100 protein-coding genes, 1 tRNA gene and 1 riboswitch (2 of these 102 only partly in view) are annotated in these 113958 nt (G+C 72.9%); of the genes, 33 read left to right on the plus strand and 68 right to left on the minus strand.

Annotation, left to right across the window (positions count from 1 at the left end; translation table 11 throughout):
- The 3 genes in view from D1648_RS08600 to D1648_RS08610 are tightly spaced (at most 44 nt apart) and all read left to right on the plus strand, a layout consistent with a single transcriptional unit that may run on beyond the window.
- On the plus strand, window positions 1-948 hold the 3' portion of the coding sequence (locus tag D1648_RS08600) for an FtsX-like permease family protein (RefSeq protein WP_122940718.1). 1416 nt of this gene lie to the left of the window's left edge; the window shows 948 of its 2364 coding nt (coding positions 1417-2364); its start codon lies beyond the left edge, outside the window; it ends in the stop codon at window positions 946-948.
- A 17-nt stretch (window positions 949-965) separates the two neighbouring features.
- Window positions 966-1691 carry an ABC transporter ATP-binding protein gene (locus D1648_RS08605; protein ID WP_122940720.1) on the plus strand — a complete coding sequence of 242 codons (726 nt, stop codon included), beginning with the start codon at window positions 966-968 and terminating at the stop codon, window positions 1689-1691.
- Between the two features lie 44 nt (window positions 1692-1735).
- Window positions 1736-2308 (plus strand): hypothetical protein, encoded by a 573-nt coding sequence (locus tag D1648_RS08610; RefSeq protein ID WP_122940722.1) that lies wholly within the window; start codon window positions 1736-1738, stop codon window positions 2306-2308.
- Between the two features lie 222 nt (window positions 2309-2530).
- Here the strand turns inward: D1648_RS08610 and D1648_RS08615 are convergent, their stop codons facing one another.
- A complete protein-coding gene (locus D1648_RS08615; RefSeq protein WP_122940724.1) occupies window positions 2531-2767 on the minus strand; it encodes a hypothetical protein in 237 nt (78 codons plus the stop codon).
- A gap of 139 nt (window positions 2768-2906) precedes the next feature.
- Between D1648_RS08615 and D1648_RS08620 the strand changes: the two genes are divergently transcribed.
- A complete protein-coding gene (locus D1648_RS08620) occupies window positions 2907-3692 on the plus strand; it encodes a DinB family protein (RefSeq protein WP_122940726.1) in 786 nt (261 codons plus the stop codon).
- A 13-nt stretch (window positions 3693-3705) separates the two neighbouring features.
- Here D1648_RS08620 and D1648_RS08625 read toward each other — a convergent pair whose 3' ends face one another.
- From D1648_RS08625 to D1648_RS08645, 5 genes are all read right to left on the minus strand, one after another.
- Entirely contained in the window at window positions 3706-5124 is a 1419-nt protein-coding gene (locus D1648_RS08625) for a multidrug effflux MFS transporter (protein WP_241155411.1), read from the minus strand.
- A gap of 74 nt (window positions 5125-5198) precedes the next feature.
- Entirely contained in the window at window positions 5199-6167 is a 969-nt protein-coding gene (locus tag D1648_RS08630; RefSeq protein WP_122940728.1) for a CPBP family intramembrane glutamic endopeptidase, read from the minus strand.
- 127 nt (window positions 6168-6294) lie between these two features.
- Window positions 6295-7062: a queuosine precursor transporter gene (locus D1648_RS08635; RefSeq protein WP_122940730.1), complete on the minus strand. Its 768-nt coding sequence runs from the start codon at window positions 7060-7062 to the stop codon at window positions 6295-6297.
- A 38-nt stretch (window positions 7063-7100) separates the two neighbouring features.
- Entirely contained in the window at window positions 7101-7895 is a 795-nt protein-coding gene (locus tag D1648_RS08640) for a GH25 family lysozyme (RefSeq protein ID WP_122940732.1), read from the minus strand.
- Between the two features lie 153 nt (window positions 7896-8048).
- Window positions 8049-8714, minus strand: coding sequence for a TetR/AcrR family transcriptional regulator (locus D1648_RS08645; RefSeq protein WP_122940733.1), 666 nt, complete (start codon window positions 8712-8714; stop codon window positions 8049-8051).
- Window positions 8715-8878: 164 nt separating this feature from the next.
- On the opposite strand from D1648_RS08645, the gene D1648_RS08650 reads away from it, so the two are divergent.
- Both D1648_RS08650 and D1648_RS08655 read left to right on the plus strand, forming a co-directional pair.
- Complete coding sequence (locus D1648_RS08650; RefSeq protein ID WP_122940735.1) at window positions 8879-11650, plus strand: MMPL family transporter; 2772 nt, start codon at window positions 8879-8881, stop codon at window positions 11648-11650.
- Window positions 11647-14358, plus strand: coding sequence for a YhgE/Pip domain-containing protein (locus D1648_RS08655; RefSeq protein ID WP_122940738.1), 2712 nt, complete (start codon window positions 11647-11649; stop codon window positions 14356-14358). Before D1648_RS08650 ends, D1648_RS08655 begins: the two co-directional genes overlap by 4 nt.
- Window positions 14359-14370: 12 nt before the next feature.
- On the opposite strand, the gene D1648_RS08660 is transcribed toward D1648_RS08655, so the two are convergent.
- From D1648_RS08660 to D1648_RS08670, 3 genes are all read right to left on the minus strand, one after another.
- Complete coding sequence (locus D1648_RS08660; RefSeq protein ID WP_122940740.1) at window positions 14371-17796, minus strand: error-prone DNA polymerase; 3426 nt, start codon at window positions 17794-17796, stop codon at window positions 14371-14373.
- A 111-nt stretch (window positions 17797-17907) separates the two neighbouring features.
- A complete protein-coding gene (locus D1648_RS08665; protein WP_122940743.1) occupies window positions 17908-19689 on the minus strand; it encodes a DNA polymerase Y family protein in 1782 nt (593 codons plus the stop codon).
- Window positions 19689-20516, minus strand: a complete 828-nt coding sequence (locus D1648_RS08670) for a hypothetical protein (protein WP_122940745.1) — start codon at window positions 20514-20516, stop codon at window positions 19689-19691. Before D1648_RS08670 ends, D1648_RS08665 begins: the two co-directional genes overlap by 1 nt.
- Before the next feature lie 471 nt (window positions 20517-20987).
- Here D1648_RS08670 and D1648_RS08675 point away from each other — a divergent pair, with 471 nt between their 5' ends.
- From D1648_RS08675 to D1648_RS08685, 3 genes are all read left to right on the plus strand, one after another.
- Window positions 20988-22019, plus strand: a complete 1032-nt coding sequence (locus tag D1648_RS08675; protein ID WP_122940747.1) for an NAD(P)-dependent alcohol dehydrogenase — start codon at window positions 20988-20990, stop codon at window positions 22017-22019.
- 400 nt (window positions 22020-22419) lie between these two features.
- The gene (locus D1648_RS18175; protein ID WP_241155412.1) at window positions 22420-22755 is read left to right on the plus strand and encodes a hypothetical protein; all 336 of its coding nucleotides are present in this window, start codon (window positions 22420-22422) and stop codon (window positions 22753-22755) included.
- 84 nt (window positions 22756-22839) lie between these two features.
- Complete coding sequence (locus D1648_RS08685; protein WP_122940749.1) at window positions 22840-24039, plus strand: MFS transporter; 1200 nt, start codon at window positions 22840-22842, stop codon at window positions 24037-24039.
- Between the two features lie 18 nt (window positions 24040-24057).
- Here the strand turns inward: D1648_RS08685 and D1648_RS08690 are convergent, their stop codons facing one another.
- From D1648_RS08690 to D1648_RS08700, 3 genes are all read right to left on the minus strand, one after another.
- A complete protein-coding gene (locus D1648_RS08690; protein ID WP_122940751.1) occupies window positions 24058-24930 on the minus strand; it encodes a helix-turn-helix domain-containing protein in 873 nt (290 codons plus the stop codon).
- Window positions 24931-25014: 84 nt separating this feature from the next.
- Window positions 25015-26640: an FMN-binding glutamate synthase family protein gene (locus tag D1648_RS08695; protein ID WP_241155413.1), complete on the minus strand. Its 1626-nt coding sequence runs from the start codon at window positions 26638-26640 to the stop codon at window positions 25015-25017.
- Between the two features lie 81 nt (window positions 26641-26721).
- Window positions 26722-28560, minus strand: a complete 1839-nt coding sequence (locus D1648_RS08700; protein WP_122940755.1) for a thiamine pyrophosphate-requiring protein — start codon at window positions 28558-28560, stop codon at window positions 26722-26724.
- Between the two features lie 316 nt (window positions 28561-28876).
- On the opposite strand from D1648_RS08700, the gene D1648_RS08705 reads away from it, so the two are divergent.
- Complete coding sequence (locus D1648_RS08705; RefSeq protein WP_122940758.1) at window positions 28877-30103, plus strand: cytochrome P450; 1227 nt, start codon at window positions 28877-28879, stop codon at window positions 30101-30103.
- A 6-nt stretch (window positions 30104-30109) separates the two neighbouring features.
- Here the strand turns inward: D1648_RS08705 and D1648_RS08710 are convergent, their stop codons facing one another.
- Complete coding sequence (locus D1648_RS08710) at window positions 30110-30976, minus strand: RNA methyltransferase (RefSeq protein ID WP_122940760.1); 867 nt, start codon at window positions 30974-30976, stop codon at window positions 30110-30112.
- A gap of 4 nt (window positions 30977-30980) precedes the next feature.
- Window positions 30981-31775, minus strand: coding sequence for an ABC transporter ATP-binding protein (locus D1648_RS08715; protein ID WP_122940762.1), 795 nt, complete (start codon window positions 31773-31775; stop codon window positions 30981-30983).
- 107 nt (window positions 31776-31882) lie between these two features.
- Between D1648_RS08715 and D1648_RS08720 the strand changes: the two genes are divergently transcribed.
- Both D1648_RS08720 and D1648_RS08725 read left to right on the plus strand, forming a co-directional pair.
- Window positions 31883-33421, plus strand: a complete 1539-nt coding sequence (locus D1648_RS08720; RefSeq protein WP_122940764.1) for an RNB domain-containing ribonuclease — start codon at window positions 31883-31885, stop codon at window positions 33419-33421.
- Complete coding sequence (locus tag D1648_RS08725) at window positions 33418-34203, plus strand: hypothetical protein (protein ID WP_122940766.1); 786 nt, start codon at window positions 33418-33420, stop codon at window positions 34201-34203. Before D1648_RS08720 ends, D1648_RS08725 begins: the two co-directional genes overlap by 4 nt.
- 23 nt (window positions 34204-34226) lie before the next feature.
- Here D1648_RS08725 and glgA read toward each other — a convergent pair whose 3' ends face one another.
- A complete protein-coding gene (gene glgA, locus D1648_RS08730; protein ID WP_122940769.1) occupies window positions 34227-35420 on the minus strand; it encodes a glycogen synthase in 1194 nt (397 codons plus the stop codon).
- Between the two features lie 136 nt (window positions 35421-35556).
- Here glgA and glgC point away from each other — a divergent pair, with 136 nt between their 5' ends.
- Window positions 35557-36798: a glucose-1-phosphate adenylyltransferase gene (glgC, locus tag D1648_RS08735; protein WP_122940771.1), complete on the plus strand. Its 1242-nt coding sequence runs from the start codon at window positions 35557-35559 to the stop codon at window positions 36796-36798.
- Complete coding sequence (serB, locus tag D1648_RS08740; protein WP_122940773.1) at window positions 36795-37475, plus strand: phosphoserine phosphatase SerB; 681 nt, start codon at window positions 36795-36797, stop codon at window positions 37473-37475. Before glgC ends, serB begins: the two co-directional genes overlap by 4 nt.
- A gap of 42 nt (window positions 37476-37517) precedes the next feature.
- On the opposite strand, the gene D1648_RS08745 is transcribed toward serB, so the two are convergent.
- Window positions 37518-38045: a histidine phosphatase family protein gene (locus tag D1648_RS08745; protein WP_122940776.1), complete on the minus strand. Its 528-nt coding sequence runs from the start codon at window positions 38043-38045 to the stop codon at window positions 37518-37520.
- A gap of 45 nt (window positions 38046-38090) precedes the next feature.
- A complete protein-coding gene (locus D1648_RS08750) occupies window positions 38091-38816 on the minus strand; it encodes a beta-ketoacyl-ACP reductase (protein ID WP_122940778.1) in 726 nt (241 codons plus the stop codon).
- Window positions 38817-38970: 154 nt separating this feature from the next.
- On the opposite strand from D1648_RS08750, the gene D1648_RS18030 reads away from it, so the two are divergent.
- From D1648_RS18030 to D1648_RS08775, 5 genes are all read left to right on the plus strand, one after another.
- On the plus strand, window positions 38971-40530 hold the full coding sequence (locus D1648_RS18030; RefSeq protein WP_122940780.1) for a hypothetical protein: 1560 nt from the start codon (window positions 38971-38973) through the stop codon (window positions 40528-40530).
- A complete protein-coding gene (locus tag D1648_RS08760; RefSeq protein ID WP_122940782.1) occupies window positions 40527-41039 on the plus strand; it encodes a hypothetical protein in 513 nt (170 codons plus the stop codon). The genes D1648_RS18030 and D1648_RS08760 overlap by 4 nt, the downstream gene beginning before the upstream one ends.
- On the plus strand, window positions 41036-41971 hold the full coding sequence (locus tag D1648_RS08765; RefSeq protein ID WP_122940783.1) for an SURF1 family protein: 936 nt from the start codon (window positions 41036-41038) through the stop codon (window positions 41969-41971). Before D1648_RS08760 ends, D1648_RS08765 begins: the two co-directional genes overlap by 4 nt.
- Window positions 41943-42755: a glycerophosphodiester phosphodiesterase gene (locus D1648_RS08770; protein WP_122940786.1), complete on the plus strand. Its 813-nt coding sequence runs from the start codon at window positions 41943-41945 to the stop codon at window positions 42753-42755. The genes D1648_RS08765 and D1648_RS08770 overlap by 29 nt, the downstream gene beginning before the upstream one ends.
- Window positions 42756-42889: 134 nt before the next feature.
- Window positions 42890-43240 (plus strand): RNA polymerase-binding protein RbpA, encoded by a 351-nt coding sequence (locus D1648_RS08775; RefSeq protein WP_010551569.1) that lies wholly within the window; start codon window positions 42890-42892, stop codon window positions 43238-43240.
- Window positions 43241-43327: 87 nt separating this feature from the next.
- Here D1648_RS08775 and D1648_RS08780 read toward each other — a convergent pair whose 3' ends face one another.
- The 9 genes from D1648_RS08780 to D1648_RS08820 all read right to left on the minus strand — a co-directional run bounded on the left by D1648_RS08780 (window position 43328) and on the right by D1648_RS08820 (window position 54504).
- A complete protein-coding gene (locus D1648_RS08780) occupies window positions 43328-43936 on the minus strand; it encodes an FxsA family protein (protein WP_122940788.1) in 609 nt (202 codons plus the stop codon).
- A 34-nt stretch (window positions 43937-43970) separates the two neighbouring features.
- The gene (locus D1648_RS08785; protein ID WP_122940790.1) at window positions 43971-44729 is read right to left on the minus strand and encodes a polyprenol monophosphomannose synthase; all 759 of its coding nucleotides are present in this window, start codon (window positions 44727-44729) and stop codon (window positions 43971-43973) included.
- Complete coding sequence (lnt, locus tag D1648_RS08790) at window positions 44726-46387, minus strand: apolipoprotein N-acyltransferase (RefSeq protein ID WP_122940792.1); 1662 nt, start codon at window positions 46385-46387, stop codon at window positions 44726-44728. Before lnt ends, D1648_RS08785 begins: the two co-directional genes overlap by 4 nt.
- A complete protein-coding gene (locus D1648_RS08795) occupies window positions 46384-47151 on the minus strand; it encodes a hypothetical protein (RefSeq protein WP_241155414.1) in 768 nt (255 codons plus the stop codon). Before D1648_RS08795 ends, lnt begins: the two co-directional genes overlap by 4 nt.
- 35 nt (window positions 47152-47186) lie before the next feature.
- The gene (locus D1648_RS08800) at window positions 47187-50105 is read right to left on the minus strand and encodes an RNA helicase (protein WP_122940797.1); all 2919 of its coding nucleotides are present in this window, start codon (window positions 50103-50105) and stop codon (window positions 47187-47189) included.
- Complete coding sequence (locus D1648_RS08805) at window positions 50102-51067, minus strand: diacylglycerol kinase family protein (protein ID WP_122940799.1); 966 nt, start codon at window positions 51065-51067, stop codon at window positions 50102-50104. The genes D1648_RS08800 and D1648_RS08805 overlap by 4 nt, the downstream gene beginning before the upstream one ends.
- A complete protein-coding gene (gene tatC / locus D1648_RS08810; protein ID WP_241155415.1) occupies window positions 51064-51972 on the minus strand; it encodes a twin-arginine translocase subunit TatC in 909 nt (302 codons plus the stop codon). Before tatC ends, D1648_RS08805 begins: the two co-directional genes overlap by 4 nt.
- A 75-nt stretch (window positions 51973-52047) precedes the next feature.
- On the minus strand, window positions 52048-52368 hold the full coding sequence (gene tatA / locus D1648_RS08815; RefSeq protein ID WP_122940810.1) for a Sec-independent protein translocase subunit TatA: 321 nt from the start codon (window positions 52366-52368) through the stop codon (window positions 52048-52050).
- Window positions 52369-52497: 129 nt separating this feature from the next.
- Complete coding sequence (locus D1648_RS08820) at window positions 52498-54504, minus strand: YafY family protein (RefSeq protein ID WP_241155416.1); 2007 nt, start codon at window positions 54502-54504, stop codon at window positions 52498-52500.
- Window positions 54505-54572: 68 nt separating this feature from the next.
- Between D1648_RS08820 and D1648_RS08825 the strand changes: the two genes are divergently transcribed.
- Complete coding sequence (locus D1648_RS08825) at window positions 54573-55718, plus strand: DUF3866 family protein (RefSeq protein WP_122940815.1); 1146 nt, start codon at window positions 54573-54575, stop codon at window positions 55716-55718.
- Between the two features lie 10 nt (window positions 55719-55728).
- Here D1648_RS08825 and D1648_RS08830 read toward each other — a convergent pair whose 3' ends face one another.
- The 7 genes from D1648_RS08830 to fmt form a co-directional block, all read right to left on the minus strand.
- Window positions 55729-56229 (minus strand): PH domain-containing protein, encoded by a 501-nt coding sequence (locus D1648_RS08830; protein ID WP_122940817.1) that lies wholly within the window; start codon window positions 56227-56229, stop codon window positions 55729-55731.
- Window positions 56230-56236: 7 nt separating this feature from the next.
- Window positions 56237-57094, minus strand: coding sequence for an ATP phosphoribosyltransferase (hisG, locus tag D1648_RS08835; protein ID WP_122940819.1), 858 nt, complete (start codon window positions 57092-57094; stop codon window positions 56237-56239).
- 73 nt (window positions 57095-57167) lie between these two features.
- On the minus strand, window positions 57168-57431 hold the full coding sequence (locus D1648_RS08840) for a phosphoribosyl-ATP diphosphatase (RefSeq protein ID WP_122940821.1): 264 nt from the start codon (window positions 57429-57431) through the stop codon (window positions 57168-57170).
- A 68-nt stretch (window positions 57432-57499) separates the two neighbouring features.
- Window positions 57500-58207, minus strand: a complete 708-nt coding sequence (gene pnuC / locus D1648_RS08845) for a nicotinamide riboside transporter PnuC (RefSeq protein WP_122940823.1) — start codon at window positions 58205-58207, stop codon at window positions 57500-57502.
- Between the two features lie 92 nt (window positions 58208-58299).
- Window positions 58300-58417, minus strand: a riboswitch (FMN riboswitch).
- Window positions 58418-58443: 26 nt separating this feature from the next.
- Window positions 58444-59130: a ribulose-phosphate 3-epimerase gene (rpe, locus tag D1648_RS08850; protein ID WP_122940825.1), complete on the minus strand. Its 687-nt coding sequence runs from the start codon at window positions 59128-59130 to the stop codon at window positions 58444-58446.
- On the minus strand, window positions 59127-60695 hold the full coding sequence (locus tag D1648_RS08855; protein WP_122940827.1) for an RsmB/NOP family class I SAM-dependent RNA methyltransferase: 1569 nt from the start codon (window positions 60693-60695) through the stop codon (window positions 59127-59129). Before D1648_RS08855 ends, rpe begins: the two co-directional genes overlap by 4 nt.
- Entirely contained in the window at window positions 60692-61660 is a 969-nt protein-coding gene (gene fmt / locus D1648_RS08860; protein ID WP_122940829.1) for a methionyl-tRNA formyltransferase, read from the minus strand. The genes D1648_RS08855 and fmt overlap by 4 nt, the downstream gene beginning before the upstream one ends.
- Before the next feature lie 84 nt (window positions 61661-61744).
- Here fmt and D1648_RS08865 point away from each other — a divergent pair, with 84 nt between their 5' ends.
- Window positions 61745-62947 (plus strand): MFS transporter, encoded by a 1203-nt coding sequence (locus D1648_RS08865; RefSeq protein ID WP_122940831.1) that lies wholly within the window; start codon window positions 61745-61747, stop codon window positions 62945-62947.
- 22 nt (window positions 62948-62969) lie between these two features.
- Here D1648_RS08865 and D1648_RS08870 read toward each other — a convergent pair whose 3' ends face one another.
- The 10 genes from D1648_RS08870 to D1648_RS08915 form a co-directional block, all read right to left on the minus strand.
- A complete protein-coding gene (locus D1648_RS08870) occupies window positions 62970-64598 on the minus strand; it encodes a DASS family sodium-coupled anion symporter (protein WP_241155417.1) in 1629 nt (542 codons plus the stop codon).
- Between the two features lie 81 nt (window positions 64599-64679).
- Window positions 64680-66764, minus strand: a complete 2085-nt coding sequence (locus D1648_RS08875) for a primosomal protein N' (protein WP_164518665.1) — start codon at window positions 66762-66764, stop codon at window positions 64680-64682.
- Window positions 66765-66916: 152 nt separating this feature from the next.
- Window positions 66917-67300 carry an FKBP-type peptidyl-prolyl cis-trans isomerase gene (locus D1648_RS08880; protein ID WP_122940835.1) on the minus strand — a complete coding sequence of 128 codons (384 nt, stop codon included), beginning with the start codon at window positions 67298-67300 and terminating at the stop codon, window positions 66917-66919.
- Window positions 67301-67337: 37 nt separating this feature from the next.
- Window positions 67338-68279: an FKBP-type peptidyl-prolyl cis-trans isomerase gene (locus D1648_RS08885; RefSeq protein WP_164518652.1), complete on the minus strand. Its 942-nt coding sequence runs from the start codon at window positions 68277-68279 to the stop codon at window positions 67338-67340.
- Window positions 68280-68375: 96 nt separating this feature from the next.
- The gene (gene pafA / locus D1648_RS08890) at window positions 68376-69782 is read right to left on the minus strand and encodes a Pup--protein ligase (RefSeq protein ID WP_122940840.1); all 1407 of its coding nucleotides are present in this window, start codon (window positions 69780-69782) and stop codon (window positions 68376-68378) included.
- Window positions 69783-69786: 4 nt separating this feature from the next.
- Entirely contained in the window at window positions 69787-69978 is a 192-nt protein-coding gene (locus D1648_RS08895; protein WP_010551593.1) for a ubiquitin-like protein Pup, read from the minus strand.
- 24 nt (window positions 69979-70002) lie between these two features.
- Window positions 70003-71679 carry a depupylase/deamidase Dop gene (gene dop, locus D1648_RS08900; RefSeq protein ID WP_122940842.1) on the minus strand — a complete coding sequence of 559 codons (1677 nt, stop codon included), beginning with the start codon at window positions 71677-71679 and terminating at the stop codon, window positions 70003-70005.
- Window positions 71676-73295 (minus strand): proteasome ATPase, encoded by a 1620-nt coding sequence (gene arc, locus D1648_RS08905; protein WP_241155419.1) that lies wholly within the window; start codon window positions 73293-73295, stop codon window positions 71676-71678. The genes dop and arc overlap by 4 nt, the downstream gene beginning before the upstream one ends.
- A 52-nt stretch (window positions 73296-73347) precedes the next feature.
- Window positions 73348-74421 (minus strand): tRNA (adenine-N1)-methyltransferase, encoded by a 1074-nt coding sequence (locus D1648_RS08910; RefSeq protein WP_164518653.1) that lies wholly within the window; start codon window positions 74419-74421, stop codon window positions 73348-73350.
- A gap of 43 nt (window positions 74422-74464) precedes the next feature.
- Window positions 74465-75592, minus strand: a complete 1128-nt coding sequence (locus D1648_RS08915; RefSeq protein ID WP_241155420.1) for a M50 family metallopeptidase — start codon at window positions 75590-75592, stop codon at window positions 74465-74467.
- A gap of 135 nt (window positions 75593-75727) precedes the next feature.
- On the opposite strand from D1648_RS08915, the gene D1648_RS08920 reads away from it, so the two are divergent.
- Window positions 75728-76537 carry a PAC2 family protein gene (locus D1648_RS08920; protein WP_122940849.1) on the plus strand — a complete coding sequence of 270 codons (810 nt, stop codon included), beginning with the start codon at window positions 75728-75730 and terminating at the stop codon, window positions 76535-76537.
- Between the two features lie 36 nt (window positions 76538-76573).
- On the opposite strand, the gene mshC is transcribed toward D1648_RS08920, so the two are convergent.
- The 3 genes from mshC to D1648_RS08935 all read right to left on the minus strand — a co-directional run bounded on the left by mshC (window position 76574) and on the right by D1648_RS08935 (window position 79248).
- Window positions 76574-77839 carry a cysteine--1-D-myo-inosityl 2-amino-2-deoxy-alpha-D-glucopyranoside ligase gene (gene mshC / locus D1648_RS08925; RefSeq protein ID WP_122941109.1) on the minus strand — a complete coding sequence of 422 codons (1266 nt, stop codon included), beginning with the start codon at window positions 77837-77839 and terminating at the stop codon, window positions 76574-76576.
- A gap of 35 nt (window positions 77840-77874) precedes the next feature.
- On the minus strand, window positions 77875-78747 hold the full coding sequence (locus tag D1648_RS08930) for an undecaprenyl-diphosphate phosphatase (RefSeq protein WP_122940852.1): 873 nt from the start codon (window positions 78745-78747) through the stop codon (window positions 77875-77877).
- Between the two features lie 174 nt (window positions 78748-78921).
- A complete protein-coding gene (locus tag D1648_RS08935; protein ID WP_122940854.1) occupies window positions 78922-79248 on the minus strand; it encodes a DNA primase in 327 nt (108 codons plus the stop codon).
- A 165-nt stretch (window positions 79249-79413) separates the two neighbouring features.
- On the opposite strand from D1648_RS08935, the gene D1648_RS08940 reads away from it, so the two are divergent.
- Together D1648_RS08940 and D1648_RS08945 are read left to right on the plus strand one after the other, a co-directional pair.
- Window positions 79414-79692, plus strand: a complete 279-nt coding sequence (locus D1648_RS08940) for a DUF5703 family protein (RefSeq protein ID WP_122940856.1) — start codon at window positions 79414-79416, stop codon at window positions 79690-79692.
- Between the two features lie 68 nt (window positions 79693-79760).
- Window positions 79761-80264 (plus strand): hypothetical protein, encoded by a 504-nt coding sequence (locus tag D1648_RS08945; protein WP_122940858.1) that lies wholly within the window; start codon window positions 79761-79763, stop codon window positions 80262-80264.
- Between the two features lie 58 nt (window positions 80265-80322).
- Here the strand turns inward: D1648_RS08945 and D1648_RS08950 are convergent, their stop codons facing one another.
- The 14 genes from D1648_RS08950 to D1648_RS09015 form a co-directional block, all read right to left on the minus strand.
- Window positions 80323-81153, minus strand: a complete 831-nt coding sequence (locus tag D1648_RS08950) for an RNA methyltransferase (RefSeq protein ID WP_122940861.1) — start codon at window positions 81151-81153, stop codon at window positions 80323-80325.
- Window positions 81150-81617, minus strand: a complete 468-nt coding sequence (locus D1648_RS08955; RefSeq protein ID WP_122940863.1) for a tRNA (cytidine(34)-2'-O)-methyltransferase — start codon at window positions 81615-81617, stop codon at window positions 81150-81152. Before D1648_RS08955 ends, D1648_RS08950 begins: the two co-directional genes overlap by 4 nt.
- Window positions 81618-81675: 58 nt before the next feature.
- Window positions 81676-83061 carry a GntP family permease gene (locus D1648_RS08960; RefSeq protein WP_164518666.1) on the minus strand — a complete coding sequence of 462 codons (1386 nt, stop codon included), beginning with the start codon at window positions 83059-83061 and terminating at the stop codon, window positions 81676-81678.
- 222 nt (window positions 83062-83283) lie between these two features.
- Window positions 83284-83369: transfer RNA gene (locus tag D1648_RS08965), tRNA-Leu, on the minus strand.
- Between the two features lie 93 nt (window positions 83370-83462).
- Entirely contained in the window at window positions 83463-83861 is a 399-nt protein-coding gene (locus D1648_RS08970) for a hypothetical protein (protein ID WP_122940868.1), read from the minus strand.
- Between the two features lie 114 nt (window positions 83862-83975).
- The gene (locus tag D1648_RS08975) at window positions 83976-84869 is read right to left on the minus strand and encodes a shikimate dehydrogenase (protein WP_122940870.1); all 894 of its coding nucleotides are present in this window, start codon (window positions 84867-84869) and stop codon (window positions 83976-83978) included.
- Complete coding sequence (gene mltG, locus D1648_RS08980; RefSeq protein ID WP_122940872.1) at window positions 84848-86035, minus strand: endolytic transglycosylase MltG; 1188 nt, start codon at window positions 86033-86035, stop codon at window positions 84848-84850. Before mltG ends, D1648_RS08975 begins: the two co-directional genes overlap by 22 nt.
- Window positions 86032-86565 (minus strand): Holliday junction resolvase RuvX, encoded by a 534-nt coding sequence (gene ruvX / locus D1648_RS08985; protein ID WP_122940874.1) that lies wholly within the window; start codon window positions 86563-86565, stop codon window positions 86032-86034. The genes mltG and ruvX overlap by 4 nt, the downstream gene beginning before the upstream one ends.
- On the minus strand, window positions 86562-89270 hold the full coding sequence (alaS, locus tag D1648_RS08990; RefSeq protein WP_122940877.1) for an alanine--tRNA ligase: 2709 nt from the start codon (window positions 89268-89270) through the stop codon (window positions 86562-86564). Before alaS ends, ruvX begins: the two co-directional genes overlap by 4 nt.
- Before the next feature lie 154 nt (window positions 89271-89424).
- On the minus strand, window positions 89425-90051 hold the full coding sequence (gene rpsD, locus D1648_RS08995; protein WP_122940879.1) for a 30S ribosomal protein S4: 627 nt from the start codon (window positions 90049-90051) through the stop codon (window positions 89425-89427).
- A 132-nt stretch (window positions 90052-90183) separates the two neighbouring features.
- Entirely contained in the window at window positions 90184-91572 is a 1389-nt protein-coding gene (locus D1648_RS09000; RefSeq protein ID WP_122940881.1) for a replication-associated recombination protein A, read from the minus strand.
- A 69-nt stretch (window positions 91573-91641) separates the two neighbouring features.
- A complete protein-coding gene (locus tag D1648_RS09005) occupies window positions 91642-92748 on the minus strand; it encodes a quinone-dependent dihydroorotate dehydrogenase (protein WP_164518667.1) in 1107 nt (368 codons plus the stop codon).
- Window positions 92749-92775: 27 nt separating this feature from the next.
- Entirely contained in the window at window positions 92776-93222 is a 447-nt protein-coding gene (locus tag D1648_RS09010) for a hypothetical protein (protein WP_122940885.1), read from the minus strand.
- On the minus strand, window positions 93219-93584 hold the full coding sequence (locus tag D1648_RS09015) for a hypothetical protein (protein ID WP_122940887.1): 366 nt from the start codon (window positions 93582-93584) through the stop codon (window positions 93219-93221). The genes D1648_RS09010 and D1648_RS09015 overlap by 4 nt, the downstream gene beginning before the upstream one ends.
- A gap of 80 nt (window positions 93585-93664) precedes the next feature.
- On the opposite strand from D1648_RS09015, the gene D1648_RS09020 reads away from it, so the two are divergent.
- From D1648_RS09020 to sucB, 3 genes are all read left to right on the plus strand, one after another.
- The gene (locus tag D1648_RS09020) at window positions 93665-95146 is read left to right on the plus strand and encodes a leucyl aminopeptidase (protein WP_122940889.1); all 1482 of its coding nucleotides are present in this window, start codon (window positions 93665-93667) and stop codon (window positions 95144-95146) included.
- Between the two features lie 148 nt (window positions 95147-95294).
- Entirely contained in the window at window positions 95295-96698 is a 1404-nt protein-coding gene (lpdA, locus tag D1648_RS09025; RefSeq protein ID WP_122940891.1) for a dihydrolipoyl dehydrogenase, read from the plus strand.
- A gap of 22 nt (window positions 96699-96720) precedes the next feature.
- Window positions 96721-98469 (plus strand): 2-oxoglutarate dehydrogenase, E2 component, dihydrolipoamide succinyltransferase, encoded by a 1749-nt coding sequence (gene sucB / locus D1648_RS09030; RefSeq protein ID WP_122940893.1) that lies wholly within the window; start codon window positions 96721-96723, stop codon window positions 98467-98469.
- Between the two features lie 83 nt (window positions 98470-98552).
- Here the strand turns inward: sucB and D1648_RS09035 are convergent, their stop codons facing one another.
- Entirely contained in the window at window positions 98553-99866 is a 1314-nt protein-coding gene (locus tag D1648_RS09035; protein ID WP_126281978.1) for a hypothetical protein, read from the minus strand.
- A gap of 81 nt (window positions 99867-99947) precedes the next feature.
- Here D1648_RS09035 and lipB point away from each other — a divergent pair, with 81 nt between their 5' ends.
- The 3 genes from lipB to D1648_RS09050 all read left to right on the plus strand — a co-directional run bounded on the left by lipB (window position 99948) and on the right by D1648_RS09050 (window position 102524).
- The gene (lipB, locus tag D1648_RS09040; protein ID WP_122940897.1) at window positions 99948-100646 is read left to right on the plus strand and encodes a lipoyl(octanoyl) transferase LipB; all 699 of its coding nucleotides are present in this window, start codon (window positions 99948-99950) and stop codon (window positions 100644-100646) included.
- 61 nt (window positions 100647-100707) lie between these two features.
- A complete protein-coding gene (gene lipA / locus D1648_RS09045; RefSeq protein ID WP_122940900.1) occupies window positions 100708-101730 on the plus strand; it encodes a lipoyl synthase in 1023 nt (340 codons plus the stop codon).
- A gap of 32 nt (window positions 101731-101762) precedes the next feature.
- On the plus strand, window positions 101763-102524 hold the full coding sequence (locus D1648_RS09050; protein ID WP_122940902.1) for a DUF4191 domain-containing protein: 762 nt from the start codon (window positions 101763-101765) through the stop codon (window positions 102522-102524).
- Window positions 102525-102785: 261 nt separating this feature from the next.
- Here D1648_RS09050 and D1648_RS09055 read toward each other — a convergent pair whose 3' ends face one another.
- Complete coding sequence (locus D1648_RS09055) at window positions 102786-103220, minus strand: RDD family protein (protein WP_122940904.1); 435 nt, start codon at window positions 103218-103220, stop codon at window positions 102786-102788.
- A gap of 177 nt (window positions 103221-103397) precedes the next feature.
- Here D1648_RS09055 and glnA point away from each other — a divergent pair, with 177 nt between their 5' ends.
- From glnA to D1648_RS09070, 3 genes are all read left to right on the plus strand, one after another.
- Entirely contained in the window at window positions 103398-104828 is a 1431-nt protein-coding gene (gene glnA, locus D1648_RS09060) for a type I glutamate--ammonia ligase (RefSeq protein ID WP_122940906.1), read from the plus strand.
- Between the two features lie 240 nt (window positions 104829-105068).
- Window positions 105069-105629, plus strand: coding sequence for a dihydrofolate reductase family protein (locus D1648_RS09065; protein ID WP_122940908.1), 561 nt, complete (start codon window positions 105069-105071; stop codon window positions 105627-105629).
- Window positions 105630-105719: 90 nt separating this feature from the next.
- Entirely contained in the window at window positions 105720-106046 is a 327-nt protein-coding gene (locus D1648_RS09070) for a 2Fe-2S iron-sulfur cluster-binding protein (RefSeq protein ID WP_122940910.1), read from the plus strand.
- A 12-nt stretch (window positions 106047-106058) separates the two neighbouring features.
- Here the strand turns inward: D1648_RS09070 and D1648_RS09075 are convergent, their stop codons facing one another.
- The 6 genes from D1648_RS09075 to D1648_RS09100 all read right to left on the minus strand — a co-directional run.
- Window positions 106059-107735 carry an ABC transporter permease gene (locus D1648_RS09075; protein WP_122940912.1) on the minus strand — a complete coding sequence of 559 codons (1677 nt, stop codon included), beginning with the start codon at window positions 107733-107735 and terminating at the stop codon, window positions 106059-106061.
- Complete coding sequence (locus D1648_RS09080; protein WP_122940914.1) at window positions 107732-108664, minus strand: ABC transporter ATP-binding protein; 933 nt, start codon at window positions 108662-108664, stop codon at window positions 107732-107734. The genes D1648_RS09075 and D1648_RS09080 overlap by 4 nt, the downstream gene beginning before the upstream one ends.
- On the minus strand, window positions 108661-109329 hold the full coding sequence (locus tag D1648_RS09085; RefSeq protein ID WP_122940916.1) for a TetR/AcrR family transcriptional regulator: 669 nt from the start codon (window positions 109327-109329) through the stop codon (window positions 108661-108663). The genes D1648_RS09080 and D1648_RS09085 overlap by 4 nt, the downstream gene beginning before the upstream one ends.
- A 175-nt stretch (window positions 109330-109504) precedes the next feature.
- Window positions 109505-110422, minus strand: a complete 918-nt coding sequence (locus D1648_RS09090; protein WP_122940919.1) for a PD-(D/E)XK nuclease family protein — start codon at window positions 110420-110422, stop codon at window positions 109505-109507.
- A 78-nt stretch (window positions 110423-110500) separates the two neighbouring features.
- Window positions 110501-113614, minus strand: coding sequence for a bifunctional [glutamine synthetase] adenylyltransferase/[glutamine synthetase]-adenylyl-L-tyrosine phosphorylase (locus tag D1648_RS09095; RefSeq protein WP_122940922.1), 3114 nt, complete (start codon window positions 113612-113614; stop codon window positions 110501-110503).
- Between the two features lie 10 nt (window positions 113615-113624).
- On the minus strand, window positions 113625-113958 hold the 3' portion of the coding sequence (locus D1648_RS09100) for a glutamine synthetase family protein (RefSeq protein ID WP_122940924.1). The gene runs 1004 nt beyond the window's last position; 334 of the gene's 1338 nt are visible here — the last part of the coding sequence; its start codon lies off the right edge, out of view; its stop codon occupies window positions 113625-113627.

The raw sequence follows: 113958 nt of genomic DNA on the forward strand, positions 1-113958 counted from the left end.
GCCGACGAGGAGCGCTTCGCGCAGGCGCAGCGAGTGCTCGCCGAGGACCCCCGCGTCCAGGCGCACTCCGCCCGGGTGGCCACGCACCATCTGGTCACCGCGGCCGACGGGACACGGCTCGCGCTCCCGGTCATCAGCGGCGACCACGTCGACGCCCCCGGCCGCCACGTCGAGGGTCGCAGCCCCCGGGAGCCGGATGAGATCGCCCTGTCGCTGCTCGCGGCGGACGAGGCCGGGGTCGGCGTCGGCGACCGGCTCGCCGTCGAGGTCGCCGGCCAGGAGCGGGCGCTGGAGGTCGTCGGGACGTACCAGGACCTCACCTATGGGGGCCTGACCGCCGAGGGTCGGCTGTCCACAGCGGGGGAGCAGGTGCTCTGGTACGTGCTCTCGGCGACGCCCGCCGCCGGCGAGCACCACGATGTCCTGGCCACGGAGCTCGCCGCCGCGCTCCCGGGCGTGCGGGTCTCCGACGCCGACGACCATCGCGAGCAGCTCCTGGGCCCCCTCGCCGAGCGGATGCGCATCGCCGCCGGAGGTGCGATCCTCGCGGGGCTCGCCCTCGCGGTGCTCCTGTCGGCGATGACCTCCCGTCTCTGGCTCGCCGCCGAGGCGGGACCGCTCGCGATCCGCAGCGCCCTCGGCGCCTCGCCCGCCTCGCTGCGCGCCCCGTACCTCACCCGGATGCTGCTCAGCCTCGCGGCGGGAGTGCTGCTCGGGACCGCCCTGACGCTCACGGCCGGGCAGGGGCTGCTGAACCTGATGCTCGAGGGCATGTTCGGAGGGATCCAGCGGCTCTTCTCGGGCACCAGCCGGGTCCCGCTGCTCATCGACCCGCTCACCACCGCTCTCGCCCTGCCCCTCGCGCTCGTCGCAGCGGTGACGATCACGACCCTGCTCGTCTGCCGGCGGATCCGCACCGCCGACGTGCGCACGCTGACCGCCGAGTGACCCCGGAGGACCACGCCATGAGACCCCGCACAGACCGTCCCCTCCTGCGAGCGAGAGGACTCGCCCGGTCCCTGGGCGGACGCACCGTCCTGCACGACATCGACCTCGACGTCCACGCGGGTGAGCACCTCGCGGTCGTCGGCGCCTCCGGGAGCGGGAAGTCCACGCTCCTGCACACGCTCAGCGGGCTCGAGGCACCGAGCGCCGGGACGCTGCGCTGGGCGGGGGAGGACCTCGGCGCGCTCGGGGAGGCGCAGCGGGCACGGCATCGTCTGCTCGAGATCGGCGTCGTCTTCCAGCAGTTCCACCTGCTGCGCACCCTCACCCTCTTCGACAACGTGGTCATGCCGGGCCTGCTCGCCCGCGCCCGGCCGCGCCGCGAGGTGCTCGCGCGAGGGCGCGAGCTGATGGCCGCGCTCGGCGTGGACGCCCTGGCCGAGCGCGGGGTGGGGGAGGCCTCGGGCGGCCAGCTGCAGCGGGTCGCCATCGCGCGCGCCCTGATCAACCGGCCCCGCCTCGTCGTCGCCGACGAGCCCACCGGCGCTCTCGACACGGCGGCGGGCGAGGGCGTGATCGACGCGCTCGCCGAGGTGGCCGCAGGCGGGACGGCGCTGCTCGTGGTCACCCACGATCCGGCGATCGCCGCGCGCGCCTCCCGGATCATCACGATGAGCGACGGACGGATCACCGGGCTCGAGGAGGTCCCCGTGCCGGCCGCGACGTCCCGCGCACCGATCGCCTGAGCGAGGGAGCAGCGCAGCGGCACCAGGGGAGTTAGGTTGGACCCATGGCGATCATCTTCCGGGCCGAGCTCACCCCCACGAAGCCCGAGGTCCTGCGGCACCTGCTGTCCTCCCGTCCCTGGGGCGAGGCGGGGGAGATCACGGTGCTGGGCGCCTACCGCTTCGACGACCCGGCGGGGGAGGTGGGGGTCGAGTGCCATCTGGTGCGCCTCGGCGAGAGCATCTACCACGTGCCGCTCACCTACCGCGGGGCACCGCTCGAGGCGCCCGGGGCCGAGCCCGTCACCACGATGGAGCACTCGGTGCTCGGCACCCGCTTCGTCTACGACGGGCTCGAGGACGAGCTCGCGATCGAGTGCTTCGCCCGTGCGCTCGCCGGGGAGCAGCAGCAGGCCGAGCTCGAGATCCACGAGCCCGACGGAACGGCCGCGGGGACGCGAGCGCAGGCTGTCCGCCTGCGGCTCGAGGTCGACGAGGGGGCGCGGCCGCCGCGCCTGGACGAGCTGCTCGAGGACGGCCAGCCGTTCACGATCGCCCGCACCGTGGACGGGCTCGATGGTGCGGTGCGCCTGGTCGCCGCCTGGGAGGGCGGGGAGGGCGTCGTCGCCGCCTGCTGAGCGCAGGCTCTCGGCCGGCACGATCGGGGCAGAGGCCACGCCGTCCACTTTACATAACGTGCATTATCGGCGCGATTCTCGGGAGAGCCTGGAGCGGGCCCGCGCCGAGGTGCACACCCGTCGGGCCCTCGCCGAGTGCTGCATCTCAGTCGCTACGCGTCGTTCATGACGGTCGACATGCAGCACTCGATGACTGTTCGCATCGCTCGGCGCGTACGGATATCAGGTCGCCCTGTCGTCGATGTCGTCTGCGCCCGCCTGGCGCTGCTCGAGGGTTATTCGACCAGAGTCCAGAAAGTCGTCGTCCGTGTCCGCGTCGGGATCCACGAGACTCGTCGTCCCCGCCTCATGGGCGACCTCCACCGACTCGACATCCTTCTCGCCGGGATACAGCTCGGGCAGGGACGGCGTCCCACCCGGGCTGAGCCGCTCTCGGATCCGTCGCCACATCTCGCCCATCAGAACGTCGTCCTTTCGTCCGGACAGGATCTTCCCCGCGTGCGGAGATCCCCGTCGTCTGTGCTCCGTCAGCATGCCCGTGGATGCCTTCTGAACAGGAACCGTAGCGGTCGTCACAGCGAGGGGCGAGACTGCCGCCATGAGCGAGCACACCGATGACGTCCGCCGATTCCGGCCGGACGTCGGCGCACAGCTGCGAGGAGCCCTGCTGCGCGGCGCAGACCTGAGCGGGCTCGAGATCCGTGACAGCGACGTCTCGGGCCTGCGGATCGTCGACTGCCTGGCCGACGAGATCTCCGTCAGCGGCGCCCTGGGCAGGGTGTTCGTCTCCGACGTCGACGTCACAGACCATGTGCGCGAGGTGCTCGACGCACGGCTTCCCGTGCGCCGGCTCGCCCGTGAGGCGACGACGCTCCTTCAGCTCCGCCGGGCCTGGGATGCCGTGCAGCAGGAATGGGACGCGCTGATCGCGTCGGTCCGGGACTCCCCCGCACTTGTATCGGCACAAGTCGGTGGTGAATGGTCCCTCCTGCAGACCCTGCGCCACCTGCGGTTCGCGGCCGACGCCTGGATCGGCACCGCCGTGCTCGGCGAGATCAGCCCGCACCACCCCTGGGGGCTTCCCGCCGACGGCACCGATCACGCGGTGATCACGACGCTCGACCTCGCTCCGGACGCGGACCCCGATCTCGACGCCGTCCTCGCCATCCGCGCTGAGCGTCGTGCGGTGATCGATCAGCTGCTCGCCGACCTCACCGAGGACGAGCTCGACCGCGTCTGCGAGCGGACGCCCGGACCGGGCTATCCGCTTCGGGAGTACACGGTGCGGCGCTGCCTGCGAGTGATGCTCTCCGAGGAGGTCGAGCACCTGCGCTACACGCTGCGGGATCAGACCGCGCTCCGGGACGACCCGGCGACCGACTGAGCGGGAGGCCCGTTCAGGCCTGCCCCGGCATGCGACCGGTGTCGGCGCCGCTCCCCCGGCCCGCCATGACGAAGAACGCGCCGGAGATCAGCACGCCGCACACCATCGCGATCGCCATCGGCAGCGAGGAGTGCGTTCCCGCGACGCCCACCAGCGGCGCGGCGATCGAGGCCGAGAACGAGAAGCCGAGCCCCAGCATCGCCGAGCCCGTCCCGGCGAACTCGCGCGCCTGGTCCGAGGCGAGCGCGCCGCCGTTGCCGAAGATCATGCCCTGCGGCGCGACGGTGAAGAAGAACGCCGGCAGCACGATCCATGCCGGGGTGTCCAGGAACAGGCTCCCGATCAGCAGGGAGAAGCTCGCCAGCGACACCACGATCAGTCCCACGCGGATGAGCTTGCGCGGATGGATGGTGCGGGTCAGCCTCGCCGAGAGCAGCGACATCGCCATCATGCCCATCGAGTTGATCGCGAAGCTGACCGAGTACTCGCTCGAGGTGAAGCCCAGCATCTCCTGGACCACGAACGAGGAGGCGGAGACGTAGGCCATCAGCGCGAAGGCCGAGAAGGCGTTGACCAGCATGTACGCGACGAAGATCCGTCGGCCCAGCAGCGTGCGGCAGTTGCGCAGGAAGGTGCGGAAGCCGCCCGAGTGCCGCCTGGAGACCGGCAGCGACTCGGGGATCAGGAAGATGACGCCGATCAGCGAGATCAGGGACATCGCTGCGATGACCAGGAAGATCTCGCGCCACTGCCCGAACACCAGGATGATCCCGCCCAGCAGCGGGGCGACGATCGGGGCGACCCCGCCCACGCCCTGCATGATGTTCATGATCCGGAACAGCTCGGGGCCGTCGGTCATGTCGATCAGCACGGCGCGGCCCAGCACCATCCCGAAGCCGCCCCCGATCCCCTGCAGCACGCGCAGCACCAGCAGCACCTCGACCGAGGGCGCCAGCGCGCAGCCGATCGAGGCGAGCAGACACAGCATGATGCCGATCAGCAGCGGGCCGCGCCGTCCCAGACGATCCGAGAGGGGGCCTGCGACGATCTGCCCGCTCGCGGTGCCGAGGAAGAACGCGGTGATCGTCAGCTGCATCCGCGAGGCGGTGGTGCCCAGCTGCTCCGCGACCTCGGGGAAGGCCGGGATGTACATGTCGGTGGCGAGCGGCCCGATGGCGCTCAGCGTGGTGAGCACCAGGATCACGATCGCGGTGACCTTGGAGCGGGTGCGGCGCAGCTCGCCCTCGTCGGGCAGGTGCGCGATGTCGGTGTCGGCGGGATCCTCGAGCACCGGGATCGCCCCGGTGATGGTCGGGATCGACCCGGTGATCGTGGGCAGGGAGCCGGTGGTGGGGGCAGGTTCCTGCGGGGTCCGCTCGTGGGACTGCTCGGGGGTCTCCTCGGGCGGGGTGTCGTCGGCGGCGGTGGCCACTGTGCTCCTCTCAGGCGTGCAGACGACGAGCCGGGCGGGACCAGAAGGGCCCCGCCCGGCTCGATCGGACCATCTTAGGAGCGCTGCCGCCGCTCGTACAGCCACACGAGGCCGACGGCCACGAGGTCCACGCCGATGAACACCAGCATGAACGGGCCGCCCATCCCGACGCTGCGGTCGATGACGATGCCCTCCCCGCCGGCGAAGAGCGCACCGACGATCATCATGATCAGGTTGTTCATGACGTGGAAGGCGATCGGCGCCTCGAGCCCGCGGCTGATCACGGCCATCGCGGCCATGCTCAGGCCGAAGACGGCGTAGTAGGTCAGCAGCCAGGGGTCCACGGACATGTGCGCGAGGCCGAACAGGACGCTCGAGCCGATCATGCCGAGCACCAGGGCGGGTCGCACGGCGCGGATCCACGAGGCCAGCAGCGGCATCAGCGCGCCGCGGAACAGCAGCTCCTCCCCCGCCGCCTGCAGCGGTGTGGTCAGCAGCGCCACGACGACCAGGCCGACGGTGGTCGCCGAGAGCCCGAAGGCGCCGATCCCGGCGGATTCCGGGGCGATCAGCGCCGACAGGCCCAGCGCCGCCCCGACGAGCACGGCGAACGTGCCGCACCACATGGTCAGGCGCCGCAGGCTCGCTCCCCGCGGCACGGCGATCAGCGAGCGCCATGGGACCCGCGCCATGAGCGCGGTGAGCACCACCGCGAGCAGCCCGGTCGCGGCGAGGCTGAGGTTCATCACGGCCATCATCGCCGGGCTGATCGAGATGTCCATCGGGTCGCGGCCGACGAGGAGCACCTCGGCGATCGTGACGACGAGGACCAGAGCCGTCTGGAGCACCACCATGGTCACGAGCAGGCCGGGCACGAGCAGCAGCGGCTTCCACCAGGACAGGCGCAGGTGGGCGCCGAAGGGACGCTCGGCGTCCAGGCCGCTCGGGCGCGGGGCCTCGGTGGGGGCGGCAGGCGCAGAGGCGGAGACGGACGAGCGGAGGGGATCGAGGGGCGGGGGCGAGGAGGGGGTCGTCGTGGTCATGGCTCCACTGTTCCCGCCGGGCGCCGCTCCCGTCAGCGACGTTTCGTCGGCCCGATGCTCGACCTTGGTCGGCGGACCGGAGGACGCAGCCCCGCCGTCCGTCGGCCGGGGGCCCTCGGGCGCCGGGTCAGCCTGCGGCGGCCTGCTCGGCGAGCCGACGCTGGTAGCTCGCATCGGTGCGCTTCAGCCAGCGGATCACGGCGGAGGTCACGGGGATCATCGCGTACTGGACGATCACCTTGTAGAGCACCCCGAGCACGGTGTACTCGACGTACTGCTCGAAGGTCGTGATGCCGATCGCGACGGAGGCGATCGCGCAGAAGATGATGGTGTCCACGAGCTCGCCGAGGCCGCTCGAGGTGAACAGGCGGGCGATCAGCCCCCGCTCCCCCATCCGACGCTTCATGCGGGAGACGACCAGGGAGTTCAGGGTCTGCCCGGCGAGGAAGCCCGCGAGACCGGCGAGCACCACGATCCAGACCGGCCCGAGCGCGATCTCGAGCGCCTCCTGCTTGGCGAGCCCGTACTCGTCGGGGAAGGGCGGCAGCGCGATGATCACCTGGTAGCTGAGCGAGGCGAGGATGCTCACGGCGAAGGAGGTGAGGATCGCCCGTCGGGCGCTGCGGGGGCCGTACAGCTCGGTGACGATGTCGCCGAGCACATAGGCGAGGGGGAAGAGGAAGAAGCCGCCGTCGGTGATGATCTCGAAGCCGGTGCCGGGCACGTCGCCGAAGCTGACGCCCTTTGCGGCACCGATGCCGGAGAGGATCACCACCGTGACCATGGCGGCCAGGAGGATGTCGAAGTGGGAGGAGCCCCGGTCGGCGTAGACGGCGCCGGCCGGGCGTCCAGACGGCGGGGCGGCGGGCGCGGTGAGGTTCTGTTCTGCAGTCACCGGGGAAGGCTACACAGCGCCGCGCCGCCCCGCCGGGCTCAGATCCCGATCGCGTCGTAGTCCGAGGCGGCCACGAAGCTCTCGAACTGGCTCTCGCTGCCGTGCCAGCGGTTGGAGTCTCCCGCGAAGGGCCCGGAGTCGGAGTACTGCCACAGCTCCCAGGCCCACCAGCGGCCGGGCAGGGTGCTCGGGCTCGAGGAGCTGTAGGAGGCGAGGAACAGGGGCGAGTTCGTCGGGGTCCAGTCCCCGACCACGTCGTTCCACCAGTGCAGGTTCGTGTAGAGCACGGGCCTGCGGCCGGTCGCCTCGCGATACGCGATCGAGAAGCCCGAGATCCATTCCCGCATCTCCTGCGCGGACAGGCCGTAGTCGCGGGGCAGCCCGGAGTAGGCCTCGAAGTCGACCATGCCCGGCAGGGTGACCCCGTCGCCGGTCCAGCCGCCGCCGTTGTTCAGGAAGAACTCGGCCTGCTCCTCGGGGCCGCCCGAGTCGGGGCGTGCGAAGTGGTAGCCGCCGCGCACGAGGCCGGCGTTCCCGGCCCCGGTGTACTGGTGGTCGAAGTCCGGGCTGCGATAGCTGCGCCCCTCGGTCGCCTTCACGTAGGCGAAGCGGGAACCGAGCGCGGCCTGCGCCGCCCAGTCGACGCGGCCCTGCCAGCCGGAGACGTCCTGTCCGTGGATCCCGGCGGCGTTCGCGGCGGGGGCGCCGAGGGCGACGGTGCCGGTGCCGAGGGCGACCGCGCCGAGCGCACCGCCGCGCAGCACGGAGCGGCGCGACGTCCCCCCGGCGTCGTCGGCGGGCTGGGCGAGGTGTCGCGGACGGTAGGACGACATGAGGAGGCTCCTGGGGGGAAGGGAAGACGTCACTGCGAGGAGGGTGCGATGGGGATCACACCTCGTCCACCGTAGGGGGCGCTCCCGGATCCCGCCAGGGCGGTGCTCCGATCCGGCGTGTCGCGGCGAATCGGTCGGATCGTGCGGAACCGGTCACTCCTCCTGCGGGGCGATGAACGCGCGCAGGGTGCCCAGGATCGTGGTCGCAGCGAGCTCGGTGACGTCCAGGTGCTCGAGCTGCTCGCGCACCAGCAGGTCGATGAAGATGCCCACGAGCAGCTGGGCGAGGTCCTCGGCAGGCAGCAGCGCCCGCTCCCCGGTGGCCTCCAGGCGCGTGGTGAGGAGGGTCCCGATCTGGTCCCGCATGCGTTCGCGCTGCACGGCCAGCTCGGCGCGCAGCTCCTCGTCCCGCAGGGAGCGGGCGATCGCGTCGGAGTACAGCAGGTACCACTGCCGGCCGAAGGGGCGGATCCCCTCGAAGACCGCGATCATGACCTTCGCGTCGTCGACCTCGAGGATCGAGCACTGCTCCTGGTCCTGCAGGCCCGCGACCGCGCTCTCGACGGAGCTGTTCGCGATCGCCATGAGCTCGGAGGTGACCTCGTCGAACAGGGCGATGAACACCTCCTCCTTGCTCGAGAAGCTCGAGTAGAAGGCGCCGCGCGTGAAGCCGGCGGCCTTCACGAGGTCGTCCACGGTCGCGCCGTCGATCCCCTTCTCGACGAAGACGTCCAGCGAGGCGCGCACGAGTCGCGCCCGGGTGTTCTCCCGGCGCCGCGTGCCCGAGGACTCCGGCAGGGGTTCGAACAGATCGGTCATGGCTCCTCGGTGGGCGGATGTGCGACGCGTCTCACGAGCACGCCGTGTTTGAACGGGGTGGGATGCGGTCGATAGTATCCCATCGATACATCTTCGTATCGAGTGCGCGGACGTCTCGAGCGGGGCTGTCCCTCGCCCGATGCCCTGCTCGCCCTGGAGGTCGCGTGTCCTCGTCCCTGTACCGCCTCGGCCGCCTCATGGCCACGCTGCGCTGGAAGGCCGTCGGGGCATGGATCGCCCTGCTCGTCGTCGTCGGAGGGCTCGCCGTCGGCCTCGGCGGGACCTTCACCTCCGACATCGAGATCCCCGGCACCGAGGGCCAGCGCGGCATCGACGCGCTGGCGAACCGCTTCCCCGAGATGGGCGGCACCTCCGGACAGGTGGTGCTCGTCGCGGCGGACGGCACGACGGTCGATCAGCACGAGGACGAGATCGACGAGCTCATGGAGCGGATCGCCGAGGTCGACGGGGTCGAGGTCGCCACCTCCCCCTTCGACGACCTCTCCCCCGGCACCCGCACCGACGACGACGGCGCGATCATCGCCCAGTTCCAGATGACCGGCCAGACCGGCTCCTTCCCCGAGGGCTCCGTCGAGGAGATCACCGAGCTCGTGGACGAGGCGAGCACCCCGAGCCTCGAGGCGCACCTCGGCGGGCAGGTGCTGCAGAGCGCCGAGGTGCCCTTCGGCGCCGGAGAGGTCTTCGGCATCATCGCGGCGCTCATCATCCTCGCGATCGTGTTCCGCTCGCTGATCCCCGCGTTCATCCCGATCGTCACCGCGATCGTCGGCGTCGGCGTCTCCATGCTCGCCCTGGTCGCCCTCTCGGCCGGGCTCGACATCCCCTCGGTCACCACCGCGCTCGGGGCGATGCTCGGGCTCGCCGTCGGCATCGACTACGCCCTGTTCATCCTCTCCCGCCACCGCGACCAGCTCGCCCACGGCGATGACGTGCACGAGTCGATCGGGAAGTCGCTGGCCACCTCCGGCAGCGCCGTCATCTTCGCCGGCCTGACCGTGATCATCGCCCTGGTGGGACTGTTCATCACCGGCATCCCGTTCCTGACCGTGATGGGCGTCGCGGCCGCCGCGACCGTGGCCCTGTCGGTGGTGGTGGCGCTGACGATGCTGCCCGCGATCATGGGGATCCTCGGCGAGCGGCTGCGGCCCCGCAGCGCCCGCCGGCTGATGGAGGACAACGGCGGCGTCATGCCCGAGGCCGGACCGGAGCCCGCGCACGCCGCGCGCGGGGGCTTCGGCCGCACCTGGGTGCGCCTGGTGACCAAGGTGCCCGCCCTGACGATCCTGCTCGTCGTGATCGGCGTCGGCGCGCTCGCCATCCCGATCAAGGACCTCGAGCTCGCGCTGCCGGACCTGGGCACCGAGCCCGCCGGCACCGATGCCCGCGACACCTACGACCTGGTCGCCGAGGAGTTCGGGCCCGGCTACAACGGCCCGCTGCTGCTGACCGCCGACATCATCAACACCACCGACCCCCTCGGCGTGGTCGACGAGCTCGAGACTGACATCTCCGCGCTCGACCACGTCAAGGAGATCCAGCTGGCGACCCCGAACCAGGGCGCCGACATGGCCGTGGTCGTCGTGATCCCCGAGGGCGGCCCCACCGAGCAGTCCACCAAGGACCTCGTCGCCGAGATGCGCGCGAGCGCGGAGGACTGGGAGCAGGAGCTGAAGATCTCCGACGTCACCGTGACCGGCTCGACCGCCGTCGGCATCGACGTCACCGACAAGCTCTCCGGCGCGCTGCTGCCCTTCGCGCTGTTCGTCGTCGGCCTGTCCCTGATCCTGCTCGCCCTGGTGTTCCGCTCGATCTGGGTGCCGCTGAAGGCCTCGGTCGGCTACCTCTTCTCCGTCGTCGCCGCCTTCGGCGTGACCTCGATGGTGTTCGAGTACGGCTGGTTCAACGGCCCGCTGTTCGTGGACGTGAACGGTCCGGTCGTCTCCTTCATGCCGATCATGGTGATGGGCGTGCTGTTCGGCCTCGCGATGGACTACGAGGTCTTCCTCGTCTCCCGCATGCGCGAGGAGTTCGTGCACACCGGCGACGCGAAGGGCGCGATCGAGCGCGGCTTCACCGCCAACGCCCCCGTCGTCACCGCGGCGGCGCTGATCATGGTCTCGGTGTTCGCCGGCTTCGTCACCTCGGGCTGGTTCATGCTGCAGCCGATCGCCGTGGCGCTTGCCGTGGGGGTGCTCGTGGACGCCTTCGTGGTGCGCATGACCTTCGTGCCCGCCGTCCTGGCGCTGCTGGGACGGCACGCCTGGTGGCTGCCGGGCTGGCTCTCCCGCCTCCTGCCCACCGTGGACGTGGAGGGCGAGGGCCTGGCCGGGGTGCTCGAGCACCGCCGCTGGACCGAGGAGCACGGCGAGCACGCCCTGCGCATGGACGAGACCGTGGCCCCGCTGCTCGGGGCGAAGGGGACCCTCGGCCCGCTCACCGGCGCCGTGCGGCCCGGCTCCCTGCTCGTCGTCCGCGCCCCGGACGACGCCGCCCGTGCGACCTTCCTCGCCCTCGCGGCGGGACGGATCGCCCCCACCTCCGGCGTCCTCGCCGTCCACGACCGCCTCTCCCCCGACGATCTCGGCGCGGTCCAGGGGCGCGCCCACTGGATCGGGGCCGGTGCCCCCGTCGCCCGACGGCTCGCCGAGATCGACGGCCGCGGCGTGGAGCGCGCCGTGGTCGTGATCGAGCAGCTCGACGACCTCGCCCATGCCGCCTCGAGCGTCGACGACACCCTGATCGAGCGCCTCGACGCGCTGCTGGCCGAGGGGGCGACCGTGATCGTCGGCTCCCGCACCGCCTCCCCCGCCGACGCCGAGCGCGTCCTGCACGAGCGGCTGCGCGACCCGCGCCGTCTGCTCGCCCTCTCCGTCCAGCGCTCCGCCGCCGCGACCCCCGAAGGAGCTCTCGCATGAAGCGCCTCGCGCACCCCCGCACCCTGATCGTCGTCCTGGTGCTGCCGCTGCTGGTGGCGGGCCTGGGCATGTGGGCCCTCAGCGGCCGCGTGGACCGGCTCGACGCCGTGCCCGCGGCCGTGGTGAACCTCGACGAGGGCGCGGAGATCACCGACGCCGACGGGGAGGCGCAGACCGTCCCCTTCGGGCGCCTGCTCGCCGGCTCGCTCACCCAGCCCGGCACCGTCGAGGACCAGGACGCCCCGGAGACCACCGGCTTCGACTGGCAGCTGACCAGCCAGGACGACGCCGAGCAGGGGCTCAAGGACGGCAGCTACTCCGCCGTGGTCGTGATCCCGAAGGACTTCTCGGAGCACCTGGCCACCCTCGGCACGCCCGAGGCGACCCAGGCGATCCTCGAGGTCACCACCAATGATGCGAGCGGCCAGATCAACGCGCTGGTGGGCACCGCCGTCGCCGAGGCCTCGGCGAGCACCATGGGCGGGCAGATGGCGCAGCAGTACCTCGACCAGCTCTACATCGGCTTCAACGACCTCGGCGACGGCTTCTCCGATGCGGCCGACGGCGCCGAGGAGCTCGCCGGCGGCACCTCCGACCTCGCCGAGGGCACCTCCGAGCTCGCCGGCGGCACCCGCGAGCTCGCCGAGGGGACCACGCAGGCCGCCGAGGGCGCCCGCCAGTACTCCGGCGGGGTGTGGAGCTTCGCCGACGGCACCTGGCAGGCCGCCGACGGCACCCGCACCCTCGCGGACGGGCTCGACGACCTCGCCACCGGCAGCGAGGACCTCGCCGACGGCGCCGGCGAGCTCCGCACCGGGCTGCGCGGCACCGACGACCAGCCCGGCCTGCTCACCGGCGTCGAGCAGCTCGCCGCCGGCGTGGAGGGCGACGGCACCGCCGAGAACCCCGGCCTCGAGGAGGGCGCCGACCAGCTCGCCACCGGGCTCGAGCAGTTCGCGGGCGGCGTCGAGCAGGCCGGCACCGCGGTCGCCGGCGACGGCACCGACCAGAACCCCGGCCTCGCCCCGACGGCCCGCCAGGTGAACCAGGGCATGACCGAGCTCGGCGACGGCGCGCAGCAGGCGGCCGACGGGCTGGCCGGCACCGAGGACCAGCCCGGCCTCGCCCAGGGCGCCGAGGGCGTGGTCGCCTACGCCGAGGGCGTGGACCAGGCCGCCGGCGGCCTGGACACGGCTCTGGAAGGCGACAGCAGCGAGACGAACCCCGGCATGACGGCGATGTCCGCATCGATGCAGGAGAGCGCCTGTGCTCTCGCCGAGCGCTATCCCGATGATCCCCAGGCTGCCGCGCTGTGCCAGCAGGCGGAGGGCATGACCGGCTATGTCGACGGCGTCGACGAGGCCCGGGACGGTCTGCGCACCGTCGTGGACGGCGACGGCACCGCGCAGAACCCGGGACTCGCCGCGACCGCGCAGGGCGTCGGCGAGGGCGCGAGCGCCGCCGCCGACGGCGTCCAGCAGATCGCCGACGGCATCAACGGCACCGACCAGCAGCCCGGCCTCGTCCAGGGCACCGAGGGCATGGTCACCTACGCCGAGGGCATCGAGACGGCCTTCGCCGGCGACGGCACCGAGTCCAACCCTGGCCTGACCGCCTCGGCCCAGCAGCTCGCCACCGGCGCCCGCTCGAGCGCCGACGGCGCCGGCGAGCTCGTCACCGGCGTCACCGGGCTGCGGGACGGCCTCACCCAGTACGCCGACGGCGTGGACCAGCTCGCCGACGGCGCGGACCAGCTCGCCGAGGGGACCCGCGGCGCGGCCGACGGCGCCGAGGAGCTCGCCGACGGCAGCACGCAGCTCGCCATGGGCGCCGACCAGCTCGGCGACGGCGCGGACCAGCTCGCCGACGGCAACGAGCAGCTCGCCGGCGGTGCCGGGGAGCTCGCCGATGGCACCGACGAGCTGGCCGACGGCACCGGGGAGCTCGCCGAGGGCAGCGACGAGCTGGCCGGCGGGCTTCGCGAGGGCGCGGACGAGGTCCCCTCCTACAGCGAGACCGACCGGGACCGCATGAGCGAGATGGCGGCCGCCCCCGTCGGCACCGACGCGCAGCGGCAGAACGAGGCCAGCGGCGCGGACACCGCGACCTTCCCCTTCGTCACCGCGCTCGCGCTGTGGCTGGGCGCCTTCGCGACGTTCCTGCTGCTGCCGGGCCTCTCGCGCCGCCTGCTCGACCGGGCGCTGCCGATGTGGCAGGTGGTGCTGCGCTCCCTGGCGCCGGCGGTGGTGATCGCCCTGGTGCAGACCGTCGCGGTGCTCGCCGTGCTCACGGCGATCGGGATCTCCCCCGTCTCGCCGCTGTCCGTGGGCGTGGTCGCCTTCGCCGGGGCGGTGATGTTCGCGGCCCTGCACCAGGCGCTGCTGACGGCGCTCGGGGCGCGGATCGGCCGGATCGCCTCGATCGTGCTGATGGTGCTGCAGGTGGTGACCCTGGTCGGGATCGTGCCCGTGCAGACGGCGCCCGAGCTGCTGCAGTCGGTCAGCTCGCTCATGCCGCTGTCGATCGTCACGCAGGGCCTGGTCCATGCCGCGCTCGGCGGCAGCCTGGTGAGCACCTCGGGGGTCCTGCTCGCGATCCTCGCCTGGGGCGCGGTCTCGCTGCTGGTGACCTTCGCGGTCTCCCGCGGGGCGCGCCTGGCGAACCGCTCCGAGCACGTGGCCGTCGGAGCGGTGCCCGCCGCCGCCTGATCCGGGCCGCTCTCACTGGAAGTCCCTGGACCGGCCCGCCGCGGCCAGGTCCAGGGGCTCCACCGCGTCGGCGACGAGGTTCACGGCCCCGGTGCGGTTCTCGACGATCCCGCGCAGCACGACCGCCCGCGCGGTGCGCAGCAGCGCCCGGTGCCGCACCCAGAACCCCTGCGAGCAGACCACGTTGAGGATCCCCGTCTCGTCCTCGAGGCTGAGGAAGGTGACGTTCCCTGCGGTCGCGGGGCGCTGCCGGTGGGTGATCGCCCCGGCCACCCGGATCCGGGTGGTGTCCTCCGCCTCGCGGGTCCCGGCGATCGTGAGCACCCCGCTCTTCGTGAGCTGCTCGCGCACGAGCACCATCGGATGGTCCGCCAGGGTGATCCCGGTGGCCCAGGCGTCGGCGGTGGCGAGCTCCGCGTCGCTCATCCCCGGCAGCATCGGGGCCTGCGCGCCGACAGCGAGATGCGGGAGCGTGCCCGGGGACTCCTGGGCGGCCGCACCCGCGGCCCACAGCGCCTGCCGACGCGAGCTCGCGAGCCGATCCAGCGCCCCCGCGGTCGCGAGCGCCTCGAGCTGCCGGGCCGTCAGCCGCACCCGCCGGGCGAGGTCCGGCACCGAGGCGAAGGGCCCGCCGCGCTCCCGCTCGGCGACGATCCCCTCGGCGGTCTCGGTGCTGATGCCGCGCACCTGGTCCAGGCCCAGCCGGATCGCGGGGCCGCGCGCCGCGGCCTCCCCCTGGACCTGCTCCCCCGGCGCCTCGATCCGGTAGCCGTGGTGCTCGGCGTCGGTCTCCAGATCGGTGCGGGCACGGGAGGCCAGCACGTCCGGGCCGCGGGTGAGCACGCCGTGGCGGCGGGCGTCGGCGACCAGCGACTGCGGCGAGTAGAAGCCCATCGGCTGGGAGCGCAGCAGCGCGGCGGTGAACGCGGCCGGGTAGTGGCACTTGAGGTAGGAGCTCGCGTAGACGAGATACGCGAAGGAGTAGGCGTGCGACTCGGGGAAGCCGTAGTTCGCGAAGGCGAGCAGCTTGCGGTGGATCGCCTCGGCGTCCTCGCCGGTGATGCCGTGGCGGGCCATCCCCTCGAAGAGGGCGTCGGACAGCTCGAGCATCTTCTGGGTGGAGCGCTTGGAACCCATCGCGCGCCGCAGCTGGTCGGCCTGGGCGGGGGTGAAGTCGGCGACGTCGACCACCATCTGCATCAGCTGCTCCTGGAACAGCGGGATCCCGAGCGTGCGGTCCAGGGACTTCTCCAGCTTCGGGTGCAGGAAGGTGACCTCCTCCTCGCCGGCGCGGCGGCGGATGTAGGGGTGCACGCTCCCGCCCTGGATGGGGCCGGGCCGGATCAGCGCGACCTCGACCACCAGGTCGTAGAACACCCGCGGCTTCAGCCGCGGCAGGGTGGAGATCTGCGCCCGGGACTCCACCTGGAACACGCCCACGCTGTCCCCCGCGCAGAGCATGTCGTAGACCGCCGGATCCTCCTGCGGCAGGGTGCGCAGCTCGAAGTGCTGGCCGTGGTGCTCGGCGACGATCCGCAGCGCATGGTCGAGCGCCGTGAGCATCCCGAGCCCGAGCAGGTCGAACTTCACCAGGCCCGCGTCGGCGCAGTCGTCCTTGTCCCACTGCAGCACGGAGCGGTCCGCCATCGCCGCCCACTGCACCGGGCACACCTCGATCACGGGCCGGTCCGCGAGCACCATCCCGCCGGAGTGGATGCCGAGGTGGCGGGGCGCATCGCGCAGCTGCTGGGCGAGGGTGATCACGTCCGCGGGGATGTCGGCGTCGGCGAGGGAGGAGAAGGAGCGCTCGATCCGCTTGGCGAAGGCGTCCTGCGCGCCGGGGTCGTGGCCCAGCGCCCTCGCCGCGTCGCGCACGGCGAGCTTCGCCCGGTAGGTGATCACGTTGGCGACCTGGGCGGCGTTCTCCCGCCCGTAGCGGTCGTAGACGTGCTGGATCACCTCCTCGCGGCGGTCCGAGGCGATGTCGATGTCGATGTCCGGCGGGCCGTCCCGCTCCGGCGCGAGGAACCGCTCGAACAGCAGATGGTGGCCGACGGGTTCGACCGCCGTGATCCCCAGCGCGTAGCAGACCGCGCTGTTCGCGGCCGAGCCGCGGCCCTGGGCGAGGATCCCCTCCCCGGCGCAGAAGTCGACGATCTCGTGGACGATCAGGAAGTAGCCCGGGAAGTGCAGATCAGTGATGACCTTCAGCTCGTGGTCGATCTGCGCCCACGCGCCGGGCACCCGCTCGGGTCGTCCCGGCGCGGGCCGCGGCCCGTAGCGCTCCCGGCCCTCGATCTCCACCAGCTCCACCAGCCAGCTGGCCTCGTCGTGCCCGGCCGGGACCGGGAAGGGCGGCAGGTCCGGGGCGAGCAGACGCAGGTCCAGGGCGCAGTCCCGGCCGATCCGTGCCGCCTGCGCGATCGCGGCGGGATAGCGGGGCAGCAGCTGCGCCATCTCCTCCCCGCTGCGCAGGTGCGAGGGCCGGGAGGCGAGATAGGGGTCGGCGCTCTCCAGCGATCCCCCGGAGCGCAGGGCGGCGTGGGTGTCGGCCAGGCGCTTGTCCGTGGGGCGGGCGTAGTGCGCGTTCGTGCTCGCCACCAGCGGCAGCGAGACCGCGTCGAGCCCGCTCTCCTCGCGCACCAGGCGGGCGCCCTGGGCGAGCGCGTCGTGGAGCTCGTCAGCCTCTCCCCCGCCGCCGACGATCAGCTCGACGGCGACGTTGCCGGGTCCGAACAGCTCCACCAGGCGGGCGATCTGCTCCGCGGCGGCATGCGCGGCGCCCTCGAGGTCCCCCTCGGCCAGGCGCGCGCTCGCGGCCCGGGGCACGGCGCCCTTGCGGCAGCCGGTGAGGATCAGCCAGTGCCCCTCCCGGGCGATCCGGGAGAGCTCGGCGAGACGGTAGCGGGGCGCGGCCTTCTGCCCGCTGTCCAGGTGGGCGCGGGCGATCGCGGCGGAGAGCCGGCGGTATCCGGTCTCGTCCCGCACCAGCACCAGCAGGTGCTCCCCCTCGGGGTCGGGGACGCCGGTGCGGGGTGCGGAGACCACGGGCGTGCTCCCGGCCGTCGACGCGCCGGGCTCGAGGCCGAGGGTCAGCTCCGCACCGAACACGGTCGCGATCCCCGCCTCGGCCGCGGCCTTCGCCGCCCGCACCACGCCGGGCAGCCCGTCGTGGTCGACCAGCGCGATCGCGCCGAGCCCGAGGCGGGCCGCCTGGGCGGCCATGTCCTCGGGGCTCGAGGCGCCGTCGAGGAAGCTGAAGTGCGAGTGGGCGTGCAGCTCCGCGTACTCGACATGGCGGGAGGGACGGTAGGGGTCCTCCGTCCGCTTCCCGGTGTGCTCGACGACGATCGGCGGGGAGACCAGCTCGGCCGGACGGTCCGAGAGGATCGCCTCGAGGTCCTTCCACGCGGGCGGGCCCAGGAACCAGCGGGCCATCAGCGTGGCTCCTGTTCCCGAGAGCCGACGATCGGGGGGAACACGGACGTCCCTGTTCTCGTATGACGGAGGACATCCTCCATTGTTCGGATACCCAAGAAGTCCTGGAGCTCAGTCATAGAGCCCCTCCAGCGTCCAGTCGCCCGTGCGGGACAGGGCGAGCACCGCGGTCTCCTCGGCGCTCGCGGCGCGGACCACGAGCTGGAGGCGGGCGGCACGTGTCCCGCCCGGAGTCCACCAGCGCTCGTCGAGCACGGTGGGGGCGCCGTGGGCGAGCACGGGATAGCCGGAGCCGGCCCGGAGCCCGGCCCGCTGCAGCGCCGACGCGCCGGGGGCGAGGACCTGCAGCCGGGCCGGCGCACTGCTCAGCAGCCCCCGCGCGGTGACCACCACCGGCTCCCCCGCCGCGTCCTCGAGGCGCACCGACGGTCGTTCGCGGAACACGGTGGCGGGCACCGGGCGGGGCAGGGTTCCGGGCCAGGGACCCTCTCGCCGTTCGGGCTTCTCGCTGCGCCAGGGCACCAGGGCGACTTCGTCGGCCAGCAGCCTCCCCCCGACGAGGGCCGGGACCTGCACCGCCTCCTCCCCCGCCAGGCCCTGCGCGCGGGCGAGCGCCCGGGAGGCCCTCTGGGCCGCTTCCCCCGCGCTGCCCCACAGCGCGGGCGCGTTCTCCCCCGCCGGGGCCAGCTGCAGCGGGTGCAGCCCGATCCGGGTGATCGCCCCGGTCGCAGGACCGCCGAGCCGCGCCCGGGTGATCCAGCCGTCGCACTGCCAGCGGATGCGGTCCACGACGTCGGCGACGGTGAGCGCCCCGTCGTGCCGCCAGGTGCGCTCCATCTCCTCGCCGCCCTCGGTGCGGGCCACGATCCGCAGCCTGGTGCACACCAGTCCCCGCTCGACCAGCATCGTGTGCAGCTGCTCGGCCAGCGGGCGGGCGATGAAGGCCGCCTGGTCGGTGCGCACCAGCGGGGTCTCGAGCGTCGTCTCGGCCAGCAGCGGCTGGGTCGGGTGGTGCGCGGCGGGCGGGGCGGGCTCCTGCCCGCGGGCGAGCAGGTGCAGCGTCGCCACGTCCGGGCCGAAGCGGTCGGCGACGGCGGCCGAGGGCAGCGCGGCGAGGTCCCCGAGGGTCGTGATCCCGAGCCGCTGCAGCAGGTCGACGGTCTCGGCGAGGTCCAGGCGCCGCTGGTCACGGGTGGCAGAAGGCTGGCCGCGGTGCCCCCAGCCGGGGCCGACGGGGGCGCTGCGCAGGGCGGCGATCGGGTGCGGGGCGAGGTACTCGCCGCTGCGGCCCTCGTGCACGATCCGGCCCGGGCCGGAGGCGAGCAGCGCGGCGAAGGGGCCGTCGGCGATCCCGACGGCGCAGTCCCAGCCGGTGAGCTCGGCGACCGCGTCGAGGATCCGCTCGGCCAGGCGCCCTTCCCCGCCCTGGTGGCGGGCCGGACCGCGGGCGGACATCAGCAGCACCCCGGGGCGCAGTACGTCCACCCCGGCGGCGATCGTGTCCACTGCGGCGGCGACCAGCTCGAACAGCGCGGTCTCCTGCTCGCGATCGGCTTCCAGCACGAGCGCCTCGGGGCAGGCCGCACGGGCGGCGCGGCGCGTCATCCCCGGCCGCACCCCGGCCTCGATGGCCGCGGTCCCGGCATGGGTGACGCGGTGCTGGTCGAGCAGGATCACCGGGACGGCGGCGAGGTCGAGCGGGGCCGGCGCGGGGGCGTCCTCCTCCCCTGCGGCGGCCTCGAGGCGTCGCTGGTGGCGGTCCAGCGCGGCCAGCAGCGGCCAGTCCGGGACGGTCACGGCGACGGTGCGGGTCGCCCGGGCGGTGGTGGCGTCGACAGCAGCGGGGCCGGCCGCGGCGGGGGCGTGGAGGTCGGCGGGGACGTGCACGCTCATCACCCGGCCCTCCGCACGCTCGGCAGGAGCTGCATCGCCGGACGCCGCTCCGAGACCGCCGCCGGACGGGCCGCAGCCCCCGCCGACGCACCGGCGGGAACCGCTGCGAGCATCCCGTCCACCTGCGGCAGCAGCACCTCGGCTGACCGGTGACCGGCGATGCCGCGGCCCTCGGCGGTGATCTCGAGGCGGCGCCGGCGCAGCCGCCCCGAGCCCTGGCCGAGCCCGACCCAGCCCTGGGCGGCGGCGCGCAGCGTGAGGTCGGCGCGGCCGGGTGGGGCGGCGGCGAGGACGAGGGTGTCGGCGGTGCGGGCCCGGCCCAGCAGGTTGCGCCAGAGAGCGGGGGCGAGGTCCAGGTCGGGGCCGAGCACGAGCACGCCCACCCCGTCGGCGAGGGCGGAGAGCACCTGGGGGCGCTGCTCGCCGTCCGCCGCGGTGAGGGCGAGACGGCAGGGGTCCAGGCCCGCGTCCATCGCGGAGCGCAGGCCCAGGTCGGGCATCCCGGCGATCGCGCACCAGGAGTCCTCCCCCGCCGCGGCGACCGCGAGGGACAGCAGCAGCGAGGTGCTCGCGGCGCCCTCGAGCGCCACGGAGCTGCCGGCGCGCAGGCTCCCGCGCGGGAACAGCGTCTGGAGCGGCCCCGGGACCGGCAGGCGAGTGCCGAGCCCGTCGTCGGCGGCCTCGGAGACGGAGCGCGCCGAGGGCTGCAGGGCGGTGCGGTCGATCCGTCCGCCCCAGCGGGCGGCGGAACGCTCGGCCGCACCGAGCGCGGCCCGGGCCCGGGACAGCCGCTGCTCGCGGTCCTCGATCTGCAGGGCGGTGCCCATCGCGCTCCTCCTTCCGGCCCTCGCCATTCCTTCGCACACATGTTCGAACAGGGGTTCGAACTGTACGCCTCGGCGGGGCGGCGCTCAAGGCGCCCAGGTCGTGACTTCGAACGTGCATACGAAGCCTTGGGGAGGGGTGCGACAGACGAGGGCGGGTGGGGTCGTGGGCTGGATCTCGCACGACACATTCCCTCCGCGCCGGGCCCCGCCGTCGTGCTCGGGGTGCGCGACAGCACCCGGAGCGCTGGGCGCGCCGAGGCGACGAGCCCGAGAGCGGACGGGGGTGTCCGGCGAGAAGTGCGCGTACGTGATGTACATGATGTACGTGGAGAAACAAACGCATACACCTGTTTCTCGGGGGTGGCAGGGCAGATGGAGCGGGAGGCGCTCTGTCCGCCGTCGGACCTCCCCTCCTCCCCCGCCGCGCCTCTGCGATCATGAGACGGACCGCACCCCGAGGAGAGGACTGAGATGCGAGCGCTGGTGCTGCACGAGAAGGGCCGGATGTCGATCGAGGAGGTCGAGGCACCCGGGACCCCCGGCCCCGGCGAGGTGCGGATCGCGATGCACACCGTCGGCATCTGCGCCTCGGACGTGCACTACTGGACCGACGGGAAGATCGGCCCGTTCGTGGTCGAGGCGCCGATGATCCTCGGTCACGAGGGCGCCGGCACCGTGCTCGAGGTGGGTGAGGGCGTCACCGCTCTCGCCGTCGGCGACCGCGTCGTCATGGAGCCGGGTGTGCCGGATCCCACCTCCCGCGCGGTCAAGGAGGGCAACTACAACGTGGACCCGGGCGTGCAGTTCTGGGCGACTCCGCCCGTGCACGGCTGCCTCGCCGACGAGGTCATCCACCCCGCCGCCTACACGTACAAGCTCCCGGACGCCATGAGCTTCGCCGAGGGCGCGCTGATCGAGCCCTTCGCGGTCGGCATGTTCGCCGCGACCAAGGCGGAGATCTCCCCCGGCGACGTCGCCGCCGTGGTCGGCGCCGGCACCATCGGGATCATGACGGCGCTCGCCGCGCTCGCCGGCGGTGCGAGCCGGGTGTTCATCTCCGACGTGCTGCCGGAGAAGCTCGCGCTGCTGGACGGGATCGACGGGATCGTCACCGTGGACGCGACTGCGCAGGACCTCGGCGAGACGGTTCGCGCCGCGACCGGCGGCTGGGGCCCGCAGGTCGTCTTCGAGGCCACCGGCGCCGCGCCGGCGTACAAGAGCCTCTGGTCGCTGCCCGCCCCGGGCGGTCGGATCGTGCTGGTGGGCATGCCCGTGGACCCGGTGCCCTTCGACATCGCCACCGCCCAGAGCCGCGGCGTCTCGCTCGAGACCGTCTTCCGCTACGCGAACGTGCACCAGAAGGCGATCGACCTCGCCGCGAGCGACGCCGTGGACCTCTCCCCCTTCGTCTCCGAGACCTTCGCCTTCGACGACTCCGTCGCCGCCTTCGAGCGATTCCTCGAGGGCCGGCCGACGGACGTGAAGATCCAGATCGCCCTGTGACCAGCCGGGAGCACACCCGCGCAGCCTGGGAGGACGCCTCGCAGAAGCATGTGCGGGAGTACGCCGAGCATCTCGAGCTCGCCCGCGTCGCGCGCCTGCTGCCGGTCGAGGAGGAGGTGCTCGGTCCGCTGCTGCCCGGCGCGGAGGTGCTGCACCCCCAGAGCGGGCACGGCCTGGACGACCACGCGCTGGTGCGCCTGGGTGCCCGCGCGGTGCACGGCCTGGACTACAGCCCGACGGCCGTCGCCGCCGCCCAGCGCCGCGCCGACGAGCTCGGCGCGCCCTGCCGCTACGAGCTCGCTGAGCTGCCCGCGACCGGGCTCGAGAGCGGGATCGCGGACCTGGTCTACACCGGCAAGCACTCATCTGGCTCGAGGACCTGGGCGCCTGGGCGCGGGAGATGCACCGTCTGCTGCGCCCGGGCGGACATCTGTTCGTGCTCGAGGCGCATCCGCTGGTGCCGCTGTGGGCATGGGACGCCGACGAGGCGCGGGTGCGCGCGGACCGCAGCTACTTCGCCCCCTCCCACGTCAACGACACCTTCCCCGCCCGCGGCGCGACCGAGCATCAGCGCACCCTCGCCGAGCTCGTCATGACCGTGCAGGGCGCCGGCTTCGAACTGCTGCACCTGGCCGAGCATCCCGAGCCGTTCTGGCAGCCGGACGGGCAGGAGCCGGCCGCCGCCTGGGACGGTCGCCTGCCGAACACGCTCAGCCTGCTCGCCCGACGCGTGTAGGGGTGCCCTGACAGTTCCTCCCGGTCGGGACGGCGGCGGCATAGCGTGCCGGGAGCCCGATCCCCCGACGGACGAAGGACCTCCATGCCCGCTGACGCCTCACGGCGCCCTCTCGGCCCTCGCCTGCTCGTGCCCTCTGCGGCGCTGCTGTGGGGGCTGCACTTCTCGCTGCTGAGCCCCGCGCTCGCACTGATCCTCGCCACGCTCTACGACGCCTCCACGGCCGACATCGGCTGGTCCCTCGCGATCTACAACACCGGCGGCTTCATCGCCTCGATCGTGCTGCCCGCCTGGGCGGACCGGCACCGCACCTATCTGCAGATGCTGATGGCCGCGGCGGTGCTGACGATCGCGCTGGCCGCAGCGCTCGCGGCGGTCAGCACCCTGCCGCCGGCGACGGTCGCGCTGGTGGTGCTCGGCGGCCCGGCCGGGCTCGGCACCACGATGCTCTTCGCGCACCTGCGGGACGCGGGAGCGGCCACCTCCACGATCGTCGACACCCGCGCGATCATCTCTGCGGCCTGGATGGGCGGTCCCCCGCTCGCCACCGCCATCATCGGCTGGACCGGACCGCTCGGGGTCCTGCTCGCCCTGGTCGTGATCGCACTGGCGAACATCGCGACCACGGCGGTGATGATGCGGGGCAGGCGCACCGGAACGGCCGACGCACCGCCCGCGCCGGCGCGCTCCCCGCAGGGCCTGCCGCCCGGCAGTCGATTCGCGACCGTGCTGATCATCGGCGCGTTCGTGCTCTTCCAGGCGACGAACGCGACGGCGATGACGTTCATGGCGCTGTACGTCACCGGGGAGCTCGGGATGGACGTGCTGTGGGCGGGGATCGTGCTCGGCGTCGCCGCGGCGCTCGAGGTGCCGGCGCTGATGCTGATCGGGCGGCTGGGCGACCGCATCCCGCACCTGACCCTGGTGGCGGTCGGGGCGGTGCTCGCGGCGGTCTACTACCTCGGCCTGGCGATCGTCGACGGTCCGGTGCTGCTGCTGGTGCTGCAGATCCCGAACGCGCTGGGCTTCGCCGCGATCTCCGGGATCGGGCTGGCGCTGTTCCAGGACCTGATCCCCGGGGCGGGGATGTCCACGGGGCTGTTCATGAACGCCCGGCGCGTCGGCGCGGTCCTGTCCGGTCCGATCATCGCCGCAGGGGCGCTGCCGCCGCTGGGCGAGCGGGGCGTGTTCGTGATCTGCGGAGTGCTGACGCTCGCGGGGCTCGCGCTGATCCCGCTCGCGAAGCGCCTCGCGGCCCGGCGGGCGGAAGCTGCGGAGGCTTGAGCGAGTGCGGGCCCGTGCTCAGCCGCTCGTCGTGGTCCGTCCGTCGGCGCGGGCCTGCTCCTCGGCGAGGCTGCCCAGCAGGCGCAGCCGCTCCTCGCTCGGCGAGCCTGGCGCGGCGGTGTACCCGAACATGAACCAGTCGGGATGGGCGGGGAAGTCCATCGCCTCGTAGCCGAGCTCGAGATCCCCGACCTCGGGGTGGTGGATCCGCTTGATACCGGTGCGGTGGTGTCGCACGTCGTGCGCGGCCCAGCGCACGCGGAAGTCGTCGCTGCGGGTGGCGAGCTCCCCGATCAGGTCGCTGAGCCGCTTGTCCCGTGGGGACTGGCCGGCGTAAGTGCGCAGTGTCGCGACGATCCCGGAGGCGTTGTCCTCCCAGTCCGGGAAGAAGATCCTCGAGGCGGGGCTGAAGAAGACGAAGCGGGCCGTGTTCCCGCGCGCGGCGGGATCGGAGAGCACCGGCTCGTACAGGGCGCGGGCGACGCGATTGGCGGCGACGATGTCCATGCGACGGTCCCGCACCCACACCGGCACGGAGACCGCGTCCACGAAGCGCTGCAGCGACTCCGGGAAGACCTGCTCCGCCTCGCGCGGCCGCCGACGGGCGGGCGGACCCGCGGCCTCGGCGAGGTCGTGGAGGTGATCCGTCTCCGCCTCGTCCAGATGCAGCGTGCGGGCGAGGGCGTCGAGCACCTCGACGGAGACGCCGCGCAGGTCCCCGCGCTCGATCCGGGCGTAGTACTCCACGCTGATCCCGGCGGACGTCGCGACCTCCTCACGGCGCAGCCCCGGCACGCGCCGACGCGTGCCGGCGAGGATCCCCGCCTGCGCGGGTGTGATCCGGTCCCGTCGCGTGCGCAGGAAGTCGCTCACCTCTGCTCGATGGTCCATGTGCACATCGTACGGATGCGGGCGGTGGTGGCGGGATCCTCCGCCGCTCTGGCTGCGCCGCTGCGGCTCGAGAGGTGCGCCCGTTCATCCGGCCTGCCGGTCGGGGTCGGCCGAGCCGGCCGCGTCCTCGCCCGTGCGACGGTGCTTGCGATGCCGCAGATGGCCGGGGAGCGCACCCTGGAAACGGTGAGCGTCGGCGGCGTCCCAGTCCCGGGCCCAGTCCGGGTGCCCGGTCCCGGCGAGGAGCTCGCCTTCGTCCAACCAGGTGTACAGGTCCTGGTAGGTCATGACTCGGGCCGGATCGATCCGTCGCAGCACGTGTCGCGGGCCCAGCTCGTCGAACGAGCGCAGTCCCATCGAGGCGAGCAGCTTCATGGCTGAGCGGACAGTCGCCTGCTGATAACGCATCACGCGCGGGCCCTTGTCCTCGACGACCACGGCCCGGCCTCGGCGAGGATCCTGCGTGGCCACGCCGCTGGGGCACGTGTTGGTGTGGCACCGCTGGGCCTGGATGCACCCTGTCGCCATCATCATCGGCCGGGCGGCGTTGCAGAAGTCCGCGCCGAGAGCGATCTTGCGGATGATGTCGTTGCCGCCCGCGATCTTCCCGGAGCATCCGATGGCGACCTTCTCGCGAAGGCCGGTGCCCACCAGGGCGTTGTGGACGATCACGAGGCCGTCCGACAGCGGTGTCCCGACATGGTCCTCGTACTCCCGGGGTGCCGCGCCCGTCCCTCCTTCTGCGCCGTCGACGGAGATCCAGTCCGGAGCGATGCCGGTCTCCAGCATTCCCTTGCAGATGGCGAGGACCTCCGATCGATCGCCGACGCAGAGCTTGACGCCGACGGGCTTGCCCCCGGAGAGCTCTCGCAGCCGGGCCACGAAGTGCATCATCTCCACGGGCGTCGCGAAGGCGGGGTGGGCTGCGGGGCTCACGCAGTCCTGCCCCTGCGGCACATCCCGCGCCTCCGCGATCTCCGGCGTGATCTTCCTCGCCGGGAGCACCCCGCCGACACCGGGTTTGGCTCCCTGGCTGAGCTTGATCAGGACTCCTCTCACCTCGGGCCGGGCCGCCTTCTCGGAGAACTCCTGTGCGTCGAAGTCGCCGTCGCTGGTTCTGCAGCCGAAGTATCCGGAGCCGATCTCCCAGATGATGTCGGCCCCGTATTCCAGGTGGTACTTGGACAGGCCGCCTTCCCCCGTCTCCTGTGCGAACCCGCCGTGCTTCGCACCGTAGTTCATGGCCCTCACGGCGTTCGCCGACAAGGACCCGAAGCTCATCGAGGAGATGTTCAGCAGCGCAGTGTCGTACGGCTGTGTGCAGTCGGGGCCACCCAGGCGCACCCGAGGGGGTGCGGGCATCGGCTCGAGGGGACTGGCCGCATGGAGGATGTGGTCGTAGCCGGCGCTGGTGATGTCGTTCTCGGTGCCATAGGCGTCTGCGTCACCGAGACCTTTCGCCCGCTGATAGATCATCGTGCGGGTGTCCCGGTCGAAGGGCCGGCCGTCGGTGTCCCGCTCGATGAAGTACTGCTGGATCTCGGGACGGATCGACTCGAGCAGCCAGCGGGCGTGCCCGACGATCGGATAGATCCGCAGGATCGAGTGCTTTCGCTGGAGGAGGTCCCGGACGCCGAGGGTCGCGACAGCGGCCGCCCCAACGGCCGCCCCCGTCAATGCGGTGCCGGAACGGAAGGTGCGGGAAGACATCACTTCTCCTCGGGTCATCGGTCGTCTCGTCGGTCCGGACGTCGCGGCGTCGCTCCTTTCAGACGGCGGGGTGTCCGGTCCTCATCCAGGATCTCGCTCGTGATCGATGTGCATCGTCCTGCGGGCCCGCTCGACCCCTTCAGCCAGCAGCGCCTTGGCGGAGTCCCGGAGGACCTCCGTGCGCGCCGGATCGTCCTGGAGCAGCGCGACGCCGGTGTTCTTCGCGAACTCGCGAGAGATCCGAGGCGGCAGCGGCGGAACACTCCTGCTGGTGCGGACATCGATCAGGGTGACCCCACGATGGGCGAAGGCGGTCTCCATGGCCTCCTCGATCTCGTCGTCGTTGGTGACCCGCAGGCCGGTGAACCCCAGCAGCTCCGCCCACCCGGCATAGTCCACGGACTCGACATCCTGCGCCGTGGGCCACAGCGGATCGGCATCCATCGTCCGCATCTCCCACGACACCTGGGTCAGGTCGTCGTTGTGGAGGACGACCACGATGAACTGCGGGTTCTCGTCCCAGCTCTCGAGGTGCCGCTTCACCGTGATGAGCTCGTTCATCCCGAGCATCTGGAAGGCGCCGTCCCCGATCGTGCACACCACCGTGCGCTCGGGGAAGGCGAACTTCGCGGCCGTCGCATACGGCATGGCGCCGAGCATCGTGGCCAGGCGGCCGGAGAGGTCGCCGGTCATGCCGTCACGCAGCCGGATGTGATGCCCGTACCAATCCGCCGTGGTGCCGGCATCGGCGGTCACGATCGCTCGAGGGGGCAGGCGCTTGTTCAGCTCGTGGAACACGCGTCGCGGATTCACTCCGTCCTCGACGGTGAGCATGGCCTGGGACTCCATCTCTCGCTCCCACGACTCCATGCCGTCGGTGATCTGCTTCTGCCACGACAGGTCCGCGGTCCTCGTCAGCTCGGGTATGAGCGCTGCCAGCGTCGCTCGGACGTCGCCCCACAGGTTCAGCTCCGTGGGGTAGCGCAGGCCCATGTGCTCGGGTTTGAGATCGATCTGGAGCGCTCTGGCCTGACCGCTGCGGGGCAGGAACTCGCCGTAGGGGTAGTTGGTCCCGAGCATCACGAGCGTGTCGCAGCGGCGCATCTGCTCCAGGCTCGGGAGGCTGCCGAGGAGTCCGAGCTGCTGGGTGTGGTGGGGAACCTCCGAGGGGATGACGTGCTTGCCGCGCAGCGCCGTGACGATGCCTGCGCCGCAGAGGGCGGCCGCCTCGAGGATCTCGTCGGTCGCTCCGTCGGCCCCGTGGCCGACCAGGAAGGTGATCCGCCTGCCGGAGTTGATGATCTCGGCCGCGCGAGCGATGTTCGCAGCGGGCGGCGTGATCGCTGTCGAGGCGGCGACGGGGCTGGACCGCGCGACGGAGGGCGAGGGCGCCTGCATCTCGGGCATCTTCATGGCCTGGACGTCGTGAGGAAGGATCACCACAGCGGGGCCCAGGCGGAGCCGGGCGGTGCGGAAGGCGGTGTCGAGGACCGCCTGCGCCTGGGCGGGTGCGACGACGGTCTGCACGTAGACCGCGACATCGGCGAAGGTCCGTTCGAGATTGCTCTCCTGCTGCACGAAGGTGCCGAGGGACGTGGTCGGCTGCTGCCCGACGATCGCGACCACCGGCTGGTTGTCCATCTTCGCGTCGTAGAGCCCGTTGAGCATGTGGAATCCTCCGGGGCTGGAGGTGGCCACGCACACCCCGACCTCGCCCGTGAACTTCGCATGTGCGGTCGCCATGAGGGAGCAGGCCTCCTCATGGGTGGGCCGCACGTACTGCAGGCCCCGATCCGCGCGCTCCGCCGCGCCGAGCGCGCCGTCGAACGCGCCGATCCCGTCACCCGGGTACCCGAAGACACGACGGATCCCCCACTGTCGAAGTCGCTCGATCACGAAGTCGCTGACGGTCGCTGTCACTGCGGCTCCTCCTCTCTCCGGTGGGGCTGCCGGACGGCTCGATCCGCGGGCCGGCAGTCCTGCGAGGCACGCGGGGACCGCGCAGATTCAGCGTATCCACCCCGTCGCCGGATCCGGGTGCAGATGTCCTCCGGCGAACGACCGAGGGCCACCATCAGGCCCGACGCACCGTCCGATCGGTCGGTGCGTTGCCCCCGGCACCTGCCCGTCCTACCGTCGGCACGACGAAGCGCGCGCCCTCTCCGACCTCCCTCCGGTCCGGCGGGATGAGCCGCCGGACCGGGGCGAGGCCAGAGAGGACAGCTGGGAGGCCACGATGGGCACGATCCCGTTCGACAGCACGATCGCCCTTCTTCGCGAGGGGTATCCGTTCATCGCGTCGCGTTGCGATGCCGCCGGCACGGATCTGCTGACCACTCGGCTGATGCTGCGCCGGGTCACGCTCCTGCGCGGTGCCGAGGCGGCGCAGATGTTCTACGACGGAAGGCACCTCACCCGTCAGGGCGCGATGCCCGTCATGGTGCAGCACCTGCTGCAGGACGAGGGCTCCGTGCAGAGTCTCGACGGCGCGGCGCATCGTCGGCGCAAGCGGCTCTTCCTGTCATTGATGGGCGTCGGTGCGATGGATCGTCTGAGCGCCCTGTACGAGAGCGAGTGGGACCGAGCGCTCACGAGGTTGCACGGCAGCGGCCGAGTGCGGCTCGACCACCTCAGCCGGATCGTGCTCACCCGGGCCGCCCTGCGCTGGTGCGGCATCGTGCTGGATTCCGTCGATGTCCCCCGTCTGACGAGAGAGCTGAGCTTGATGATCGACGAGGTCGCCCGGCCCGGGCCTCCCAACTGGTATGCGCGATGGCGACGTCGAGGCACCGAGGCCTGGGCCGCCGGTGTCGTCGAGCAGGTGCGGTCAGGGGATCTGACCCCGCCCCCGCATTCGGCGCTGGCCGTCCTGGCGGGCCATGCCGAGGATGGAGCCGTGCTCCCGCCGCAGATCGCAGGCGTGGAGCTGCTGAACCTCCTGCGGCCGCTGCTGGCCGTCTCCCGCTTCATCGAGTTCGCCGCGGTCGCGCTGGTGCGGCACCCGCAATGGCGGGAGGAGTTCGCCGCCGGAGAGGAGGCGGATCTCGAGCCGTTCGTCCAGGAGGTGCGGCGCTTCTTCCCGTTCTTCCCCGTGGTGCCGGGGCGGGTGCGTGTCCCGTTCCGGTTCCAGGGCCATGATCTCAGGGTCGGCGACTGGGCGATCCTCGACCTGTACGGCACCTGTCACGACCCTCGAGCGTTCCCGGATCCCGACAGCTTCCGGCCCGAGCGCTTCAGAGGATGGTCGTGGCAGGAGGATCCGTTCACGCACATCGCCCAGGGCGCAGGGCGGCATGAGGACGATCACCGCTGTCCCGGCGAGTGGAGCACGGTCGCCTTGCTGAAGCAGGCCGTCCGGCTGCTGTGCCGGGACGAGCTCGAGGTGCCTCCCCAGGATCTCTCCATCCGCCTGGATCGCTTCCCGGCCGCTCCGCGCAGCGGAGTCGTGCTGGCAGGACTGTGAGGAGCGTCAGCCGCGCGGAAAGAGCATCGCCCGGCGCTGCCAGAACACGACCGCGCTGGCCGCGGCGACGTTCAGGGAGTCCACTCCCCCGGCCATCGGGATCACCACGTGCTCGTCGGCCGCGCGGAGCGTCGCGGGCTTCAGCCCGTGCCCCTCCGCGCCGAGCACGAGGGTGACCTTCCGCTGCGGGCCGAGGTCCGCCGCGTCCAGCGCCACGGCCTCGTCGGTGAGCGCGAGGGCGAGCACGTCGAAGCCGGCCTCGCGCAGGAGATCCACCCCGCCGGGGGCCCCGGGCCGCCCCGGCGGGTGCGGGGCGTGCGGCCAGGCCTCCAGCCGGGTCCACGGCACCTGGAAGACGGTGCCCATCGAGACGCGGATCGAGCGTCGGTACAGCGGGTCCGCGCACTGCGGGGTCACCAGCACCGCGTCCACGCCGAGCGCGGCGGCGGAGCGGAACATCGCACCCACGTTGGTGTGATCGACGATGTCCTCGAGCACGGCGACGGTCCGCGCCCCCTCCAGCAGCTCCCGGGCGCCCGGCAGCTCGGGGCGCTGCATCGCCGCGAGCGCCCCGCGGTGCAGGTGGAAACCGGTGAGCTGCTCGAGCAGCGCCTCCTCGCCCACGAACACGGGCACCTCGGGGAAGCGCTCGTACAGCGGCGCGAACTTCTGAAGCCACTTCTCGCTCATCAGGAAGGAACGCGGGGCCATCCCCGCCTCCACCGCCCGGGAGATCACCTCGAAGCTCTCGGCCATGAACAGGCCCCGCTCCACCTCGACGCGGGAGCGGAGCTTCACGTCCGTCATCCGCAGGTAGTCGTCGAGGGCCGGGTCCCCGAGCTCGGTGATCCGCTGCAGCTGCGCGTCGCTCACCCGCTCAGTCCAGCGAGAGCGAGCGGGCGGTGAAGCGCTCGCCGCGCTGCTCGACCACGAGAGGCAGCCCGAAGGTCGCGGTGAGGTTCTGGGAGGTGAGGGTCTCGGCAATGGGACCGGCGGCGACCAGCTTCCCGTCGCGCAGCAGCGCGGCGTGGGTGTAGCCCGGCGGGATCTCCTCGACATGGTGGGTGACCAGCACGGTCACCGGCGTCGCGGGGTCCTTCGCGAGCCGGCCCAGGGTGCGCACGAGCTCCTCGCGGCCGCCGAGGTCCAGCCCCGCGGCCGGTTCGTCCAGCAGCAGCAGCTCCGGATCGGTCATCAGCGCGCGGGCGGCGAGCACACGCTTGCGCTCGCCGGTGGACAGGGTGCCGAAGTGGCGCTCGGCGAGGTGCCCCACCCCGAAGGCGCTCAGCAGGGTGCGGGCGCGCTCGAGATCGACCTCGTCGTAGCTCTCGCGCCAGCGGCCGACGACGCTGTACCCGGCGGTGACCACGACGTTCTCGGCGGTCTCGTCGGCCGGGACGGTGTCGGCGAGCTCCTGGCTGGCCAGGCCCAGCAGCGGGCGCAGCTCGAAGATGTCCACGCGGCCCAGGCGCTCGCCGAGGATCTCGACGGTGCCGCTGGTGGGGTGCAGGCGGGTGGAGAGCAGGCGCACGAGGGTGGACTTCCCGGCACCGTTGGGGCCGAGCACCGCCCAGCGCTCCCCCTCGCCGATCCGGAGGGACACCTCCTCGAGGATCTTCTTCCCGCTGCGGGTGACGGTGACATCGGTCAGGGAGGCTGCTGCGACGGACATGGCCCCGAGCCTATCGCCCCGCGCGGCGCTCTCCCGGCCCGTCCGCCTGGCGCGTCGGCCCCTGCCTAGACTGGCCCGGTCCGACCCCGACCCGCGTGGAGGTCCCCGTGCCGCACCGTCCCGTCTCCCTCCTCGCGCCGCGCGGATCGGTGGCCGCCGAGGATCTCCGCACGCGCATCGACGCGCTGCTCGCCGACCACGACGGGCAGGCACCGCTCGCCTTCCCGCCCGAGGTGCTCGCCGCCGCAGAAGAGGCCGCGAGGCGTGACGCCTCGGCCGACGGGCGCGTGGACCGCACCGACCTCCCCTTCGTCACCCTGGACCCCGAGAGCTCCACCGACCTGGACCAGGCGATGCACCTCGAACGCACCGACGGCGGTTACCGCGTGCGCTACGCGATCGCGGACGTGCCCTTCTTCGTCGACCTCGACGGCGTGATCGACCACGAGGCCCGACGTCGCGGGGAGACTCTCTACCTGCCCGACCGCCGTGTGCCCCTCCATCCGGAGGTGCTCTCCGAGCAGGTCGCCTCCCTGCTGCCCGGGCAGACCGCCCCCGCCTTCGTCTGGGACCTGCTGCTGGACGCCGAGGGCGAGGTGACCTCGATCGGCCTCGAGCGGGCGCTGGTGCGCTCGCGCGAGAAGCTCGCCTACGACGCGGTGCAGGAGCAGCTGGAGCGCGGCGAGGGCCATCCGATGATGGTGCTGCTGGAGGAGATCGGCGCACTGCGCACCGAGGTCGAGGCCCGCCGCGGAGGGGCGAGCCTGAACGTGCCCGAGCAGGAGATCGTCGCCGAGGACCACCGCGTGCACCTCACCTGGCGCACCCCGGCCCCGATCGAGGACGCCAACGCGCAGCTCTCCCTCATGACCGGGATGGCCGCCGCGCAGCTGATGCTCGAGCACGGCGCCGGGATCCTGCGCACGATGCCGCCGGCGGAGCCGCGCGCCGTGGAGCGCTTCCGTCGCCAGAGCGTCGTGCTCGGCGCGCCGTGGGGCGAGGAGGTCGACTACGGGCAGTTCCTGCGCTCCCTGGACTGGCGCGAGCCGACCCACCTCGCGCTGCTGAACCTCGCCACCTCCCTGTTCCGCGGCGCCTCCTACGCGGCGTTCACGCGCCCGGAGGAGGCGCCCGAGGACCCGGTGCAGGCCGCGATCGCAGCGCCCTACGCGCACGCCACCGCGCCGCTGCGCCGCCTGGTGGACCGCTTCGTGCTGCTGGTCTGCCACGACCACGTGCGCGGGCGGCGCCCCTCGCCGCAGCTGCTCGCCGCGCTCGCGGAGATCCCCGAGGCGATGCGCACCACCTCCGCTCAGGGCGGGAACCTCGAGCGCGACGCCCGTGAGCTGGTCGAGACCGCGGCGCTCGCCGCCTGGGAGGGCGAGACCTTCGCCGCGACCGTGATCGAGCGACGGGAGGCGACCGAGTCCGAGAACGACCACGGCGCACCGACCCGCGTCGAGGTGCAGCTGACCGATCCGCCCGTGACCGCCTGGGTGCCGATGGACGCCGAGGTCGGGACGAGGGTCCGGGTGCGGCTCGCGAGCGTGGACACCACCTCGCGGCGCGCCGTCCTCGTCGCGGCCGACGGGGACAGCACGACCGACGCCGGGAGCGCCGGCGGCGCGGACGGAGCCGGGGCATGAGCGAGGCGAGCGCGGGGCGGGACCTCGTCGCCCTCCCGCGGGCGGCGGTGCTGATGCTGTGGACCTCCGCGTACCTTCGCGGGGACCTCGGGCCGGACGATGCGGCTCGGATGAGCTTCGGGGTGGGCCGCACCGGGCCCAGCGGAGAGGGCACGGACCTCTTCGACTGGATGACGGCGCTGCGCCGCCTGCCGCTCGCCCAGCTGCGCCTGGTGCTGCCGGCGCCGGGCCGTCTCGCGGGTCTCGTCGGCCCTCCCACCGCGCTCCCCCTCGCGCTGGAGGCCGAGCAGGCGATCGTCGTCACCGCGGCGGGGATCGCCGATCACACGCTCGTGCCCGTGCTCTCGGCGGCCGAGGCCGAGGGGCGCTCCGTCACCGCCGTGACCTGGGCGCGGATCGATGCGCCGGTCGGGGCGCACGTCCCGCCCGCGGCGAGCTCGGGCAGCGCGCGCGAGGAGCTGCTGCGGGCCCTGCGCCGCACCGCCGAGGGCAGCGTCGACCTCGACCTGGTGCCCGAGGAGCCGGTGGAGCCGGCCCGCATCCCCGCCACCTGGATCTCGACCGCGCTGCCGCGGCACGTCGAGGCCTCCGCCGCGCACCTGCTCGTCCTCGCCGCCCGGACGCTGCTGCTGACCCGCGCCGAGATCGACGAGGGCCACGGCCACACGATCGACCTCTCCGAGGCGCTCGCGCGGCGGGGCCTGCTCGACGAGCTGCACGAGGCGGCCCGCGCCGCGCTGGTCGAGGCGGTCGAGCGGATCGTCCTGGACGAGATCGGCTGAGCCTGCTACTCAGCGCCCTTCCCTCAGCGGGGCTGCTCGAGGACCCTGCGGTACACGTCGATCGTGCGCTCGGCGATCGAGGTCCAGGCGAAGTGCTCGGCGGCACGACGCCGCGAGGCCTCCCCCATCTGCCTCGCCCGGGCCGGGTCCGAGACCATCCGCACCAGCGCATCGCGGAGATCGCCGACGAAGCGGTCCGGCTCCACCGGCGTGCCGGTCCCGTCGGCGACCTGCTCGATCGGCACCAGATAGCCGGTCTCCCCGTCGGCCACGACCTCGGGGATCCCCCCGGTGGCGGAGGCGACCACGGGGATGCCGCAGGCCATCGCCTCGAGGTTCACGATGCCGAGCGGCTCGTAGACGCTCGGGCACACGAAGGTCGTCGCATGGGTGAGGATCTGGGTCAGCTCGTGCCGCGGCAGCATCTCGGTGATCAGGTGCACCCCGGTGCGGGTCGCCGAGAGCTCCCCCACGAGCGAGTCGACCTCCCGGGCGATCTCCGGGGTGTCCGGGGCACCGGCGCACAGCACCACCTGGTACTCCGCCGGCAGCTCCCGCACCGCGCGCAGGAAGTACGGCAGGCCCTTCTGGCGCGTGATCCGGCCGACGAACACGATCGTGGGCGCCTCCGGGTCGATGCCGCGGGAGGTCAGCGCCGAGGTCTCCGGGTTCGGGGACCAGGCGTCGATGTCGATGCCGTTGTGGACCACGTGGACCCTGTCCGGATCGACCGAGGGGTAGGCGCGCAGGATGTCCTCGCGCATGCCGGCCGAGACCGCGATGACTCCGGCGGCGCCCTCGTAGGCGGTGCGCTCGGCGAAGGAGGAGACCCGGTAGCCGCCGCCGAGCTGCTCGGCCTTCCACGGGCGCAGCGGCTCGAGCGAGTGGGCGGAGAGCACGTGCGGCGCGCCGTGCAGCAGCGAGGCGATGTGCCCGGCGAAGTTCGCGTACCAGGTGTGGGAGTGGACGAGGTCCGCGCCGGCGCAGTCCGCGGCGAACAGCAGATCGGTGCCGAGCGTGGTCAGCGCCGCATTGGCGCCCTCGAGCTCGGCCGGCGTGGTGTACGAGGAGGTGCCCTCCTCCTCGCGATCGGCGCCGAAGGCACGCACCCGCACGTCCACGTGCGGGCGCAGCACCTTCGTGAGCTCGGCGACGTGCACACCGGCACCTCCGTACACCTCCGGGGGGTACTCCTTGGTCAGCAGATCGACCCGCATGGCGGTCTCCTTCTCTCCGTCGTGCGACGGCTCGCTCGGCAGGGACGCACCGGGGGCAGGATGTCCGGGGTGACCGGTTCGTCCATCGTGAGGGTAGCCCGCGTGACGGGGGCCACGATTGGACTATCCTCGCACCATGTCGTCCACAAAGGTCCTCGCCATCGTCCTCGCCGGCGGCGAGGGGAAGCGCCTGATGCCGCTGACCCTCGATCGGGCAAAGCCCGCGGTGCCGTTCGGCGGCATCTACCGCCTCATCGACTTCGCGCTGTCGAACATCGTCAACTCCGGCTTCCTCAAGATCGTCGTGCTGACCCAGTACAAGTCCCACTCGCTGGACCGGCACATCGCGCAGACCTGGCGGATGAGCTCGCTGCTGGGCAACTACGTCGCCCCCGTGCCCGCGCAGCAGCGCATGGGCAAGCACTGGTTCCGCGGCAGCGCCGACGCGATCGCGCAGTCGCTGAACCTCATCCACGACGAGAAGCCCGAGTACGTGGTCGTCGTCGGCGCCGACAACATCTACCGCATGGACTTCTCGCAGATGCTCGACGCGCACATCGCCTCGGGCAAGTCCTGCACGGTCGCCGCGATCCGCCAGCCGATCGAGCTGTCCGACCAGTTCGGCGTCATCGAGACCGACCCGGCCGACCCCACCACCATCCAGGCCTTCGTCGAGAAGCCGAAGCAGACCGAGGGCCTCGCGGACGACCCCTCCTCGGTCCTCGCCTCGATGGGCAACTACATCTTCACCGCCGACGCGCTGGTGGAGGCCGTGACCGAGGACGCCGAGGACGACTCCTCCGAGCACGACATGGGCGGCGACATCGTGCCAGCGTTCGTCGCGGCGGGCGACGCCTCGGTCTACGACTTCCTCCACAACGACGTGCCCGGCTCGACCGACCGCGACCGCGACTACTGGCGCGACGTCGGCACGCTGGACGCCTTCTACGAGGCGCACATGGATCTCATCTCGATCCACCCCGTCTTCAACCTCTACAACGACAAGTGGCCCACCTTCACCGGGCACCGCAACGCGCCGCCGGCGAAGTTCGTCCACGCCGGTCCCGGTCGCGTGGGCTCCGCGGTGGACTCCGTGATCTCCCCCGGCGTGGTCGTCTCCGGCGCCTCGGTCTCCAGCTCCGTGCTCTCCCCCGGGGTGCGCGTGAACTCGTGGTCGACGGTCTCGGACTCGGTGCTGATGGACGGGGTCACGGTGGGACGGCACTGCCAGATCCACCGGGCGATCATCGACAAGGACGTGATCGTGCCGCCGCGCACCCAGATCGGGCTGGACGCGGAGAAGGACCTCGCCCGCGGCTGGGTGGTCACCGACTCCGGCATCACCGTGGTCGGCAAGGGCACGGTCATCGAGCCGTGAGCGCCGCAGCTGCCGAGACCGCCGCGACCTCCCTCGCGAACGGTCTGCTCGTCTCCGACGTCGACTCGACCTTCCTCACCCAGGAGGTGATCGAGCTGGTCGCCGATCACGCCGGGGTGCGCGCCGAGGTCGAGGAGATCACCACCGCTGCGATGCGGGGCGAGCTCGACTTCGCCGCCTCGCTGCGGGCCCGCGTCGCCCTGCTCGAGGGGCTCGAGGAGTCGGTGCTCGCCACCGTCCGCTCCTCCCTCGTCCCCACCCCCGGCGCGCTCGAGCTGATCCGCCGCGCGAAGGCCGCGGGCTGGGTGACCGCCCTGGTCTCCGGCGGGTTCCACGAGGTGATCGACGAGCTCGCCGCCGAAGCGGGGATCGACCACGTCCGCGCGAACCGCTTCGAGATCGCGGACGGCCGCTTCACCGGGAGGGTCTCCGGTCCGATCATCGACGGGCAGGCCAAGCGCCGCACCCTCGAGGAGCTCGCCGCCCGCCACGGAGTTCCCGTCGCGCGGATCGTCGCGATGGGCGACGGCGCGAACGACCGCGAGATGCTCGGCGCCGCGGGCACCGGCATCGCGTTCCGGGCCAAGCCTGCGCTGCGCGAGATCGCCGATGTCGTCCTGGACGGCGAGTCGCTGCTGGATGCCTGGCCCCATCTGGAGGCCGCGGCCACCCGGTGACCTGTGAGGCGCTGCGCTCGGCGGCCTGCTGCGCCGCCGAGCTCAGGGGCGGACGATGGTGTGCAGCGTGAGCGACTCCTCGACGAGCCGGTCCCAGCCGGGCAGGGAGCCGGAGAGCACGGCCATCGCTCCGGTCGGCATCCCGATCCGGGCCTGCGCGGCGGCGCCCGCATCGGACTCGTCGTCGGCCAGCAGCGCGGTCAGCGAGGAGATGGTGGGCTCGTGGCCGATGACCATCACGACCGGCTCCTGCGCGTCGAGGCTGTGGAGCAGCGCGAGCAGCTCGGAGGGGCCGGCGGTGTAGATCTCCTCGTGCTCGGTGACCGTGCCGTCGAAGTCCGGCATCTGCGAGCGGACCGCCTCCCAGGTCTCCTCGGTCCGGGTGGAGTCCGAGACCAGCACCCGGGAGACGCGCACGTTCTGCGCGGCGAGGTACTCGCCCACCAGACGGGCCTGGGACTTCCCGCGCTCGGCCAGGGGGCGCTCGTGATCGATCTGGCCGGAGCTGTTCTCCGCCTTGCCGTGGCGCATCAGGAGCAGCAGACGACTGGCGGGGTCGGAGGAGGACATCGGGGTGGGTTCACGCCTTCACGGTCGAGCGGTTCCGGTCGGGGATCAGTGTCCCATGCCCAGTCCGCCGTCGACGGGGATCACGGCCCCGGAGATGTAGGCGGCGTCGTCGCCGGCGAGGAAGGCCACGACGCGTGCGACCTCCTCCGGATCGGCGAAGCGACCGGCGGGGATCGCGGAGAGATAGGTGGACTGGAGATCCTCGGAGAGCTGCTGGGTCATCTCGGTGTCGATGTAGCCGGGGGCGACGACGTTCGCGGTGATGCCGCGAGAGCCCAGCTCGCGGGTCAGCGCACGCGCGAGGCCGATGAGGCCGGACTTCGAGGCCGCGTAGTTGACCTGTCCGGGCGAGCCGTACAGCCCCACCACGGAGCTGATCAGCACGATCCGGCCCTTCTTCTTGCGGACCATGGACTTGATCACGCGCTGCACCGTGCGGAAGGTCCCGGAGAGGTTGGTGTCCAGCACCTTCTCGAAGGAGTCGTCGCTCATGCGCAGCAGCAGCTGGTCGTCGGTGATGCCGGCGTTCGCGACGAGGACCTCGATCGGCCCGTGCTCGGCCTCGGCGGCCTTGATCGCGGCGGTGAGGCTGTCGCCGTCGGTGACGTCGGCGGCGACGGTGAGCGCGCCCTCGGGACCGCCGGCGCCGGAGCGGCTGGTCACGGCCACCTTGTCGCCGCGGCGCAGGAACTCCTCGGCGATCGACCGGCCGATGCCGCGATTGCCTCCCGTGACCAGGACGCTGCGCGGCTCGAGGGTGCTCTGGGTCATGCGGACTCCTTCGTGACGGGGCGGCGGCGAGCTGTGCGACAGCACGGGGCGGCGACGCCCGGAGATGGGTGTGTGCTCTACGATACGGGGCGAGAGAGCGTCGGGACCCGAGGGGGGACCCGTCCACGACAACAGCTCCGGAAGGTGCCGCACGATGGCCTATCGCTTCAATCCGCCGCCGAACTGGCCGATCGACGATCCGAGCTGGACGCCGCCGCCGGGCTGGCAGCCGGATCCGTCATGGGGCCCGGCGCCGGAGGGGTGGAACTTCTGGATCGCGGCCGAGGACGCCCCGGCCGCGGAGCCGGCCGACGAGCAGCAGGGCGCGGCGCACTCCGGCGAGGCCGCCGGCGATCCGGAGCTGGAGCGCACGCACGTCGCGCAGCAGCCCGAGCAGCCCGTGAGCACCGATGCCGCAGCCGGGCAGCAGGGCGCGACAGGACACAGCCAGGAGCAGGGATCGACGGGACAGTACGGCGCGCTCAGCCCCTACGGCCCCGCCCCGACGACGGACGGCGCCGCGGACGCGCAGACCTCCCCCGCCCCCGAGGCGCAGGCTCCTGCCCCCGCGCAGCAGCCGGCCGCCGCCGAGGACGACGCGACCCACGTCGCGGGCACCGGGGAGACCGCGCAGGGATCGTCCGAGACCGCCGAGCACAGCGGTCCGGATCGCGAGGCGGACCTCGCCCAGCAGGCCCCGTACGAGTCCGCCGCGCCCGCCGCGCCGACATACGACCGTCAGCAGGTCGGAGACGACTCGGCACACGGCCAGCAGGCCGCGGCCCCGCAGGGCTACGACCAGGCCACCCCCGCCGCCCAGGGCGCCCAGGGCTACGGGCAGGCCTCCCCCGCCGACTACGGCGCACAGGGCTACGACCAGCCCGCTCCTGCGCCGGGCTACGACCAGGGCGCTCCCGCTGCGGGCTACGGGCAGGCCACCCCCGCGCCGGGACACGCGCAGGGCTCCCCCGCCGACTACGGCGCGCAGGGCTACGGCCAGGGCTCCCCGTCGGGCGACCCCGGCGCGGCGTGGCCCGTCTCGACAGGCGCGGAACCGCCGAAGAAGGGGGTCTTCCAGCGCTTCTGGTGGGTGGGCTGCATCATCCTCCTGGTCCTCGCCCTCGTGATCGCGATCATCGGCGGCGTGATCCTGCTGAACCGCGGCGGCGACGAGCCGACGAGCGGCGGGGCCGCCACCACGCAGGAGGAGACCTCCGACGGCGAGCAGACCACCGACGAGGAGACGACGGACGACGAGGCCGGCGAGCCCCAGCCGACCCCGACGGACCTCGCCACGATCGACGCCTCCGCGGAGGAGGTCGACATCGTCGGCGCCGACGGCGCGGGCACGATGGCCGTGCACATGACCTACACGCCCGCCGAGGACCTCAAGAACGAGTACGGCGAGCCCGTCGAGGCCGGCGAGCAGGGCGACTACCTGGTGGTCACCGCGAAGCTCACCGTCACCGAGGGCACCTTCGAGGGCCTGAACCCGTTCCAGTTCGCCGTGAAGACGCCCTACGGCGGCGCGGTCGACCCGGCCGGTGCCTCCTACAGCCTCAAGGGCTCCGGCGTGGGCTTCACCCCGGAGAACGGCTTCTCCACCGGGGACGAGTACACGATGACGATGCTGTTCGACGTCAAGCGCGCAGGCGACAACACCCTCGAGTTCGACTCCCGCGCCGACACCTACTCCTGGGACGTCCCTGCGTGACCTCCTCCCAGCGCTTCAACCCCCCGCCGAACTGGCCCGAGCCCCCGCATGACGCGTGGGTGCCGCCGGCGGACTTCCGGCCTGGTCCCGGCTGGGGACCGGTGCCGGCGGGGTGGAGGCTCTGGACGACGGACCCGTCCGAGGCGCGCGGCGCCGCCCCGCTGCAGGACTCCGAGGACGTCCCCGCCAGCGGCGCCCGCCCTCGACAGCGGGTCGAGCAGTACCCGGTCGCCGTGCTGAACCCCGGGATGTGGACCGACAACCACCTCCAGGACGAGGACTACGGCTTCCCGCCCGCACCCCAGCGCCGTGACCGCCCTCGGCTGCGGCTGGGCATGACGATCACCGCCACCGCGCTCGGTCTGCTGCTGACCGCGCTGACGGTGCTGCTCTTCGTGGGGATGGTGCGGTTCGGGATCGAGGACCTCACCGGCGTGCTCGAGGAGTCCGCCGGGTATCTCCGCACCTTCGGGATCGGGACGGGCGCCACGGCACCGGATCGCGGATGACCGACCGCTCCCCCGGTGTCCGTGCCGCGCGCCGACGCCTGCTGCTCTCCCGCGAGACCCTGCTCGGGCTCCTGCTCGTGCTCGTCCTCGCCGCCGCGTGCGTGCTCCTGGGCCTGTGGCAGTTCGGACGCTTCGAGGGCAAGCGCGACAGCGCCCAGGTGATCGAGGCGAACTACGATGCCGCCCCCGTGCCGCTCGAGGACGTTCTGCCCGACCATGACGCGCCCCTCACGGAGGACCAGGAATGGACTCCCGTGCAGCTGCAGGGCAGCTACTGCACCGAGCCCGGCTGCGTGGTCTACGTGCGCAACCGCCAGCTCTCCGGCGAGGTCGGCTTCTGGCAGCTCGCCCCGTTCCGCGCCGAGGACGGCACGACCCTCCTGGTCGTGCGCGGATGGGTGCCCGAGGACTCCGCCGAGTCCGTCCCGGACGACGCCCCGCCCGTCCCCGACGGGGAGCTCACCGTCACGGCCCGGCTGCGCCCGGCCGAACCTGTGCTGGACCGGGCCCCGCTCGAAGGCCAGGCGCACTCCGTGAACCCGCCTCAGATCGCCCAGCAGCTCGAGCTGGAGGACCCCGACCTGGTCACCGGCGCCTACGGAGAGCTCGCCGCGGAGCAGCCCGAGGCCGAGCGCCCCCGGGCGCTGCCCGCGCCGGACACCGGCCTCGGCCCCCACCTCTCCTACGCCTTCCAGTGGTGGATCTTCGCGCTGTTCTTCCCCGGCGCGCTCGTCGTGCGCGTGCGCCGCCAGCTCCAGGACCTCGACCACGAGGAGGCAGACCGCCGGAGCGATGACGGGACCGTGCCGTCGAGCGCCGAGGACACCGACCCGGACACCACAGGACATCGTCCCCGCCGCACGGTGCGCCCGCGCCGCCGGGGACTGGACGAGGAGGAAGAGGATGCCCTCATCGACAAGCAGCAGCCGTGACCGACGCCGCGCGCCGGACTCGCGCTTCCTGCCCGGCCCGCGCCCGCGACGCATCGCGCACCGCGGGCTCGCCCTCGAGGCGCCCGAGAACACTCTCGGCGCCTTCCAGGCCGCCCTCGACGCCGGCGCGGACATGCTCGAGACCGACACCCGCGCCACGCGCGACGGCCTCGCCCTCGCCGTCCATGACGAGGACCTCGCGCGCGTGGCCGGGGACCCGCGCCGTATCGACGAGCTCAGCGCCCTGGAGGCCGGCGCGGTGCGCCTGCCCGGCGACGCCCGCCTGGCGATGCTCGAGGACGTGCTGGACACCTTCCGGGACGTCCCGATCAACATCGACGTGAAGACCCCCTCCGCGATCGGGCCGGCCGTGGCCGCCATCTCCCGGACCCGCAGCGCGGAGCGGGTGTGCATCGCCGGATTCGACGGGACCGTCGTGCGCCGCACGATCGCGACCCTGCGCGCCGCCACGGGCACGACCGCGGTGCGCAGCCCCGGACGGGGCGTGATCAGCCGATTCCTCGCCGCCCGGGCGATCGAGGCCCCGCTGGCGGTGACGGACCGCATGCTCGCCCCCTACGGCGCGCTGCAGGTCCCGCCCGAGCACCGCGGCGTCCCCATCGTGACCCCCGCGACCGTCGCCGCCGCGCACCACGCGGGCTGCGAGGTGCACGTGTGGACGATCGACGACCCCGTGACCATGCAGGATCTGCTGGTCAAGGGCGTGGATGGTATCATCACCAATCGCGTCGACCTGCTCTCCGAGCTGCTCGACGGCGCCTGAGCCTCGAGGGCCGCGCAGCTCCGGGAACATCTCCGGCCCGGCAGGCGTTGACATCTCCGGATGCCACCACTCCACAGACCTCACCGGACAGCACACCGTCCGGTACCCCATCCCCGGCAGGAAGCGAGAACCGCATGAACAGCCGCAGCCTGCGAGGCACCCGACTGGGCTCCCTCTCCATGGAGACCGACGAGGGCGTGCTCGCCGCACCGCGCCAGGAGGCGATCTACGACTGCCCGAACGGGCACCACATCGTCCTCCCCTTCTCGGTGGAGGCCGACGTCCCGGCCGTATGGGAGTGCCGCTGCGGTCAGACCGCAGTGCTGCGCGACCACGAGAAGCCCGAGGAGAAGCCCGGCAAGCCCGTGCGCACCCACTGGGACATGCTGCTCGAGCGGCGCAGCGAGGAGGACCTCCAGGTCCTCCTGGACCAGCGCCTCGAGCTGCTGCGGGCCGGCAAGCTGCACCAGCGCCGGAACCTCTGAGCAGTCGGTCCGGCCGTCCAGCGGCGCCCCGACGAGGAGAGCCCCCGTCCACCGTTTCGGTGGACGGGGGCTCTCCTCGTCAGCGCCTCACTCCGGCGACGGAGCGGGGTCCTGCACGATCATCGGCGGGGCGGATCCGTCGTCGCGGCGTCCTGCCGATCCTCGCGCGGGGTCCTCGCCGGTGCGGCGGCTGTCCAGGATGATCTCGCCGTCGATCACCCCGGAGCCGGAGCGTCGGTAGAGGACGGTGCGGGCCTGCGCGGAGCCGCTGCCCAGCCCCGTCGCGGCGACGGCGCGCTTCTGCACGGGCGTCAGCAGCAGCACGAGGGCGGCCAGGTCGGTGAGCAGCCCCGGGAAGAAGAACAGCAGCGCGGACAGCAGCGTGAACGCGGGGCGTGAGAGGTGGTCCTGCACGTCCCCGCTGCCGCGCACGGCCCGGACCAGGGAGCGCAGACGCACGAAGGACTGCTGCCCGGCGGCGACCAGCAGCGCGACGCCCACGAGCCAGCCGATCACGACGATCAGCACGGACCACCACAGGCTGGTGTTCACCCCGATGAGCACGAGGATCAGCAGCTCGAGCAGGCCCACCACGACGATCAGGGCGGGCACGGCGCGGCCGAGGCGCGAGCGGCGGCGGGAGGTGTCGTCCGGGCGGCGGGAGGCCCCCGGGGTGCTGTGCGGAGAGCTCGTCACGGCGGTTCCCTTCCTGGGAGAAGACCTCGCCAGGCTAGCGCAGGGCCTTGCGAAGCCGCTGGGTGCGGCGTGCGAGTCCCCAGAGCGTCACCCTCACCAGCGCCTCGCGCACGATCGAGGAGGACATCTTGCTCGCGCCCTCGGTGCGCTCGTCGAAGTCGATCGGCACCTCCGCGATGACGGCGCCGAGGTCGCGGGCGCGGCGCGTCATGTCGACCTGGAAGCAGTAGCCCTGGGAGGCGATCTCCCCTTCCATGAGGCGCTCGAGCAGCTCGGCGCGGAAGACCCGGAAGCCGGCGGTCGCATCGGCGACGCCGAGACCCATGAGCGCGCGGACGTAGAGGTTCGCGCCGCGGGAGAGCAGTCGCCGGTGGGCGGGCCAGTCGTGCACGGCGCCGCCGGGCACCCAGCGCGAGCCGATCGCGAGGTCGGCGCCTCGCCGTACGCCCTCCAGCAGGCTCGGCAGCTGCTCCGGCCGGTGCGAGGCGTCGGCGTCCATCTCGACCAGCTGCTCGTAGCCCTGCTCGAGCCCCCACGCGAAGCCCGCGAGATAGGCGGGGCCGAGGCCCTGCTTGCCGGGGCGGTGCAGCACGTGGACCGCCGGATCGGTGCGGGAGACCTCCTGCGCCCACTCCCCCGTCCCGTCGGGCGAGGCGTCGTCCACCACGAGCACGTGTGCGGCGGGCACCGCGCGCCGCAGCCGCTCGAGGGTGCCCGGCAGGGCCGCGCGCTCGTCGTAGGTGGGGATCACCACGAGCGTGGCCGGGAGCGGGGCGGTGGACGGGCGGGTCATCGGTCTCCTCGACGGGAAGCGGTGCGGGCCAGGGCGCGGCGCGGTGAGGACAGCGCGGCCAGCAGTCCCACCACGCCGAGTGCCGACAGGCCGATCGCGATCCACGGGCCGGCGGCGACGGCGGGCGTCGTCCCCGTGCGCAGCGGCACGTCGGCGACCATCGTGCCCTGCTCCCAGTGGTCCACGAAGTCGATCTGCCGTCCCTCGGGGCTGTAGATCGCCGAGTGGCCGACGGTCGAGACGTGCACGACGCTGCGGCCGGACAGGACGGCCATCACCCTCGCCTGGGCGAGCTGCTGGATCGCCTCGTGCGAGTCGCCGAAGAGCGCGTTGTTGGACTGGACGACGATCATCTCCGCGCCGTCGTCCACGACGTCCTGGACGAGGCCCTCGTAGGCGATCTCGAAGCAGATCAGCAGCCCGGCGGTGCCCTCCCCCTGGCCGAGCGCGGAGAGATCCATGGTGCCGATCTCCTGGCCCGGCAGCATGTCGCGGGTGACCAGGTCCACCTTGTCGGTCAGGCGGCTGAACAGGCCCCGCATCGGGATGTACTCCCCGAACGGGACGGGGTGGCGCTTGGAGTAGGCGTACGGGGTCTCGCCCTCGTCGGTGACCAGCAGCGACTGGTTCAGCCGCTCGCTCTCCCCCACGGGAGTCTGGGTGCCAACGAGCACGGGGGCGTCCGCCTCCTGCGCCAGGGAGCTCAGGCGGGAGGTGAGGAACGGGTCGGTGCGCGGGTCGATGCCGGTGGAGTCCTCCGGCCAGATCACGAGCTCGAGGTCGGTGCCCGCGGCGCGGGCCTGCTCGATCGCGTCCTCGGAGGCCTCCAGGTGGTTGTCCAGCACATCCTCCGGCATGGTGTAGCTGACCGGGTCGATCTCCCCCATCGAGCCCTGGACCGCGGCGACGGTCATCGAGGTCCGCTCCGCCGGGGCGCGGTTGAGGGGATGGGGGACGACGACGGTGGCGAGCACCGCCGCGACGGCGATCGCGAAGGGCCACACGCCGGCGAACCCCGTGAGCCCGCGATGACGGCGACCCAGCAGCGCGAGCGCCCCGAGCAGCAGCAGCTGGCCCAGCAGCGCGACCACGAGCGCGAGACCGGCCATGCCGATCCACGGCGCGAGGTGCAGCAGCGGCGAGTCGGACAGCGCGAAGCCGCTCGCTCCCCAGGTCAGGCCGCCCCACGGCGCGGTGCCCCGCAGCGTCTCCACCCCCACCCAGAGCGCGGAGACGACGATCGCGGTCGAGGCGCACAGGCCACGGCGCACCATGACGGCGCGTGCGGCGAGACCGAACACCACGATGTACAGCGCCTCGAACACGCCGAGCGCGAGCCACGGCGCGGAGCCCGCGTAGGTGCTCGCCCACTCGGTCAGCGGCACGAAGAACGCGAGCCCCCACAGCAGCGCGACGAGGCCGGCGAGCCAGGCGGAGCGCACCAGCAGCCCGGCGCACAGCAGCGCGATCCCCACGGGCAGCAGCATCCACAGGTCGTACGGCGGGAAGGCGAGCAGGGCGCAGAACCCGCCGGCGACGCCGCTGCCGAGCGCGACCGGCCACGGCGTGGGGTCGAACTCCTCGCGCGGACGGCGCGGACCGGTGCGGAAGCGTCCGGCGGCGGCCCGGGCGCTCGCGGCCCGCGAGACGGTGCTCACGTGGCGTCCCCGCCGTGCGGTCCCCGTCCGAGATCGTCATGGACGAGGCGGCCGTCGATCACGGTGCGCAGGGCACGGGGCGCGCCCTGGTCGAGATCCGGCAGGAGCGGGGTGCGGGAGCGGGGATCGGTGGACCAGGAATCGACCCCTTCGGCGAGGGAGCGGACGGTGAGGTCCCACGGCTCCCACACCACGAAGGTCGCGGGCAGGCCGGTGCGCAGGGTGCCGGGATGGCGGCGGCCGGCCACCCGCTGCCCGCCGCGGCTCGCGGCGAGGAAGGCGGCGCGGTCGCTGATGCGGTGGGCGGCGGGGGCGGTGCGGGCAGCGGCCCGCACCCAGCTCCAGGGCTCGGCGTCCTCGGCACGGCCGGCGGAGCCGAAGGCGAGCGGGGTGCCCTCGCCGACGAGGCCGAGATAGTCGGCGTCCTCGGTGACGGGGGCGATGACCTGCACGCCCTCGCGCATCCCCGTGGGGCCGGGCAGGCGCAGCACGATCCCGCGTCGGGCCGCGGCGGCGTCCCCGGCCGGGTCGGGATCGGTCCCGTCAGCAGTCGCGGCCGCGTCGACGAAGCCGGGCGTGACCAGGCATCCGGTCGCGTCCACGCGCTCGGCCTCGGGGTGCAGCACGAGCGCGCTGTCCTCCGGTCCGGTCCAGGCGATCAGCCCGTCGGCGACGAGCATGGCCGAGGCCTCGGGGTCCTCGGCGCTGTAGAGCACGATGCCGGTGTACAGGACAGGCGGTGCGGACTGGTTCGGGGCGCTCACGCCTCCCATCCTCTCCGCTGCGCCTGGGAGAACGCTCATCGGCCGATCTCCTGCGCCACCAGCCCACGGCGAACCCCCGCGATCGCGGCGCGGGCGGTGCCGCCGAGGTGCTCGTCGGCGGTGAGCTGGTCGAGCAGGTCGATGACCTGCCGGCAGTGACGCACGAAGTCGCCGGGCGGCAGGTCGTTCCCGTCCAGCGCGGCGGCGAGATGGGCGCCGCGGGCCCAGCGATGCACGAGCGCGGAGAGCGCCGGGTCCGGCGGGGTGGTGGGATCGATCCCGTGGCGGGCCTCGGCGGCCTGGAGCTCGGTGGCCAGGCGCGCGGAGGCCTCGAGCGCGGCGCCGACGGCGGGGTCGGGGATCAGCTCGGGAGCACGATCGTCCCGGCGCGTCTCGTGCACGGCGGCGGAGACCACGGCGGCGAGACCCGCCGCGTCCAGTCCGTCCCAGGCCTCGTGCTCGAGGCACTGCGCGATCAGCAGATCGCGGTCGCTGAACAGGCGGCGCAGGCGCATCCCGCTCGCGGTGGGCACGAGCTCGGCCTCGCCGGTGCCGGCCTCGCCCGTGTCGTCCGGACCGGTCCGCTCGAGATACCCCAGCTCGAGCAGCAGGTCGGTGAGTCGGTCGAAGCGCCGGGCGAGGGAGCTGGTGCGGCCGGCGATGCGGCGCTGGACGCCCTCGAGCTCTCCCCGGGACTTCCGCCAGCGTCCCACCCAGCGCAGATGCGACTCGAGGTCGTCGCAGGCGGCACAGGGATGGGCGGCGAGCCGAGCGCGCAGATCCTTCAGCTGCGGGTCGTCCGCCGCGGTGGAGGGGGTGCGGCCCGCGCGTCGACGCACCTCGCGGCGGGCGTCGTCGTCCTGCCCGGAAAGGCGCTGGCGGAGCGCGGCGGCGGTGTCCTTGCGCACCTTCCCGCTGCCGAGGGTCTCGGACCGCGGCAGGCGCATCGAGTCGATGACGGCGGGCGGGGAGGGCACGTCCCCGGGACGGAGGCTGCGGCGTCGCCCCTCGGTGTCCAGCAGGTCGATCTGGGGCCCGCCGAGCACGTGGCGGTCCACGTCGAGCACGACGGCGTAGCCGCGGCGCTTCCCGCCGGGCAGGGCGATGATCTCGCCGCGGCGGAGGTCGCCGAGGACGCTGCGGGTGCGGTCGCGGTCCGCGGCGGCGCGGGCCCGGGAGAGCTCCTTCTCGCGGCTGCTGATCGCCTCCTGGATCCCGGCGTGCTCGAGCAGGTCGCCGTGCTCGCACGTGATCGCGGAGCGGTAGTCCGCCACGGTGTCCTCGAGCTCGCGGGCGCGTCGGGCGAGGCCCACCACCGAGCGGTCTGCCTGGAACTGCGCGAAGCTCGTCTCGAGGGTCTCGCGGGCGCGGGCGAGGTCGAAGCGGTCCAGCAGGTTCACCGCCATGTTCGGGGTGGGCCGGAAGGCGGAGCGCAGCGGGTAGGTGCGCCGGGAGGCGAGCGAGGCGGCGGCGGTGGCGTCGAAGCGCGGGCCGCCGACGATCACCGCGTGCCCCTCGGTGTCGATCCCTCGCCGACCCGCGCGTCCCGTGAGCTGCGTGTACTCCCCCGGCGTGAGATCGGCGTGCTCGACCCCGTTGAACTTCACGAGCTTCTCGAGCACGACCGAGCGGGCCGGCATGTTGATCCCCAGCGCGAGAGTCTCGGTGGCGAAGACGACCTTCAGCAGTCCGCGCGCGAACAGCTCCTCGACCACGGTCTTCAGCATCGGGAGCATCCCGGCGTGGTGTGCCGCGTAGCCGTCCATGACCGCGCGGCGGAAGGCGGGAAGGCCCAGCACCTCCTCGTCCTCGACCGGGATCTCGGAGAGCTGCTCGTCCAGCACCGCTCGGATCTCCCGGCGCTCGTGATCGTCGGTCAGGCGCAGCCGGGCCCACGAGCACTGCTGGACGGCGCCCTCGCAGCCGGCGCGGGAGAAGATGAACATGATCGCGGGCAGCAGCGCCGCGTCGTCCAGCAGCTCGACGACCTCCGGGCGCCGCATCGGACGGGCCCCGGCCCCGGCGCCGCCGCGCGGCGCGCCCGACGGACGGGCTCCCCCGTGCGAGGAGCCGCCGTGCCCGCCGCCGCGGCGTCCGGCGCCGCGCGGACGATGGCGTCCGCGGGTGCCCTTGCGGCCCCGGTAGCCGCGTCCCCGCGCTCCCCCGGTGCGCTCGTCGACGGGGAGGGAGAACGAGGTGATCCGCTCGATCTCGGGGTTGACCTGGCGGTCCGCCCGGGCGCCGGGGCCGTGGGAGACGACGGCCTCCCCGTGCTCGTCGACGAACAGGTCCAGCAGCTCCTCCCCGACGATCACGTGCTGCCACAGCGGCACCGGCCGAGTCTCGGAGACGATGACCTCGGTGCGGCCGCGCACCTCCTGCAGCCACGCGCCGAACTCCTCCGCGTTGGAGACGGTCGCCGAGAGGGCCACGAGCTGCACGGAGGGGTCGAGGTGGATGATGACCTCCTCCCACACCGGCCCGCGCAGCCGGTCGGCGAGGTAGTGCACCTCGTCCATCACCACGAAGCCGAGCCCGATCAGCAGGTCGGAGTCCGCGTACAGCATGTTCCGCAGCACCTCGGTGGTCATCACGACCACCTCGGCGGTGGGTCGGATCGAGGTGTCCCCGGTCAGCAGGCCCACGCGCTCTGCGCCGAGCCAGTCCACGAGCTCGCCGAACTTCTGGTTGGACAGGGCCTTGATCGGTGCGGTGTAGAACACCTTGCGGCCCTGCGCGAGGGCCAGATGCACCGCGAACTCGCCCACGACCGTCTTGCCCGCGCCCGTCGGCGCGGCGACCAGCACCGAGCTGCCGTCCTCGAGGGCCCGCCCGCCCGCGAGCTGGAAGTCGTCCAGCTCGAAGTCGTAGCGGGAGGTGAAGGCCGTCAGCGCGGAGTCGGCGCGGCGCCGTTCCTCGGCCCAGGCGGCGTACTTCTCCGAGGGCGAGCTCACAGCGCTCCCCCGTCGCCCGCGCTCTCGCCGCGCAGCGCGGAGAGGTCCGCGAGCAGCCGCACGGCGCCGGGCAGCACGCGGGCGGTGATCGGCAGCAGGGCGCGCGCCTCCCCGTCGGCGTAGCTGCGCAGCGCACGGCCGTGACGCAGCCCGACCGTCACCTCGCGCACGCGCCGGACCTCGACGCCGTCGAGCTCGGTGTGCGTGCCCTTGAACACCCGGGGGAAGAAGCGCATCAGGTCGCGGCGGTTCTTGCCCTCGATGCTGAGCAGCTCGAGCTGTCCGTCGTCGATGCGCGCGCCCGGCACCATCTGCATCCCGCCGCCGTAGACGCCGGTGCTGCACAGCGAGAGCAGCTGGGCATCGATCTCGAGGCGCTCCCCGCCGTCGATCTCGAGCCAGTAGGGCAGGGCGCGAAAGGTGGGCAGCTCCCGCAGCACGGCCGCGGTGTAGCGCATGGTGTGGCCGGAGCGGGCACCGTTCGCGCGCGCGTTGACGAGGGCGTCGAAGCCGAGGTTCACGTTCCCGAGGGCGAGCGAGCGGTGCGGCAGCGCGCTCGCGCCGGTGGACGTCAGCTCGATCGCGTCGATCGTCACGACCGGTCGGGACAGCGCGTGCAGCAGCGCGCGCGTGGACTCCTCGGGGTCGTTGACGCTGAGCCCGAGGGCCCGGGCGAAGTCGTTCCCGCTGCCCGCGGGCACGATCCCGAGCCGCACCGGGGTGCCCGCGACGATCTCCGCCCCGAGGGACACGGTCCCGTCGCCGCCGACGACGACCAGGGCGGTCAGCGAGTCGCGGACCTCCTCGGCGCGGGCCCGCGCCACATGGGCGCTGGGACCGGAGAGGTCGACCACCGAGATCCCCGCGAGGTGCAGCAGGTGACCCACCTGCCGTCCGACCCGGTGGGCGGTCCCGTGGGCGGCGGTGGGATTCGCGAGCAGGCCGACGCGGAGTCTGCTCACCGGCCGCCCTCGTCGGGCTCGTCGAGCCGGGAGGGCCCGTCGATCCTCTCGACCTCGTCGTCGATGCTGCTGGCCTCGTCGTCGTCGAGGTCCGCGTCACCGCGCAGCTTGTCCACGCGGCGGTCGTGGAGGATCGAGATGACGATCGCGCCGAAGAAGAGGCTCGCGATCGCGGCGGACATCGCGATGAGCGTGATGGGCTCCGGGGTCGGCACCATCACGGCGGTGAAGGCGAAGCTGAGGAAGATGATCCAGCGCCAGCCCTTCAGCATGGTCCGGCCGCGCATCAGACCCATGAAGTTCAGCAGCACCATGACCACCGGCACCACGAAGGCGATCCCGAAGGCGAGCATGGTCTTGACCAGCAGCGAGAGGTACTCGTCGTAGCGGATCAGCTGCTCGACCTGATCGGCCTGCGGCGTGAAGCTCAGCAGCACCGGCACCAGCTGGTTCACGGCCCAGTAGCCCGCGGCGCAGCCGATGAAGAACAGCGGGATCGCGGTGCCGAAGAAGCCGATGGCGTAGCGACGCTCGTTCCGGTGCAGTCCGGGCATCACGAACAGCCAGGTCTGCAGCATGATCATCGGCGAGGAGAGCAGGATCCCCACGTAGGCGGACATCTGCAGCTTGACGTTCAGGCCCGTGCCGACGCCCTGGAAGTTGAGGTCCGCCTGCAGGCCCTGCGCGGCGGCGAGGGTGAAAGGCCGCTTGAGCGCGTCGAAGACCCAGTCGAACACGAGCCAGCCGACGATCGAGAAGACCAGCACCGTGACGGCGCTGATGACCAGCCGGTTGCGCAGCTCGATGAGATGCTCGCCGAGGGACATGCGCCCCTCGGGGTCGCGCCTCCGCTTCTTCGCGGGCGCGCTCTGCGCGCCGTCACGTCCCTGCGTATCACTCGCCACGGATCAGATTCCTCCCAGCCCTGCAGGATCGGACGGGACCCGTCCGGCCCCGTCCTCGACCACCCGGTGCGGCGCTCAGTCGCGCCGGTAGGGCTCGTCGTCCTCGCGGGGGGCGCGGACGGGCTCGCGGTCCTCGCGCGCATCGCGCGGGTCGTACTCGCGGTCACGACGGTCGCGGTCCTCGCCGCGGTCGTCGCGCGAGCGGGCGGGACGGTCCTCGTCCTCGTCGTCCGAGGAGTGCTTGTCGTCGCCGCGCATCTCCTCGACCTCGCTCTTGAAGATGCGCATCGACTTGCCCATGTTGCGCGCGAGTCCCGGAAGCTTGTTGGCCCCGAACAGCAGGATCACGAGCACGATCAGCAGCACGATCGCCCAGGGGTTGCGGAAGAAGTTCATGGAAGTCCCTTTCAACAGCGCCATGACTCAGCGCAGGCGCGCCCATCATCCCACAGCGGACTGGGCAGTCGACGGGCCGCCACGGCGACGGCTCGGCCCACCGCTCGGCGGGTCGTTCCAGGGTAGCGCCTAGCGGGTGGTGTGACGTACAGCGCCGGCCCGCGCGACCGTCACGATCGTGTCTCTCAGGGAGGCCGGGGAGTGCACCTCGGCGGCGCCGGCCGCCTCGAGCACCGCGTCGACCAGCGGAGCGCGCACCGGGCCCGTCAGCCGGGCGTAGGACGTCCCGTCCTCCCCGTCGCGCATCTCCGCGGCGGCGAAGGACTCCCCGATCCAGTGCGCGGCCGGCTCGAGCCGCAGCCACACCTCGCCCTCGACGCGGCCGGAGAGGTCCGCGTCGACGCCGGGGTCAGGTCTGCTCATCGGCGTGTCGGCAGGGAGGACCTCGACGATCCGGTCCAGCCGGAAGCGTCGCCTCGCACCGGCGAGCTCGCAGTCCGCCAGCAGGTAGGAGCGCGTCCCGTCGGACTCGATGCGCAGCGGGCGGATCCTGCGCACGCTCGTGCCGGCCCGGTCGGCGGAGGAGTAGCGGATCGTGAGCGCGGAGTCCTCGGTGCCCTCCTCGGCCCGCAGCGCAGAGCCCACGGCGGCGAGGACCTCCTCGGCGCGGTCCGCGGTGCGGGCGGCCCGCTCATCGACCGAGATCGCCTCCGCGATCTCCTCGCGGGTCGGGGCCGGAGGAGCGGGCGCTGCGACGTCGGGCTCCTGGCCCGCCATGCCGGCCAGGAGCTTCGTCCGTGCGGACTCGACGACCTGCTCCGCCTCCCCGGCGGCCGGCTCGAGCGCCGCGAGCCCGGCCAGCAGCGCGGTGCTCTCGACCGCGCTGAGCCGCAGCGCGCGCCGCAGCGGCTCCGCGTTGCGCACGCGCACGGTGCCGTGCTCCCACTCCGCCTCGATGAGGTCCTCCCAGCCGGCCCCCATGTCGCCGCAGACGAAGAGGACCTGGAGATCGGTGACGAGCTGCTTCTCGGAGACGGCGAGGGCGTCGGCGAGCTCGGCGAGGTCGGCCTCGCCGCGGCTCATGACGTAGGACGCGGCGGAGATGAGGCGGGAGAGGTGGTCGCCGCTCTGCGGCGTCAGGCGGATCCGCGGCGCGGGGCGCTGCGCGGCGGCCTCGAGCGCGGCGGTGTCGGACGGGCCGTCGTGGGCGACCGCGATCGCCTCGAGCACCTCGGCGATCTCCTCGCGCCACGGGACGGGCTCGACGAGCTCGACCCAGCGCACATCGGAGAGGACCAGGCGTCGCGCGGCGGGCCGAGGCAGGACCGGCAGGCGCAGCTGCTCCGCGTCGAGGGACGCGGCGGCGCGGTCGCGCAGCGCGAGCGCCTTGAACGGTGCGGCGCGCAGGTGCGCGGAGTCGCGGTCGTCGCTGTCCAGCATCCGCTCGAGCACGGCGGAGAGGTCGATCCGCTCCGGGCGGGTCTCCTTCGCCGCGGGGCCCTCCGCGGGGAACGACTCGATCCGCGAGGCCCGGAACACGCGCGGTGCGCCGCGGTCGCGGTCGAAGCCGTGGACGTACCAGTGCCCCTCGTGGACGCCCACCACCCAGGGCTCGACGTGGCGCTGCGCCGGGGCGCCGTGCGTGCCGCGATACACGAAGCGCACGGACCGGCCGGTGACCACGGCGTCCAGCAGCGGGGAGAGCACCGGGAGGGACTCGACCGCACCGCGCGGGGTACGGCGCAGCAGGTCGGGGTCGGCGTCGTGGCCGAGGCTGAGCAGCTTCGCGCGCACGCGCCGGGCCGCTCCCCCGGCGGTCGCCGCGTCCCAGGCCCGGCTCGCGGCGAGCAGCACCGTGTACTCCTCGGTGGTGAGATCGAGCACGGCCGCCTGCGGGGTCGTCGCGATCCGGTAGAAGACGGTGTTCTCGTCGAGCACGTCCCGCTCGGAGACCAGCGGGAGCCCGAGCTCGAGGATCGCGGCCTTGTCACGCTCGAACATCCTCTCCGCGGCCTGCTCCGATGTCGCCTCCGCGTAATCGGGGATGACCGAGAACAGCTTGGCGCGGTCGATACGGCGCCGCGAGCCGATCGTCATGATGACGTTGAGCAGTCTCTCCACGTTCTTCGAAGCCACCTGTCCAGAGTAGCGGTGCGCGCACCCTGGGGACGTCCCTTCCGCAGGACGCCTCTAGGCTGGGTGCCATGCTGCGATGGGAACGGGGAACCGTGAGTGCCGTGACGAGCTCCTGGCCCGGTGTGCACCGGCTCGAGGTCGCTCTCGACGACGGCACGGGCACGCTCCGCGCGCTGGCCTACGAGGAGCTGACCGGCTGCCCGGAACCCGGCGAGCCGGTGCTGCTGAACACCAACGCCCTGCGCCGCGAGCTCGGCACGGGCGGGGATGCGATGGTCGTGGCCCGCCCCGAGGTGCTGCCTGCCCAGGCAGACGTGCGCGGCCACATGGTCAAGGCCCGGTACACGCCGATGCAGACGATGGTCGACGCGCTGGACGACCCCGACAGCGAGCACTACCAGACGGTGCGCGCGGCGAAGGGCGTCGGCGGCATGCCGGTCGTCGTCGCCGATCTCCACTCCTCCCTCCCCGCGATCATCGCCGGGATCAGGGCCCGCCGGCGCAGCGCCCGGATCGCCTATGTGCACACCGACGCCGCCGCCCTCCCTGCCGCCTACTCCAAGAGCGCCGCGCGACTGCGCGAGGCGGAGCTGCTCACCTCCGTGATCAGCGCGGGGCAGTCCTTCGGCGGTGATCTCGAGGCGGTCACGGTCCACTCGGCGCTGCTGGGGGCGCGGCACGTGGTCGGCGCGGACATCGCGATCGTGATCCAGGGGCCGGGGAACCTCGGCACGGGCACCGGCTGGGGCTTCTCCGGCGTCCAGGCCGCGGAGTCGCTGCATGCCGCGGCGGTGCTCGGAGGGGTGCCGGTGGCCACGCTGCGCGTCTCGGGGGCCGACGAGCGCGAGCGCCATCGGGGGCTGTCCCACCATTCCTCGACCGCCTACGGGCGGGCGCTGCTCGCCCCGGTGCACCTCCCCGTGCTGCCCCGCACCGACTCCCGGTACAACGCTTTTCATGAGTCAGTCCGGAAACAGGTGAAGAGGACGATCCTGAAGCCGGCGAAGAAGCGCGGAGTCCTCCATCACCTCACGGAGGTCGACGCGAAGGGGCTGCGCGATGCGCTCGAGGAGATGCCGGTGCGGATGACCACGATGGGGCGCACCCTCGCCGAGGACTACCCCGCCTTCCAGTACGCGGCGCTCGCGGGACGCTGCGCCGCCGGGCTGCTGCCGAGCGGCTCCGCCCCGGGAGCGACCCGCAGCCCCGCCTGAGCGGGACCGCTCAGCCGCCGCCCTCCGGGCCGGGCCGGTCGCCGCCCTCGGGTCCGGCCGTCTCCCCCCGCTCCTGCACGAGATGCAGCAGTCGGTGGGCGTTGCCGATCGCGCGCCGACCGTCGTAGCGCTGGATCGCGTGGAGGGGATGGGTCCGTCCGTCGGCGAGCTCCAGGTGCGCCCAGGGGTCCCCCATCGGGAAACCGACGCCCAGCACCTCGGGCCATTCGAAGGAGCGGGTGCGCATGAGGTTGCGCACCTCGAGCCGCTCCGGGCCGGCCACCACCCGCACGGACGCCTCGAGATGGCAGAACAGCGCGATCAGCAGCCCGATCACGAGCAGCAGCAGGCGGCCGCCGAGGTGGAAGCTCGTGATCATCACGGCCCCGCCGATCATCCCGGCCATGACGATCACCGCCGTCGTGTACGCGGCCCAGCGCACCGCCACCGGGCGCATCACCACGGTGGCGCGCCGCTCGGCGCGCCCCGTGTACCCCGCAGCGGTGCTCATGGCCGCCTCAGATGCGACAGGCCTGGATCGCGGTGACCAGGATCGCGCGGGCGCCGGCCTCGTAGAGCTCGTCCATCATGCGGTGCGCGGAGCGGCTGTCGACCATGGCGCGCACCGCGGACCACTCGCCGCCGTGCAGGGGCGAGACCGTCGGCGACTGCAGGCCGGGGGTGATCTCCACGGCCCGCTCGAGCAGGGTGCTGGGGATGTCGTAGTCGAGCATCACGTACTCGCGGGCGACGAGCACGCCGCGGATGCGGCGCTCGAGCACCTCGAGGGCATGCTGCGCCTCGTCCCCGAGCTCCAGGCCCGGGCGGGAGAAGAGCACGGCCTGGCTGGTCATGATCGCCTCGCCGAAGGGCTCCAGCCCCGCCTGGCGCAGCGTGGTGCCGGTCTCCACGACATCAGCGATCACGTCGGCGACCCCCAGCCGGATGGAGGACTCGACCGCACCGTCGAGGTGGACGACCTCGGCCTCGATGCCGCGCTGGGCGAGATAGTCCTCGACGAGGTTCTCGTAGCTGGTGGCGATGCGGCTGCCCTGCAGCTCCTCGACGCTGCTGCGCGTCCCGGCGGGCGCCGCGAACCGGAAGGTGGAGCGGGCGAAGTCCAGCGGCAGGATCTCCGCGGCCGGGGTGCGCGAGTCCAGGAGCATGTCCTGCCCGGTGATGCCCACGTCGACCGTCCCGGAGCCGACGTAGACCGCGATGTCCCTTGGGCGCAGATGGAACAGCTCCACCCCGTTGTCCTCGTCGACCACTACGAGCTCCTTGGCGGTGCCGCGGCGGCGGTAGCCGGCCTCCTGGAGCAGGTCGGCGGCGGGGTCGGACAGGGCGCCCTTGTTGGGCACGGCGATGCGGAGCACGGATCCTCCTCGGCCGGCACGGCGGCCTCGAGACGATGGGACGGGACGACGGGTGAGCGGGGCGACGACCGGTTCAGAGATGTCGGTAGACGTCCTCGAGCGAGATGTCCTTGGCGATCATCATCACCTGCAGGTGGTAGAGCAGCTGGCTCATCTCCATCGCGGCGTCGTCGGTGGACTCGTGCTCGCAGGCCATCCACACCTCGGCGGCCTCCTCGACGATCTTCTTGCCGATCTGATGGACGCCGGCATCGAGCTCCGCGACGGTGCCCGATCCCTCGGGTCGGGTGCGTGCCTTCTCGGTCAGCTCGGCGAACAGTGCCTCGAAATCCTTCACGGGACCAGGGTACTCGCCCCGGCAGGCACTGCGCGGAGCGGCCCGCCTGCCGGGCACGGGAGCTTGCCTCAGTCCCGTCGGACGGTGGGGTCCAGGTGCGCGGTCTCGACGGTGACGCGCGAGTCCTCGGCATCGCGCCGGCTGCGCACGCGCCACCACACGAAGAAGCCGGTGAGGGTGAAGGCGCCGTAGAAGACGTACATCAGGGCGCTCGCGTAGTAGCCGGCGCTCCACAGCAGCGGCACGCCGACGATGTCCACGGCCACCCAGATCAGCCAGAACTCGACCCAGCCCTTGGCCATGCCGAAGGTCGCCAGCAGGCTGCCCATGAAGATCCAGGCGTCGGCCCAGACCGGCTCGTAGGAGCCCAGCGCCCGGAACAGCGGGGTCAGGGCCGCGGTGCCGCCGACGAGCACCACGAGCAGCAGGGCGCGGGTGCCCCATGACGCCCAGACCGGCTCGACGGCCGTGCCGCCCTCGTGCTTCGCCTGGCGCCAGCGCACCCAGCCGTAGATGCTGGTGGCGATGAACATTACCTGTCGGCCGGCCTGGCCGAGCAGGTCGATGGAGTTCGGGCTGCCGAAGACGGTGCCCAGGAAGACGGTCAGCAGCAGCGCGTTGCCGATGATGCCGACGGGCCAGGCCCAGACCTTGCGACGCATGCCGCCGAGCGCGCTGAGCAGTCCGAAGACGTTGCCGAGCACCTCGCGGAGCAGGAGGAACTGTCCTCCGGAGAATTCGATCTTCGCGTCGAAGAGCCACTGCAGGAGATCCATGTCGGTCCTTTCACCTCGGATGCAGTGGCTCCGGGGGAAAAGGGTTCCTGCAGGGCTCGCGGGGGGCATGGCGCCGTCCCGGGGACCTGCGGGACGTGCGCCTCTCATCCAGGCTGTACTGTCGGTGCCGGAATCCCACCGGCTCCACCGCTGGCGCGGGTCGCGGACTGTCACCGCCGGCTCGGACTTTCACCGACCCCGGAGCACGTCACAGGATGTGACGCGCACAGGATATGTCAGTGCACCGGGTGTGCGCCCGCGAGTTCGCGCAGGGCGGAGATCTCCTCCGCGGCGTCGCTGGCCTTGTAGATCGCCGAGCCCGCCACGAAGACGTTCGCCCCGGCCTCCGCGCAGCGCTCGATGGTCTCGCGGCTGACCCCGCCGTCGACCTGGATGGACACCTCGAGGTTCGCCTCGGAGATCGCGCTGCGGGCGCGGCGGATCTTGGGGAGCATCGTCTCGAGGAAGCTCTGCCCGCCGAATCCGGGCTCGACGGTCATGATCAGCAGCATGTCGAACTCGCCGATGATGTCGATCAGCGGCTCGACCGGCGTGGCGGGGCGCAGTGCGACACCGACCTGGGCGTTCTTGCGGCGCAGGTCGCGGGCGAGCTTGACCGGTGCGCGGGCGGCCTCGAGGTGGAAGGTCACCGAGGAGGCGCCGGCCTCCGCGAAGACGGGTGCCTGGACGTCGGCGTCCTCGATCATGAGATGCGCGTCCACGGGGATCGGGCTGCGTTCGACGATCTGCTCGACCATGGAGGGGCCGAAGGTCAGGTTCGGGACGAAGTGGTTGTCCATCACGTCGACGTGGACGCTGTCGGCGCTGGCGATCTTGTCGAGCTCTGCGCCGATGGACATGAAGTCGGCGTTGAGGATGCTGGGGTGGATGTAGCTGCTGTCGGTCGAGTAGGTGATGCTCATGACCTCGGGGTCCCTTCGTCGGTGGGGGCGGGGAGCCTGCGCAGCAGGCAGATGTACATCGCATCGGTGCCGTGGACGTGGGGCCACAGCTGGACGGCGGGCCCGTCGCCGAGCTCGACCTCGTCCCGCACGGCGGGAAGGAGCCCCGCGCGCACGGCGGGGCGGGCGTCGAGCTGCTCGACGTCCTCGCGCTTCTTCAGCACGTCGGAGACGATCAGGCGGGTCTCGGCCAGGTGCGGGGAGCAGGTGACATAGGCGACGACGCCTCCCGGGGCGGCGGCGTCGAGCGCCGAGCGCAGCAGGTCGCGCTGGACGCCGCCGAGCTGTCCGACGTCCGCGGGGGTGCGGCGCCAGCGAGCCTCGGGCCTGCGGCGCAGCGCTCCGAGGCCGGAGCACGGCACGTCGGCGAGGACGCGGGAGAACTCGCCTGGATGGTCCGCGCCGATCGTGGTGCCGTCGGCGGTGAGCGTCGTGATCTCGCAGCCGGCCTCGCGCAGCGTCGCGACGGCGCGGTCCACCAGCTCGGTGCGGTGCTCCTGCAGCTCGACGGCGAGGAGCTCCGCGTCGTGGTCGACGGTGAGGCCGCCGAGCAGGGCGGTCTTGCCCCCGGGGCCCGCGCACAGGTCGAGCCATCGGGCGTCATCGGCCAGGACGAGGTCGTCGGCGCCGAGGCCGAGGGCGAGGGCGGCGAGCTGGGAGCCCTCGTCCTGGACGGCGACGCGTCCCTGCTTCACAAGGTCCATGCCGCCGGGATCGCCGGAGGGCCAGGCGGCGGCGAAGACGGAGAGCCGTCCCTGGCTCGCGCCGTGGTCGATGAGCTCGTCGAGGTCGGTCAGGCCCGGGCGCATCACCAGGGAGACCGCCGGCGCCTGGTTCTGAGCCTCGAGCAGGGCGTCGATCTCCTCGCGCGAGCGGCCGTTCCCGGCGAGGGCGTCCGAGAGGGCGCGCACCACCCAGCGGGGGTGGGAGTGGACGACGGCGAGGTGGCCGGTGAGGTCCTTCTCGCGATCGGGGGCGACCTCGTCGATCCAGGTGGCCAGGTCCTTCTCCCCCACCCGGCGCAGCACGGCGTTGGCGAAGCTCGCGCCGCCGGCCCCGACCTCGGCGCGGGCGAGCGCGACGGTCTCCGAGGTCGCCGCGTGCGGGGCGACCGTCATGTCCAGCAGCTGGTACGCGCCGAGCCGCAGCACGTCCAGCAGCGCGGGCTCGACCTTCGCCAGCGGCCGGTCGACGCAGGCGGCGATGATCGCATCGAGCCTCCCCTGCGCGCGCAGGGAGCCGTAGAACAGCTCGGTGGTGAAGGCGGCGTCACGGCCTGAGACGCGGTGGCTGCGCAGCAGGCGGGGCAGGACGAGGTTCGCGTAGGAATCGTCCTCTCGCACCTGGCGCAGGCCCTCGAGGGCGACCTGCCGGGAGGGGGTGCTCGTGCGGGAGCGCTCCGAGGGGCGGGAGGAGGACCAGCCTCGGCGCGGCCCGCCCTGTCCGCGGGAGCCGGAGCGCTCGCGTCCCTGCGCGTCCCGGCCGCGCCGGTCGTCCCGGCGGCCTCCGCCGCGCTGCTCGTTCATGCTCGCTCTCCGTCCTGCTCGCTCTCGAAGCGGGCGCCGGGGGCGAGCCCGGCCCCACGCGCCCAGTCGGCCGCCCTCATCGGGCGCTTCCCGGCCGGGGCCAGGGTCGCGATCGCGATCGGGTCCGTGCCGGTGCCGACCAGCACCTGGCGCTTGGTCGCGCCGATCTCGCCCGGGGCGAGCGGGCCGGCGAGGGTGTCGAGGGAGCCGGGCTGGAGCGCCTCGACGCCGAGGAGCTTCGTGCGGGCGCCGTCGAGCAGGGTCCATGCCCCCGGCTGGGGGCTCATGCCGCGGATGAGGGCGCCGACCTCGGGCGCCGGGCGGGTCCAGTCGATGCGGGCCTCGGCCGGAGTGAGCTTCGCGGCATGGGTCGCGGCGGCATGGTCCTGCGTGATGAGCTCGGCGGTGCCGTCCTCGAGCGCGTCCAGAGCCTGCAGCAGGAGCCCGGCGCCGTCGACCGCCATCCGCTCCAGCAGCTCCCCCGAGGTCTCGAACTCGCCGATCGAGGTGGAGGAGGTCGCGATGACGTCGCCGGTGTCCAGGCCCTTCTCGAGCCGGAACACGCTCATCCCCGTCTCGGACTGCCCGGCGAGCACGGCCCGCTGCGCGGGTGCCGCGCCGCGCCAGGCCGGCAGGAGGGAGAAGTGGAGGTTCACCCAGCCGTGGCGGGGGATCTCGAGCGCGGTCGGGGGGACGAGGTTCCCGTAGGCGACCACGGGCGCGGCATCCGGGGCGAGATCGCGCAGCTGCTGCAGCACGTCGGCATCGCGCAGGCTCGCCGGGGTGAGCACCGGCACACCGGCCTCGAGGGCGAGTGCCTTCACGGGCGAGGGGGCGAGCTTCCGGCCGCGCCCGGAAGGGGCGTCGGCGCGCGTGAGCACGGCGACGACGTCGTGGCGCGAGTCGAGCAGGGCGCGCAGGGAGGGAAGGGCGGCTTCGGGGGTGCCGGCGAAGACAAGACGCATGATGAGGCGAGTCTACGGTCCCTCCAGCAGCTCACGCAGGGACCCGCCTAGAGTGGGACCCATGACGGTGAGCTCGGGCGAGGGATGAGCGAGATCTCCCCGCCCGCCGGGCATGCGCTCGGCTCCCCCGCCTACCGCCGCCTCCAGGCGGCGCTGGTGTGCGCCGGGATCGCCTGCTTCGCACAGCTGTACTCCCCGCAGGGCATCCTGCAGCTGATCTCCGCCGACCTCGACATCGGGGCGGAGCGAGCCGCGCTCACCGTCTCCGCGGCGACCGGCGGGCTGGCCCTCGCCGTGATGCCATGGTCCTTCGTCGGCGACCGGATCGGTCGTCGTCCCGCGATGATCGCCGCGGTCGGCTCCGCGACGGTGCTCGCGCTCCTCGCCGCGTGGTCGCCGAGCGTCCCGCTGCTGCTGGGGCTGCGCTTCCTCGAGGGCGCCGCCCTCGGCGGCGTGCCGGCGCTGGCCATGGCGTACCTCTCCGAGGAGGTCGATGCCCGGGCACGAGCGGTGGCCGCGGGATGGTTCGTCGCCGGCACCACCCTGGGAGGCCTCTCCGGGCGCATCCTCGCCACCCCGGTCGCCGACCTGCTGGGATGGCGGGCGGGGATGACCGCAGTGGTGCTGCTCGCCGTCCTCGCCGCGACGGGCTTCACCCTCCTCGCACCGCGGGAGCGGCGCTTCGCACCCCGAGCAGAGGCGCGCGGCGGAAGAGCGCGCCGCCTGCTCGAGCCGCTGCGGGACCCGGGCCAGATCGCACTGCTGGCCTGCGCGTTCCTGCTCATGGGTGGGTTCGTGGCGATCTACAACTATCTCGCCTTCCACCTCAGCGCCCCGCCCTATCTGCTGCCCGCGGCGCTGATCGGTCTGGTGTTCCTCGCCTATCTCGGCGGGACCCTCTCCTCCCCCATCGCGGGGCGGCTCGCGGCCGCACACGGACGCCTGCCGGTGATGCTCGGCTCGATGGCCCTCATGCTGCTCGGCCTGCTGCTGACGCTCGCCCCGCCGCTGCCCGTGCTGCTGCTGGGCCTGGCGCTGATGACAGCGGGGTTCTTCGGCGCCCACTCGGTGGCCAGCGGCTGGGCCGGGGCGCGGTCCGCCGGGTCCCGCTCCCAGGCGACGGGCCTGTACAACCTCGCCTACTACGCGGGCTCGAGCGTGCTGGGGTGGGCGCTCGGCCTCGTGCTCGAGGACGCGGGATGGGGCGGGGTCGTCGGCGCGGTGTGCGCGGCGGTGCTGCTCGCCGCTCTCGCCGCGCTCGCGCTGCTGCGGGCCGAGGTCCGATAGCGGGCCCGTCGGAGTCACCGCGTCAGTACACGAGGGAGAACACCCACACCGCGAGGGTCATGGTGGTCGCGGTGATCAGGACGATCCCGATGAGGTTCAGCCAGAGCCCCGCCCCGGCCATCTGGGGGATGCGCACGTACCCGGAGCCGTAGGCGATGGCATTCGGCGGAGTCGCGACCGGCAGCATGAACGCGCAGGTGGCGGCCAGGGCGACGGGGATCGCGAGCAGCATCGGGTCCACCCCGATGCCGACGGCGACGGCGGTGGCGACCGGGAGGAAGGTCGCGGCGGTCGCGGTGTTCGAGGTCAGCTCGGTGAGGAAGAGGATCCCGGCGGCGACGATCGCGACGACGAGCACCACCGGCAGCCCGCCGATCCCGGCGGTGACCTCGCCGATCCACGCGGTCAGGCCGGAAGAGCTGAACTGGGCCGACAGCGCCAGGCCCCCGCCGAACAGGAGCAGCACGCCCCAGGGCAGCTTCACGGCCGCGTCCCAGTCCAGCAGGCGCACGCCCCGGGCCGCGCCGGCGGGCAGCACGAACAGCGCCAGCGCGACGACCATCGCGATGCCGGCGTCGCCGATCGGCGGATCGCCCGCCTCCAGGACCTGCCAGATCAGCGGGATGAACACCCAGCTGAGCGCCGCGAGGACGAACACGCCGAGCACCCGCAGCTCACCGGAGGAGATCCTCCCCAGCTTGCGCCGCTCCTCGCGGATCAGCTCCGCACCGCCGGGGATCTCGCTGATCTCGGGCCTGAAGAGCACCTTCGTCAGCAGCAGCCAGGCGATCAGCAGGAACACCGCCGCGATCGGCGCCCCGACCACCATCCAGCGGCCGAAGCCGAGGGTGATCCCGAACTCCTGGCTCATGTGGGCGGCGAGGAGGGCGTTGGGCGGGGTGCCGATGATGGTGGCCAGCGAGCCGATCGAAGCGGCGTAGGCGATGCCGAGCATGAGCGCGGTGCCGAAGTTCGAGCGGACCGCGGAGCTCGCGGGGCCCTCCTCATCGGGCGCGGGGTCCACGCCCTCGCCGGGCTCCTCGCCCTTCCGCTCGGCGTCCTCGAGCCGGAGCCGGTTCACGAGCACCAGCACGGACACGCCGATGGGGAGCATCATCACAGCGGTGGCCGTGTTCGAGACCCACATCGAGATGAAGCCGGTGGCGACCATGAACCCGAGCACGAGCAGGGAGGGGCTGGCACCGATGCGGTCCACGATCGCGAGCGCGATCCGCTTGTGGAGGTCCCAGCGCTGCATCGCCAGGGCGAGCATGAACCCGCCCATGAACAGGAAGATGATGTTGTTGCCGTAGGAGGCGCCGACGTCGTCGAAGCCGACCTCCGGGCTCAGCACCGGGAAGATCACCAGCGGCACCAGGGCGGTGGCGGGGATCGGCAGCGCCTCGGTCATCCACCAGGTCGCCATGAGCACGGCCGTCGCGGCGGTGAGCTTCGCGGCGTGGGGCACGTCCGCCGGCATCACCAGATAGATCAGGAGCGCGGCGATCAGTCCGGCGCCGAGGCCGATGCGCCGCACGAGCACGGTCCGTCCGGTCTCGGCCGAGGCGCGCTCCCCCTCGGAGAGATCGGGGCGCTCCGGTGTCGGGGAGGAGGTCGTGGGATCGGACGTCGGGGAGGCGTCGGAGGCCATGGCGGGTCCCTTCATCGCGTCGTCGCGGCGGGCTGGCGGTGACCTGCACCCTAGCAGCGGCGATGCGGGCGCGCCCGGGGTTCAGAACACGTCCGGCGGGTCCATCCGCACGCGGAGGGAGCCCCTGGCCTTGCGGGCGCTGCGGGCGGCGACGCCGGCGCGGAGCGCGGCGGCGAGCTCGCGCGAGCGCTCGGGCGGCAGGCGCAGCACGGCGCGGGAGCGGCCGGCCTGATCGGGGCCCTCGAGGTCGACGGGGCCGAGCACCTCGGTGCCGTCCGGCAGCTCGGTCGACTCGAGGAAGGCGCGGCACGCCTCCCGCTCCCCCACCACCTCGGCGACGCGGCGGAAGGGCGGCAGGTCCAGCTCGCGGCGGTCCTCGAGGATCCGGTCCAGGAAGAGCGCGGAGCGGTGGGCGACCAGGTCGCGGATCGCGGGCAGGGTCGAGGTGCCGACGACCAGCACCTCCCCTCCCTGCTCGGCGGTGCGGACCAGGCTGATCGCGCCGCGCCAGCGCCGCACGGCCTCGACGTCGGCGTCGAAGGCGGCCCGGCCGAGCATCGCGTCGGCGTCCAGGAGCAGGCTGGCGCTGTAGCGGCCCTCGGGGGCGGGCTCCGCGCCGGGGGTCGCCACGACGATGCCGTGCTCGGGCACCGCATCGTCCTCGAGGGGGCCGTGGGCGCCGCCCGCGACCGTGAGGGGGACGTCCGGGAAGGCGCGGTGGAGCTCCTCGGCGGTGCGGGTGGATCCGATCACCATCGCCCTCACCCGGGTGCGGTCGCATTCCGGGCAGCGGTAGCCGTCCTCGCGCCGCCCGCAGACGGTGCAGTGCAGCGGCCCGTCGCGACCGCGCAGGGACAGCGGCGCCGCGCACTCGGGGCAGCGGGCACGGGTGCCGCAGAAGGTGCAGGCGATCGCGGGGACGTAGCCGCTGCGCGGCACCTGGACCAGGACGGGCCCGGTCGCGAGGCCGCGGCGCAGCACCCGCATCGCCTCCTGCGGGAGGCGCGAGCGGCCCGAGGGGCCCTCGCGGTCGCGGAGGTACTGGTCCATCGCCACGATCCGAGGACGCACGGCGGTGACCGGGGCCGGCACCGGCTCGAGCCGCGCGAGATAGCCGGCCTCGGTGAGCGCGCGCATGGTCACCGACTCGCTGGTGGCGAGGAACAGCAGGGCGCAGCGCTCCTCGGCGGAGCGGCACTGGAGGACGGTGCGGGTGTGGGGGTAGGGGGCGCGGGGCTCCTCGAGCAGGTCGTCGGCCTCGTCGTAGCAGATCACGAGGCCGAGGTCGCGCACGGGGGCGAAGGCGGCGGAGCGGTTGCCGAGCACGACGCGGGTCGCGCCGCGCAGGATGCGGCGGAAGGTGCGATAGCGCTTCTCGGGCCCCTCGGTGCCGGCGAGGATCTCGTGCGCGATGCCCTTCGCCGTCAGGACGCGGGAGAGCCGGGCGACGTCGCGCTGGTCGGGGGCGATGACGAGGGCACCGAGGACGGGGTCGAGGTCCGCGACGGCCTCGGCGGCGAGCTCGGTCCAGGCATCGACGGGGTCCAGCACGAGGGAGGCGCGCGGGACGGGGCCGGTCCCGCTCCCGGCGCGAGCGATCAGGGCGGCGAGCCCCGGGTAGCGGTCGACGGAGCGGGGCGCGACGGGCGGAGCCGCGCTGTCCTCTGCGTCGGTCCCCTCCTCGGGGCTCGACTCCTCGGGGTCCGACTCGTCAGGGCCCTTCTCCTCGGAGTCCGTCGCCTCCGGTACCGGCTCCTCCGCGGCCTGCGCCTCCTTCTCCGCGGCGGCGCGATCCGCCTTCTCGGCCCGTGCGTGGCGGGGCGGCAGCGCGAGGCGGAGCACGTCGCCGACGGTGCCGGCGCAGCGCTCGGCGACCTCCTCGCACACGCGCATCATCGCGGACGGGACGACGACGTCCTCGGAGACCAGGCGGGTGAGCGGGGCGAGCGCCCGGTCGGTGGTGGGCTCGGCGCGCCGCTCGAGGACGATCCCCTCGGTGTCCTTGCCGGAGAAGCGCACCCGGACTCGCATGCCGGGACCGGCCGCGGCGGTCGCGGGCGTGACCGCGTACTCGAAGGGCCGGTCCAGATGGGGCAGCACGCCGACCAGCCGCACGCTCGCGACGGGCAGCTCCTCGACCACCTCGAAGCCGGCGGTGGTGCGCAGCCCGACGGCCCGGGCCGCGTCGGGGCGGTCCGGGCCGGTCGGCTCCTCGGCCGTGGGGGCGGGGACGGGAGCGGCGGGGGCCGCGAAGAGGGGTTCCTGGCCGTGCGCCGATTCCTCTCCGCGAGCCCCCGCCGCTCCCTGGGCGGGCGTGCTCAGCGCTTGTGCACCGCCACCAGGTCGCACACGAAGACGAGCGTCTCGCCGGGGGCGATGACGGGCGGGGCGCCGCGGTCGCCGTAGCCGAGGTGCGCGGGGATCTCGAGGCGGCGACGACCGCCGACCCTCATGCCCTGGACGCCCTGGTCCCAGCCGGTGATGACCTGGCCGACTCCGAGCTGGAAGCGCAGCGGCTCGCCGCGGTCCCAGGAGGCGTCGAACTGCTCGCCGGTGGAGTGGGAGACGCCGACGTAGTGGACGTCCACGACGTCGCCGGCACCGGCCTCCTCGCCCTCGCCGAGGATCTGGTCGGTGCTGACGAGCTCGGTGGGGGCCGGGCCCTCGGGGGCGTCGATCTCGGGCTTGGTGCGATCGCTCATGCGGTTCTCCTCCTGTGATGGATCAGCGGTGCAGGGATCAGTCTGCCGTGTGGGCGGCGTCGAGGACGTCCACGACGAAGATCAGGGTCTCCCCGGCGAGCTCGCCCTGGTCCCCGTAGGCCTCCTCGGGCGGGATCACGAGCATCACCTGGGAGCCGACCGTCAGGTCCAGCAGGTTCTCGTCCCAGCCGGCGATGACCTGGCCGCCGCCCTGGACGAAGGAGAACGGGGCGCCGCGCTCCCAGGAGGAGTCGAACCGGGAGCCGTCGGACCACTTCCAGCCGGTGTACTGCATGGTGAGGAAGTCGCCCTCGCGGGTCTTCTCGCCGTCGCCGACGATCAGCTCCTCGCGCACGGTCTTCGTGGGGGCCTCGCCCTCGCCGGGGCCGGAGATCTCGGGCGCGCCGTCCTCGCCGAGGGTCACCTCGGGGTAGTCGCCGGAGGGCTCGCCGGGCTCGCCCTCGGCCCGCAGCGGGGAGACGATCCGCTCCACGTCGCCGACCTGGAGCAGGGAGTAGGCCTGCCCCTCGGTGCTCTGCTGCCAGCCGGCCATCACGAAGCGGGAGCCGACGGTCATCTGGGTGAACACGTCGAAGGCGGCCGGGCCGATCGTGTCGGTGGTGACCTGCACGCCGCCGGCCGGGGCGCCCTGCCACCAGGACTGGAGCACCTCGCCCGTGGAGGCGTCGACGTAGAGGTCGCGCCAGATCACGACGTCGCCGTCGGCGATGGTGTCCCCGTCGCCGGCCACGACCACCTCGGCCTGCGCGGAGGTGATCTCGAGCGGGGCGGTGAACTCGACGGTCGGCTCGGCGCCGAGGTCCTCGCTGACGCTCACCCCGGCCAGGGCGTCGCCCCCGCCGTCGGAGGCGCCTCCCCCGTCGGACGCGCCGGAGCCCTCGTCGTCGGTGCAGGCGGCGAGGCCGATGGCGGCGGTCGCGGCGAGGGCGGTGGTCAGCAGCGTGCGGCGGCGGATCAATGGAGGACCTTTCGGATCGGCTGCCCGTGATCGGGCACCGCCCCAGGGTACGGGGCGCGCGATGTGCGGTTGCTGGGGCGCGGGGTGGGCGTCGTCTCAGGCGAGCGGCGGATCGGCGGCGGCGGCGCCCTGGGCGCGGATCTCCTCGAGCAGCGCGTCCACGGCCGGGTGCTCTGTGGCGAAGGGGTCCATGACCTGCACGGGCATCGCCCCCTGACGGGTCAGGCGCAGCGTGGTCCAGTCCACCACGTGGTCCACGCCGTGCTCCTGGGCGGCGGCGACCACCCGGCCGCGCAGGTGGGCGCGCGTCGTGGTGGGTGCCTGGGTGCGGGCGCGCTCGATCCGCTCCTCGGGCAGCACCGTCGGCGCCAGGCCCCGCCGCTGGAGCGCGTAGAAGACACCCCGCGCGGGGTCGATGTCGTGATAGGCGAGGTCCAGGCGCTCGATCGACGGGTCCTCGAGGTCGATCCCGCGGCGTTCCATGACCTGGGTGAACAGTCGCTCCTTGATCGCCCAGTCGAGGTTCTGCGCGGCCCAGCCGCGGTCCCCGGTGCGCACCGCGTCCAGGGCGCGCTGCCAGGTCTCGAGCACGTCGGTCTCGGAGTCCTCGGCGAGATCGGCGACATGGTCGAGCCAGCGCTGCTGGATCTCGAGGGCGCTGAGCGTGCCGCCGCCCGCGGTGGGCAGCGGCGCGGTGCCGGCGAGGTCGCGGGCCACGGCGCGGATCGCGGCGATGTCGTCGCCCAGGCCCAGCTCGGGCAGCGCACGACCGGACTCGATCGCGCGCAGCACCAGGTCTGTGGTGGCGAAGCGCAGATGGGTGGAGACCTCGCTCATCGTGGAGTCGCCGACGATGACGTGGAGGCGACGGTAGAGGTTCGCGTCCCCGTGCGGCTCGTCGCGCGTGTTGATGATGGGCCGGGTGCGGGTGGTGGCCGAGGAGACCGCCTCCCACATGTGGTCGCTGCGGCGGGAGAAGACGAACTGCGCCCCGGCGCCGTGGCCGGCCTCGCCCTCGACGGCGGGGGCGACGCCGCCGGCGCCGGTGACGATCTGCCGCGTGACGAGGAAGGGCAGCAGGTAGCGGGGCAGGCGGGTGAACTCCCCGCGACGGTCCACGAGGTAGTTCTCGTGGGAGCCGAAGGCGTTGCCGGCGGAGTCGACGTTGTTCTTGAGCAGGTGGATGCGCGCGTCGTGGCCCGCCTCGGCGAGGCGCTCGTCGGCCGTGCGGGTGAGCTCGGCGAAGATCCGCTCCCCGGCGCGGTCCTGGGCGACCAGCTCCCACCAGTCGTCGCACTCTGCCGTGGCGTACTCCGGGTGGGAGCCGACGTCGAGATAGAGCCGGGCGGCGTTGCGGAGGAACACGTTCGAGGAACGGCCCATCGCGACGACGGGTCGGAACAGCTCGCGCGCGGCCTCCTCCGGCTCGAGGGCGCGGTTGCCGTCGGCGCGCACGCACACGAGTCCGAACTCCGTCTCCAATCCTCCCACTCGGCGCTTCATCGGGTCACTGGCCGCCCTTCTGCACGAAGGAGCGCACGAAGGTCTCGGCGTTGGACTCGAGCACCGAGTCGATCTCGTCGAGCAGGTCGTCGGTGCCCTGCACCGAGGCGAAGGTCTGACCGCCGGTCAGGGTCTCGTCGTCGGGGGCGTTCTCGTCGGGGCCGCCGCCGGGGGCGTTCAGGGACTGCTGGGACATGGTCTCCTCCTCAGGTCGTGCGGGTCAGGATGCGGTGACCGCCCGGCGCAGAGCGTCCAGGACGGTCTCGAGGTCGTCGGCGGGGTCGATGCCGTGGCGCGCGCACCAGTCGGCGCTGCCCAGGCGCGGGTCCGCCAGGCGCAGGCGGTGCCCGCCCTCGGGGCCGGCGAGGGTGATCGCGTCCCAGCCGGCGGAGGGCACCCGCGGGCCGTGCGCGGAGATGAGCCCGCCGCGCAGGTGGGCGCGGGTGCTGCCCGGCGCAGCGGTGACCGCGGCGGCGACCTCCTCGGGGGTGACGAGCGTCGGGGCGGCGCCGGCGGTGCGGAGCTTGTCGAACAGGCCTCGGCCGGGACGCAGGTCGGAGAACTGCAGGTCGACCATGAGCAGGCGCGGATCGGACCAGTCCAGGCCGTGGCGGGCGCGGTAGCGCTTGAGCAGGGACAGCTTCGCGACCCATTCCACGCGGGAGGCGGCGAGCATCGGGTCCCGCTCGAGCAGGTCCAGGATCTCGCCCCAGGCGCGCAGCACCTGGGCGGTCTCCTCGTCCTCGCCGTCGGCGACGGCGCTGAGCGCCTCGAGGTGGGCGCGCTGGATCTGCAGGCCGGTGAGCTCGCGGCCGTCGGCCAGCGGCACGCTCGCGCGCAGGGTCGGGTCGTGGCTGATGGTGCGCAGCGCGGCGACGGGGTCGGCGAGGGCGAGGTCCGGGAGGATCCGGTGCCCGGTGCGCTGCTCGGCCTCGAGAGCGGCGAGGACGAGGGAGGTGGTGCCGAGCTTGAGGAAGGTCGACTCCTCCAGCAGGTTCGCGTCCCCGACGATCACGTGGAGGCGGCGGAAGCGGTCGCGGTCCGCATGGGGCTCGTCGCGGGTGTTGACGATCGGGCGGTTCAGGGTGGTCTCGAGCCCCACCTCCGCCTCCATGAAGTCCGCGCGGGAGGAGAGCTGGAAGCCGGGCTCCTCCCCCCGGGTGCCGATCCCGACGCGGCCCGCGCCGACGAGCACCTGGCGGGTCGCGAAGAAGGGCAGCAGCGCCTCGACGATGCGTTCGAAGGGCACCGCACGGTCCACGAGGTAGTTCTCGTGCGTGCCGTAGGAGGCGCCCTTGCCGTCGGTGTTGTTCTTGTGCAGCGCGACCTCGGGGATCCCGTCGGCCGCACCGAGGATCTCCATCGCGCGGCGCGCGATCTCCTCGCCGGCGCGGTCGGCGACCACCGCCTCCCGGGCGCGCAGCACCTCGGGGGCCGAGTACTCGGGATGCGCGTGGTCGACGTACAAGCGGGCGCCGTTGCGCAGCACGGCGTTGCCGATCGAGCGCTGCGAGGCCCAGGCGAGCACCTCCGCGTCGTCGCCCTCGGGGGCGACCTCGGGGCCGGTGACCGGGGCGTCGAGCTCGACGCTGGGCACGTGCGCATCGCGCACCTCGTCGGTGAGCTGCGTGGGGTGGGCGGCGGCGCGCTGGAGCTCGAAGCCGCGGGCGTCGCGCAGCGGGGTCTCGTCCCCGTAGTCCCAGCGCACCCGTCGGCCCCGCTCCCCCTCGGCCGGATCCAGCAGCGCGTAGGCGCCGACGACCAGGTGGGACAGCAGGATCGAGCTGCCCGCCCCGGCGCGGGCGCGCTCCTCGAGGTCGGCGTGGAGCACCCCGAACTCCGTCTCGATGCCCATCACCCGCTCGGTGGTCAGGCCGGCGGTGCCGTCGGTGTTCATGCGGTGACCTCCTCGGGGTGCTCGGCGGCGTCGGCGTGCTCGGCGTCCTCCGCGGCGACGCCCTCGCCCGGCAGGACGCGCTCCTGCAGCGGGACCACGGCCTCGACGCGGCGGCGGGAGCGGCCGGGCAGGCCGGTCACGCGCGCCCAGTCCTCGGCATGGGACGCCGAGGGCATGTCCTCGTTCTCGGCGAACTCGACCCGGATCGCCTCGAGGAGGTGCTCGGAGCCGACGCCCACCACGCCGGTGGCGAGCTGCTCCTTGACGGCGAGCTTCTTCGCACGATCGACGATGTTGCGCAGCGTCGCGCCGGAGACGAAGTCGCGGAAGTGGAGGGTGTCGTGCCCGCCGTCGGAGTACTCGACCCGCACGTAGGCGGAGGCGGGGCCCTCGGCGTAGATCTCCCGCACGGCGAGGTCGAGCAGGGCCTCGCGGTCCTCCCGCACCGGCACCTCCTGGCCGAGGTAGAGGCCGAGGATCTCGCGGCCGGCGCGCGCGTTGGGGCGGCGCACCCGGATCTTCACGTCCAGGCGTCCCGGGCGGAGGATCGCGGGATCGATCATGTCCTCGCGATTGGAGGCGCCGATGACGATGACGTTGTCGAGGCCCTCGACGCCGTCGATCTCGGCGAGCAGCTGGGGCACGATCGTGGTCTCCACGTCGCTGGACATGCCGGTGCCGCGGGTGCGGAACAGCGCCTCCATCTCGTCGAAGAAGATGACGACGGGATGGTCCGCGGCGGCCTTCTCACGGGCCCGCTCGAAGACCAGCCGGATCGACCGCTCGCTCTCCCCGACGTACTTGTTCAGCAGCTCGGGGCCCTTGACGTTGAGGAAGGCGGAGTTCGCGAGCGCCTCCTCGACGCTGACGCCGCGCACCTCGGCGCTGCGCAGCACGAGCTCATGGGCGACGGCCTTGGCGATCATCGTCTTGCCGCAGCCGGGAGGGCCGTAGAGCAGCACGCCCTGCGGGGGCCGCAGCCCGTAGGTGCGGTAGAGGTCCTGCTGGAGGAAGGGCAGCTCGACCGCGTCGCGGATCGCCTCGATCTGCTCGCCGAGCCCGCCGATCTCGGCGAAGGAGACCTCGGGGACCTGCTCGAGCACGAGGTCGGTGATCTCGGCACGGTCGATCCGCTCGAGCACGAGCTGGCTGCGCAGGTCCACGAGCACGTGGTCACCGGGGTGCAGCGCCTCCTCGCTCAGCGCCCCGGCGCGGCGCAGCACCCGGGTGTCGTCGGGGGCGACGGCGACGAGCACGCGCGAATCGGCGAGGGCCTCGACGACGGGCACGACGTTGCCCGCATCACCCTGCGGGACAGCCTCGACGGCCGCGAGGGCCTCGTTCAGGCGCAGCTCGGTGCCGGGGGTGAGGTCATCGAGGTCGAGGCTCGCGGCGGTGGCGACGCGCAGGCGTCGACCGTGGTGGAGCACGTCGATGGTGGTGCCCTCGCAGCGGCGCAGGAAGGTGGCGTAGGAGTTCGGCGGATCGCCGACGCGCTCGAGGTCGTTCTTGAGCTCGACGATCTGGGCGCGGGCGGAGCGCAGCCCGCTGACCAGTCGCTCGTTGTGGGCGGCGAGCTTCTCGAGCTCGGCGGTCATCTCCGCGTAGGTCTTCATCGTCGTCTCCTCCCCGTGGGGTGGGGTTCTGGGCGGTCCGTGATGGCGGGGCTCAGCGGTCCCGGCCCTGGCGGATGTCGCGCAGGGCGCGCTTGAGCTTGCGAGGGGCGACGCCCCGCTCGCCGACGTCCTGGGCGGTCCACTCCTCCGTCCCGCCGCCGAAGCCCTCGTTGTCGGGATGGTTCAGCTCCTCCGCGTCGCGCGAGCCGGGAGCAGGGCGGGTCGTGCGGCGCAGCGCCCGGGTGCCGTGCGCGGTGCGGCGCGCGGTCAGCAGGAAGCCGGTGTGGGCGTTCATCCGGTGCTCGGGGCGCACGGCGAGGCCCTCGAGGTGCCAGGGCCGCACGAAGGACTCCCAGGCGTACGGTTCGGTGAACTGGCCGTGGTCGCGCAGCGCCTCCGCGGTGCGGGAGAGCTGGGTGACGGTGGCGACGTAGGTGAGGAACACGCCGCCGGAGACCAGCACGTCCGCGGCGGCGTCCACGCACTCCCAGGGGGCGAGCATGTCCAGGACGACCCGGTCCACCGCGGCGGTGCCGAGGGTCGGGGCGACGTCCTGGAAGTCGCCGACGGTCAGGTCCCAGCGCGGGTGCAGCGCCTCGGGCTCGAGGCCGAAGAAGGTGCCGACGTTCTCGCGGGCCACCTCGGCGAAGTCCTCGCGGCGCTCGATCGAGTGCACGGAGCCCTCGGGGCCGACGGCGCGCAGCAGCGCGGTGGTCAGCCCGCCGGAGCCGACGCCCGCCTCGAGCACGCGGGCGCCGGGGAAGATGTCTCCCCACATGAGGATCTGCGCGGAGTCCTTGGGGTAGATGATCGCGGCGCCGCGCGGCATGGAGAGGATGTAGTCGGCGTACAGCGGGCGCAGGGCCTGGTAGCGGGTGCCGTGGTTGTCCTCGACCACGGTGCCGTCCTCCTCCCCGACGAGCTGGTCGTGGCGGAGCACGCCGCGATGGGAGTGGAACTGCCCTCCGGGCTTGAGGGTGATGGTGTGCAGGCGGTTCTTGGAGTCCGCGAGCTGGACCTTGTCGCCGAGGGCGAAGGGTCCGGTGCGGTCGAGGCCGCGGCGGGGCGCGCGGGGCGCGGGTCCCGACGCCCCGTCCTGGGCGGCGGGCTGCGGCTGAGAAGTCATGCTCTCCAGCATAGGTCGCGATCAGCGCGGTGAACGGGCCTGTTCACCGTCCGCGCAGGAGCGTGTTGACGTCGACGCTGAGGATCACCCCGGCCGGCGTCCCGTCGGCCTCGACGACGAGGTAGACGGGCGCGGGGCGGGAGAGCATCGCGGAGACCAGCTCCTCGCCCGCCAGTCCGGTGCGCAGCGCGACCACGTCCCCGAGGGGACGGGCGACGGCGGAGGCGGTGGTGCTCCCCCGCTGCGCGGCGGGGACCGCGGCGATCGCCTCCGGGGCGGGCAGCAGCGCACGGCCGACGGTCCCGGGGCGCGGATCGACGCGGTCCAGCAGCAGGACCTGCTCGTCGTGCGCTCCCGGAGCCTGCGCTTCCTCGAGCGCGTTCAGCGGCGCCTGGGGCGGCAGGAGGCGCACGGGGCGCAGGACGGCGGAGACGTCGAGGGCGTCGACGCGATCCTGCGTGCGCGCCCCCGCCAGCGCCCGGGTCGCGCCCTGCCACAGCAGTCCCGCGATGAGCAGCGCCCACACCAGCGTCAGCAGGCCGACGGTGCCCGCGCCCCCGCTGCGCATGATCCGCACGAGCGGCACGAGGACGACGCCGACGGCGATCGCCCGCCCGATCCAGGCGGTGATCCGCGTCCCCGCGGTCGGTCTGCGCAGCACCGCGCCGAGCAGGGACTCCAGGGCGCGGCCGCCGTCCATCGGCAGGCCCGGCAGCAGGTTGAACAGGGCGAGCACCACGTTCAGCCAGGTCGCGAACGAGGCGACCGCGCCCAGGACGCCCTCCGGCGCGGCCAGCGCGGCGACGGCCGCGGTGAGCCCCGCGAGCGCTGCGTTGCTCGCGGGGCCGGCGAGGGAGACGAGCACGGAGCCGAGCGCCGGCATCCGCTCCGCCCGGTACTGGGTGTGCCCGCCCCACAGCGTCAGCGCGATGTGGTCGATCCGCGCGCCGAAGAGACGGGCCACGAGGGCGTGGGAGAGCTCGTGCACGAGCACGGAGAGGATCAGGAACAGTCCCAGCCCGAGGGCGATCAGCGCGCTCGCGCCGACCGGGAGTCCCGGGCGCTGGAGGGAGGGGAAGAGCACCGCGGCGATCAGGAGCACCGTGACGAGGGTGCCCGGGCTGATCTGCAGCGGCGGCAGCGTGCCGATCCGCAGCATGGGGCGTGGCATGGGGACTCCTCGGTGGCGGGCCGGCGGCTCGCCGGGCAGGGTGAGGATATCCCCTGCTCCTGCACCCGAGCTCGACGGATCACGGGCCCGTCGGCAGCCCCCGTCGGCGGGCGCGCGCGAGCCTATGATGGAGGGATGAGTCGAATCGCCATCACGGCCTTCAGCGGGTGGAACGACGCCGGCGAGGCCGCCACCGGGGTGGTCGAGCACCTCCTGGAGGTGTGGCCCTCGCGGCCCGTCGGCGCGGTCGACGCCGAGGAGTTCATCGACTTCCAGGTCAACCGCCCCGAGATCAGCACCACCGAGGAGGGGCTGCGGGTCGTGGACTGGCCCGACACCCGGCTGCACCTGATCACCCCTCCGCGCGGCCCCGAGATCGTCGCCGTGATCGGGCCCGAGCCGTCCCTGCGCTGGAAGCGGTTCTGCGACGAGGTGCTCGAGCAGCTGCAGGCGCTCGACGTGAGCTCCGTCGTCTCCCTCGGGGCGCTGCTGGCGGACTCCCCGCACAGCCGTCCGCTGCCGGTCTCCTCGGAGGTCGAGCCGGTGCCGGCGCAGCGGGTCGAGAACTCCGAGCAGTACTCGGGGCCCATCGGGGTGCCGACGATCCTCGCGCGCCGCACCGCGAGCGCCGGTCTGCGCACCACGAGCATCTGGGTGCAGGTCCCCCACTACGTCTCCCAGAACTCCTCGCCCAAGGCGGTGCTCGGTCTCGTGCGCGAGGTGCAGGAGCTGATCAGCGCCCCGATCCCGGTCGGCGAGCTGGTCGAGGACGCCGAGGCGTGGGAGCGGGGCGTCGACGAGCTGGCCCGCACCGACGAGGACGTCGCGGAGTACGTGCGCCGGCTCGAGCGGGCCCAGGACGCGGCCGAGCTGCCCGAGGCCAGCGGCGACGCGATCGCCAAGGAGTTCGAGCAGTTCCTGCGTCGTCGCCGCGAGACGGACTGAGCCCCGGCCCGACGGGCCGAGCCGGGGCTCGTCGGCTCACGCGCGCAGCGTGATCCCGAAGAGCGCGTCGACCGCGGCGGCGACGTCGCCCGGCGCGTCCTCTGCCGTCGGGGCCGCGGTCCCGGGGACGGCGGGGACCTCGCGGCCCTCGGCCCAGGCGTCCAGGACCGTGAGCGCGGTCGGGGTGTCCAGGTCCTCGCGGAGCGCGGCGCGCAGCGCCTCGACGACGTCGGGGCGCAGGTCGCGGCGGCGTGCGGCGTTGCGGTAGGCGTCCAGACGCCGGCCGGCCTCCTCGAGCTCGGCCTCCGACCACTCCCAGTCGCTGCGGTAGTGGTGGGCCATGAGCACCAGGCGGATCGCCATCGGGTCCACGCCCCCGCGCACGAGCCGGTGGACGAACACGAGGTTGCCGAGCGACTTGCTCATCTTCTCGCCCTCGTGGCCGACCATCCCGGCGTGCGCGTAGGAGATCGCGAAGGGGCGGCCCAGCCCGATCGAGTGGGCGGCGCTGAGGTCGTGGTGGGGGAAGACGAGGTCGCTGCCGCCGGCCTGGATGTCGAAGGGCAGCCCGAGCCCCTCCTCGGCGATGGAGACGCACTCGACGTGCCAGCCGGGCCGGCCGCGGCCGAGCTCGCCGGCGTCCCAGGCGGGCTCCCCCTCGCGTTCGGCCCGCCACAGCAGCGGGTCGAAGCGGCCGCGCTTGCCCTCCCGGTCGGGATCCCCGCCGCGCTCGGCGAAGACCTCGAGCATCTGCTCCTCGCTCCAGCCGGAGACGTCCCCGAGGGCCCCGTCGCGGGCGAGATCCAGGTACCAGTCCTCGCCCTCGGCGTCGGGGGTCGGCACCCGATAGGCGCGCCCGCGCTCCTTCAGCGCGGTGACGGTGGCGATGATCTCGTCCATCGCCTCGCTCACGGAGCGGTAGGTCTCCGGGGCGAGGATCCGCAGCGCGGCCATGTCCTCGCTGAACAGCTCCACCTGGGAGGCGGCGAGCTCGCGCCAGTCCACGCCGTCGCGCTCGGCGCGCTCGAGCAGGGGGTCGTCGACGTCGGTGATGTTCTGGGCGGTGGTGACCTCGAGACCGGTGTCCACGAGGGCGCGGCGCATGAGGTCCGCCGCGTGGTAGGTCGCGGCGTGACCGAGGTGCGTGGAGTCGTAGGGGGTGATCCCGCAGATGTACAGGCGGGCGTGCCCCGGTTCGACGGGGGTCACGGGCGCGATGCGCCCGGAGCGCGTGTCGAACAGCCTCAGCGGGGTGGTGGAGGCGGGCAGCGGGGTCAGCTCAGGGGTGGTCCAGGATTGCACCACTCGATCATAAGAGCGGGCGCGCTCGGGTGGGTTCAGGCGCCGCCGAGCGGATCCACCGCGCCGAACCACAGCATCGCCAGCAGCAGCAGGCCGGCCACCACGCGGTAGACGACGAACATCAGGTACGAGTGGTTCTCGATGATCCGCATGAACCAGACGATCACCGCGAAGCCGACCACGAAGGCGACCGCGGTGGAGACCGCGATCGCGAGCAGCGACGGCTCCCCCGCGGCGGCGGCGACGGCCCGGCCCTCGGCCGTGAACAGGACAGGGACCTCCTTGGCGGCCTTGTACAGGCCCGAGGCGAACACCGCCGGGATCGCCAGCAGGAAGGCGTAGCGGGCCGCGGCCTTGCGGGTGTAGCCCATGAGCAGGCCCGCTGTGATGGTGCCGCCGGAACGGGAGACGCCCGGGATCAGCGCGAGCGCCTGGGCGAGGCCGAACAGGATGCCGTCGCGCACGCTGAGCTGGTCGAGCTGCTTGCGCTGGGGGGCGAAGCGGTCCGCGAATCCCAGCAGGACGCCGAAGAGGATCAGCATCGTCGCGGTGATGTAGAGGTTGCGCAGGCTGTAGTCGATCTGGCTCTCGAAGAGCAGGCCCAGCACGCCGATCGGGATCGAGCCGAGGATCACCAGCCAGCCCATGCGCACGTCCGGGTCGGAGTGCGGGATCCTCCCGGCCAGGGCCTTGAACCATCGCCCGATGATCCGGGTGATGTCCTTCCAGAAGTAGATCAGCACCGCGGTCTCGGTGCCGAGCTGGATGATCGCGGTGAAGGCCGCGCCCGGGTCCTCCCCCGGCGCCATGAGCTCCCCGACCACGCGCACGTGGGCGCTGGAGGAGATGGGGAGGAACTCGGTCAGGCCCTGGACCAGGCCCAGGACGACCGCCTCGATGAAGGACATGGACTCTCCTGAATGAACTCGTGCTCGAGGTCGTCATGGCGCGGCTCGGCAAGGCGGCCGACGCGCCGGCGGTGACGACCTCGCACAGCGTACGCGGCGCTGGGCGGGTGCCCGGCGCCGCGCGGCGCTGTCAGCGTGAAGGGTGCGTGGAGGTCCTGCGGACGGGACCGGGGCTCAGCGGCCCTGGTCGTCCTCGTCGTCCTCGTAGTCGTCGTCCTCGTCCCCGTAGTCGTCGTCCTCGTCGTCGTCGAAGTCGTCGAGATCGTCGAAGTCGTCGTCCTCGTCGTCGTCCTCGTCGTCCGCGTCGAAGACGATCAGCGGGGTGGCGATGTCGTACGCGTCGAAGAGGGCGTCGTCGTAGGTGTCGAAGGCCGTGGCGAGCTGCTCGGTGGCGGCGTCCAGGGCCGGGTCGTCGTCACCGCGGGAGGCGGCGGCCGCCTCGTAGTGACGCTCGAGGGCGGCGATCAGCGCAGCGAGAGCGGAGCGAGGATCCGTGTTCATGGTTGGACGGTACCCCGTCCGAGGGCACAATGGACAGGGGGAACCGGCCCGCCGAGGACGTGATCGTCCCGCGCTCGCACGGCGCGGCCCCCGGCATCGCCGCGCGAGTGTCCGATCGCACACCGCGGTCGCCCCGTCGCTGGTCATCGCGCTCAGGAGGAACTGTTGATCCGACCCCGCACACCGCTCACCGCCGAGGTCCAGCACGTGAGCGACCCCCGTGGCCGACGCGATCTCCCCGTCGAACGGGGACGGCGGCTGGATGACTACGAGTACCAGATCATCACCGTCCCGCGGGGCAGCTCGATCGGGCAGGTCCGCGCGGAGCTCGCCGAGCAGGCCGAGTACGGGCGCTGGGAGCATGCCCGCACCCGCCTGTACATGGGCGGCGGCAAGAAGGTGTGGATGCGGCGACGGATCATCCGGGTGCAGTCGACGCTGTAGACCGCCGGGCCGTCCACATCCGGGCCCTCCACGACGCATCGGCCTCCCGCGTCTGATGGGATGGGCAGGTGCCCGCGACGTCCCCGCTCCTGCTCCTCGTGCTGCTGGTGGTGTACCTGCCGCCCGCGGCGGTGCTCGCCTGGCACGACGGCCGCTCCCATCGCCTCCCGAACCGCTGGGTGGCGGGGCTGAGCGGCGCAGTGGTGCTGGCGCTCGCGGTCCTCGCGCTCCTGGCCCCCACCCTGCGCCCGGCGCTGTGGACCGCGGCGGCGCTCGCCCTCGTGCTCGGTGCAGGGGCCCTCGCGGTCGGGCTCGCCGCGCCCTCGCTGCTGGGGATGGGCGATGCGAAGACGGTGCCCGTCGTCGTGCTGATGTCGGCGTCGCTCGGCGGGGAGGTGCTCATCGCGGGCCTGCTGGGCGCGGCGCTGCTGGCCGGCCTGCTCGGTGCGGCGGTCATGCTCGTCTCCCGGCGCGCCGGGGTGCGCTTCGCCGTCGGCCCCGTGCTGCTCGCGGCCCCGTTCCTGGGGCTGCTCGGGGCGCCGCTGGTCGCCTCCGCCCTCGGCACCGCCTGACCTGCCGGCGGCTCATGCCGGTGCCGCTCCGTTCGAGGCTCGCGCCGGCCCCGCCCCCTCAGCGGCCGCGGCGACGCTGCCGGGAGACCTCGTAGAGGGCGAGGGAGCCGGCCACCGACGCGTTCAGCGAGGAGGCGCTGCCTCCCATGGGGATCTCGGCGACGACGTCGCAGGCCTCCCGCCAGCCCGCGCTCATCCCGACGGTCTCGTTGCCGACGACGAGCAGGGTCGGTCCGGTCAGATCGACGTCGGCGAGCTCGTGCCCGCCCGCCTCGTCCAGACCGATCACTGTCCACGGCTCCCCTGCGGCGCGGCGGCCGCAGAGCCATTCCAGCACCTCCCGGTGGGAGGGCAGGCGCAGCACGGGGACCGCGAAGACGGAGCCGGTGCTCGCCCGGATCGCGGCAGGGTCCCAGGGATCCGCGGCGTGCCCGGTCACGACGAGCCCCGCCCCGCCGAGGGCATCGACCGAGCGGGCCAGGGAGCCGATGTTCCCGGGGCTCGTCGGCCGGTCGAAGACGACCACGACCGACGCCGGCGCCGGGGCGAGCCGGGAGGGATCGTCGGCGGGAACGGCCGCGACGACGAGCAGCTCCGGGACGCCGTCCTCCCTCTCCCCCAGCTCGGCCATCAGCTCGGGCGCGAGATGGACCACCGGCGCCGGCGGTGATTCGAGCAGCTCCCGCGCCCAGCGCGAGGGGTCATCGCGACCGTCGGCGAGCAGGGCACGGATCTCGTGGCCGTGGGCGATCGCCTGGGTGATCGGGCGGACGCCCTGGACGATCATCTCGCCGCTGCGGGTGCGCTTGGTGCGGTTGGTCAGCAGGGCCTGCCACTGCTGGAACCGGGCGTTGCGCCGTTCGATGCGCTGCGGGACGCGGCGGGTCATGCCCCGGCCCCGTCGTAGCCGAGCTGGCGCCACGCCTCGTAGACGGCGATCGAGACCGCGTTGGCGAGGTTCAGGGAGCGGCGCGCCGGGAGCATCGGGATCCGGACCCGGGAGGTGATGCGCGGATGCTCCATGACCTCCTCGGGCAGGCCGGTCGGCTCGGTGCCGAACAGCAGGACGTCCTCGCGGCGGTAGTCGACCTCGCCGAGGGTGGTCTCGGTGCGGGCCGTGAACGCGAAGACCCGCGCTCCGGGCACGGCGGCCAGTGCATGCTCGAGATCGGGATGGATGCTCACCTCGGCGAGGTCGTGGTAGTCCAGCCCCGCTCGCCGAAGCTTCGCGTCCTCGAGGTCGAAGCCGAGGGGCTCGATGAGGTGCAGGCGGGCACCGGTCACGGCGGCCAGCCGGATGGCGTTGCCGGTGTTGCCCGCGATCGCGGGCTCGTGGAGGAAGACGTGGACCATGCGGAGGATTCTTCCACGCGGGCCGGGGCCGCTCGCGCCGGCCTGCGCGAGAGCAGCCTCAGAACACCAGGAACAGCGCGCCGGCGATGAGGAAGCCGATCACGGACTCGAGGGTCTGCTGCACGGTCCAGGTGCGCAGGGTGGTGGCGACGTCCATGTTCAGCAGCCGGCCCACCAGCCAGAAGCCGGAGTCGTTCACGTGCGAGGCGAACACCGAGCCCGCGGCGGTCGCGACCGTGATCGCGGCGATCTGTCCCGGACTGTAGCCGGCGGCGGCGACGGCCGGGGCCATGAGGCCTGCGGCGGTGACCAGCGCGACCGTGGCGGAGCCCTGGGCCAGGCGCATCACCACGGCGATGACGTAGGCGGCCAGGATGAGCGGCAGGCCGAGGTCGCCGAGGACGTCGGAGAGCGCGTCGCCGATCCCGGAGGTGCGCAGCACCCCGCCGAACATGCCGCCCGCGCCGGTGATCAGCACGACCGAGCAGATCGGGCCGAGGGAGGAGTCCACGATCTTCTCCAGGGCGGTGCCGTGCTCGCCGCGCCGGAAGCCAAGCACCACGAGGGCCACGAGCACGGAGATCAGCAGCGCGACGGCGGAGGTGCCGAGGGTGGACAGCACCCCGTACCAGGTCGCGGTCTCGTCGACGGAGCCGGCGGCGCGCAGGAAGTCCAGTCCGGTGTTCAGGAAGATCAGCACCATCGGCAGCAGCAGCACCGCGATGACCGTGCCGACCTTCGGCGGGTTCGCGACGGGCTCGTCGCTGCCGCCGCCGAAGACCCCGCCGACCTGGGCGAGGGTGAAGGGGAACTTCCTCGCCGTGACCCGGCCCCACAGCACGCCGGTGAGATAGAAGGTCGGCACGGCGCACACCAGGCCGATGAGCAGCACCATGCCGAGGTTCGCGCCGTAGAGCTCGGTCGCGGTGACGGGGCCGGGATGCGGGGGCACGAAGACGTGCATCGCGGAGAAGGCGACGGCGGAGGGCATCGCGTACAGCAGAACGGGCCCGCCCAGCCTGGCGGCGACCGCGAAGACGATCGGCAGCATCACCACGAGCCCCGCGTCGAAGAACATGGGGAAGCCCATGAGCAGGGAGGCGATGCCGAGGGCCAGGGGGGCGCGCTTCTCGCCGAAGACCCGGATCATCGTCTCGGCGAGCACGGTCGCGCCGCCGGAGTTCTCGATGAGCTTGCCGAGCATCGCGCCGAGGCCCACGAGCAGGGCGACGCTGGCGAGGGTGCCGCCGAAGCCGTCCAGCAGGACGTCGACGATGTCGCCGGAGGGGATGCCGGTGGCGAAGGCCGTCAGGAGGCTGACCAGCACGAGGGTGAGGAAGGCGTGCAGCTTGAAGCGGATGACGAGCACGAGGATGAGGGCGATGGCGCCGGCCGCGATCGCGAGGAGGGGCGCGGCTCCGAGTGTCTGGGACCAGCCGTCGATCTCCATGGGGGATCTCCTGGGGTGGAAGGGAGGCGGGCAGCGGCCCGCCGTGGAGGGGTCGGGGCGGTGCGTCCGACGCTTCTGCTGCGGGTCCGACTCGTCGCCCTCAGGCCATCCTCGCAGGCACACGGGAGGAACGGGGCGCGCCGCGGCCCGGACGTGCGGCGGCGGGCATGCGAGAAGGCCCCGACTCGTGGAACGAACCGAGGCCTTCTCCTGCGGTGTCCGAGGGGGGACTTGAACCCCCACGCCCTAAAGCGGGCACTAGCACCTCAAGCTAGCGCGTCTACCAATTCCGCCACCCGGACAGGTGATCGTCATGCTGACAGGGAAGACAGTAGCACGCGCTCGGGGTCAGGACGCACCCGAAACCGCCTCTGCCAGCATGGACGTGAAGACAATCACGCCGAGGCGCGGACGCTGCCGCGGTCCATCACGCCGCGCAGCAGGGCAACGACCGCGTCGATCCGTGCGGGGAGGTCGGTGGGGGCCGCGTCGGGCAGTCGGGCGGCGAGGTCCTGGAGGGCGGCGGCGGCGAGCACGGTCATGGTCGGATCGGGGTCGACGAGTGCGGCGGGCTCCCAGCGGGCCATCTCCTCGAGCAGTCCGGCGAGCTCGGCGGAGGCCCCGTGACGACCGTGGACCAGCAGATCGGCGCGGGCGCGGGTGGCCAGCGCGGTGCAGCGACGCAGCGAGGCGGTCGTGAGATCCGGGCCGATCAGCGCGGCGGGCTCCGTGGGCGGGATCGCGATGTCCGACGCCGTCGTCCCGTCGCTCGCTCCGTCGTGCTGCAGCTCCATGCCGACCGTCCCCTCCTGCTCGTGCCGGGGTCCGGGCGGTCCCCTGCGACACCGAGCACTTTACCCGGGCTTTACCTGAGGGGACAAGGGACATCCGGCCCGGACGCGGACCGCTCAGCGAGCGGCGACGCGGCGGGAGAGCTCGGTCCGGGCGGCCTCGAGCATGACCGCGACGGGAGCGGACGGGACGCGCAGCATCGAGCGCACCTGCATGTCCGCCTGGTGGGCGAGCATCTCCAGTCCGTCGGCGACCTCTCCGCCGGCTCGCTGGACGATATCCGCGACGGGGGCGGGCCACGGGTCGTACAGGACGTCCAGGAGCACTCCCGGTCGCGGCAGGTGCTCCTCCCCTCTGGCCATCCACCGCGCGGCGACGTCCCGCGCGCCCGCGACGGCCAGCGCGCTCACGACCGCGTCGGCCTCGAGGGTCTCGTGGTGGCGGTCCCAGGGGATGACGAGCGTCTCGGCCCCGGCCCCGGCGGCGAGCTCGCTCAGCGGGGCGAGCTTCTCGGGGCTGCGGGCGCTCAGCAGCACGGTGCGCGCCCCGAGGGAGAGCAGGGCCGCCAGGGCGCTGAGCGCCGTCGCGCCCGAGCCGAGGACGGCTCCCGCCGTGATCGAGTCCGCGCCGTGGTCCCTCAGGCTCGCGGCGATGCCGTGCACGTCGTGGTTCTCCGCGCGCCAGCCGCCGCCCTCGCGGCGCAGGAGCGTGTTGGCCACGCCGAGCTGCCGGGAGACGGCGTCATGCTCGTCGGCGAGGGCGAAGGCCTCGGGCTTGCCCGGCATGGTGACGCTCAGCCCCTGCAGCTGCCGACCGATCCCCCGGGCGAGGAAGTCCTCGAGCCGCCCGGCCATGACCTCGTGGCGCTCGTACCGGGCGTCGGCGATGCCGAGCGCGCGATAGGCGGCGCTGTGCAGGACCGGGGAGAGGGAGTGCTCGACGGGCGAGCCGATCACCGCGAAGCGTCGCAGCCCCTCCTGCCCGGCGGTCACTCCTTGTCGGCGGCCCATGCCTGCCACTCCGCGACGTTCTCCTCGTGCTCGGCCCAGGTGGCCGCGAACTCTGTCTCCCCGGTGTCGGTGTTGACCGAGACGAAGTACAGCCAGTCCCCCTCCGGCGGAGCGGCCGCCGCATCCAGCGCGGCGGACCCGGGTGCCGAGATCGGGCCGGGCGGGAGCCCCTCGTGGAGGTAGGTGTTGTACGGGCTCTTGGTCGCGCGCTCCTCGTCCGTCGTCCCGACGCTCGCGGACTTGCCGGTCACGTAGTGCACGGTCGAGTCGAACTGGAGCTTCATCGGGGAGCCCTTCGCCTCGCCCGTGCCCTCGAGGCGGTTGTGGATCGTGCGGACCACCTTCCCGTAGTCCTCGGCGTTGCGCACCTCCATCTCCGCGAGGGAGGCGTAGGTGAGGGTGGTGTGCCACTCGTCCTCGGGGATCTCCCGCGCGGTGAGCTGCTCCTCCATCCGCCCCCACATCATCGCGATGACGTCCTCGGCGCTCTGGTCCTCGAGGATGTCGTAGCGACCCGGCCAGAGGTAGCCCTCGAGGCTCTTCGCCTCGTTCTCGGGGATCCCGTAGGAGGTGTAGTCCTTCGCGGCGGCCTCGAAGTCCTCGACCGGGATGCCGGTCTCCTCGGCCAGCAGGTCCCAGATCTGGGTCAGGCGCAGGCCCTCGGGGACGATCACGCGATGGCCGGCGAGGTTCTCGGGGTCCATGAGCATGGTCAGCGCGTCGGCGGAGGTCATCTCCTGCTTCAGCCGGTACACCCCGGGCTCGATCTTCGCGGCCTCCTTCGTGGAGGAGAAGAGCGTGACGAACGGGGCGGAGGTCTTGATCACGCCCTCGTCCACGAGGGTCTCGGCGATGTCGGAGCCGGTATCGCCCTCCCCCACCTCGACGAGCGCCTCGCCGCTTCCCGGGCCCTCGAACTCCGCGGCCTCCTGCTCGACGCTGATGTTCGAGGTGACCCAGCGGTAGCCCTGGTAGCCGCCGACGCCGAGGCCCGCGAGCACGGCGATCACGAGCAGCACGGGCAGGACGGCGCGGAAGAACCCGCCTCGGCGACGGCGCGGCTCGCCGCGGTGCCCGCCGCGACGTCGGCCGCGGCCCTCGTGCCCGTGCTCGGCGCTGTCCTGGGACTCGGCGAGCTCGTCGAAGGAGAGGTCCTCGTCGTTCATCGCTCCTCCTCCGTCCGGTCCTGCTCCGCCGGGTGGTGCGGGGCCTCGACGAGCTCCCCGCCGCGCCGCCCGCTGGACCTCTCGAGGTCCAGGGCCTGCTGCAGGATCATCACCGCGGCGACCTGGTCCACGACCTGGCGGTGGCGGCGTCCCTTGCGGCCCGAGCTGTGCAGCGCCCTGTGTGCGGAGACGGTGGTGAGCCGCTCGTCGATCAGGCGGACCTCGGTCTGCGGCGACGGCGTCTCCAGCAGCGTCGCGAGCTCCGCGGCGAACGCGCGTGCCTTCTCCGCGGCCGCCCCCTCGGCCCCGCTCAGGGACCGCGGGAGCCCGACCATGATGACATGGGCCTCGAGCTCGAGCGCCTCCTCGAGGACACGGCGCGCCGCCGTGTCGCGCCCGAGGGTCTCGACGGGGGTGGCGATGAGGCCGTCGAGATCGCTGCGGGCGAGGCCCACGCGGACGTCGCCGACGTCGACGCCGAGCCTCACCCCGCGCGGCAGGCCGGGCTGCTCGTCGACGGGACCGCTCATGCGGTCCGCGCCTCCTCGATCGCGCCGCGCACCGCGCCGAGCGCCTCGCCGATGCGCGCGGGCTCGCCGCCGCCGCCCTGGGCGAGATCGGGCTTGCCGCCCCCGCGGCCGCCCATCGCCTCCGCACCCGCGCGCAGGAGAGCGCCGGCCGCGAGGCCGAGGTCGCGCGCCCCCGCGCTGGTGGCGATCACGAGGGCGGCCCGGCCGCTCTCGTGGCCCGCGACGGCGACCACGACCGGGGCGTCCTCGCCGAGGCGCGCCCGCAGGTCGGTGGCGAGGGTGCGCAGGTCGCCGGCGGCGACGCCCTCGCCGGCGTCGTGCAGCAGGACCCGCACGCCGTGGAGGTCCTGCGCGGTCTCGACGAGCCGGCCCGCCTCGGCCTGGAGCTGCTGCCCGCGCAGGGTCGCGAGCTGCTTCTCCATGTCCTTCATCCGCTGGGTGAGGGACCGGACCCGCTCGGGCAGCTCCTCGGCGGAGCCGACCTTCAACAGCTCGGAGAGCTGGGAGACGAGGGCGTGGGCCTTGGCCTGGTGGCGGTAGGCGGACAGCCCCACGAGCGCGTCGACGCGGCGCACGCCGGAGCCGATCGAGGCCTCGCCCATGAGCTGGACGGAGCCGATCGCGCCGGTGCTGCCGACGTGGGTGCCGCCGCACAGCTCCCGGGACCAGTCCCCACCGATCGAGACGACACGGACGATGTCTCCGTACTTCTCGCCGAACAGGGCCTGCGCCCCGAGGGCCTTCGCCTCGTCGATCGGCATCTGCTGGTCGGTGACGGTCAGCTCGTCCTGCAGCAGCGTGTTGACCCGTCCCTCGACCTGCTCGAGGACGGACTTCGGCACGGCCTGTCCGTAGCGGAAGTCGAAGCGCATCCGGCCCGGGGAGTTCTCGGAGCCGGCCTGGGTGGCGCCGTCCCCGAGCTCCTCGCGCAGGGACTGGTGGACCATGTGGGTCGCGGTGTGGGCGCGGGCGATCGCGCCGCGCCGCACCGGGTCGATGGTCGCGATCGCGCCGGCGCCGGGGGCGATCTCGCCCTCGACCAGACGGCCGCGGTGCACGATCAGGCCGCGCACGGGCTTCTGCACGTCGTCGACCTCGACGAGGCCGCCGCCGGTCAGCGCGATCGAGCCCTGGTCGGCGAGCTGACCGCCGGCCTCCGCGTAGAAGGGGGTGGAGGCGAGCACGACCTCGACCTGCGCGGGCGCGTGCACCGCGTCGACCAGCGCTCCCTCCACGAGGACGGACTCGACGGTCGTGGAGACCGTGTCCTCCGTGTAGCCGAGGAAGGGCACCTCGCCGCCCCGCTCGGTGAGGAGGCGGTTGTACAGGGCGGTGTCGGTGTGGCCGGTCTTCTTCGCGGCCGCATCCGCGCGGGCGCGCTCGCGCTGCTCCTGCATCGCGGAGCGGAAGGCGTCCTCGTCGACCTGGAGCCCGACCTCGGAGGCCATCTCCATGGTGAGGTCGATGGGGAAGCCGTATGTGTCGTGGAGCTTGAAGGCCTCGTCGCCGGGCAGCACCTTGCCGCCGTCGGCCGCGGCGGAGCGCGCGACCTGGTCGAAGATCGCGGTGCCCGTCTCGAGAGTGCGGCGGAACGCCTCCTCCTCGGCGTAGACGATCTCGGCGATGCGGGGGAAGTCCGCCTCGAGCTCCGGGTAGGACTCGGCCATGAGGTCCTTGGAGAGGGGCAGCAGGTGGGGCATCGAGGGATCGCTGTGGCCCAGCAGGCGCATCGAGCGCACGGCGCGGCGGATCAGGCGGCGCAGCACGTAGCCGCGGCCCTCGTTGCCGGGGCGCACTCCGTCGCCGACGAGCATCAGGGCGCTGCGCACGTGGTCGCCGATGATCCGCAGATGGACGTCGTCCTCGCCGTCGGCGCCGTAGCGGCGGCCGGAGAGCTCCTGGGCCTTCTCGATGACGGGGAAGATCTGGTCGATCTCGTACATGTTGTTCTTGCCCTGCAGCAGGTAGGCGAGGCGCTCCACGCCGAGACCGGTGTCGATCGCCTTCTGGTCGAGCTCGCCGAGCAGCTCGTAGTCCTTGCCCTTGCCGGGCCCGCGCAGGAACTGGTCGAACACGAGGTTCCAGATCTCGATGTAGCGGTCCTCGGCCCGCGGATCGCCCGGCCACTCGTCGTGCCGGCCGCCCGTCGCCTCGGGGCCGAACTCGGGGCCGCGGTCGTAGTGCCACTCCCCCGTCGACCCCGCCGGGCCGGGCTGGCCGGTGTCCCAGGCGCTCTCCGCCCAGGGCAGGCGCACGATGCGCTCGTCGGGCAGGCCGATGACGCTGCGGAGATGCTCGTAGGACTCCTCGTCCTCCTCCCACACCGTGATCCACAGCCGCGCGGGATCGAGCCCGAATCCGCCCTCGTCCTGCGAGCCGGTCAGCAGCTCCCAGGAGAAGTCGATCGCGCCCTTCTTGAAGTAGTCGCCGAAGGAGAAGTTCCCGGCCATCTGGAAGAAGGTGCCGTGCCGGGTGGTGCGGCCGACGTTCTCGATGTCGTTGGTGCGGATGCACTTCTGCACGCTCACCGCGCGATCGTAGGGGGCCTTCTCGGAGCCCACGATGTACGGGATGAACGGGACCATGCCGGCGATCGTGAAGAGGATCGACGGGTCGCGGGAGACCAGCGAGGCGCTGGGCACGACCTCGTGCGCCTTCTTCTCGAAGTGGGCGAGGAAGCGCCGGTGGATCTCGGAGGTGCGCATGGGGTCGAGGAGTCCTTCCTGGGGCCGCGTCGGCGGCGCGGCGAGGGTGCGGGGGACGGGCGGCCGCGTCAGGGCCGTCCCTGCGGACACGAAGGCCCCGGTCAGGGTACCGGAGTACACCCGCCGGGGCCTGTCGCGCCGCGGAGAGGGGAGGTCAGCGCGCGTAGTACTCGACGACCATCTGGACGTCGACCGTGACGGGGACCTCGGCGCGCTTGGGGCGCGAGACGAGCTGGGCCTTCAGCTCGGGCAGCTCGACGGAGAGGTAGGAGGGGACCGACGCGAGCACGTCGGAGTTCCCGCCCTCGGCGGCGATCTGGAACGTCTCCATGGCCTGCGACTTGGGCTTGACCTGGATGGTCTGGCCGGGCTTGACGCGGAAGGAGGGGCGGTCCACCAGCTGGCCGTCGACCAGGATGTGGCGGTGCACGACGGCCTGGCGGGCCTGCAGGATGGTGCGGGCGAAGCCGGCGCGCAGGACGAGCGCGTCCAGGCGCATCTCCAGCAGCTCGACCATGCTCTCGCCGGTCAGGCCGGACTCCTTGCGGGCGTCCAGGTAGGCGCGGTGCATCTGCTTCTCGCGGAGGGCGTACTGCGCGCGCAGACGCTGCTTCTCCTTGAGGCGGACCGCGTAGTCGGACTCGGTGCGGCGGCGGGCACGACCGTGCTCGCCCGGGGGGTACGGGCGCTTCTCGAAGTACTTGACGGACTTCGGGGTCAGCGGGAGCCCGAGAGCTCGGGACAGGCGCGCCTGGCGGCGCGCGCGGGTGACGTTGGTCACGAGGTATACCTCTTGTTCGCGTGTGGTGAATCCAGTCTTGCAGCCGCGGATTCAGCGTCCGAGCCTACCGCAGGCTCCGCGGCCGGTCCACGTCCGACGGGCCTGGTCACACCTCCGTCGCTGTGGAGTGCCTCACCCGCTCGTGCCGGGCGGCGGCGGGGCGGAGTCGAGGATGCGCCGCAGCGCCTCGACGCGGCGGGCGGTGACCTCCTCGTGGCCGTGGCCCTTCGGATGGTAGTAGCGGGTGCCGACGAGGTCGTCGGGCGCGTACTGCTGGGCGACGACGGCGTGCGGGGCGTCGTGCGCATACCGGTACTCGACGCCGTGGCCGAGGCTCTTCGCCCCGGAATAGTGGGCGTCGCGGAGGTGGGCGGGCACGCCCTGGCCGCGTCCGGCCCGCACGTCGGCGATCGCGGCGTCCAGCGCCTTGTAGGCGGCGTTCGACTTCGGGGCGGTGGCGATGTGCACGACCGCCTGGGCGAGCGGGATCCGCCCCTCGGGCATGCCGAGCATCTGCACGGCCTGCATGGCGGAGACCGCGACCTGCAGCGCTGCGGGGTCGGCCATCCCCACCTCCTCGCTCGCGGCGATCACGACGCGCCTGGCGATGAAGCGCGGGTCCTCCCCCGCCTCGATCATGCGGGCGAGGTAGTGCAGGGAGGCGTCGACGTCGCTGCCCCGCATCGACTTGATGAAGGCGCTGGTGACGTCGTAGTGCTGGTCCCCGGCGCGGTCGTAGCGCACAGCGGCGCGGTTGACGGCCTGGGAGAGGGTGGCGGCGTCGATCTCCTCGGACTTCTTCATCAGCGCCGCCGCAGCGGCCGCCTCGAGCGAGGTGAGGATCTTGCGGGCGTCTCCCCCGCCGAGGCGGAGCAGGGCCTCGCGAGCGTCGTCGGAGAGGGTCACGGCGCCGTCGAGGCCGCGCTCGTCGGCGAGGGCGCGGTCCACGAGGGTGTCGAGGTCCTCGCGGGCCAGCGGCTCGAGGGTGAGCACGATGGAGCGCGACAGCAGCGGGGAGATCACGGAGAAGTGGGGGTTCTCGGTGGTCGCGGCGACGAGGGTGACCCACCGGTTCTCGACGCTGGGCAGCAGCGCGTCCTGCTGGGACTTCGAGAAGCGGTGCACCTCGTCGACGAAGAGGACGGTCTCTCGGCCGACGGTCCGCAGCCGGGAGCGGGCCTGGTCGACCACGTCACGGATGTCCTTGACCCCGGCGAGCACCGCGGAGACCTCGACGAACTCGCGGTCCCCGGACTTCGCGACGACATAGGCGAGGGTGGTCTTGCCGGTCCCGGGCGGCCCCCAGAGGATCACCGAGCTGGGCGCTGTGCGGGAGTCGTCGGTCGAGACCAGCCGGCGCAGCGGGCTGCCGGGCTCGAGCGCGGCGTGCTGGCCGACGATCTCCTCGAGGGTGCGCGGCCGCATCCGCACCGCGAGCGGGGCGCGGTGGTCGATGTTGCGGTCCGACAGCGTGCGCGGCGCGGGCGCATCACCGCCCAGCGAGAAGAGGTCCTCGTCCATCCCTCCAGGGTAGGCCCGGTGCCCGACCTCCGGTGCACGGTGCCCTCGGCTGCGTCCGCGCGGCGGGACTCAGCGGCGCAGCGCCCGCGCGATCCGGCCGGGCCAGGAGGGGCCCTCGTAGATGAAGGCGGTGTAGCCCTGGACGAGATCGGCGCCCGCATCGAGCCGCTCGCGGACGTCCTCGGCGGTGGTCACGCCGCCGCAGCTGATGATCACGGCCTCCTCCCCGAGCTCGGCGCGCAGCAGACGCAGCATCTCCAGGGATCGCGCGGCCAGGGGTGGGCCCGAGAGGCCGCCGGCTCCGATCCGCTCGATCACGGCGCGGTCGGTGCGCAGCGTCTCTGGCCGGGCGATCGTGGTGTTCGCGGCGATGACGCCGGCGAGTCCGACCTCGCTCGCGAGCTGCGCGACGGCGCGCACGTCCTCGTCATGGAGGTCGGGGGCGATCTTCACGAGCACCGGCACCTCGCGGCGCAGCCGCGTCGCGGCCTTCCGCGCCTCGTCGACCACGGCCTCGAGGATCGGGCGGAGCATCTCGACGCCCTGGAGGTCGCGCAGCCCCGGGGTGTTCGGGCTGGAGACGTTGATCGCGAGATAGGAGGCGTAGCGGGCCAGGAGGCCGGCGGAGAAGCGGTAGTCCTCGGCGGCGTCCTCGAGGGCCGTGGTCTTGGACTTGCCGATGTTCACCCCGATCACCGCGCGCTGGCCGCGCTCGGTGCGGCGCGCCGTCGCGAGCCGGTGGGCGAGGGCCTGCGCGCCGTGGTTGTTGAAGCCCATGCGGTTGATGAGCGAGCGGTCCTCGAGCAGGCGGAACGAGCGCGGCCGGGGGTTGCCGGGCTGCGCCTTCGCGGTGACGGTGCCGACCTCGACGTGGCCGAAGCCGAGATCCAGCAGCGCCAGCGGCAGCTCGCCGTCCTTGTCGAGCCCGGCGGCGAGGCCGAGCGGCGAGCTGTGGCGGGCGCCGAGCACGAGGCGGCCGGTGCCGTGGTCCCGGGTCGGATCCGGGGTGGCGGTGACGAGGCGGAACAGCTGCGCGGCTCCCGGCACGGCGTGCGCGAGCGACAGCGCCCGCAGCGTGAGCACGTGCGCGCGTTCGGGATCGAGACGGGCCAGCACGTGACGGAACAGGGCGTCGTAGGCGCCCCGGCGGGCGGCGGTGTCGGTGGTCACGGGCAGTACGGTACGCGGTCGGAGCCCGAGCCCTCAGGCCGACGGTCCCTTCCGGCCGCCGAGCAGCATGTAGACCAGGGCCAGGACCGGCAGGACGAGGGGCACGTAGCCGTAGCCCTGGCCGAACACGCTCCACACGGTCGCCTCGGGGAACAGCGCCGGGTCCACGACGGTCAGCGTGCCGACCACGAGCACGCCGAGCAGCTCGAGCACGACCAGCGCACGCGCCACCGCGGAGCGGCGACCGCCGCGCACGAGCGCGACCGTCACGGCGATGTACGTCGCCGCGGCGACGAGCGAGAGGGAGTAGGCCACCGGGGCGTGGTCGAACTTGGTCAGCACCTGCACGAGGCTGCGCGCGGTGGCGGAGAGCGCGAAGATCGCGTAGACGATGATCAGCACGGTCTCGAGGCCTCGTCCGCGGCGCGGCTCGCGGGCGGCGCGAGAGGCGGGGACGTCGTCGGTGCGTGGTGCGGTCATGCGAAGCCTCCCGGCCAGATCTGGTGGACGCGCATCAGGAGGACGAGCGTGACGGCGCAGACCACCGCGATCACGACGCTCCCCCAGCGGGTGCGCTCGAACGCCCCGACCCAGCCGCCGCCGACGACCATCACCAGCGCGGTGAGCAGATAGCCGTAGAGCACGACCCGGTCGGGCGCCGGCCCGGCGGAGGCGAGGTCCTTCGCCCCGAGGGCGATGCCGAGCACGAGCCAGCCGAGCGCCGTGACCAGGCATGCGCCCAGCAGCACGAGGTCGGCGCTCAGATCGCGCACCGCGTAGTACACCGCGAGCACGGCCGTCAGGCCGCCCAGCACGCCGACCACGATGCTCACCGCGCTCATCGTCCCCTGCTCTCCTCGGCCTGCCGGCGCTGCTCCACGGGCCGCCGACCGGTGTCGGGGCCGGGACCTACGATAGGCCCATGCCGATTCTGGAACTCACCGCTGACACACCCGCGGACGTCGTCGCCGACGTCCTCGTCCTCCCCCTGGTCGCCGGCGCGGGCGAGGCCCCCGCCTCCGTCCCGGGCTCCCCCGAGATCTCCGAGGCCGTCGCCGGCCTCGCCCCCTCGGCCGCGCGCGGCGACCTGCACCGCATCCCCTCCGCCGGCCTCGCCGCCGCGACGTCCCTGCTGCTGGTGGGCGTGGGTGAGGAGGATCTCGCCGAGGTCTCCGCCGAGGATCTCCGCCTCGCCTTCGGCGCCGCGACCCGCTCCCTCGCCGGGATCTCCCGCGCCGCGCTCGCCCTCCCGTCGGCCGAGGACGCCCAGCGCACCGCCGCCCTCGAGGGCGCCGCGCTCGGCGCCTACGCCTTCACCGCCCACAAGACCGGCAGCGGCTCCTCCGCCCCGAAGCCGGCTCTGGGCGAGATCGTCCTGCTCGCCGGCGAGGCCGGCGTCCCCGCCCTCGAGCCCGCGCTCGAGCGCGCCCGGGTGCTCGCGCAGTCCGTGGACGTCGTGCGCGATCTCGTGAACACCCCGCCGAACCTCCTGCCCCCGGCGGAGTTCGCCCGACGCGCCGAGGAGCTCGCCGCGGAGCTGCCGATCACGGTGACCGTCCTGGACGAGCAGGAGCTGGCCGCCGGCGGATACGGCGGGATCGTCGGCGTCGGCCAGGGCTCCGCCCGTCCGCCGCGCCTGGTGCGCCTCGAGTACGCGCCCGAGGGTGCGACCGCCTCCGTCTCCCTCGTCGGCAAGGGCATCACCTTCGACACCGGCGGCATCTCGCTGAAGCCCGCCCCCGGCATGGACGACATGACCTCCGACATGGCCGGCGCCGCGACCGTGCTCGGCGCGACGCTCGGCGCCGCGCACCTCGGCCTGCCGCTGAAGGTCACCACCTTCCTCGCCCTCGCGGAGAACATGCCCGGCGGCGGCGCGCAGCGCCCCGGAGACGTGGTCACGATGCGCGACGGCACCACCGTCGAGGTGCTCAACACCGATGCGGAGGGACGCATGGTCATGGCCGACGCGCTCGTCGACGCGGTCGCGACCGAGCCGGACCTCGTCATGGACGTCGCGACGCTCACCGGCGCGGCGGTCGTCGCGCTCGGCAAGCGGACCGCCGGCGTGATGGGCACCGAGACCGGCCGGTCGGCCGTGCTCGAGGCGGCCGAGCGCTCGGGCGAGCCGTTCTGGCCGCTGCCCTTCCCGCAGGAGCTGCGTGCCGATCTCACCGGCCGGGTCGCGGACCTGCGCAACATCGGAGAGCGTCCCGGCGGGGCGCTCTCCGCCGGCATCTTCCTGCGGGAGTTCGTGGGCTCGACCGAGTGGGCTCACCTCGACATCGCCGGCCCCGCCTTCGCGAGCGGACCGCTGGGCTACATGGGCAAGGGTGCGACCGGGATGAGCGTGCGCACCGTCCTGCAGGTCCTCGAGGATCGCGCGGCGGCCGCGCAGGCGTGATGCTCGCCGCATCGACGTACTGAGCCTTCAGCGCAACGGGGCCGCTCCGCGCCGCCTGGTGCCCTAGCATGGGACACGCAGGCGGCGCGGTCGGCCATCCAGGTCCGCACCGGTCGCGGAACATCCCAAGACACCGAGGAGCACACAGGTGGCGGACACAACCACTGACCAGTTCGACGTCGTGATCCTGGGAGGTGGCAGCGGCGGCTATGCGGCCGCGCTGCGCGGAGCCCAGCTCGGCCAGAAGATCGCCCTCGTGGAGAAGGACAAGCTCGGCGGCACCTGCCTGCACCGCGGCTGCGTCCCGACGAAGGCCCTGCTCCACGTCGGGGAGCTCGCCGACGCGCCCTCCGAGGCGGCCGCCGCCGGCGTGGACCTCACCCTCAACGGCATCGACGCCACCAAGGTGCTCGGCTTCAAGGACAAGATCATCGGGCGCCTGCACAAGGGCCTCCAGGGCCTGGTGAAGTCCCGCAAGATTGAGTACGTCGAGGGCTTCGGCACGCTGACCGGGAAGAACACCGTCTCGGTCGAGACCGCCTCCGGCACCCGCACCCTGACCGGCGCGAACATCATCCTCGCCTCGGGCTCCTACTCCAAGACCCTCCCCGGCATCGACCTGGGCGGCCGCTTCCTCGACTCCGAGGCGGCGCTGCAGCTGCCCGAGCTGCCGAAGAACCCGATCATCCTCGGCGGCGGTGTGATCGGCGTCGAGTTCGCCTCGGTGTGGAAGTCGCTCGGCGCGGAGTCCGTGACGATCGTGGAGGGCCTGCCCCACCTGGTCGCCAACGAGGACGAGGCGATCTCGAAGGCCCTCGAGCGGGCCTACAAGAAGCGCGGCATCGCCTTCTCCCTGGGCGTCTTCACCGAGAAGGCCGAGCAGACCGAGGACGGCGTCAAGGTCACGCTCGCCGACGGCAAGGTCTTCGAGGGCGACTACCTCCTGGTCGCCGTGGGCCGCGGGCCGAACACCTCCGGCCTCGGCTACGAGGAGCAGGGGATCGAGATGGACCGCGGCTTCGTGCTCGCGAACAAGGAGACCCTCGAGACCAACGTCCCCGGCGTCTACGCCGTCGGCGACATCGTCCCGGGCCTGCAGCTCGCCCACCGCGGCTTCGCCCAGGGCATCTACGTCGCCGAGCGGATCGCGGGCCTGAACCCGGCGCCGATCGTCGAGTCCGGCATCGAGCGCATCACCTACTGCGAGCCCGAGGTGGGCTCCGTGGGCCTGACCGAGAAGCAGGCCAAGGAGCAGCTGGGCGAGGACGCCGTGGAGGCCTACGAGTACAACCTCGGCGGCAACGGCAAGTCCCAGATCCTCGGCACGACCGGCTTCATCAAGCTGGTGCGCGAGAAGGACGGCCCGATCATCGGCGTCCACATGATCGGCACCCGCACCTCGGAGCTGATGGGCGAGGCCCTGCTCATCGTCAACTGGGAGGCCTATCCCGAGGACGTCGCCTCCCTCATCCACGGCCACCCCTCGCAGCACGAGGCCATGGGCGAGGCGGCCCTCGCCCTCGCCGGCAAGCCGCTGCACGCCCACGCCTGAGCTTTCCCAGGAGGAGAACCCCATGTCTGAAACCGTGAAGATGCCGGCACTCGGCGAGTCCGTCACCGAGGGCACCGTCACCCGCTGGCTCAAGGCCGTCGGCGAGACCGTCGAGGTCGACGAGCCGCTGCTCGAGGTCTCGACCGACAAGGTCGACACCGAGATCCCCTCGCCCGTCGCGGGCACCATCGAGAAGATCCTGGTCGAGGAGGACGAGGACGCCGAGGTCGGCGCCGACCTCGTCGTCATCGGCGACGGCTCCGGCAGCGCCGACGCCGGTTCCGACGACTCCGGCGCCGAGGCGCCTGCTGCGGAGGAGCAGGGCGAGGACCTCGCCTCCGACGAGACCGTCGCGCCGTCCACCGAGCAGGAGGAGCCCGCCGGGGAGAGCGAGCAGACCGCCGAGACCTCCGGCGACTCCGCCGAGGGCCAGGAGGTGACGATGCCGGCGCTCGGAGAGTCCGTCACCGAGGGCACCGTCACCCGCTGGATCAAGGCCGTCGGCGAGACCGTCGAGGTCGACGAGCCGCTGCTCGAGGTCTCGACCGACAAGGTCGACACCGAGATCCCCTCGCCCGTCGCGGGCACCGTGCTCGAGATCCGCGTCCAGGAGGACGAGGACGCCGAGGTCGGCTCCGTGCTGGCGATCGTCGGCTCCGGCGACGCCGCGGCGCCCGAGGCCGCCGAGCCCGCCGCTCCGGCCCCGAAGGCCGAGGAGAAGCCCGCCGAGGCCCCGAAGCAGGAGGCCCCCGAGAGCGAGGCTCCGAAGCAGGAGGCCCCGAAGTCCGCTCCCGCCCCGTCCGCTCCCGCGCCGCAGGCCGCGGACTCGGTCTCCGGGGCGGAGTCCTCCGGCTACGTGACCCCGCTGGTGCGGAAGATGGCCGCCGAGGCCGGTGTGGACCTGTCCACCGTGAAGGGCTCGGGCCTGGGCGGTCGGATCCGCAAGCAGGACGTGCAGCAGGCGATCGACGCGCAGAAGGCCCAGGCCGCTCCCGCCGCCGCTGCGGCACCGGCTGCGTCCGCTCCTGCCGCGCCGAAGGTGGAGGTCTCCTCGCTGCGCGGCACCGAGCAGAAGATGCCCCGCATCCGCAAGGTCATCGGCCAGCGGATGATGGAGTCCCTCCACGAGATGGCGCAGCTGACCACCGCGGTCGAGGTCGACGTGACCCGCATCGCGAAGCTGCGCGCGAAGGCGAAGGACGAGTTCGCGGCACGCGAGGGCGCCAAGCTCACCTTCCTGCCCTTCCTGATGATGGCCGCGATCGAGGGTCTGAAGACCTACCCGCAGCTGAACTCCACCATCGACGGCGACAAGATCGTCTACCACGGCTCCGAGAACATCGGCATGGCCGCGGACACCGAGCGCGGTCTCGTGGTGCCGGTGATCAAGAACGCGGGCGACCTGAACCTCGCGGGCCTCGCCCGTCAGATCGGTGACCTCGGCGTGCGTGCCAAGAGCAACAAGCTCGTGCCCGACGATCTCTCCGGGGCGACCTTCACCATCACGAACACCGGCTCGGGCGGCGCGCTCTGGGACACCCCGATCGTGCCCGCTCCGCAGGTGGGCATCCTCGGCACCGGCACGATCACGAAGCGTCCGGCCGTGGTGCAGAACGCCGAGGGTGACGACACCATCGCGATCCGCTCGATGATGTACCTGTTCCTCTCCTACGACCACCGCATGGTCGACGGCGGCGACGCCGCGCGCTTCCTCACCTTCATGAAGAAGCGTCTCGAGGAGGGGGCGTTCGAGGGCGAGCTCGGCCTCTGACCCGTCGCCTGCGCTCGGCCCGCTGCTGAGCATCCGGCGAAGGCCCCGGCACCGTCCCCTCGGTGCCGGGGCCTTGCGCAGTCTCACACGGCGGTGACCTCCTGGATGCGCCAGCGGTCCCCGTCCCACACCAGGGAGAGCTCCACGCTCGCGCGTTCTCCGGCCACGGTCTGCTCCGCGGCCCCGGTGCCGGTGACGACCTCGGCGTCCTCGCTCGAGGTGTGCACGCGCAGCACGGCACGGCCCTCGGCGTCGGGCGCCTGGAGGAGCTCCGCCTCGTGCACGACGGGGCCTCCGCCGCGGACCTCGAGACCTCGATAGGCCGTGCGGATGCGCTCGTCCTCCTCCTCGGCACTCCCGCCGTCGGCGGCGACGGGGAGATCGGAGACGCCGGTGAGATAGGCGTGGCGCGCCCCGGCGAGCTCTGCGGCCAGCGTCCAGGGGTCCTCGATCCGCGGGGCGGCAGAGCCGTTCGACCCGTCGACGGATCCGTCCTGCCCGCCGCCGGCATCTGTCCGGCCGTCCGCGGGGGCGGTCGCGGCCGCGGAGCTGCCCGGCGCGAGGGGCGCTCCGGGCAGGGTGAGCGCGAGTCCCGCACCGAGGCCGAGGGCGAGCACCACGGCGCCGCTCAGCAGCGCGGTGCGACGGTGACGGGGCTCGGCCAGCACCGAGACGACGGTCGATGCCGCGACTCGTGCTCGGGAGGGGACGCCGCCGGTCATCAGGGGCTGCCCCTCGTCCGCGGCGCGGCCCTCCGTGCGCGCCCGCCGCAGCCGCGGGACGGGCAGCGGAGCGCGCTCAGCGGCCGGCGCCGGCTCCGCCCGAGGTGCAGGTTCCGCGAACGGTGCCGTCCCGGCTCCGGTGCCCGGCAGGGCGTGGACGCGGCGGCGCAGGGTCCGCTCCTCGTCCTCGAGCACCGAGTCGATCCAGTGCAGGTCGGCGCTGCGCGCGCCGAGCCCCTCCTCACGGCGCAGCCCGCTGAGGTCGAGGACGACCACCCGGCCGTCGGCGCGCACCCCGAGACCCCGCCCCCGGGGTGCGCCGAGCACCCAGCCGCGCTCGTGCAGCGCGGCGACGAGGTCCTCGAGGTCCTCGCGCGCACGGGCCTGGGCGAGCCTCTCCCCCGTCGCCGGGGAGGCCGCTCCGGCAGCGCGCCTGCCCTTGCGCCGTGCGAGCTCCGGAGCGGTCTCGCGGACGTAGCCGTCCTCCTCGATCCCCAGCACGTCGGGGGCGGCGGTGATCCCCGCGACCTCGAGGGAGGCGAGCAGCTGCATCTCGGCGGTCACCGCGTGCTGTCCCTCGGAGCCCCGCCAGCGCACGCGCACCGCGTCCTCGCGACCGTTCTGCCCGTGCCGTTCCTCCGTGCGCCCGGAGGCGCTGTGCTCTCCCGCATCCATGCCCGCAGTGAACCCCATCCCCGTGCGGCAGCCGCCTGGTCATCCACAACGTGCAGGTCGGGAAGGGAGTAGCCTGAGCAGATGCTCGATGTGATCCGTCTCGGCCTCAGCGAGCCGCTCCCCGACGAGGACCGGCACGCGCAGTTCGGGCTCCCCCCGGGACCGGTCGAGTACCGGGCCGCGTGGGACCTCCAGCGTCGCCTGCACGCCGAGGTCGTCGCGGGCGAGCGGCCGGACACCCTGCTGCTGCTCGAGCACCAGAGCGTGTACACGGCGGGGAAGCTCACCGCCGAGCACGAGCGTCCGCGGGACGGCGCCGAGGTGGTCGACATCGACCGGGGCGGGAAGATCACCTGGCACGGACCGCAGCAGCTCGTCGGATACCCGCTCGTGAAGCTCCCGATCCCGATCGACGTGGTCGGGTTCGTGCGCGCCCTCGAGCACGCGATCATCGACGTGTGCGCGGGGCTCGGCGTCGACACCGTCCCGATCGAGGGACGCAGCGGGGTCTGGGTCGCGCCCGAGGGCGAGGAGGCGCGGAAGGTCTGCGCGATCGGCCTGCGCGTCTCGAAGCGCACGACCATGCACGGCTTCGCGCTGAACTGCGCCAACGACCTCTCCTGGGCCCAGAACGTGATCCCGTGCGGGATCGACGACGCAGGAGTGACCAGCCTGAGCCGCGAGCTCGGCCGGCGCGTCCCGGTCGCCGAGCTGCTCGACCCCGTCACCGAGGCGATGGTCGACCTGGTGGCGCACCGCACCTCCGCGCGGGCGGTGTGAGCGCCGCACGAGCAGGAGGGGTCGATAGACTCCTAGGACGTCGAGACGAGGAGGCAACACGGTGACTATCGCTGCCGAAGGCCGCCGTATGCTGCGCGTGGAGGCCCGCAACGCGGAGGTCCCCATCGAGCGCAAGCCGGAGTGGATCAAGACCCGTGCGGTGATGGGTCCCGAGTACACGGCGATGAAGCAACGTGTCCACGGCCAGGGCCTGCACACCGTCTGCGAGGAAGCCGGCTGCCCGAACATCTTCGAGTGCTGGGAGGACCGCGAGGCGACCTTCCTCATCGGCGGCGACACCTGCACCCGTCGCTGCGACTTCTGCAACATCGCCACGGGCAAGCCGATGCCGGTGGACCCGATGGAGCCGTTCAAGGTCGCGAAGTCCGTCAAGGAGATGGGGCTGCGCTACTCGACCATCACCGGCGTCGCCCGCGACGACCTCGAGGACGGGGCGGCGGGCCTGTTCGCCCGCACGTGCCGACAGATCCATGCGATGAACCCGGGCACCGGCGTCGAGCTGCTGATCGACGACATCAAGGGTCGCGGCGAGCACCTGCAGCAGGTGTTCGAGGCGGAGCCCGAGGTGTTCGCGCACAACCTCGAGACCGTGCCCCGCATCTTCAAGCAGATCCGCCCGGCCTTCCGCTACGAGCGCTCCCTCGACGTGATCACGATGGGCAAGGACGCCGGGATGATCACGAAGTCGAACCTGATCCTGGGCATGGGCGAGACCGACGAGGAGATCCTCGACTCGATGCAGCGCCTGCACGACGCGGGCTGCGACATCCTCACGATCACCCAGTACATGCGGCCCTCGAAGCTGCACCATCCGATCGACCGCTGGGTCAAGCCCCAGCAGTTCGTCGAGCTGTCGGAGGCCGCCTCCGAGATGGGCTTCCTCGCGGTGATGGCCGGGCCGATGGTCCGCTCCTCCTACCGCGCCGGGAAGCTCTGGGCGCAGGCCATGCGCAAGCTCGGCCGCGAGATCCCGGAGAACCTCCGCCACCTCGACTCCGATCAGCCCGCCCGTCAGGAAGCTGCGAGCGTCGTCGCCCGCACCCAGCAGGCCGCTGCGAGCTGACGCTCCGCCGGCCCCGAGAGGACACATCCCCCATGGCTCGCACGTCCGAGACCACGTCCGCGAAGGACGCCACGACGAAGAAGCGCGGCAAGCGCAACGCCGACGGCACGAAGAAGCCCGGGCGTCTGAAGCAGATGCTCGAGGTCTACAAGTACACGCAGGAGGTCGACCGCTCGACCCTCCCGATGATGCTCGTCGCCGTCGTCGGCGCGATCGTCGTCGGCGTGCTGCTGACGCTGCTGATCTTCGGCAGCCCCTGGTACGGCATCTTCATGGGTCTGGCCGTGGGCGTGCTCATCGCGATGATGATCCTGGCGCGCAAGGCGGAACGTGCTGCCTTCGGGCGGATCAAGGGACAGACGGGCGCCGCGCTCGCGGCGATGCAGTCGATCCGCCGCGGCTGGAACGTCGAGGAGGAGCCGGTCCAGATCGATCCGCGCAGCCAGAAGATGCTCTTCCGCGCCTCGGGCCGCGCGGGCATCGCGATCGTCGCCGAGGACTCCTCCGGCATCTCCATGAAGCTGCTGGAGAAGGAGCGCCGCAGCATCCGTCGCGTGCTCCAGCACGACAACGTGCCCGTCCACCAGATCGTCGTCGGCGACGGCGACGGCGAGGTGCCGCTGCACAAGCTGCCCTCGTACATGCAGCGGATGAAGAAGCAGCTGACCAAGCAGGAGGCCGCCGCGGTGAGCAAGCGCCTGACGGCGCTGCACCGCTCGCTGCGCCAGCAGGTCCCCAAGGGCGTGGATCCGATGCGCGCCCGTCCGAACCGCAAGGCGATGCGCGGCCGCTGAGCCCGTCCGCGCGCCTCTCGTGCACGCCCCTTCCGCTCCAGCGGGAGGGGCGTCGTCGTCGGCGCTCCCCCGCGACGCGGCCGACGCGCACCGTCGCCCCGGCGCCGTGACCTTTCCGTGACCTGCGTGATCTTTTCGTGACCTTTGTCGTCAGTGCAGGTCAGGAGCGTGCAAGCGAGCGCTCGGTGGGGCGACGGGGTGCAGGCCTGCGGGCATCGGGACGCCCCTCCGGCCCGGGGCGGAGGGGCGTCCTGGAGCGGCTCAGAAGGAGACGACGGCGGTGCCCGCGGCGGCGTCGTGCAGGGGCTGGCCGTCCCGGTTCCAGACCACCGCCGGGAGCACCAGGAGCATCAGCGCGGTGCGCACCGCGGCGCGCAGCAGCATGGGGCTGCGCCCGCTGACCGACAGCACCCGCACGCGCAGCACGAACTGACCGGGCGTCGCCCCGAAAAGCGTCAGGAACAGCACGTTCAGCACTGCGAAGAGCACCAGGTCCGCCAGCGGCTGCCCGCCCAGCAGCAGCCCGGACAGCACCACGCACAGCACCCAGTCGATGAGCAGCGAGAGCGGGCGGCGCCAGAACGGGGCGACCGCTCCGCTGCCCTCGGCGGGCAGCCCCAGAGCGGAGCCCTTGATGTAGTCGGCCTCTCCCGGCGGGCCCTCCATCCAGGAGCCGAGGTCCTTGCGATCGATCACGGCAGGAGCCTACGCGGGCGTGCTGGGAACCCTCGGCCCCGGCCGTCGGGTCGGCGCCGCCGCCCTTAAGCTTGACCTCACCCGAGTCCGGGCTCGAGGCGGTGCTGCGGCTCCGACGAGGTCCGGGCCTCGGGCGAGACAGCACTTAACGCGCCGCACGGCGCGGATGGAGGAGACGTGTTCAACAATCCCAGCGAGGTCACGAAGTACATCGAGGAGGAGGGTGTCGAGTTCATCGACATCCGGTTCTGCGATCTCCCCGGCATCATGCAGCACTTCAACATCCCCGCGAGCACCTTCGACGAGGACGCCATCGCGACGGGCCAGCTCTTCGACGGCTCCTCGATCCGCGGCTTCCAGGCGATCCACGAGTCCGACATGAAGCTCGTGCCCGACCTCGAGACCGCCTACCTCGATCCCTTCCGCGAGCGGAAGACCCTCATCATCAACTTCTCGATCGTGGATCCGTTCACGGACGAGCCCTACTCCCGTGACCCGCGCACCGTCGCCTCGAAGGCCGAGGAGTACCTGAAGTCGACCGGCATCGCCGACACCGCGCTCTTCGCCGCCGAGGCGGAGTTCTACATCTTCGACGACGTCCGGTTCAAGACGGGCGTGAACAGCGGCTTCTACCAGATCGACTCGGACGAGGCGGTGTGGAACACCGACCGTGACGAGTCCGAGTACGGCGGCAACCAGGGCTACAAGACCCGTCTGAAGGGCGGCTACTTCCCCGTCCCGCCGAACGACCAGATGGCCGATCTGCGCGACGAGATCTGCGCCGTGCTCGAGGAGACCGGCCTGCAGGTCGAGCGCGCCCACCACGAGGTCGGCACCGCGGGCCAGCAGGAGATCAACTACCGCTTCAACACGCTGCTGCAGGCGGCCGACGACGTCATGAAGTTCAAGTACGTCGTGAAGAACACCGTGTGGGACGCGGGCAAGACCGCGACCTTCATGCCCAAGCCCCTGTTCGGCGACAACGGCTCGGGCATGCACACCCACCAGTCGCTGTGGAAGGACGGAGAGCCGCTGTTCTTCGACGAGCGCGGCTACGGAGGCCTCTCGGACGTCGCCCGCTGGTACATCGGCGGCATCATCGAGCACTCCCCCTCGCTCACCGCGTTCACGAACCCGACGGTGAACTCCTTCAAGCGCCTGGTGCCCGGCTTCGAGGCGCCGGTGAACATGGTCTACTCGGCCCGCAACCGCTCCGCCGCGATCCGCATCCCGGTCACGGGCTCCTCCCCGAAGGCCAAGCGCGTCGAGTTCCGCGCCCCGGACCCCTCGGCGAACCCGTATCTCGCCTTCGCCGCGCAGCTCATGGCCGGCATCGACGGCATCCGCAACCGGATCGAGCCGCCGGAGCCGATCGACAAGGACCTCTACGAGCTCCCCCCGGAGGAGCACGCGCAGATCCGCCAGCTGCCCGAGTCCCTCGGCGCCGCGCTGGACGCCCTCGAGGCCGATCACCACTACCTCACCGAGGGCGACGTGTTCCCCGAGGACCTCATCTCCACCTGGATCGAGCTCAAGCGCACCACGGAGATCGATCCGTTCCGCTTCCGCCCGCACCCCCACGAGTTCGAGCTGTACTACGACATCTGAGCAGAACCGATCCGCCGCTGAGGGGTCACGGCGGCGCGGGACGTCGCACCTGCCCTGGGCTCGCTGAGGACCTCCGGCGGATCCGGGCTGCGCCGCAGCGGCTCCGACCTCGAGCGGCCCGTCCCTCCCTTCTCGGGAGGGGCGGGCCGTTCCGACGGGTCGGGGCACCGGAACGGCCAGGGCGTACCCTGGGCCCGTCCGCAGCCGTGCGGGCGGTGGGACTCGAGGGAGAGCGACGCCATGCAGATCCTGCGGTACTCGATCAACGTCACGCTGGACGGCTGCTGCCATCACGAGGCAGGGCTGCCGCCGGATGAGGAGTCGATGCGCTTCTGGACCGAGCAGATCGCCGACGCCGACGCGCTGCTCTTCGGCCGGTTCACCTACGAGATGATGGAGTCGGCCTGGCGACGACCGGCCGACGGGAACTGGCCGGGCTGGATGAGCGCGGAGGACATCCCCTTCGCCGAGACCATCGACCGGGCACGCAAGCACGTCGTCTCCAGCACCCTCACCGCGGCGGACTGGAACGCGGAGCTGATCCGAGGAGATCTGGCACAGGAGGTCAGCGCTCTCAAGGAGCGGTCGGGCGGGCCGCTGCACGTCGGCGGGGTGACGCTCCCCCGGGCGCTCGCGGAACTGGGCCTGATCGACGAGTACGTTCTCCTGGTCCACCCTGTCCTCGCCGGTCACGGGCCGACGCTGATGGCCGGCCTGCACGAGAGGATCGGCCTCGAACTGGTGGACTCCCGATCGTTCCGCTCCGGGGCGATCGCAGTGCGATACCGCGCCGCACCGTGAGACCGCTCACCGCACCGCAGCGTACGCTCCGGCATCGATCCCGCTCGCCGCTGCTTGGCATGTGCCCTCCCGAGGGTGTGGACTGGGTCCATGACCACCATCGAGATCACCGTCACCGACCGCGAGGGCGTCACGACCGAGGGTGTGGACTGGGACTCGGACGAGTCCCTCATGGAGTGCCTGGTGCGCAACGGCTACCCCATCCTCGCCACCTGCGGCGGGAACGCCTCCTGCTCGACCTGCCACTCCTATCTCGACGAGGCCTCCTTCGAGACCGCCGGCGAGATCGACGAGGACGAGGCGGCGGTCCTGGACTCCCTCCTGGATGACGAGCGCGAGCCCACCTCCCGGCTCACCTGCCAGATCGCCTGGGACGAGGACCTGGCCGGCGCGAAGGTGCGGATCGGCCCGTTCTGAGGGCCGTCCCGCTCACCCGGCGAGGAGATCCCGTCGCCGCAGGCCCAGCAGACCGACCACCATGAGCACCACGGCCGCGACCCCCATGACCACCAGCGGCGCGACCTCGAGGTCCTCGCTCGGCAGCAGCGCGACATGGTCCAACGGGGAGAGGGCACGGGCCCAGTCGGGCAGCCGCAGCATGTCCCCGAGGAAGGTCACCAGCGCCGTGTACACGACCACCAGCCAGGCCAGACCCGTCGTGCGTGTGCTCAGACCGAGCAGCGCCAGGGCCAGCGCCCCCGTCATCGCGATCGCGGGCAGGTAGGCGAGCGCGGCGAGCGTCATGTCCCCGATCCAGCTCGTGTCCTCCGTGGCCGTCCAGACCCCGAGCCCCACGCCGAGCCCGAGCAGCACCTGCATCACGGCGACTGCGGCGAAGGTGACCAGGAACCAGGCCAGGGCCAGGCCGGTGCGGGAGGTGCCGGCGATGAGCACGCCGGCGAGCCGGCCCTCGGCCTCCTCCGTCCTCAGGCGCAGCACCCCGGAGACGAGCAGGGCCAGGGGACCGATGGCGAGCATCATCAGCACGAAGGCGGAGAAGGAGCCGGTGAGGTCCTCGAGGACGATCGGCGCGTACTCCTCGACCGCCGGCATCTGGTCGATGACGTCGGTGAGCGAGGAGGCGAGCGAGCCGAACGCGATCGCGAACAGGAACAGGCCGATCCCCCAGGCGAGGATCATCGGGGTGAGCAGGCGCCGGGCGAGACCCCCGGGGCGCAGCAGATCCGCGCCGGCCCGGGCGTTCCCGGCCGAGGCGGGGCGCAGCCCCGCGCCGACGTCGCGGCGGCGGGAGAGCGCGCCGGCGAGCACCAGCAGCGCAGCCACCGCCCCGAGGGACACCAGCAGCGGCCACCAGCGCAGATCCACGTACAGGCGGGTCTGCTGCGCCCATGCGATCGGCGAGAGCCACGACAGCCAGGAGCCCTGGCGGTCCATCACGTCGCCGATCCCGCGGACCACCACCGCGAGCGCCAGGAGCCCCAGCGCCATCCCGGACGCCGAGCCGGCATGCTCGGTGACCTGTGCGGTCACCGCCGCGATCGCGGCGAACACCAGGCCGGTCAGCGCCGTGGCGAGTCCCATCGCCAGCGAGTCGGCCACCGGTCCACCGACGATCAGGGCGCCCCCGGCCACCGCGGCGCCCACGGCGAGGTTCGCGATGGTGACGATGGTGAAGGCGGCGACGGAGGGGGCCAGGCGTCCGGTGGCCAGGGCACGGGTCATCTCGAGCCGCCCGGTCTCCTCCTCGGTGCGGGTGTGGCGCACGCTGAGCAGCACGGACATGATCGCGGCGGCCAGGAGCACGTAGAGCATCAGCTCGTTGGCGACCATCGCCCAGAAGGTGTACCGGTCGGTGGCGAAGAACGGGCCGGTCATCATCACCGCCGAGGGGTTGTCCAGGAGCATCGCCCGGGCGTCCAGCGCCTGCTGGTCCGGGTAGGCCTCCTCCATCGCGAGGATGGAGGCTGGGACCAGGGCCAGCAGGGCGAGGCTCCACACGATGATCGCCCGTCGGGACAGGCGCCCGTAGAGCCGGACGAGCGAGCCGGTCCCCGCGAGCGGGGAGGCGGTCTCGCGCTCCCGGCGGTGGGTCGGTGCGGCTGCGGCGCCGCGACCGGCGGGGCGGGCAGGGGCGGTGGTGTTCATGACGTCTCCCCCTCGGCGGGCCCGGCCGGGACGAGCTCGTCGCCGTAGTGGCGCAGGAACAGGTCCTCGAGCGAGGGCGGGGTGATCGTGAGTCCGGTGGCATCCATCGCGGTGAGTCGCGGGAGCACCTCGTGGAGGGCGCTGTCGTCGATGTCGAAGTGCACGCGTCCGTGCTCGGCCACGAGGTCGTGCACCCCGTCGAGAGCTGCGAGCGGGGCCGGGTCGGCGTCGGTGCTCGCGGCGACGGTGGAGCGGGTGAGGTGGCGCAGCTCGGCCAGGGTCCCGGTCTCCACGTCCCTCCCCGCGCGGATGATGGTGACGGTGTCGCAGAGCTTCTCGACCTCGGCGAGGATGTGGCTCGAGAGCAGCACGGTGCGGCCGGCCTCGCGCAGGCGCGCGACCTCGTCGGTGAAGATCGCCTCCATCAGCGGGTCCAGGCCCGAGGTGGGCTCGTCCATGATGTACAGCTCGACATCGCGGGACAGCGCCGCGACCAGGGCGACCTTCTGCCGGTTGCCCTTGGAGTAGGTGCGGGCGCGCTTGGTGGGATCGAGCTCGAAGCGCTCGATGAGCTCGTCGCGGCGAGCCCGGTGCCGCTGCCCGCTCTCCCCGCGGGTGAGCACGTCGATCGCCTCGCCGCCGGTGAGGTTCGGCCACAGGTTCGTGTCCCCGGGGACGTAGGCGAGGCGTCGATGGATCGGGACCGCCTCCCGCCAGGGATCCATGCCCAGCACCTTCGCGCTGCCGGAGGTCGCCCGCAGCAGTCCCAGCAGGATGCGGATGGTGGTGGACTTCCCGGCGCCGTTGGGGCCGAGGAAGCCGGTGACCTGACCGGTGGGAACCGTCAGGGTGAAGCCGTCCAGGGCACGGGTGGTGCCGAAGGTCTTCGTGAGGTCGCGGACGGTGATGGCCGCATCGGTCGGGGTCATGACGTGCTCCTGTCGGTGGGCGGGTCGGCGTCGGCGGGCGGATCGGTCACGGCGGCGGCGAGATAGGAGTCCAGCAGGCTCGAGTCGGTCAGCAGCGGCGTGGTGTACAGCTCCAGGAGCGGCAGCGTCAGCGAATCGGTGTATTCGCGCATCCAGCGCGAGAGGTCCTCGAGGTCCATCCGGTCATCCCGGCCGGGCAGCTGGAGCACGAGCGATCCGAGGGACATGTGTGCGAGCACCCGCACACGGGCCTCGGGGTCGCGGCTGGGGCTGAGCACCCCCGCTCGCACCCCGTCCTCGAAGTACTCCTTCGCATTGGCGATGAAGTCCTCGATGAGGCGTTCGGCGAGCGGTCCGCCGGCCTGGAGGCGGCGCAGCACGTACCCCACCACGGGCGCGTACTTCTCCGCGGCGGCGAGCTGGGCGAGGACCGTCCCCGCCCCGCCTGCGATGGCCGCCTGCTTCTGCTCCCGGGTGACCTCGAGGGACCGGCGGTCGCAGGCCTCGAGCAGTGCCTCGCGCGAGCCGAAGTGGTGGATGATCAGACCCGCGCTGATACCGGCGTCCTGGGCGACCGCACGCAGGGGAGCGCCCAGTCCGTCGGCCGCGAATCGACGCAGCGCGGCCTGGAGGATCCGCTCGTCGGCGGGCGCGGTCTCTGCCATCGGGACCTCCTCGGCCGTCGGGCTCGGACGCTCATGGCCGTGGAGCCCCGTACTGAACTGACGTTCAACAGGCTATACGTCTGTTCAACACGGGGCAAGGGGGACAGCCGGCCGCGTGCGGGAGCGCGCCGACCCCGAGGGGACCGGCGCGCGGCGGCAGGAGGTGGAGGGCAGCTCAGCCCAGCGCGTCCAACCCGCCCTTGGTGCGCAGCAGGGAGAGCACGAGACCCTTGGGGTCCGCAGCGGGCTCGAGCGCGCACTCGTCCGGCTGGAAGGACCAGGCGGCACGCAGGGAGCGGAACACCTCGAACTCCTCGTCGCCGGTGCGCAGGGGGACGGCCTGGTAGCCGCCGGCCTCGGGGAGGTGGATGATGAACGCGCCGGTCAGCTCGGGCATCTCGCGCGTGGTGCCGTCCTCGTCCAGCAGCAGCTCCGCCCGGCAGACGGCCACGCCCTGCAGGGCGTAGTCGCCCCGCACCTTCTTCGAGGTCTTGATGTCGGCGCTGAGCAGGGTGTTGCCGATCCTGACGATCGCATCGGTGGTGCCGGCGTAGCCGACGGAGTGGTTCACCACGGTCTGCTCGACCTCGACGAACTCGGGCTGGAAGTCGTCCAGGAACCTGCCATAGCCGTCCAGGCGCACCTCTGCGCGGGCGACGAGGCCGCGGAGGTCCTTCTCGGTCGCGAAGGCGCCGTGCGCGGTGCGCATGCGCTCGATGATCCCGCCGAGATGGTCGGCGTCGGGGCGGGTGCCGCTGGTGCCCCAGTCCTCGCAGGCCGCATGGACGAGGGTGCCGAAGTCGGCGGCGGCCGCGGTGTGCTCGGTCGCGGCGGCGGCGATGCGCTTCTGCGTCCCCCAGCGGTCACGGGTCACGCGGGAGATCTCGGCGGCGGCACGGTCCGGATTGCGGTCCAGCCAGGCATACATCTCCAGCGCCCGCTTCGAGGCCATCGTCGCGTACCAGCCCTGCAGGAAGTCCTTGGACCGCATCCCCGCGACCGTGGTGATCGAGGGGTACATCAGCGGCCCCTCGGGCTCGAGGCGGTACATGCGACCGCGCGGGGTGTCGGCGCTCAGGGAGGGGGTGGTCATGGATCCTCGGTGGTGGTGCGGCCGTCGCGGGGCGACGGAGGACGGACGGACCCACGGTACGCGCTCGGACCTCTCTCCTCAGCAGTCCTCGCCGAAGATGATCTGCTCGGCGATCAGCCGCGAGCGGCGCGTGGCCTTGAGATAGCGGTCCTCGAGCTCCGCGGCGGTCGCGTCCTCGCCGTCGATCAGCAGGGAGAGCGCACGGAGGTCGTAGCGGCCGGTGGGGAGCACCTCCCCTTCCCTGCCCTTCCACAGGAACAGCCCGCGCCGCAGCTGCCAGGCCAGCGTCCAGGCACCGCGGAGCTCCTCCGCCTCGTGCGCGGCGAGCAGGCCGGCCTCGACCGCGGCCTCGAGCTGGGCGAGGGTCGAGGTGGTGCGCAGCGCCTCGACCTCGTGGCCGTGATCGAGGGCGAGCAGCTGGGCGCACCACTCGACATCGGTCATCCCTCCGCGGCCGAGCTTCAGATGCCGCGAGGGATCGGCGTTGCGCGGCAGACGCTCGGACTCCACACGGGCCTTCATCCGGGTGATCGCCCGGCGGGAGGCGTCGTCGAGGCCGCCGACGGGATAGCGGTGCCGGTCCATCTCCTCGACGAGCCGCGCGCCGACGGTCTTCGAGGAGACGACCGGCCTGGCACGCAGCAGGGCCTGCTTCTCCCAGGTCTCGGCGTCCCGGCGGAGGTAGTCGATCCAGGAGTCGAGGGTGCGGGTGAGCGGACCCACCTTCCCCTCGGGCCGCAGATCGGCACTGACCTTCATGTCCGAGCGGGCGGTGGGGGCGTTGAGGATCTTCTGGATCTGGGTCGCCACGGCGTTCGTGATCTCGACGGTCGCGCTGCCGGCCCCCCGGTCCACGGCGATGAACTGGACGTCCGCATCGGAGGCGTAGCCCATCTCGCGGGCGCCGAAGCTGCCCTGGGCGAGGATCGCGAGCTCCACGCCGAGCGCGCGGGCCGGGTCGGAGCGGCGCTCGCGCAGCTGCCGGGCCGTGGACTCGTCGACCTCGTCGACCCCGTCCAGCGGCTCCGCGTCCTCGCCCACGGCATCCCGCTCCCGGGCGACGACGTGATACGCGACCAGCAGCCCTGCCTCGAGCACGGCCTCGGCGAGGTCGGAGAGGGCGTGGGCGACCTCCGAGGCGGAGACGACGCCGCTGAGGTGGGAGAGCGAGATCCGCAGCAGCTCCCGGCTGCGGGTGCGCCGCAGCACGTCGCGAGCCTCCTCGACGGTGTCCACCCGCGTGATCACCGCGAGGAACTCCCGGCCCAGCAGGTCCCGGGACAGGGGGCGCAGCTGCTCGTCCCGGGCGAGCCAGCGCACCCCCTCCGGGATCCGTTCGAGCTGCTCGCCGACGTACCGGCTCGCCGAGAGCACGCGGGTCAGGCGCTTCGCGGCCAGGCCCGAGTCGCGCAGCAGACCGAGATACCAGTGGGCGGAGCCGATCTCGTCGGACAGACGGCGGAAGGCGAGCAGGCCCAGATCCGGGTCGATCCCGTCCGCGAACCACTCGAGCATCGCCGGCAGCAGCTGGCGCTGGATCTTCGCGCGCCGGGAGATCCCTTCGGTGAGCGAGGAGATGTGGGCGAGGGCCCGGGCGGGGTCGACATAGCCGATCGCCGCCAGACGCGCCTGGGCGTCCTCGGCGCTCAGCGCGATCTCCCCGTCGGACAGCTGCGAGGCGGTCAGCAGCAGCGGCCGGTAGAAGATCTCCTCGTGCAGCCGCCGCACGAGACGCCGGGTGCGCTGGTATCGCTGCGTGAAATCGTCCGTGCCCAGGCCCAGGCTGCGGGAGAGGCGCCGCAGGTCGGAGGCGGAGGTGGGCAGCACCTGGGTGCGCCGCAGCCGGTGCAGCTGCAGCCGGTGCTCGACGCAGCGCAGGAAACGGTACGCCTCGTCCATCTGGGCGACGTGGCCGCGGGAGATGTACCCGCCCTCGCCCAGCCGGGCGAGGGAGTCCAGCGTCGAGCGGCCCTGGAGCTGCTCGTCGGCGCGGCCGTGCACCATCTGCAGCAGCTGGACGGTGAACTCCACGTCCCGCAGCCCGCCCGGGCCGAGCTTGATGTTGCGGTCCACCTCGGCGCGCGGGATGTGCGCGACGACGCGGCGGCGCATCGCACGGGTGTCCTCGACGAAGCCGTCCCTCGTCGAGGCCTGCCACACCCACGGCTCGACCATCTGCTCGAAGGCGGCGCCGAGCTCCCGGTCCCCCGCGGCGGCACGGGCCTTCAGCAGCGCCTGGAACTCCCAGGACTTCGCCCACTCGGTGTAGTAGCGGCGGTAGGAGTCCGGGGTCCGCACGAGCGGACCGTCCTTCCCCTCCGGGCGGAGGTTCGCGTCGACCTGCCACAGCGAGCCCTCGGCGGTCCGCTCGGAGCAGGCGCGGGCGAGCTCGCGGGCGAGCGCCGCACCGATCGTGATCACGTCCTCCTCGGTGCACCCCTCGTGCGCGGGGGCGACCACGTGCATCACGTCGACGTCGGAGATGTAGTTCAGCTCCCGCGCGCCGGTCTTGCCCATCGCGATCACGCACCAGCGCACCTGCTCGTGCCCCTCGACGGTGGCGCGGGCGATCGCGGAGGCGGCCTCGAGGGCCGCGTCGGCGAGATCGCTGATCGCGGCGGAGACGCGGGGCTGGAGGGCGGCGGGATCGGCCGCGCAGGCGTCCGCCGCGGCGATCTGCGCGAGGCGCAGGTGGTAGGCGGCGCGCAGGGCGTCGCGCTCCTCGCGCCCGCCGGAGCTCGCCACCGGCACCTCTGCCGTCGGATCGGCGCCGACGGCCTCGAGCAGCGAGGCGCGCACCGCCTCGGCGGTGACGGCGAGATCGTCGTCGCCCTCGCGCAGCAGGTCGAGGCGGTGGGGATGGCGGGCGAGCACGTCGCCGAGCGCGACGGAGAGCCCGAGCAGGCGGATCAGTCGGTGCCCGGGCGTGCCGTGCGTCCCGATGCCGCCGAGGAACTCCTCGAGGAGCGCGTCCTCGCCGGCCTCGCGCGCCGCTTCGGCCAGTCGCAGCAGGCCCAGGACCGCGTCGTCCCCGTCGGCCGTCGCGCCGAGGGCCTCGGCGGCTCCGGGGCCGAGGCCCTCCAGCGCGGGCTCGGCGAGGAAGCGGCTGACGCGGTCGGTGCGGGAGAAGCCGAGCCGGGCGAGCACCCCGGTGGAGGTGGGGGGCTCGGCGCTGCGCTTCGCGGTGCTCATGGCGTCCCCGTCAGACCCGGCTGAAGGTGGAGCGGAGCTCGTGGTCGGTCACCTGCTCGCGATAGCGCTGCCACTCCTGCTGCTTGTCCCGCAGGAAGAACTCGAAGACCTGCTCGCCGAGGGTGTCCGCCATCAGCTCCGAGCTCTCGAACACCTCCAGCGCGCGGAACAGGTCCGTGGGCAGGGGCTCGATGCCCATCGCGCGCCGCTCGCGTTCGGTGAGCTCCCACACGGCGTCCTCCGCACCCTCGGGCAGCTCGTAGCCGCCCTCGACCCCGGCCATCCCGGCCGCGAGCAGCACGGCGAAGGCGAGATAGGGGTTGGCCGAGGAGTCCAGTCCTCGG

The organism is Brachybacterium sp. EE-P12 (assembly GCF_003711805.1).
GTDB lineage: Bacteria > Actinomycetota > Actinomycetes > Actinomycetales > Dermabacteraceae > Brachybacterium.

What these genes read in the sequence shown, in the direction of transcription:
- D1648_RS08725 (WP_122940766.1), top strand. Translation starts at nt 33,418, where the DNA reads ATGAGCGAGGCGAGCGCGGGGCGGGACCTCGTCGCCCTCCCGCGGGCG.
- glgA (WP_122940769.1), bottom strand. Translation starts at nt 35,420, where the DNA reads ATGCGGGTCGATCTGCTGACCAAGGAGTACCCCCCGGAGGTGTACGGA.
- D1648_RS08695 (WP_241155413.1), bottom strand. Translation starts at nt 26,640, where the DNA reads ATGTCTTCCCGCACCTTCCGTTCCGGCACCGCATTGACGGGGGCGGCC.
- D1648_RS08895 (WP_010551593.1), bottom strand. Translation starts at nt 69,978, where the DNA reads ATGTCCCAGCAGTCCCTGAACGCCCCCGGCGGCGGCCCCGACGAGAAC.
- lipB (WP_122940897.1), top strand. Translation starts at nt 99,948, where the DNA reads ATGCTCGATGTGATCCGTCTCGGCCTCAGCGAGCCGCTCCCCGACGAG.
- D1648_RS08930 (WP_122940852.1), bottom strand. Translation starts at nt 78,747, where the DNA reads ATGTCCTTCATCGAGGCGGTCGTCCTGGGCCTGGTCCAGGGCCTGACC.
- alaS (WP_122940877.1), bottom strand. Translation starts at nt 89,270, where the DNA reads ATGCGCACCTCCGAGATCCACCGGCGCTTCCTCGCCCACTTCGAGAAG.
- D1648_RS09000 (WP_122940881.1), bottom strand. Translation starts at nt 91,572, where the DNA reads ATGGACGAGGACCTCTTCTCGCTGGGCGGTGATGCGCCCGCGCCGCGC.
- fmt (WP_122940829.1), bottom strand. Translation starts at nt 61,660, where the DNA reads ATGCGTCTTGTCTTCGCCGGCACCCCCGAAGCCGCCCTTCCCTCCCTG.
- D1648_RS08615 (WP_122940724.1), bottom strand. Translation starts at nt 2,767, where the DNA reads ATGGGCGAGATGTGGCGACGGATCCGAGAGCGGCTCAGCCCGGGTGGG.
- dop (WP_122940842.1), bottom strand. Translation starts at nt 71,679, where the DNA reads ATGAACACCGACGGCACCGCCGGCCTGACCACCGAGCGGGTGATGGGC.
- D1648_RS08665 (WP_122940743.1), bottom strand. Translation starts at nt 19,689, where the DNA reads ATGAGCGTGCACGTCCCCGCCGACCTCCACGCCCCCGCCGCGGCCGGC.
- D1648_RS08640 (WP_122940732.1), bottom strand. Translation starts at nt 7,895, where the DNA reads ATGTCGTCCTACCGTCCGCGACACCTCGCCCAGCCCGCCGACGACGCC.
- D1648_RS08675 (WP_122940747.1), top strand. Translation starts at nt 20,988, where the DNA reads ATGCGAGCGCTGGTGCTGCACGAGAAGGGCCGGATGTCGATCGAGGAG.
- D1648_RS08785 (WP_122940790.1), bottom strand. Translation starts at nt 44,729, where the DNA reads ATGACCCGCCCGTCCACCGCCCCGCTCCCGGCCACGCTCGTGGTGATC.
- D1648_RS08870 (WP_241155417.1), bottom strand. Translation starts at nt 64,598, where the DNA reads ATGGCCTCCGACGCCTCCCCGACGTCCGATCCCACGACCTCCTCCCCG.
- D1648_RS08775 (WP_010551569.1), top strand. Translation starts at nt 42,890, where the DNA reads ATGAACAGCCGCAGCCTGCGAGGCACCCGACTGGGCTCCCTCTCCATG.
- D1648_RS18030 (WP_122940780.1), top strand. Translation starts at nt 38,971, where the DNA reads ATGGCCTATCGCTTCAATCCGCCGCCGAACTGGCCGATCGACGATCCG.
- D1648_RS08670 (WP_122940745.1), bottom strand. Translation starts at nt 20,516, where the DNA reads ATGGGCACCGCCCTGCAGATCGAGGACCGCGAGCAGCGGCTGTCCCGG.
- D1648_RS09075 (WP_122940912.1), bottom strand. Translation starts at nt 107,735, where the DNA reads ATGAACACCACCGCCCCTGCCCGCCCCGCCGGTCGCGGCGCCGCAGCC.
- D1648_RS08915 (WP_241155420.1), bottom strand. Translation starts at nt 75,592, where the DNA reads ATGCCACGCCCCATGCTGCGGATCGGCACGCTGCCGCCGCTGCAGATC.
- D1648_RS09015 (WP_122940887.1), bottom strand. Translation starts at nt 93,584, where the DNA reads ATGAGCGCGGTGAGCATCGTGGTCGGCGTGCTGGGCGGCCTGACGGCC.
- D1648_RS09080 (WP_122940914.1), bottom strand. Translation starts at nt 108,664, where the DNA reads ATGACCCCGACCGATGCGGCCATCACCGTCCGCGACCTCACGAAGACC.
- D1648_RS08880 (WP_122940835.1), bottom strand. Translation starts at nt 67,300, where the DNA reads ATGAGCGATCGCACCAAGCCCGAGATCGACGCCCCCGAGGGCCCGGCC.
- arc (WP_241155419.1), bottom strand. Translation starts at nt 73,295, where the DNA reads ATGAAGACCTACGCGGAGATGACCGCCGAGCTCGAGAAGCTCGCCGCC.
- D1648_RS08910 (WP_164518653.1), bottom strand. Translation starts at nt 74,421, where the DNA reads ATGACTTCTCAGCCGCAGCCCGCCGCCCAGGACGGGGCGTCGGGACCC.
- D1648_RS08645 (WP_122940733.1), bottom strand. Translation starts at nt 8,714, where the DNA reads ATGACCGATCTGTTCGAACCCCTGCCGGAGTCCTCGGGCACGCGGCGC.
- D1648_RS09010 (WP_122940885.1), bottom strand. Translation starts at nt 93,222, where the DNA reads ATGACCGCACCACGCACCGACGACGTCCCCGCCTCTCGCGCCGCCCGC.
- D1648_RS08825 (WP_122940815.1), top strand. Translation starts at nt 54,573, where the DNA reads ATGCTGCGATGGGAACGGGGAACCGTGAGTGCCGTGACGAGCTCCTGG.
- D1648_RS09090 (WP_122940919.1), bottom strand. Translation starts at nt 110,422, where the DNA reads ATGACCACCCCCTCCCTGAGCGCCGACACCCCGCGCGGTCGCATGTAC.
- D1648_RS08975 (WP_122940870.1), bottom strand. Translation starts at nt 84,869, where the DNA reads ATGGGCCGCCGACAAGGAGTGACCGCCGGGCAGGAGGGGCTGCGACGC.
- D1648_RS08630 (WP_122940728.1), bottom strand. Translation starts at nt 6,167, where the DNA reads ATGACCACGACGACCCCCTCCTCGCCCCCGCCCCTCGATCCCCTCCGC.
- D1648_RS08865 (WP_122940831.1), top strand. Translation starts at nt 61,745, where the DNA reads ATGAGCGAGATCTCCCCGCCCGCCGGGCATGCGCTCGGCTCCCCCGCC.
- rpe (WP_122940825.1), bottom strand. Translation starts at nt 59,130, where the DNA reads ATGAGCATCACCTACTCGACCGACAGCAGCTACATCCACCCCAGCATC.
- D1648_RS08765 (WP_122940783.1), top strand. Translation starts at nt 41,036, where the DNA reads ATGACCGACCGCTCCCCCGGTGTCCGTGCCGCGCGCCGACGCCTGCTG.
- ruvX (WP_122940874.1), bottom strand. Translation starts at nt 86,565, where the DNA reads ATGAGCGGTCCCGTCGACGAGCAGCCCGGCCTGCCGCGCGGGGTGAGG.
- pnuC (WP_122940823.1), bottom strand. Translation starts at nt 58,207, where the DNA reads ATGGATCTCCTGCAGTGGCTCTTCGACGCGAAGATCGAATTCTCCGGA.
- D1648_RS08920 (WP_122940849.1), top strand. Translation starts at nt 75,728, where the DNA reads ATGAGTCGAATCGCCATCACGGCCTTCAGCGGGTGGAACGACGCCGGC.
- D1648_RS08935 (WP_122940854.1), bottom strand. Translation starts at nt 79,248, where the DNA reads ATGAACACGGATCCTCGCTCCGCTCTCGCTGCGCTGATCGCCGCCCTC.
- D1648_RS08955 (WP_122940863.1), bottom strand. Translation starts at nt 81,617, where the DNA reads ATGGTCCACGTCTTCCTCCACGAGCCCGCGATCGCGGGCAACACCGGC.
- D1648_RS08610 (WP_122940722.1), top strand. Translation starts at nt 1,736, where the DNA reads ATGGCGATCATCTTCCGGGCCGAGCTCACCCCCACGAAGCCCGAGGTC.
- D1648_RS08690 (WP_122940751.1), bottom strand. Translation starts at nt 24,930, where the DNA reads ATGGACCATCGAGCAGAGGTGAGCGACTTCCTGCGCACGCGACGGGAC.
- D1648_RS08970 (WP_122940868.1), bottom strand. Translation starts at nt 83,861, where the DNA reads ATGGAGCTGCAGCACGACGGAGCGAGCGACGGGACGACGGCGTCGGAC.
- D1648_RS08830 (WP_122940817.1), bottom strand. Translation starts at nt 56,229, where the DNA reads ATGAGCACCGCTGCGGGGTACACGGGGCGCGCCGAGCGGCGCGCCACC.
- D1648_RS08660 (WP_122940740.1), bottom strand. Translation starts at nt 17,796, where the DNA reads ATGGCCCGCTGGTTCCTGGGCCCGCCCGCGTGGAAGGACCTCGAGGCG.
- glgC (WP_122940771.1), top strand. Translation starts at nt 35,557, where the DNA reads ATGTCGTCCACAAAGGTCCTCGCCATCGTCCTCGCCGGCGGCGAGGGG.
- D1648_RS09035 (WP_126281978.1), bottom strand. Translation starts at nt 99,866, where the DNA reads ATGGATGCGGGAGAGCACAGCGCCTCCGGGCGCACGGAGGAACGGCAC.
- D1648_RS08705 (WP_122940758.1), top strand. Translation starts at nt 28,877, where the DNA reads ATGGGCACGATCCCGTTCGACAGCACGATCGCCCTTCTTCGCGAGGGG.
- D1648_RS08855 (WP_122940827.1), bottom strand. Translation starts at nt 60,695, where the DNA reads ATGAACGAGCAGCGCGGCGGAGGCCGCCGGGACGACCGGCGCGGCCGG.
- D1648_RS08605 (WP_122940720.1), top strand. Translation starts at nt 966, where the DNA reads ATGAGACCCCGCACAGACCGTCCCCTCCTGCGAGCGAGAGGACTCGCC.
- D1648_RS08620 (WP_122940726.1), top strand. Translation starts at nt 2,907, where the DNA reads ATGAGCGAGCACACCGATGACGTCCGCCGATTCCGGCCGGACGTCGGC.
- D1648_RS18175 (WP_241155412.1), top strand. Translation starts at nt 22,420, where the DNA reads ATGCACCGTCTGCTGCGCCCGGGCGGACATCTGTTCGTGCTCGAGGCG.
- D1648_RS08715 (WP_122940762.1), bottom strand. Translation starts at nt 31,775, where the DNA reads ATGTCCGTCGCAGCAGCCTCCCTGACCGATGTCACCGTCACCCGCAGC.
- D1648_RS09065 (WP_122940908.1), top strand. Translation starts at nt 105,069, where the DNA reads ATGCAGATCCTGCGGTACTCGATCAACGTCACGCTGGACGGCTGCTGC.
- D1648_RS09095 (WP_122940922.1), bottom strand. Translation starts at nt 113,614, where the DNA reads ATGAGCACCGCGAAGCGCAGCGCCGAGCCCCCCACCTCCACCGGGGTG.
- D1648_RS08685 (WP_122940749.1), top strand. Translation starts at nt 22,840, where the DNA reads ATGCCCGCTGACGCCTCACGGCGCCCTCTCGGCCCTCGCCTGCTCGTG.
- sucB (WP_122940893.1), top strand. Translation starts at nt 96,721, where the DNA reads ATGTCTGAAACCGTGAAGATGCCGGCACTCGGCGAGTCCGTCACCGAG.
- D1648_RS08745 (WP_122940776.1), bottom strand. Translation starts at nt 38,045, where the DNA reads ATGTCCTCCTCCGACCCCGCCAGTCGTCTGCTGCTCCTGATGCGCCAC.
- D1648_RS09020 (WP_122940889.1), top strand. Translation starts at nt 93,665, where the DNA reads ATGCCGATTCTGGAACTCACCGCTGACACACCCGCGGACGTCGTCGCC.
- pafA (WP_122940840.1), bottom strand. Translation starts at nt 69,782, where the DNA reads ATGAAGCGCCGAGTGGGAGGATTGGAGACGGAGTTCGGACTCGTGTGC.
- D1648_RS08750 (WP_122940778.1), bottom strand. Translation starts at nt 38,816, where the DNA reads ATGACCCAGAGCACCCTCGAGCCGCGCAGCGTCCTGGTCACGGGAGGC.
- mltG (WP_122940872.1), bottom strand. Translation starts at nt 86,035, where the DNA reads ATGAACGACGAGGACCTCTCCTTCGACGAGCTCGCCGAGTCCCAGGAC.
- tatA (WP_122940810.1), bottom strand. Translation starts at nt 52,368, where the DNA reads ATGAACTTCTTCCGCAACCCCTGGGCGATCGTGCTGCTGATCGTGCTC.
- D1648_RS09070 (WP_122940910.1), top strand. Translation starts at nt 105,720, where the DNA reads ATGACCACCATCGAGATCACCGTCACCGACCGCGAGGGCGTCACGACC.
- D1648_RS09085 (WP_122940916.1), bottom strand. Translation starts at nt 109,329, where the DNA reads ATGGCAGAGACCGCGCCCGCCGACGAGCGGATCCTCCAGGCCGCGCTG.
- D1648_RS08770 (WP_122940786.1), top strand. Translation starts at nt 41,943, where the DNA reads ATGCCCTCATCGACAAGCAGCAGCCGTGACCGACGCCGCGCGCCGGAC.
- D1648_RS08655 (WP_122940738.1), top strand. Translation starts at nt 11,647, where the DNA reads ATGAAGCGCCTCGCGCACCCCCGCACCCTGATCGTCGTCCTGGTGCTG.
- D1648_RS08950 (WP_122940861.1), bottom strand. Translation starts at nt 81,153, where the DNA reads ATGACCCGCCGCGTCCCGCAGCGCATCGAACGGCGCAACGCCCGGTTC.
- D1648_RS09050 (WP_122940902.1), top strand. Translation starts at nt 101,763, where the DNA reads ATGGCTCGCACGTCCGAGACCACGTCCGCGAAGGACGCCACGACGAAG.